This window comes from Clostridium sp. AM46-21 (assembly GCF_003480025.1).
Lineage (GTDB): Bacteria > Bacillota > Clostridia > Lachnospirales > Lachnospiraceae > Coprococcus > Coprococcus ammoniilyticus.
In genome coordinates this window covers 1-115,343 of record NZ_QUIB01000011.1, presented here as the reverse complement: position 1 = coordinate 115,343, position 115,343 = coordinate 1, and the positions used below count along the sequence as shown (strand labels likewise).

At 42.1% G+C, this 115,343-nt stretch carries 100 protein-coding genes, 1 tRNA gene, 5 pseudogenes and 1 other annotated feature (1 of these 107 running past the window's edge); of the genes and pseudogenes, 10 read left to right on the top strand and 96 right to left on the bottom strand.

The window, feature by feature from the left end; all coding sequences use genetic code 11:
- From DW959_RS09065 to DW959_RS09020, 10 genes are all read right to left on the bottom strand, one after another.
- A protein-coding gene (locus tag DW959_RS09065; protein ID WP_021943480.1) for a prepilin-type N-terminal cleavage/methylation domain-containing protein crosses the window boundary here: on the bottom strand, positions 1-801 show its 5' portion. 24 nt of this gene lie to the left of the window's left edge; the window shows 801 of its 825 coding nt (coding positions 1-801); it begins with the start codon at positions 799-801; the stop codon falls past the left edge of the window.
- Between the two features lie 13 nt (positions 802-814).
- Complete coding sequence (locus tag DW959_RS09060; protein ID WP_021943481.1) at positions 815-1,321, bottom strand: prepilin-type N-terminal cleavage/methylation domain-containing protein; 507 nt, start codon at positions 1,319-1,321, stop codon at positions 815-817.
- Positions 1,322-1,332: 11 nt separating this feature from the next.
- Complete coding sequence (locus DW959_RS09055) at positions 1,333-4,164, bottom strand: hypothetical protein (RefSeq protein ID WP_117807373.1); 2,832 nt, start codon at positions 4,162-4,164, stop codon at positions 1,333-1,335.
- Positions 4,165-4,167: 3 nt separating this feature from the next.
- Complete coding sequence (locus tag DW959_RS09050; RefSeq protein WP_118484349.1) at positions 4,168-5,511, bottom strand: prepilin-type N-terminal cleavage/methylation domain-containing protein; 1,344 nt, start codon at positions 5,509-5,511, stop codon at positions 4,168-4,170.
- A gap of 51 nt (positions 5,512-5,562) precedes the next feature.
- Positions 5,563-6,375 (bottom strand): hypothetical protein, encoded by an 813-nt coding sequence (locus DW959_RS09045; protein ID WP_117785446.1) that lies wholly within the window; start codon positions 6,373-6,375, stop codon positions 5,563-5,565.
- Positions 6,376-6,390: 15 nt separating this feature from the next.
- Positions 6,391-8,010, bottom strand: a complete 1,620-nt coding sequence (gene pilM / locus DW959_RS09040) for a type IV pilus assembly protein PilM (protein WP_117807371.1) — start codon at positions 8,008-8,010, stop codon at positions 6,391-6,393.
- A 584-nt stretch (positions 8,011-8,594) separates the two neighbouring features.
- Positions 8,595-8,999 (bottom strand): prepilin-type N-terminal cleavage/methylation domain-containing protein, encoded by a 405-nt coding sequence (locus DW959_RS09035; RefSeq protein ID WP_021943486.1) that lies wholly within the window; start codon positions 8,997-8,999, stop codon positions 8,595-8,597.
- Positions 9,000-9,125: 126 nt separating this feature from the next.
- Positions 9,126-10,334 carry a type II secretion system F family protein gene (locus DW959_RS09030; protein WP_117807370.1) on the bottom strand — a complete coding sequence of 403 codons (1,209 nt, stop codon included), beginning with the start codon at positions 10,332-10,334 and terminating at the stop codon, positions 9,126-9,128.
- Positions 10,335-10,528: 194 nt separating this feature from the next.
- Positions 10,529-11,590 (bottom strand): type IV pilus twitching motility protein PilT, encoded by a 1,062-nt coding sequence (locus tag DW959_RS09025; RefSeq protein ID WP_117785447.1) that lies wholly within the window; start codon positions 11,588-11,590, stop codon positions 10,529-10,531.
- Positions 11,591-11,714: 124 nt separating this feature from the next.
- Entirely contained in the window at positions 11,715-13,433 is a 1,719-nt protein-coding gene (locus DW959_RS09020) for an ATPase, T2SS/T4P/T4SS family (RefSeq protein ID WP_117785448.1), read from the bottom strand.
- A gap of 147 nt (positions 13,434-13,580) precedes the next feature.
- On the opposite strand from DW959_RS09020, the gene sigK reads away from it, so the two are divergent.
- Entirely contained in the window at positions 13,581-14,261 is a 681-nt protein-coding gene (sigK, locus tag DW959_RS09015; RefSeq protein WP_117807369.1) for an RNA polymerase sporulation sigma factor SigK, read from the top strand.
- A 1-nt stretch (position 14,262) separates the two neighbouring features.
- On the opposite strand, the gene DW959_RS09010 is transcribed toward sigK, so the two are convergent.
- The 9 genes and pseudogenes from DW959_RS09010 to mtaB form a co-directional block, all read right to left on the bottom strand.
- Entirely contained in the window at positions 14,263-15,501 is a 1,239-nt protein-coding gene (locus DW959_RS09010) for a U32 family peptidase (RefSeq protein WP_118615946.1), read from the bottom strand.
- A gap of 108 nt (positions 15,502-15,609) precedes the next feature.
- Positions 15,610-16,272: an O-methyltransferase gene (locus tag DW959_RS09005; RefSeq protein WP_118484347.1), complete on the bottom strand. Its 663-nt coding sequence runs from the start codon at positions 16,270-16,272 to the stop codon at positions 15,610-15,612.
- Positions 16,269-16,679: an endolytic transglycosylase MltG gene (locus DW959_RS09000; protein WP_118484345.1), complete on the bottom strand. Its 411-nt coding sequence runs from the start codon at positions 16,677-16,679 to the stop codon at positions 16,269-16,271. Before DW959_RS09000 ends, DW959_RS09005 begins: the two co-directional genes overlap by 4 nt.
- 61 nt (positions 16,680-16,740) lie before the next feature.
- Positions 16,741-17,076 (bottom strand): YlbF family regulator, encoded by a 336-nt coding sequence (locus DW959_RS08995; RefSeq protein WP_117785451.1) that lies wholly within the window; start codon positions 17,074-17,076, stop codon positions 16,741-16,743.
- A gap of 61 nt (positions 17,077-17,137) precedes the next feature.
- Entirely contained in the window at positions 17,138-18,802 is a 1,665-nt protein-coding gene (locus DW959_RS08990; RefSeq protein WP_021943458.1) for a ribonuclease J, read from the bottom strand.
- Between the two features lie 4 nt (positions 18,803-18,806).
- Positions 18,807-19,079, bottom strand: a complete 273-nt coding sequence (locus DW959_RS08985) for a DUF1292 domain-containing protein (protein WP_117807368.1) — start codon at positions 19,077-19,079, stop codon at positions 18,807-18,809.
- Positions 19,080-19,097: 18 nt separating this feature from the next.
- A pseudogene (gene ruvX / locus DW959_RS08980) lies at positions 19,098-19,534 on the bottom strand (Holliday junction resolvase RuvX).
- Positions 19,535-19,589: 55 nt separating this feature from the next.
- Complete coding sequence (locus tag DW959_RS08975; RefSeq protein ID WP_021943460.1) at positions 19,590-19,853, bottom strand: IreB family regulatory phosphoprotein; 264 nt, start codon at positions 19,851-19,853, stop codon at positions 19,590-19,592.
- Between the two features lie 152 nt (positions 19,854-20,005).
- Complete coding sequence (gene mtaB, locus DW959_RS08970) at positions 20,006-21,319, bottom strand: tRNA (N(6)-L-threonylcarbamoyladenosine(37)-C(2))-methylthiotransferase MtaB (RefSeq protein ID WP_117807367.1); 1,314 nt, start codon at positions 21,317-21,319, stop codon at positions 20,006-20,008.
- Positions 21,320-21,432: 113 nt separating this feature from the next.
- Here mtaB and DW959_RS08965 point away from each other — a divergent pair, with 113 nt between their 5' ends.
- Positions 21,433-21,669, top strand: coding sequence for an HPr family phosphocarrier protein (locus DW959_RS08965; protein WP_021943462.1), 237 nt, complete (start codon positions 21,433-21,435; stop codon positions 21,667-21,669).
- A gap of 96 nt (positions 21,670-21,765) precedes the next feature.
- On the opposite strand, the gene thiI is transcribed toward DW959_RS08965, so the two are convergent.
- The 15 genes from thiI to DW959_RS08890 all read right to left on the bottom strand — a co-directional run bounded on the left by thiI (position 21,766) and on the right by DW959_RS08890 (position 38,263).
- Entirely contained in the window at positions 21,766-22,953 is a 1,188-nt protein-coding gene (thiI, locus tag DW959_RS08960; protein WP_117807366.1) for a tRNA uracil 4-sulfurtransferase ThiI, read from the bottom strand.
- An 89-nt stretch (positions 22,954-23,042) separates the two neighbouring features.
- Entirely contained in the window at positions 23,043-24,188 is a 1,146-nt protein-coding gene (locus DW959_RS08955) for a cysteine desulfurase family protein (protein WP_117807365.1), read from the bottom strand.
- 2 nt (positions 24,189-24,190) lie between these two features.
- Entirely contained in the window at positions 24,191-24,937 is a 747-nt protein-coding gene (locus DW959_RS08950) for a 16S rRNA (uracil(1498)-N(3))-methyltransferase (RefSeq protein WP_117807364.1), read from the bottom strand.
- Between the two features lie 24 nt (positions 24,938-24,961).
- Complete coding sequence (gene prmA / locus DW959_RS08945) at positions 24,962-25,843, bottom strand: 50S ribosomal protein L11 methyltransferase (protein ID WP_243023370.1); 882 nt, start codon at positions 25,841-25,843, stop codon at positions 24,962-24,964.
- 91 nt (positions 25,844-25,934) lie between these two features.
- The gene (dnaJ, locus tag DW959_RS08940) at positions 25,935-27,101 is read right to left on the bottom strand and encodes a molecular chaperone DnaJ (protein WP_117821930.1); all 1,167 of its coding nucleotides are present in this window, start codon (positions 27,099-27,101) and stop codon (positions 25,935-25,937) included.
- Between the two features lie 115 nt (positions 27,102-27,216).
- Positions 27,217-29,064 carry a molecular chaperone DnaK gene (gene dnaK / locus DW959_RS08935; RefSeq protein ID WP_117807362.1) on the bottom strand — a complete coding sequence of 616 codons (1,848 nt, stop codon included), beginning with the start codon at positions 29,062-29,064 and terminating at the stop codon, positions 27,217-27,219.
- Between the two features lie 72 nt (positions 29,065-29,136).
- Complete coding sequence (gene grpE, locus DW959_RS08930; RefSeq protein WP_021943469.1) at positions 29,137-29,802, bottom strand: nucleotide exchange factor GrpE; 666 nt, start codon at positions 29,800-29,802, stop codon at positions 29,137-29,139.
- Between the two features lie 11 nt (positions 29,803-29,813).
- Complete coding sequence (hrcA, locus tag DW959_RS08925) at positions 29,814-30,845, bottom strand: heat-inducible transcriptional repressor HrcA (protein ID WP_021943470.1); 1,032 nt, start codon at positions 30,843-30,845, stop codon at positions 29,814-29,816.
- Positions 30,846-30,961: 116 nt separating this feature from the next.
- Positions 30,962-31,768, bottom strand: a complete 807-nt coding sequence (locus tag DW959_RS08920) for a hypothetical protein (RefSeq protein WP_117807361.1) — start codon at positions 31,766-31,768, stop codon at positions 30,962-30,964.
- 99 nt (positions 31,769-31,867) lie between these two features.
- A complete protein-coding gene (locus DW959_RS08915) occupies positions 31,868-32,500 on the bottom strand; it encodes an ABC transporter ATP-binding protein (RefSeq protein ID WP_173783366.1) in 633 nt (210 codons plus the stop codon).
- A 22-nt stretch (positions 32,501-32,522) separates the two neighbouring features.
- Positions 32,523-33,737: a radical SAM family heme chaperone HemW gene (gene hemW / locus DW959_RS08910; RefSeq protein WP_117821931.1), complete on the bottom strand. Its 1,215-nt coding sequence runs from the start codon at positions 33,735-33,737 to the stop codon at positions 32,523-32,525.
- 111 nt (positions 33,738-33,848) lie between these two features.
- Positions 33,849-35,663: a translation elongation factor 4 gene (gene lepA, locus DW959_RS08905; RefSeq protein WP_008403015.1), complete on the bottom strand. Its 1,815-nt coding sequence runs from the start codon at positions 35,661-35,663 to the stop codon at positions 33,849-33,851.
- Positions 35,664-35,761: 98 nt separating this feature from the next.
- Positions 35,762-36,916: a stage II sporulation protein P gene (gene spoIIP / locus DW959_RS08900; protein ID WP_117807358.1), complete on the bottom strand. Its 1,155-nt coding sequence runs from the start codon at positions 36,914-36,916 to the stop codon at positions 35,762-35,764.
- Positions 36,917-36,959: 43 nt separating this feature from the next.
- On the bottom strand, positions 36,960-37,877 hold the full coding sequence (gene gpr / locus DW959_RS08895) for a GPR endopeptidase (protein ID WP_117785464.1): 918 nt from the start codon (positions 37,875-37,877) through the stop codon (positions 36,960-36,962).
- A gap of 74 nt (positions 37,878-37,951) precedes the next feature.
- Positions 37,952-38,263 carry a hypothetical protein gene (locus tag DW959_RS08890; RefSeq protein WP_021943476.1) on the bottom strand — a complete coding sequence of 104 codons (312 nt, stop codon included), beginning with the start codon at positions 38,261-38,263 and terminating at the stop codon, positions 37,952-37,954.
- A 213-nt stretch (positions 38,264-38,476) separates the two neighbouring features.
- Between DW959_RS08890 and DW959_RS08885 the strand changes: the two genes are divergently transcribed.
- Positions 38,477-41,467 (top strand): PBP1A family penicillin-binding protein, encoded by a 2,991-nt coding sequence (locus DW959_RS08885; RefSeq protein WP_117807357.1) that lies wholly within the window; start codon positions 38,477-38,479, stop codon positions 41,465-41,467.
- A gap of 90 nt (positions 41,468-41,557) precedes the next feature.
- Here DW959_RS08885 and spoVAE read toward each other — a convergent pair whose 3' ends face one another.
- Positions 41,558-41,914, bottom strand: a complete 357-nt coding sequence (spoVAE, locus tag DW959_RS08880) for a stage V sporulation protein AE (RefSeq protein WP_117807356.1) — start codon at positions 41,912-41,914, stop codon at positions 41,558-41,560.
- 8 nt (positions 41,915-41,922) lie between these two features.
- Positions 41,923-42,942 (bottom strand): stage V sporulation protein AD, encoded by a 1,020-nt coding sequence (gene spoVAD, locus DW959_RS08875; protein WP_173783365.1) that lies wholly within the window; start codon positions 42,940-42,942, stop codon positions 41,923-41,925.
- A gap of 147 nt (positions 42,943-43,089) precedes the next feature.
- Here spoVAD and DW959_RS08870 point away from each other — a divergent pair.
- Positions 43,090-44,396 (top strand): annotated as a pseudogene (locus tag DW959_RS08870) (chloride channel protein).
- Between the two features lie 88 nt (positions 44,397-44,484).
- On the opposite strand, the gene DW959_RS08865 reads toward DW959_RS08870, so the two are convergent.
- The 33 genes from DW959_RS08865 to DW959_RS08715 all read right to left on the bottom strand — a co-directional run bounded on the left by DW959_RS08865 (position 44,485) and on the right by DW959_RS08715 (position 79,518).
- Positions 44,485-46,194: a VanW family protein gene (locus tag DW959_RS08865; RefSeq protein ID WP_173783364.1), complete on the bottom strand. Its 1,710-nt coding sequence runs from the start codon at positions 46,192-46,194 to the stop codon at positions 44,485-44,487.
- Between the two features lie 203 nt (positions 46,195-46,397).
- Entirely contained in the window at positions 46,398-46,856 is a 459-nt protein-coding gene (gene spoVAC, locus DW959_RS08860) for a stage V sporulation protein AC (protein ID WP_021944472.1), read from the bottom strand.
- A gap of 79 nt (positions 46,857-46,935) precedes the next feature.
- Positions 46,936-47,358, bottom strand: coding sequence for a stage V sporulation protein AB (locus DW959_RS08855; protein ID WP_117785469.1), 423 nt, complete (start codon positions 47,356-47,358; stop codon positions 46,936-46,938).
- Positions 47,348-47,977 (bottom strand): stage V sporulation protein AA, encoded by a 630-nt coding sequence (locus DW959_RS08850; RefSeq protein WP_021944474.1) that lies wholly within the window; start codon positions 47,975-47,977, stop codon positions 47,348-47,350. Before DW959_RS08850 ends, DW959_RS08855 begins: the two co-directional genes overlap by 11 nt.
- 58 nt (positions 47,978-48,035) lie before the next feature.
- Positions 48,036-48,713: a sigma-70 family RNA polymerase sigma factor gene (locus tag DW959_RS08845; RefSeq protein WP_021944475.1), complete on the bottom strand. Its 678-nt coding sequence runs from the start codon at positions 48,711-48,713 to the stop codon at positions 48,036-48,038.
- Positions 48,714-48,733: 20 nt separating this feature from the next.
- Positions 48,734-49,144: an anti-sigma F factor gene (spoIIAB, locus tag DW959_RS08840; protein WP_118615944.1), complete on the bottom strand. Its 411-nt coding sequence runs from the start codon at positions 49,142-49,144 to the stop codon at positions 48,734-48,736.
- Positions 49,145-49,165: 21 nt separating this feature from the next.
- Entirely contained in the window at positions 49,166-49,507 is a 342-nt protein-coding gene (locus tag DW959_RS08835; RefSeq protein WP_117821932.1) for an anti-sigma factor antagonist, read from the bottom strand.
- A gap of 76 nt (positions 49,508-49,583) precedes the next feature.
- The gene (locus DW959_RS08830; RefSeq protein WP_226800981.1) at positions 49,584-50,960 is read right to left on the bottom strand and encodes a tetratricopeptide repeat protein; all 1,377 of its coding nucleotides are present in this window, start codon (positions 50,958-50,960) and stop codon (positions 49,584-49,586) included.
- 1 nt (position 50,961) lies between these two features.
- On the bottom strand, positions 50,962-51,108 hold the full coding sequence (locus DW959_RS14205; protein ID WP_021944479.1) for a hypothetical protein: 147 nt from the start codon (positions 51,106-51,108) through the stop codon (positions 50,962-50,964).
- 1 nt (position 51,109) lies between these two features.
- Positions 51,110-52,444: a folylpolyglutamate synthase/dihydrofolate synthase family protein gene (locus DW959_RS08825; RefSeq protein ID WP_117807350.1), complete on the bottom strand. Its 1,335-nt coding sequence runs from the start codon at positions 52,442-52,444 to the stop codon at positions 51,110-51,112.
- 12 nt (positions 52,445-52,456) lie between these two features.
- Positions 52,457-52,951 carry a preQ(1) synthase gene (gene queF / locus DW959_RS08820; protein ID WP_008402990.1) on the bottom strand — a complete coding sequence of 165 codons (495 nt, stop codon included), beginning with the start codon at positions 52,949-52,951 and terminating at the stop codon, positions 52,457-52,459.
- 14 nt (positions 52,952-52,965) lie between these two features.
- On the bottom strand, positions 52,966-54,192 hold the full coding sequence (locus tag DW959_RS08815; RefSeq protein ID WP_008402988.1) for an acetylornithine/succinylornithine family transaminase: 1,227 nt from the start codon (positions 54,190-54,192) through the stop codon (positions 52,966-52,968).
- Positions 54,193-54,233: 41 nt separating this feature from the next.
- Positions 54,234-55,994 carry an ABC transporter ATP-binding protein gene (locus tag DW959_RS08810; RefSeq protein WP_117821936.1) on the bottom strand — a complete coding sequence of 587 codons (1,761 nt, stop codon included), beginning with the start codon at positions 55,992-55,994 and terminating at the stop codon, positions 54,234-54,236.
- A gap of 16 nt (positions 55,995-56,010) precedes the next feature.
- The gene (locus DW959_RS08805) at positions 56,011-57,792 is read right to left on the bottom strand and encodes an ABC transporter ATP-binding protein (protein WP_117821937.1); all 1,782 of its coding nucleotides are present in this window, start codon (positions 57,790-57,792) and stop codon (positions 56,011-56,013) included.
- Between the two features lie 210 nt (positions 57,793-58,002).
- Positions 58,003-58,743 carry a YebC/PmpR family DNA-binding transcriptional regulator gene (locus DW959_RS08800; protein ID WP_008402983.1) on the bottom strand — a complete coding sequence of 247 codons (741 nt, stop codon included), beginning with the start codon at positions 58,741-58,743 and terminating at the stop codon, positions 58,003-58,005.
- Between the two features lie 98 nt (positions 58,744-58,841).
- Positions 58,842-59,648 (bottom strand): hemolysin family protein, encoded by an 807-nt coding sequence (locus DW959_RS08795; RefSeq protein ID WP_021944484.1) that lies wholly within the window; start codon positions 59,646-59,648, stop codon positions 58,842-58,844.
- 213 nt (positions 59,649-59,861) lie between these two features.
- Positions 59,862-60,206 carry a type II toxin-antitoxin system PemK/MazF family toxin gene (locus DW959_RS08790; RefSeq protein ID WP_008402980.1) on the bottom strand — a complete coding sequence of 115 codons (345 nt, stop codon included), beginning with the start codon at positions 60,204-60,206 and terminating at the stop codon, positions 59,862-59,864.
- A gap of 70 nt (positions 60,207-60,276) precedes the next feature.
- On the bottom strand, positions 60,277-60,681 hold the full coding sequence (locus tag DW959_RS15100; RefSeq protein WP_347475346.1) for an alanine racemase C-terminal domain-containing protein: 405 nt from the start codon (positions 60,679-60,681) through the stop codon (positions 60,277-60,279).
- Positions 60,682-60,686: 5 nt separating this feature from the next.
- Positions 60,687-61,442 (bottom strand): alanine racemase, encoded by a 756-nt coding sequence (gene alr, locus DW959_RS15095; RefSeq protein WP_347475345.1) that lies wholly within the window; start codon positions 61,440-61,442, stop codon positions 60,687-60,689.
- Between the two features lie 26 nt (positions 61,443-61,468).
- Positions 61,469-63,019, bottom strand: a complete 1,551-nt coding sequence (locus tag DW959_RS08780) for an NAD(P)H-hydrate dehydratase (RefSeq protein WP_118615942.1) — start codon at positions 63,017-63,019, stop codon at positions 61,469-61,471.
- 141 nt (positions 63,020-63,160) lie between these two features.
- Entirely contained in the window at positions 63,161-64,429 is a 1,269-nt protein-coding gene (gene ftsZ, locus DW959_RS08775) for a cell division protein FtsZ (RefSeq protein ID WP_021944487.1), read from the bottom strand.
- 202 nt (positions 64,430-64,631) lie between these two features.
- Positions 64,632-65,396: a cell division protein FtsQ/DivIB gene (locus DW959_RS08770; RefSeq protein ID WP_117807344.1), complete on the bottom strand. Its 765-nt coding sequence runs from the start codon at positions 65,394-65,396 to the stop codon at positions 64,632-64,634.
- Between the two features lie 22 nt (positions 65,397-65,418).
- Positions 65,419-66,573, bottom strand: coding sequence for a putative lipid II flippase FtsW (gene ftsW, locus DW959_RS08765; protein ID WP_226800980.1), 1,155 nt, complete (start codon positions 66,571-66,573; stop codon positions 65,419-65,421).
- The gene (murD, locus tag DW959_RS08760) at positions 66,570-67,925 is read right to left on the bottom strand and encodes a UDP-N-acetylmuramoyl-L-alanine--D-glutamate ligase (protein WP_021944490.1); all 1,356 of its coding nucleotides are present in this window, start codon (positions 67,923-67,925) and stop codon (positions 66,570-66,572) included. Before murD ends, ftsW begins: the two co-directional genes overlap by 4 nt.
- 16 nt (positions 67,926-67,941) lie before the next feature.
- On the bottom strand, positions 67,942-68,901 hold the full coding sequence (gene mraY, locus DW959_RS08755) for a phospho-N-acetylmuramoyl-pentapeptide-transferase (RefSeq protein WP_021944491.1): 960 nt from the start codon (positions 68,899-68,901) through the stop codon (positions 67,942-67,944).
- 71 nt (positions 68,902-68,972) lie between these two features.
- Positions 68,973-70,703 carry a penicillin-binding transpeptidase domain-containing protein gene (locus DW959_RS08750; RefSeq protein ID WP_118615940.1) on the bottom strand — a complete coding sequence of 577 codons (1,731 nt, stop codon included), beginning with the start codon at positions 70,701-70,703 and terminating at the stop codon, positions 68,973-68,975.
- Positions 70,704-70,792: 89 nt separating this feature from the next.
- On the bottom strand, positions 70,793-72,934 hold the full coding sequence (locus DW959_RS08745; protein WP_243023369.1) for a penicillin-binding protein 2: 2,142 nt from the start codon (positions 72,932-72,934) through the stop codon (positions 70,793-70,795).
- 108 nt (positions 72,935-73,042) lie between these two features.
- Complete coding sequence (locus tag DW959_RS08740; RefSeq protein WP_021944494.1) at positions 73,043-73,609, bottom strand: cell division protein FtsL; 567 nt, start codon at positions 73,607-73,609, stop codon at positions 73,043-73,045.
- 15 nt (positions 73,610-73,624) lie between these two features.
- Positions 73,625-74,569 (bottom strand): 16S rRNA (cytosine(1402)-N(4))-methyltransferase RsmH, encoded by a 945-nt coding sequence (gene rsmH / locus DW959_RS08735; protein WP_118615936.1) that lies wholly within the window; start codon positions 74,567-74,569, stop codon positions 73,625-73,627.
- 17 nt (positions 74,570-74,586) lie between these two features.
- Entirely contained in the window at positions 74,587-75,033 is a 447-nt protein-coding gene (gene mraZ, locus DW959_RS08730; RefSeq protein ID WP_021944496.1) for a division/cell wall cluster transcriptional repressor MraZ, read from the bottom strand.
- A gap of 485 nt (positions 75,034-75,518) precedes the next feature.
- Positions 75,519-75,821 (bottom strand): transcriptional repressor, encoded by a 303-nt coding sequence (locus tag DW959_RS08725; protein ID WP_118615934.1) that lies wholly within the window; start codon positions 75,819-75,821, stop codon positions 75,519-75,521.
- A 251-nt stretch (positions 75,822-76,072) separates the two neighbouring features.
- A complete protein-coding gene (locus DW959_RS08720; RefSeq protein WP_118615932.1) occupies positions 76,073-78,790 on the bottom strand; it encodes a HAMP domain-containing sensor histidine kinase in 2,718 nt (905 codons plus the stop codon).
- Between the two features lie 38 nt (positions 78,791-78,828).
- Positions 78,829-79,518 (bottom strand): response regulator transcription factor, encoded by a 690-nt coding sequence (locus DW959_RS08715; protein WP_117785483.1) that lies wholly within the window; start codon positions 79,516-79,518, stop codon positions 78,829-78,831.
- Between the two features lie 744 nt (positions 79,519-80,262).
- Between DW959_RS08715 and DW959_RS08710 the strand changes: the two genes are divergently transcribed.
- Positions 80,263-81,447 (top strand): DUF4317 domain-containing protein, encoded by a 1,185-nt coding sequence (locus DW959_RS08710; protein ID WP_117807334.1) that lies wholly within the window; start codon positions 80,263-80,265, stop codon positions 81,445-81,447.
- A gap of 69 nt (positions 81,448-81,516) precedes the next feature.
- Here DW959_RS08710 and DW959_RS08705 read toward each other — a convergent pair whose 3' ends face one another.
- From DW959_RS08705 to DW959_RS08690, 4 genes are all read right to left on the bottom strand, one after another.
- Positions 81,517-84,525: an SMC family ATPase gene (locus tag DW959_RS08705; RefSeq protein ID WP_118615930.1), complete on the bottom strand. Its 3,009-nt coding sequence runs from the start codon at positions 84,523-84,525 to the stop codon at positions 81,517-81,519.
- 2 nt (positions 84,526-84,527) lie between these two features.
- Positions 84,528-85,349, bottom strand: coding sequence for an exonuclease SbcCD subunit D C-terminal domain-containing protein (locus DW959_RS08700; protein ID WP_118615928.1), 822 nt, complete (start codon positions 85,347-85,349; stop codon positions 84,528-84,530).
- Positions 85,346-85,705 (bottom strand): exonuclease subunit SbcD, encoded by a 360-nt coding sequence (sbcD, locus tag DW959_RS08695; protein ID WP_118615926.1) that lies wholly within the window; start codon positions 85,703-85,705, stop codon positions 85,346-85,348. The genes DW959_RS08700 and sbcD overlap by 4 nt, the downstream gene beginning before the upstream one ends.
- Before the next feature lie 481 nt (positions 85,706-86,186).
- Positions 86,187-87,134, bottom strand: a complete 948-nt coding sequence (locus DW959_RS08690) for a magnesium transporter CorA family protein (RefSeq protein WP_021943669.1) — start codon at positions 87,132-87,134, stop codon at positions 86,187-86,189.
- 200 nt (positions 87,135-87,334) lie between these two features.
- Between DW959_RS08690 and DW959_RS08685 the strand changes: the two genes are divergently transcribed.
- Positions 87,335-88,108, top strand: a complete 774-nt coding sequence (locus DW959_RS08685; RefSeq protein ID WP_118615924.1) for a class I SAM-dependent methyltransferase — start codon at positions 87,335-87,337, stop codon at positions 88,106-88,108.
- Between the two features lie 176 nt (positions 88,109-88,284).
- Positions 88,285-89,160, top strand: a complete 876-nt coding sequence (hslO, locus tag DW959_RS08680) for an Hsp33 family molecular chaperone HslO (protein WP_008401816.1) — start codon at positions 88,285-88,287, stop codon at positions 89,158-89,160.
- Between the two features lie 98 nt (positions 89,161-89,258).
- On the opposite strand, the gene DW959_RS08675 is transcribed toward hslO, so the two are convergent.
- Positions 89,259-90,566 carry a Na+/H+ antiporter NhaC family protein gene (locus tag DW959_RS08675; protein ID WP_118615922.1) on the bottom strand — a complete coding sequence of 436 codons (1,308 nt, stop codon included), beginning with the start codon at positions 90,564-90,566 and terminating at the stop codon, positions 89,259-89,261.
- Between the two features lie 215 nt (positions 90,567-90,781).
- Between DW959_RS08675 and typA the strand changes: the two genes are divergently transcribed.
- Positions 90,782-92,620 (top strand): translational GTPase TypA, encoded by a 1,839-nt coding sequence (gene typA / locus DW959_RS08670; RefSeq protein ID WP_117821949.1) that lies wholly within the window; start codon positions 90,782-90,784, stop codon positions 92,618-92,620.
- 129 nt (positions 92,621-92,749) lie between these two features.
- Here the strand turns inward: typA and DW959_RS08665 are convergent, their stop codons facing one another.
- The 3 genes from DW959_RS08665 to aspS form a co-directional block, all read right to left on the bottom strand.
- Entirely contained in the window at positions 92,750-93,352 is a 603-nt protein-coding gene (locus tag DW959_RS08665) for a TIGR04100 family radical SAM protein (RefSeq protein ID WP_117821950.1), read from the bottom strand.
- 15 nt (positions 93,353-93,367) lie between these two features.
- Positions 93,368-94,210 carry a pyridoxamine kinase gene (locus DW959_RS08660; protein WP_118484303.1) on the bottom strand — a complete coding sequence of 281 codons (843 nt, stop codon included), beginning with the start codon at positions 94,208-94,210 and terminating at the stop codon, positions 93,368-93,370.
- Positions 94,211-94,302: 92 nt separating this feature from the next.
- Positions 94,303-96,054: an aspartate--tRNA ligase gene (gene aspS, locus DW959_RS08655; protein ID WP_021943673.1), complete on the bottom strand. Its 1,752-nt coding sequence runs from the start codon at positions 96,052-96,054 to the stop codon at positions 94,303-94,305.
- A 73-nt stretch (positions 96,055-96,127) separates the two neighbouring features.
- Positions 96,128-96,416: a binding site (T-box leader), on the bottom strand.
- Between the two features lie 139 nt (positions 96,417-96,555).
- On the opposite strand from aspS, the gene DW959_RS14880 reads away from it, so the two are divergent.
- Both DW959_RS14880 and DW959_RS08650 read left to right on the top strand, forming a co-directional pair.
- Positions 96,556-96,681, top strand: a complete 126-nt coding sequence (locus tag DW959_RS14880) for a hypothetical protein (protein WP_274922261.1) — start codon at positions 96,556-96,558, stop codon at positions 96,679-96,681.
- A 334-nt stretch (positions 96,682-97,015) separates the two neighbouring features.
- On the top strand, positions 97,016-98,404 hold the full coding sequence (locus DW959_RS08650; protein WP_118484300.1) for a TrpB-like pyridoxal phosphate-dependent enzyme: 1,389 nt from the start codon (positions 97,016-97,018) through the stop codon (positions 98,402-98,404).
- Positions 98,405-98,526: 122 nt separating this feature from the next.
- Here DW959_RS08650 and DW959_RS08645 read toward each other — a convergent pair whose 3' ends face one another.
- The 19 genes and pseudogenes from DW959_RS08645 to DW959_RS08560 form a co-directional block, all read right to left on the bottom strand.
- On the bottom strand, positions 98,527-99,465 hold the full coding sequence (locus tag DW959_RS08645; RefSeq protein WP_243013750.1) for a tRNA-dihydrouridine synthase family protein: 939 nt from the start codon (positions 99,463-99,465) through the stop codon (positions 98,527-98,529).
- Positions 99,466-99,647: 182 nt separating this feature from the next.
- Positions 99,648-101,099: an IMP dehydrogenase gene (guaB, locus tag DW959_RS08640; protein WP_008401827.1), complete on the bottom strand. Its 1,452-nt coding sequence runs from the start codon at positions 101,097-101,099 to the stop codon at positions 99,648-99,650.
- A gap of 172 nt (positions 101,100-101,271) precedes the next feature.
- Positions 101,272-103,317: an LTA synthase family protein gene (locus tag DW959_RS08635; RefSeq protein WP_118615920.1), complete on the bottom strand. Its 2,046-nt coding sequence runs from the start codon at positions 103,315-103,317 to the stop codon at positions 101,272-101,274.
- A gap of 447 nt (positions 103,318-103,764) precedes the next feature.
- Positions 103,765-103,836: transfer RNA gene (locus tag DW959_RS08630), tRNA-Gly, on the bottom strand.
- A 127-nt stretch (positions 103,837-103,963) separates the two neighbouring features.
- The gene (lgt, locus tag DW959_RS08625; protein ID WP_118615918.1) at positions 103,964-104,944 is read right to left on the bottom strand and encodes a prolipoprotein diacylglyceryl transferase; all 981 of its coding nucleotides are present in this window, start codon (positions 104,942-104,944) and stop codon (positions 103,964-103,966) included.
- 29 nt (positions 104,945-104,973) lie between these two features.
- Positions 104,974-106,070 (bottom strand): annotated as a pseudogene (ychF, locus tag DW959_RS08620) (redox-regulated ATPase YchF).
- 233 nt (positions 106,071-106,303) lie between these two features.
- Positions 106,304-107,005: a TraX family protein gene (locus DW959_RS08615; RefSeq protein ID WP_118615916.1), complete on the bottom strand. Its 702-nt coding sequence runs from the start codon at positions 107,003-107,005 to the stop codon at positions 106,304-106,306.
- Positions 107,006-107,024: 19 nt separating this feature from the next.
- Positions 107,025-108,233, bottom strand: a complete 1,209-nt coding sequence (gene rlmD / locus DW959_RS08610) for a 23S rRNA (uracil(1939)-C(5))-methyltransferase RlmD (protein WP_117821957.1) — start codon at positions 108,231-108,233, stop codon at positions 107,025-107,027.
- 107 nt (positions 108,234-108,340) lie between these two features.
- Positions 108,341-108,931: a prolyl-tRNA synthetase associated domain-containing protein gene (locus DW959_RS08605; RefSeq protein ID WP_347465044.1), complete on the bottom strand. Its 591-nt coding sequence runs from the start codon at positions 108,929-108,931 to the stop codon at positions 108,341-108,343.
- Complete coding sequence (locus tag DW959_RS08600; RefSeq protein ID WP_147340230.1) at positions 108,915-110,582, bottom strand: GGDEF domain-containing phosphodiesterase; 1,668 nt, start codon at positions 110,580-110,582, stop codon at positions 108,915-108,917. Before DW959_RS08600 ends, DW959_RS08605 begins: the two co-directional genes overlap by 17 nt.
- Before the next feature lie 154 nt (positions 110,583-110,736).
- Positions 110,737-111,219 carry a low molecular weight protein-tyrosine-phosphatase gene (locus DW959_RS08595; RefSeq protein WP_117821959.1) on the bottom strand — a complete coding sequence of 161 codons (483 nt, stop codon included), beginning with the start codon at positions 111,217-111,219 and terminating at the stop codon, positions 110,737-110,739.
- Positions 111,220-111,470: 251 nt separating this feature from the next.
- Positions 111,471-111,629: a hypothetical protein gene (locus DW959_RS14200; RefSeq protein ID WP_181983864.1), complete on the bottom strand. Its 159-nt coding sequence runs from the start codon at positions 111,627-111,629 to the stop codon at positions 111,471-111,473.
- 334 nt (positions 111,630-111,963) lie between these two features.
- The gene (locus tag DW959_RS08590; protein ID WP_117821960.1) at positions 111,964-112,878 is read right to left on the bottom strand and encodes an IS3 family transposase; all 915 of its coding nucleotides are present in this window, start codon (positions 112,876-112,878) and stop codon (positions 111,964-111,966) included.
- Positions 112,879-112,937: 59 nt separating this feature from the next.
- Complete coding sequence (locus DW959_RS08585; protein ID WP_242997284.1) at positions 112,938-113,159, bottom strand: helix-turn-helix domain-containing protein; 222 nt, start codon at positions 113,157-113,159, stop codon at positions 112,938-112,940.
- A 77-nt stretch (positions 113,160-113,236) separates the two neighbouring features.
- Positions 113,237-113,763, bottom strand: a pseudogene (locus tag DW959_RS08580) (O-acetyl-ADP-ribose deacetylase).
- 3 nt (positions 113,764-113,766) lie between these two features.
- A complete protein-coding gene (locus DW959_RS08575) occupies positions 113,767-113,985 on the bottom strand; it encodes an aspartate dehydrogenase (RefSeq protein ID WP_117821961.1) in 219 nt (72 codons plus the stop codon).
- Entirely contained in the window at positions 113,972-114,445 is a 474-nt protein-coding gene (locus tag DW959_RS08570; protein ID WP_117821962.1) for a YaiI/YqxD family protein, read from the bottom strand. The genes DW959_RS08575 and DW959_RS08570 overlap by 14 nt, the downstream gene beginning before the upstream one ends.
- Positions 114,445-114,813 carry a DUF4186 domain-containing protein gene (locus DW959_RS08565; RefSeq protein ID WP_117821963.1) on the bottom strand — a complete coding sequence of 123 codons (369 nt, stop codon included), beginning with the start codon at positions 114,811-114,813 and terminating at the stop codon, positions 114,445-114,447. Before DW959_RS08565 ends, DW959_RS08570 begins: the two co-directional genes overlap by 1 nt.
- Positions 114,813-115,204, bottom strand: a pseudogene (locus tag DW959_RS08560) (pyridoxamine 5'-phosphate oxidase family protein). Before DW959_RS08560 ends, DW959_RS08565 begins: the two are co-directional and overlap by 1 nt.
- Positions 115,205-115,343 lie beyond the last annotated feature (139 nt).

Sequence of the window (115,343 nt, the reverse complement as noted above, 5' to 3'; positions counted from 1 at the left end):
CACATATGAATTTCGAATGCCAACAACACCATTTATCTTATAAGATGCCGCCGTTGTTGAATCTTCAAGTTCCAGTGTAATTGCAATACTGTCCTCGTCCGGATTGATCTGTAATTTGAAATCCTTTACATCCTTACAAAGAACAGTGCCATCTGCTTCACTTGCATCAGTGATTCTATCTGATTGCGGTGTTTTAAACACATAAAGCTTTTTTTCGGTCTTATCATATGTGATCGTACAGGTCGTGATAACACTGTCACCGTTACTCTGTAATGCAGATGCATAATCTACTTTCAGATATAACTTCCCGGAATCATCCGGAATAATATATGTCGTGTCATCTGTCGATGGTGATGTGACATCACCAAACGACTTCATATCTGCAATATCATAACATGGACCCTTTGGTGTAAGACCAGCTCCACCCGCTTTCTCGATATAAACAGTACGTCTTCCAATACCACCAGCAGACATTAATTCACCTCCGCTGCCCTTTGTATCTGTATCATCCGGAACAATAAATACTCCGGAAACCGGGCTGTAAGATGTGACGCCCGCTGATGTAGTAGCCACATATGCGCTTCCCAATATCTTCACATCAGTCGCACCCATGATCATATCTGATATGGTATCATATGTTTCACCGGCTTCGTTCTGTATTTTCTTTCTATTTGTCATCTTTCTATTGGAGGATACCACTGTACCAACAAGTGAGGTTACCGCAACCATGAACACACTTAAAATTCCAATGTACAGTACTAATTCAATGAAAGTGAAACCTTTATTATTATTTTTCTTCACGCTTCACCCCTCCTCATGATCCTGTGTAATGGCTGCCTGTTGCCTGATTCAGTGTTACCTTTCCAACGGCATCATTGGATCCGTCCTTATAAAAGGTATATACACCACTTCCGGTTTTTACAGAACCATCTGACTTATTAAACTTAATGATCATAGATGAAACTTCACTTCCTGCGGAAGAACCATTATTTGAATAGTAAATCGTTACACGATCCAGAATCTCACGATCCTTTGAAGTATCTTCTGTGAAATCCGATCCATTCTTGCTCTTACCATATACCAGGTTATATTTTCCATCTACTTTTTCCAGTTTCATTGCCCAATCGCTTTCCTGTGTTTTTGTCAGGGACTGCAGAGTTGACAATTCCTGATTGAACGACTCCTTTGATGAAGTCGCACGAGCTGTCCGTATCGAAGAAATCGACACTGCCGCAAGTCCTGACATAACTGCGATGATAGCAAGAACAATAATCAATTCAACAAGGGAATATCCGGAATCATTTTTTATTTTTCTTATCATATTCACCCCTCCTACTCTACATTCTTCTTCCAGTTCTGGAATGCAAGAATGTCGCTATAAGAGATGTCTGATAAGCTTGAACCAGAAACCTCTGAATTGTTTTTATCGTCTACTTTAACATAGTTCTTTAAGATCTCTCTTGTGATCAGACTCAGATCTTCTACATCACTCTTGGAACACTCTTCCAGTACAGTTGCTGTAAAGGATGCGTCTGCTGAGATATCTACGCTGCTGTTACAGATAATCTTTGCACCTGATATGATCATTCCTCGGAATGACTTTACACTCTTATCAAATGTTACATTACCACCACAGATAACGATACCCTGTAAAGCACCATCAGCGGCTGTGGATTTTAATGTTACATCATTTGCATTGATGATAACAACTGCATTTGTCTCTGGCTCTACCTTGTTGATACTAAGATTTTTGGAGAAGATCTTATCATAATCAACATATTTGGTAAGAGGTGTCAGACTGTAGTTGTAATCAAATGTATCAAGGTTCTTTCCGTCAGATCCTTTGATCGGAGCGTATGTGTATGTACTTCCGTTCTTTGTATATCCGGCCACTTCCCATGCAGAAACATCTGTATCTGTATCATCCTTTTTATCTACTACAGACAGATGATCTTTCATATTGATATACATATAATTGATCTGATTGCTGACCTTCTCCTCTTTGCTAAGAGTGGTCTGATCACCAAGTGCCTCTGAATTCTTTTTAATATCTGCAAATGTATTATTATTCTCTGTAATACCCTTATTACCAAGTAACACTGAGAATGTCTTTGATCCTGTTGCATTTTTTAATGCTGTATCAACCTGCAGAGATGTATCTGCAGATGCCTTAACAAATAATGAATTGTCACTGTTCTGAGCAGTTACAGCTCCACTTGTTTTGATCTTGCTTCCATCCACATCACCATCTTTGCTTGGCAGAAGTAATTTAACTTCAAAATTTTCATAGTTAGCAACATTGTACAATTTCTTTTTCGTTTCATCGATGCCTGTGTTTAAGAGATCATAATACTTCTCTACAAACTCCTCAGCATCGTTTACTCCATCCTTATCTTTATCGCCATCCTGAATGTACAGATAATAATAATCATGTCCGGAAACTGTCTCCTTGATTGCTTCTACAATATAATTATTAGATGTGAGCTGTTTTACGAAATCAGTATACAGCTTGTTAATTTGGACATCATTTGAAAATGTCTTAGGGAACTTTAATGTTACATGTGTATAACCGTTCTCATCCACAACCTCAGTATTATCATACAGATCCCACTGTGTCAGGAAGATCAACTGATTGGACTTAACATCAAGAGACTGACCGGTTGAATAATCGTTTAATGCTGTGAATGCATAATCAGAATCTTTCGTAAGACCAAAGTTTTTTCTTTCTTTCTCATCTGTGATCGTATTTGCTGCGATCTTGGAGAATTCGATATAGGACTTACCTGCAATATACAGAGATTCCAGACTTGAAAGATCCAGAGTTGAATTCTTTCCATTGACAATGATCGCACTGTCACTGAAGTGTGATTTTAATTTGAATCCTGTTGCAAGGTTACCGGATGTACGAAGAAGGTTAATGCTTCTTACGTCATCTGCTGTATAGCTGTATCCAAAATAAGTTCCTCTTGTAAATGTAAGCTCAGATTTCTCTGCATTCAGCTCTGTATCATCATATACATAAGCATTTGCTGCCGCTTTGATCTGTCCGCCCTCATCACCTCCGATGATGATGTTATCGGTCCAGAGTTCTGATAACAGGGATGTACGTCCTGAAAGATTAATCTTCGCACCATCAAAAGCTGCGAGAGATCCTGAGTTAACGATAATATCGGAGTTCAGTGTCAGATTCGCTCTGTCACCCTGTACAAAGATACCGGAATATGCACTCTCATCTGTTGATCCCCATTTGGTTTCGACTGTACGGCTGTATTCATTTGTTACCTTTGTATCTGTTTTTCCGTTATAATCTTTATTGTAATAGTCAGAAGCAGTATAAATATTACCCTTTATATTTACTTCTGTATCTGCTGCTGTTCCGGATACCTGAAGTCCCATATCAGCAAGCAATGCATAATTATATAAGCTGTCACTGTTTGCACCTGCCATATCAAAAGAAACATTATATTCCGGTTTCTTTAATACAAGATCGGTTGTGATCGTCTGTACATAGGTTCCAGGTGCCATTGCTCCGCTTGCGGAATCTGTGCTGCTTAATGTAATCGTACGCTTTACACCAATATTTCTGAATGTAATCTCTTCGATATTATTCTCATCGATCGTATTGGCGCTTGCTACACCTGTAACTTTTCCATTCTTTCCAGCTACATATTTGATGTACTTTTCACGACCTTCTTTATCCTTGAATACAATTCTCAGATTGTCACAGGCAAGTGATACATCCGGATCTGTAATATAGCCCTTTAAGGTTTCGATCAGAGTTGGCATATTGCTGAATGTCTTATCTGATTTGATACCCTGCATAAAGAACTGCTTAAACAGATCATTCGCTTCATCTTCTGTCAGATTGTTATACTGACCATCCTTGTAATACACAACAATCTCAGCCGTTGTCGTATACGCGGAATACAAATGCTCATTTGTCGCTGCACCAATTCCGGCATATATCTCATCCATGGCTTTTTCAACACTGTAAAAGTTATTCAGGGAATTCAGCTTATAAAAACGAAGTTTATATGCCAAAAGAGTTCCCATTAACAATGCTGACACCAGTATGCTTAAGAAAGTTGCTGATACAATAACAAGGACAAAACTCGAGCCGCGGTTATCCGCTAATTTAAGCTTGTTTTTTAACTTTTTCAGCATCTCTTATTTCCCCCTTGTTCCTGATATTTCTGTCTTATTGCCATTACTGTCTGTCAATGTAACATGAATATCATACAGGTATGTTTCATCACTTGTATCATCTGATGTGTTCTTAACTTTAATAGCAGTTGTATCTGTTTCATCATACTCAGTTCCGAAGTTTGAATATGCCTCAATCTTTCCCTTGGTATCATCACCAGTGCGGTTCACATATACCTTAACAGAAGAAGGCGAACTTGTATGACTGGTGCTCTGGTAAACCAGACTGTCAATACTGCTTACGCCAAGTGTATCGCAAATAATCTCCTCATATTTCGGATCAATTGAAGCAATTGTTTCAAATAAGTAGATCTTTGCTTTTTCATCATCATCAAGTCCTGATGTCTCAACTCTGATATAATCATTATTACAATATACACCATTACATACTGCAGGTGCATATAACAGATAGATTGGAGGAAGTATCTTGTATTCCTTCTGATATACAATTCCTTCTCCGTATTTTCCATCCGGTTTATAGGTATCGCTTGCAATTCCATTCGTGTATGCCTTAATGATAGGATTAAACGATGGTTTATCCTGATATTCTACAAAACACTGTACCATATAACCGGATAAAGTCTTTGAAACCTTAATCGTGGTTGTTTTCTGGAACGAATCATTATCCAGATAGGTAGCACCGGACAGATACTGATTATATAAAACGGAATTTCCCTTTAAGATATCCACTTTCACATCTTTAAAATATGCCGCTGCCTGATTATCCAGACTGTTTCCTTCTATACCACTGGTTGCTCCCATATAGGTTGCCCCAGCAATGATCGCTGACTGCTTGTTATCAAGATTACGTACTGTACCAACACCTGATGTAAGGCGAACATACTCAGAACCGTCTTTCTTCAGGTCATTTGTATTGGCATCCCATACATATCCCTTTGTTGCAACTGCATGCGCAATATCATTTACAGTTACTGTGCAATCATACTTCTCGTATTCTCCCCCGAGCGATATTCCACTGCATGAATATGTATTAATGTGATAATCTACAGTTCCCGCACTTTCCGGGAGGGTATAAGTCTGTGTCTGGGAATCATCCAGACCAAACTCATAATTACCTGTAGAATTGCCATCAGGGATACTGATGGCACTTCCTTTCATATTTGCAGTTTTAAAGCTTTCCATGATCTCTTCAGCTTTTTCAATCGCATATTGTTTCTTTGTTGACTTCGTATTGACATTGATCGCTGAAATCAACTGGGCGGTAAGGGGAGCAATTAATATAGCAAATACTGCTACAGCTATGATTACTTCAATCAAGCTAAAGCCTTTGTTATTATTCTTTGCCATTCTTACTTCTCACTCCGTTCAAATCGAATCTACGGGTTGCAAGTCTACATCCTACTGATTGCTATCTGTAGTTGTAGTTGTCGTACTACTCTTTACGGTTGGATTTCCGAAAATATTATCTTTACCGGTCTGAACATTTACGTTAACCTGATCTGTGGTTCTGTCTCCACCTGTAACAGCATATTCAGAGAATGACATATCTCCTGTGTAATCACCAGTCTCCTCATCAAATGCGATTGAGATAGAGTCAACTGTCATACGGAAATCGCTCTTCTCGATGTAATCAACAACATCTTTAACAGACTGATAAGAACCTGAATATGTAACCGGGAAGCTTGCTGAATAGCAGTTGAAATTATTTTCTCCTGCTACTGCTGCAGTAGCATCTGTGCCAGCGGCTGCAGTCTCTGTTGTAGCTGCTGTTGTAGCTGCTGTAGTATTTGCATCTGTAGAAGCTGTTCCTGTTGCTGCACCATCTAATGTAGCATCACCAACAGCACCGGTTCCAAGTGTATAGAAGAGCTGTTCCTCTCCCATTGATACATCTGTGAAACGGAACTTATATTCGTCCTTGATCCCCTGTAAATACATGATTGTATTTTCCTGATAGATCTCTGATGGGAATTCTGCAAGGATTGCTTCATATTCTTTCTTATAGTTCTCTGTATCCTTGATGTACTGATCTCTGTTTACATCTTTTGCTTTCAGGCTGTTATAATAAACCTGCTGTTCATCCTTCTTTGAAACAAGCTCTTTACGGTCATCAAAATTGCTTAATGCCACAAATCTGATCGGCACAAATAAAATAACAACACCGAGTAAAAATAATAATAAATTTCTTTGTCCTTTTGTCATTGCATCCATGTTCTATGCCCTCCCTTACTCAGCTAATGTAGCATCTGTTTCAGTTGTATCAGCATCTGCCGCTGATGCGTCAACATAGATACACGTTACTGTGAAATCATATGTTATTTTACCTGTGTCTTCATCTACATTTTCTGTGATACTTCCAATGAATGAGTTATCAATACAGTCAATTTCTTTTAAGCTGATCGCAAGTCCTGCAATATCATCATATTCTGTTGCTGTTCCTGAAATTGAAACACCTGTTGAATCGGATTCAAATGCTGTGATATCAGTTCCCTTTGGCATCTTCTCTTCCAAAGCCGTGATAAATGTTACAACATTCTCATTCAAGTTCTTTGTGTAGCTGTACATGCTCATGGCATCAACATAAACGCTTTCTGCATTTTCATAATCCTTTACGATCGTCTCAATATCCTGAATAGAAGCGATCTTCTTATTTACATCATCCAGCTCTGTCTGTGCCTGATTCTTTAATACAAATGACACAGCCGTTAATCCGCCTGCCACTAACACAGCCAGGATCAGGAATGCAACTACCAGTGGAGTTGTATCCATCTGACCTTCCTTCTTGCCGGAAGCTCCGCCTTCTGAAATTGTGAATCCCATAGGTGCAAAAGCAGCACCGATTGGAACCATAAGGTATACAGGATTATATATCTTCAAATCAATCTTTGGGTCAAATTTGATATTGAATAAACTGTCCATAACTCTTGTTGAAACATTGAGCTGTACCTTGAAAAGACCATCAATTCCCTTGATCAGGGCGCCATCGCCTGTCAGGAATACATCATCGATCGGCTTATCAGGATTCTTTGATGCAAAGAAATCCATTACACGGCCAATGTTGTTGATCAGGTAACGGAAAGATCCTGTGATCGCATTATCATCAAAATCAACCGTGATCAGTCTTTCATTCTGGAGTAATGTCATTGCTGTTGTAGCATCAACGCCCTTTGCATCCATTACTTCATTTACAACAACATTGGTACCATATGGTACAGTTCTCTGTAACAGAAGGATATCTCCTTTTACGATATTAAGTACAGTAGATTCGCTACCTAACTGGATTACCATAGTCGTCATGTTCTCGCTGGTCTGTGTTTTGATCAACTGCAACATGGCATTTCCAATGTAATCAAGAGCAACTACCTTCAGTCCTGCAAGTGCTGCAACTTCATAATATGAACGAACCATACTGGTTGGTGCTGCAACTGCAAGAACTCTTAACTGTTTGTTATTTTCTTCATCAGTAACTGTCTCTAATACAGAATGGGATACTGTGTAATCCTCTATATTAACAGGGAAATACTCTGATGAGTTCGCATTAATAATTCCTTTAATTTTGTTTTCCTTAACGAAAGGTACAAGAACCTCTCTGTTAACGATCTTTGTAGAGGTAAGAACGAATATTGCGTTCTTGTTAGTGATTCCGTTTGCAGCAAGCTGTGATTTGATCGCCTCTGCAATTCTTTCCTTGTCTCTAATGAAACCATCTTCATAAGCATCTTCCGGTGTCTCGAAGATGATGGCATTATGAACTGTGGAAGTCTTTTTTTCAGAAGCTGTTACTTCTGTAATAGTAATACTTTCATTTGTGATGTCGATTGTTAAGACTTTGTTATTACTCGCCATTTTAAATAGCCTCCCTCGCTAATCAGTAGTTTTTTGTGGAATATGTATATTCCAATTGCCTGAGTACCAGCCTACAAGCTGTTCACCCCACTTAAAATAAAATACAATATGCCTGTATGTACAGGCTGAAAGGTAAACAATCTGTCACCTTTAATCATAAGCACACGGATGATTGACCCGTTCATCTTTCATGCCTATTTTTCAGTTTCCAGCTTTTTTGTAAGCCGGCTGCCGCCATTAGTTCAATGCCGTTGTCATTCGCGTTTCTTCTTTCTACATTTATTCGTTTCAGACACAAACAATATAAAACCGCTGACTGCAAAATAGTCACTCGTATGTTATATAAATCTCTTCTTATTATATAAAGCTTATATAAAACGTGTGACCATGAAAGAGATGCCAACATGCATATTTTTCATACATGTTGACGTTCCATGTTGTTAGACAATTTTGAAGGGCGACAAACAAGATCGAAAAACGAGGATTCTTACCAACTTATTCATCACCCTTCTGATGTCTGACTGATGTAATGATTATCTGTTTAACATCAGATCCTTACATCTGTTCACTATGCCCGCCTTTTATTATGGCTGAGGTGAAACCTGCTGAGAACCAGCTTTAACGATAACTGTGTTACCAGCTACATTGATATCAACTGTGAATTCATTTCCTTTGTCGAAGTACTTTGAAGTAATTGTGCTGTTACCAAGAATGCTGCTGATCTCTGTGCTGAATGCACCGTAGCTTGACTTCAGGTCTGAAACGCTTGCGCCTGTAACGCCTGTTCCGATTGCAACCATTGCATCTTCATCTGACATAGCTGTCTGACATGCTGTACGGATTGTATCAGCATTTGAAATATCAGCACTTCTTCTTGACTTGTTGATGTACTTGATAAGGGCTGGTGCAAGAGCACCTGCAAGAATTGCCATAATAGCGATTACGATAATTAACTCTACTAATGAGAAACCTTTGTTGTTCTTCTTCATAATTGTTCTCTCCTTTTAAATTGATATTCTTTGTTGTTTGTTGATGCATCTTTCGATGCTATATTAAAACCAGCATCCTCGTACTGCCGGATCTAATCAATACTATAATATGTAATAGGACTTGTATTAGTACTGGTCAAGTGCACTGTACATACTCATGATAGGACCGTATACAGCCGCAACGATCATTCCTACGATACATGCAAGGACTACCATAATCAATGGTTCCATCGCTGCTGTCAGCTTGTTTGTTGCCTCTTCTACTTCTTCATCGTAGTAGTCAGCAACCTTACTGAGCATCTCCTCAATATCACCGGTTTCTTCACCGATCTTTGTCATGGCAGAAAGCATTGGGGGAAGCATTTCCATATCCTTTAATGGCTTGGAAAGTGGAATACCTTTTGCTACCTGCGTCTTGGCATCTAACAGACCATCGCGGATGATCTTGTTATCCATCATCTTTGCCACCTGTTCAACAGCATCGATCATGGAAATACCGGATGCCATCAGTGTACTCATTGTTCTTGCAAATCTGGAACATGCTGACTTGATCGTCAGGTTACCAAAAATCGGCATCTTGATCGCCATATTCGCGAAAAGCTGTTCGCCAACAGAACTTCTCTTGAATGCCTTGCAGCCAACAACGATAGCTGCAACGATGATGATCAGCAGCCACCACTTATGTATAATGAAATTACTTGCCGCTACCATAATTCGTGTTGCCAGCGGAAGCTGTGTTCCCATCTCCGCAAACATACTTGAGAAGTTAGGGATAACCATTACCATTACCACGATTACTACGATGATCATAACGATGAACACTACGATAGGATATGTCATCGCACCCTTGATCTTCGCCGATAACGCATTATCTTTTTCAAAGTGCTCTGTCAGTCTGTCGAGGCAGACCTCCAAGTTACCGGATAACTCTCCGGCTGCGACCATGTTGATCATGATCGGTGGAAATACCTCTGAGTTTACACGAAGTGCATCTGCAAGCGTTCCACCCTTTTCAACATATGTCTTTGCATCCATAACTGCTCTCTGCAGTGTTTTGTTTTCTATCTGGTCTCCCATCAGTTCCAGTGCTGATATAATCGTAACACCAGCTCTTATAACTGCTGAAAACTGTTTACAGAAGACTGCCAAATCTTTTGATTTTACCTTCTTCTTAATCAAACCCCCTGAAAATGGACTGTTCTGCTCTGTCAGGCTCATGATCGCATAACCATCTGCCTTCAGCTTCTTCTCCGCTCCATCTCTGTTCGGGGCCTCAATGGTACCTTTTTTATTCTTACCATTTTTGTCAACAACCTTGTAGTTAAATACTGCCATTGTTTCTCCTCCGACCCTGTCATATTTCTTCTTTTTTGTAATAGTTTTCTACTATTACCAGCTAAAAGTGCACGTAAATTCACGGACTTTTACATATACTATACTTGTTATATTACTATATTTCTCAACCACATTCAATAATTTCTTATGATTGCAGTTTTTTTTGTAAGAATTGCACAAAAGGATTGTACATCTTATTGTCCGTTGATCTTCTTTCTGAGATACTGCTGATCCTGTGCATATGTCATAGCCATCTCTCTGGTGATCGTGCCGGACGAGAACAGATCATACAATGCATCATCCATTGTGATCATTCCGAGCTGTCTGCTGGTCTGGATCGTCGACTGGATCTGATGTGTCTTCGCTTCTCGTATCAGGCTCCGAATCGCCGGTGATGCAAGCATTACTTCAAATGCTGCAACTCGTCCCTGTCCGTTCGCTGTCGGAAGCAGTGACTGGGAAATAACACCTTCCAGTACCATTGCAAGCTGTACTCGTACCTGTTGCTGCTGGTTTGTCGGGAAGATATCGATAATACGATCGATCGTACTTGCCGCACCGATCGTATGCAGAGTCGAGAATACCAGGTGTCCGGTCTCGGCTGCAGTGATCGCTGTTGAAATCGTTTCAAGATCTCGCATCTCTCCTACAAGAATAATATCAGGATCTTCACGGAGCGCTGCACGAAGAGCATTCGCATAACTGAGTGTATCCATACCAACTTCTCGTTGATTAACGATTGCCTTGTTGTGATGGTGAATATACTCGATAGGATCCTCCAGTGTAATGATATGATCGGTCAGGTTTTCATTTGCCTTATTAATAATAGAAGCAAGTGTTGTTGATTTACCGGAACCGGTAGGTCCTGTTACAAGTACCAGACCCCTTTTTCTCTTGTATAATTCAACAACCTCTCTCGGAATACCGAGCTGATCCGGTCTTGGGATCTGTGTTTCTACTCGTCTGTATGCCGCAGCCATATTACCACGATCCATATATACGTTTACACGGAAACGACCGGTTTCTGGTGAATCGAATGAGAAATCGACTTCACCTCTATCTTTTAAAATTGCTACATGTCTCTCTTTCATCGTTGCTCCGATTGCTTCAGCCGCATCAGCCGGTGTAAGCGGAGGAACTTCAACTTCTGTCAGTCGTCCATTGATTCTGAGTTTCGGTGGTATGCCTACGGCAATATGTACATCCGACGCTTTTGCCTCAACCGAGAATGCCAGGAGCTCTTTCATATCCAGCATACTGTTTCCTTCCTTTCTTTGTTGCATTCATAATTTCAATTTTATTTTTACAGAGCCTGATCACATATTCTTCTCTGCTAAAAATCTTTTTCATCCATGCCGGTTTATCACCGGACCGGATCTTTTAATATTCATCACCTGTTGTATATACGATCTTCTTCATCTCTGACATGGAGGTGATTCCATTCAGCACATGTTTGGCAGCACCCATCTTCAGAGTAAGCATACCTTCTGCAAGTGCCTGTTTTTCAATCTTATCCGCTGTCGCTCCGGTCGAGATAACCGCCTGCAGTGCTTTGGATACCGGCATCATCTCATATACACCGATTCGTCCTGAATATCCTGTATCATTACACAACGGACAGCCAGACGGCTCATAGATGATAACATCTTCTTCATCCTCCGGCACACCGAGTACTATTCTCTCTTCATCTTCTACGAGACGAGGCTGTTTGCAGGTTGGGCACAGTCTTCTTACAAGTCGCTGGGCAATAACACCTACAACCGCATCACCTACAACATAAGGTTCGATTCCCATATCTTCCAGACGGGTGATCGTACTTGCTGCTGAGTTTGTATGGAGTGTTGATACAACCAAGTGTCCTGTGATAGCGGCCTGAACCGCGATCTGAGCAGTCTCACCATCTCGAATTTCTCCGATCATTATGATATCCGGATCCTGACGAAGAATGGATCTTAAGGCTGCTGCGAATGTCATATCTGCTTTATTATTTACCTGTACCTGGTTAATACCATTGATATTCGCCTCGACAGGGTCTTCTACTGTGATAATGTTTACATCCTCTTTGTTCAGCTCACTTAAGGATGTGTACAGTGTCGTTGATTTACCGGAACCGGTAGGTCCTGTTACAAGGATGATTCCGTGTGGATTACTCAGGATTCCATCAAATACCTTGATCTCATCCTCATCCAGGCCAAGTCCGCTCTTCGGTTTTGTAAGTCCGTCCTTGGAGGTAAGTCGCATAACCGTCTTCTCTCCATATACAGTCGGAAGGATAGATACACGGACATCAAACTCTCTACGATCTACAAAGATCGTGATACGACCATCCTGTGGTTTTCTCTTTTCTGCAATATCCATACCACCGATGATCTTGATTCGGGCTGTGATACCCGCAAGAATACTTAAGTCGTAGGACATAACCTGTTTTAATGCACCATCGATCCTGTAACGGACACGAACACTGCTTTCCAATGCCTCAATATGAATATCGGACGCCCTCTGTCGAACTCCGCCTTCTATGATCTGTTTTACAAGCAGAACGATAGGAGAATTATCTATATCTTCATTTACTTCATCTTCATCTCCGCCGCCAAGTGCATCCGCCTGTTCCTGACGATACATCTCAGCCGCTTCCATTGCTTTGGAGCTTCCGTAGTACTTGCCGATGGCATCATTGATCTGATCCTCTGTTGCAAGCATAGGCTCCACCTGCATATTGGTTACAAGCCCAATATCATCGATCGCATTGATATCCATCGGATCTGACATGGCAAGTTTTAAAATATTCGGGTTATCCGGATCGATCTCGATAGGAATAACTTTATATTTTGCTACCATATTCTCCGGAACCAGATGAAGCACCTTTTCTTCTATCTTTGCTCCCTTTAATTCTATGTAATCAATGCCAAGCTGCTGTGTCAGAAGCGTTATCAGAATCTCATTACTGATCATACCAAGATCAACAAGAACATTTCCGAGTTTTCCGCCATTCTCTTTCTGATATGCCAGAGCCTCCTGTAACTGTTCTTCTGTAATAGCTCCTGCCGCTACGAGAATATCACCTATTCTAATCTTTTTACGACCCATTCCTAATCGCATACCGGTCTGTCCCTCCTACATTTCTGAAATATACAAGCATCACTTACAGAGTATAGCACAATCTAATAAAAAATTAAACATTTTGAACAGAATTTAGTCAATTTTTTTTAATTTTTTTCACATTTTACCAATTTTATTTTTTGGGATATGCACTTTTTCCACATTTTAATCATAAAATATATACAAATCGCTAGGGGTCTATTTTCTATGCAGGCATTTAAAAAACCCCTTTTACCGGATCAGGAAGAATATTATCTGAAATTATGCAGGGCAGGGGATGCCGATGCACGCCGGATTCTGATTGAATCCAATATGCGTCTGGTCGCCCATATTGCAAAAAAATACATTGGAACCGCCGACAATGATGATCTGCTCTCTGTCGGAACCATCGGTCTTATCAAGGCGATCGATTCCTACGACCATGCCAAAGGCAACCGTCTGGTCACATACGCTTCCAGGTGTATCGACAACGAGCTGCTCATGATGCTCCGTCACTCCAGAAAATACGCCCGCGAAGTCTCCCTGTTTGAACCGATCGGTACCGACAAAGAAGGAAATGAGATCAATCTGATCGACATCATCAGTCAGGATGAAGCAACCATTCTGGATTCTATGGTGCATACTTACCACATAAACCGTCTTCCATACTGTCTGAAGCACTGTCTGTCCGAGCAGGAAGCCAGCCTTATCATCCGTCGTTATGGTCTATACGGTCACCCTCCACGCACACAGAAAGAGATTGCCAGCCAGATGGGGATTTCCCGTTCCTATGTCTCTAGGATCGAAAAACGGGCATTACAGAAGATCCGCAGGCAGCTTGAAGCCTGACCTATTCCGAAAGCTCCTGCCGTCTGAGTATCATTCCCGCTGATACCGGGCGGTCCAGCTTTACATACAACTGCATCTTGGGATGCGGTGCTGATTCCATCGGTTCCATCCGGTCATTGTAGATCTCCTCAACCCGGCAGACCGTATTGGTTCCATCAAAGTTCATACATTCTATCTCTTCTCCGACCGAGAATTTGTTTTTCTGTTCAAATGCAACCAGTCCGTCCTCTGTAACCTCCTGTACATTGCCTATATAAGTACAGTTTTTAATATATGTGTTATTATCATAGATCTGAGAATCCTGATCTGTTTTTCCAAAATAAAATCCAGTTGTAAACTGACGGTATGTGCATTTTGCAATTTCTGATTTATAATATTCCATATTTGACCGGTACAGCTCCGGAGATTCCATATAGTCATCAATTGCTTTACGATAGGTTCTTGCTACCGTTGCAACATATAGTGCCGTTTTCATTCTTCCCTCAATCTTAAAGCTGTCAATTCCGGCATCGATCATTTCCGGAATATGCTCAATCATACAAAGATCTTTGGAATTAAAAATATAAGTACCCCTGTCATCTTCATTGACCGGCATGTACTCGCCCGGTCTTGTTTCTTCTACAATGTGATACTTCCATCTACATGGATGTGTACATGCTCCACGATTTGCATCTCTTCCTGTAAAATAACTGCTGAGCAGGCAGCGTCCAGAATAGGAAATGCACATTGCTCCATGCATAAAGGACTCAATCTCCATATCCTCCGGAATATGTTCTCTGATCTGTTTAATCTCCACAAGTGACAGCTCTCTGGCTGTGACCACTCGTTTTGCCCCCATATTATACCAGAAGTTATACGTCAGGTAATTCGTGTTATTTGCCTGGGTGCTGATATGAAGTTCCATATCAGGCATAGTTTCCTTTGCCAGCAAAAAAATACCCGGATCTGATACCAGAACCGCATCGACACCGGTATCCTTCAACTGCTCAAAATATGCCTTCATTCCTTCAATATCATAATTATGTGCAAATATATTTGCTGTCACATATACCTTTGCATTCTTTGCATGCGCATATTTCACAGCCTTTTTCATTTCTTCAATCGAAAAATTATCTGCTTTTGCACGAAGTCCATATGCCTGTCCGCCAATATAGACCGCATCCGCACCATAATCTACTGCAACCTTTAATACCTCAAGACTACCTGCCGGAACAAGCAGTTCCACTTTACGTTCTGCCATATCTTTCAAAACCCTCTTCTTTTCTTTCCGTACAGATGGCATCACCTTTTAGTCTGTTGCCATCCGCCTGTTAATATCTTCTTGTTTTTTCATTGATCCACTACTTTTTCAATGATCCTTTTTATCAGCCGTTTTTTTCACCGATAGGCTCATTCCATCTCCTATATTCAGGATGGCTGTATCCAGCCGTTCATCATGCTTTAATTCATACAGATATTCCCGCATTCTGGCATGAATTGTCCGGTTTCTTCTGGTTACTGCAAACCGCGATTCCAGTACATCTCCATCCTGCAGCACATTATCACATAGCAGGACTCCTTCCGGCGCAAGCAAAGGAACCACCTTCTGGAAAAAGCTTCCATACTGACCTTTTGCAGCATCCATAAAGACCAGATCATATTGATCCGACAATGTCGGCAGGATCTCATTTGCATCTCCCTCTAACAGAGTGATCTTCTTTTCTGCACCTGCCAGCTTTATATTCTCTTTTGCCTGATCAATTCTCGGCTGATAGTTTTCAATTGTTGTGATATGTCCACCCTCTGCAATAAACCTGCTCATAAAAATAGCAGAAAAGCCTACCGCAGTTCCTATCTCCAGTATATTTACCGGTTTCTTCATTCTCAGAAGAAGCCTGATAAATTCTCCGGCCTCTCTTCGTATGATAGGAACCCCCTGCTCTTCTGCTTCTTTTCTGATAGCAGTTATTGCATCATCATAGTCATTGTTGAATGAATTTATGAAGGATGCAATTCTCTCATCTGTTATCATTTATTATCTCCACTTTTCTTACTGTCACTATCCAGAGTTCCACCTGTTATGATCGTTATGATCTCATCATTTGTATAACTTGGTGCGATCTCATATGTTCCAGGTTTTATCTTTGCTGCATAAGATCCGATTCGGATACGTACCATCAGTGCGTATGCATTTTTTACAACTCCGGCATCATCCAGAGTCTCGCATACATCCTTGATCGAAGAATCCGGCAGAACTGTGACTGTGACTACCTTTGTATCAGATTTATCCTTACAGTTATTGCTGGCAAATACATCATAGGCAAAGCTAAAGCCAAACGCAAACACTTTCACAAGTATAAACAGGATAAATACATTTACCAGTAAGCCTATCGCAAACCGCAATATCCGTTTCATTGTTACAGCACTATCTATAGCCATATCTGTTCTCCTTATCTTACGGTGTCCATCCAGACACTTCTCGTAACTGTTTTATCATATCCTACTGCTTTATGTCAACATCCAGACCATCTGCAATCTCATCATACATCGTTTTCAACATCCTGCACAGCTTTCGTTCTGCCCGAAGGAAATCATTCACGATCGTGTCGTGAACGATTGCGTCATACTCCTCAAACAGTGCAACCACCTCATCGTATGGATTATCCACAGAGCCACGGTTCTGGATCTCTGAATTTCTTTTCTTGAATTCATTCAGTCCCCGGAGAAGATCCGGATGTTCATACAGCCGTTCACGGCAGGTCAGATAATTTCTGTAGAATTCTGACTCCTTTATCGTTTCATTCAGTTTTTTGCTGAGTTCAACAACATCACTCATGTCTGTTTCCTCTTTTCTTCTTAACCTGCATCTGTGCATGGACACTATTTTTCAGGACAATTTATACTTCGGTAATGATCGGAAGGATCATCGGGCTTCTCTTCGTCCGCTTCCAAAGGAATTCACTTAAGGAATCCTTGATGGTTGTCTTGATCTTGCCCCAGTCGGTAATATTCTTCCGCAGGCATTTCTCCAGTGCTTCTTCTACTACGGCACGGCAGTCTTCCATCAATGTTTCCGATTCTCTGACATATACAAATCCACGGGAAACGATATCCGGTCCTGCAATCAGGTTATTGCTGTATTTATCGAGTGTCACTACGATGATCAGAAGACCATTCTGCGACAGAAGCTGTCTGTCTCTTAAAACGATATTTCCAACATCTCCAACTCCAAGTCCGTCAACAAAGACTCCCTGTGCAGGAACTTTTCCGGTTACTTCCAGTTTATCCTCACTGACTTCCAGAACATCTCCTGTTGTCAGGATCTTGATATTCTCTTTTGGAATACCCATCTCCTGTGCCAGCTCTGCATGGCGCTTCAGATGTCTGTACTCACCATGTACTGGTATCGCATATTTTGGTTTTGTGAGTGCATAGATCAGCTTCAATTCCTCTCTGCATGCATGTCCGGATACATGTGTATCTTCAAAAATTACATGAGCACCTTTCATTTCCAGCTCATTGATCACCTTGAATACCGCTTTTTCATTACCAGGGATCGGGTGCGAACTGAATATGACCACATCTCCCGGCATGATAGAGATCTTATTATGGATCGATGCTGCGATCCTTGATAAGGCAGCCATGTTTTCACCTTGGCTTCCTGTCGTGATCAGAACCAGCTTCTCATCCGGATAATTCTTGATCTGGCTGATATCGATCAGCGTGTTGTCCGGTATATCAATATATCCGAGTTCAGAAGCTGTACTGATGATATTCACCATACTTCTTCCTTCGATGATTACTTTTCTGCCATATTTATATGCCGAATTGATAATCTGCTGCACACGATCTACATTCGATGCAAATGTAGCAATAATAATACGATGATTCTGATTATCATTGAACAGATTATCAAAGGTTCTTCCTACTGTCTTTTCTGACTTTGTAAAGCCCTCACGTTCTGCATTTGTGGAATCTGCCATCAGTGCCAGAACGCCTTTTTTTCCAAGTTCCGCAAAACGTTGGAGATCGATCATGTCTCCAAATACCGGTGTATAATCAATTTTGAAATCTCCGGTATGGACAAGCAGTCCTGCCGGCGTATAGATCGCCAATGCTGCGGAATCAGCAATCGAATGGTTCGTCTTAATAAATTCTATCCGGAATTTTCCAAGAATGATATTCTGTCCATATTTTACAACCTTACGTCTGGTGTTGTTCATCAGATTATGTTCTTTCAGTTTATTCTCGATCAGTCCCATCGTAAGCTTTGTTGCGTAAATCGGCATATTGAGTTCTTTCTCAATGTAAGGAATGGCTCCGATATGATCCTCATGACCATGGGTAACCACAAGTCCTTTGACTTTGTCCGCGTTTTCCTTAAGGTAAGTGACATCCGGTATTACAAGATCGATTCCTAACATATCGTCCTCAGGGAATGCCAGACCGCAGTCAATGACTATAATAGAGTCCTCATACTCTATTGCAGTAATGTTCATTCCAATCTGTTCCAATCCGCCCAATGGAATGATCTTTACTGCATCACTATTCAATTTTTTCAATGTTCTATACCTCCAAATCTACGTCCTCTAGCAGTTCTTCAAATATCTTCATAACTGCTTCTAATTCTTTGTCATCTTCAACGATATCAAACGCTGCCATCTCACCTTCACTGTCTGAAGCATTCTCCTTCAGGATCAGGAAAGAACCATCATCCTCATCGTCTCCATCTTCTGTAACAAGCAGGTAATTCACTCCGCCAAGAGTTGTCTGCTCCATAACAGAAAAAACAACCTCATTGCCATCTTCATCTGTAAATACTATGCTGTCGTTTTCCATTCTGTTTAATCCTTTCGACTATTCTGTCTGCCCTTCATGAGCCTGACTATCAAGATAATTCTGCAAAATAACCGCAGCAGCCATCTTGTCCACATACTGCTTCCGGTTTTCTCTTCTGACTCCGGTATCCATTAAAATCCGTTCTGCTTCTACCGTAGAGAGTCTTTCATCCCACAGGATCACTTCCAGGCCTGTCCTGCGTTCCAGATCTTCTTTAAACTGTTCGGTCGCTTCTGCCCGTTCTCCAATCGTATTATTCATATTCTTCGGATATCCGAGAACGATCCGTTCCGCCTGATATTCTTCAATGATACTCTCTATTCTCGCAAGTGTCTGTCGAGCTTGTTTGCTGATTTTCTTTCTATTGTTTCAAGTGGCTGTGCCGTGATCATCAGCGCATCACTGACCGCAACTCCTACTGTCTTTGTTCCGTAGTCCAATCCAATTATCCGCATACTCTTATCCTGTTCTTCTCTCTACCTGATTCGATTATTCTGATGCACTCTTCATCTACTTGATCAGATTATTCTTGATGTAATCTTCAAACAGAACTTCAATGATCTCATCCCGTTCTGCCTTCATGATCAGACTTCTTGCATTCTTATAGCTGGTGATATATGTAGGATCTCCACTCATAATATAACCAACAAGCTGGCTGACCGGATTATATCCTTTTTCTGTCAAAGCCTCATAAACCTGTCCAATGATCTGTGTTACATCTATTGTATTATCTTTCAGTTGTGCAATATGTTGTGTATTTTCTCTATTATTCATATACTCACATCCTTACTTTTATCAAGTGCCATCGGCATCTTTGCAAAAAAATCTTACCCTATAATAATATAAAATCACGCAAAATTCAACCTAAAGCCGCATATTTGTATATGTTCCACGCAATTCATGCATAATTTTCCCCCACCGGCTGTCTATTCCATGCCATATGGAATCTGCACTATATGATTGATGATATCCACTTCTCGTCCACAAATCCTATGCATACATTCTTTCTCTACAAAAATATCTATATAGCGTTCTGTATGTCCACGGTATCCGTCTTTTCCATTTCTCCGGACTTTTTCTTCAATCAGAACCTCCAGAGTTTCTCCCCGAAAAGAAGCTTCATATGCATGTTTGTTCTTTTCAGATAATGCCAGCAGCACATCGCTCCTCTGATTCTTGATCTCCGGTCCGATCTGATCCCTCATACCGGCCGCAACCGTTCCCTGTCTCGGTGAAAATTTAAATATATGCATTTCATACAGATTAAGTTTCGTCAGGTAGTCAACCGTTTCCTGAAATTCTTCATCCGTTTCTCCCGGAAAGCCTACGATCACATCTGTTGTCAAAGCCGGGCGGTCAAATGCCTTACGAAGCATCTCACATTTTTCAAAGTATTCTTCACAAGTATATTTCCGGTTCATCCGTTTCAATACTGTATTGCAGCCACTTTGCAGGCTTAAATGGAAATGCGGACATACCTTTTTATTATCCACAATACGATCTATAAATGTATCTGTAATGATACCCGGTTCCAGAGAACCAAGACGGATCCGTTCAATTGATTCAATTTTTGAGATTGCGTCAATTACATCTGCGAGTCCTACCTCATTTTCCTTATCATTGCCATAAGATGAGATATGGATACCTGTCAGAACAATCTCTTTTACTCCGGTCTGTGCCAGACGTTCTACTTCTTCTGTAATCGATGCAAGCTCCCGGCTCCGGATTCTTCCTCTAACGTACGGAATAATACAATAAGAGCAGAACTGGTTACATCCATCCTGAATCTTCACATATGCCCGTGTATGTTCTAAGGTACTGTTGATCGTAAGCGGTTCATATTCCTTTTCTGCCGCAATATCGAGCATGCCTTCGTCCGTCACTCCGATCTCCAGATAGTCTTCAAGGATCTGCACAATGTCCTTCTTTTTATTATTTCCGATGATAATAGATATCCTGTCATCTTCCATCAGCTTATCTTTTGCCGCCTGCACATAACAGCCCGCTGCTATTACAACCGCATCCGGATTCAGCTTCTTGGCTCTGTGTATCATCTGTCTGGACTTTTTATCTGCCATATTGGTAACAGAGCATGTATTTATCAGATACACATCTGCTTTTTCTTCGAAGGAAACAGCCGTCATACCAGCCTCTTTTAAGAGTTCGATCATACCATCTGTCTCGTATTGATTTACCTTGCAGCCCAGTGTCAGAGGGGCTACTGTTTTTCCCTTCAACATTCCTTATTTTTCCTTTCTTATTATTGACTTTTCCCTCTCCAAAAGATATTATAAATATATAAACATCCGCGGTCATTATGACTCCGGATAATCTAACTTTTAGGAGGGCAATCATGAAAGCATTAATGGTTTCTTTAAATTCAATCGATAAGGTAAAAGCATTCTGCAATGAAATTGCAAAATTCGACGCAGAATTCGACCTCATCTCAGGACGTTATGTTATTGATGCAAAATCAATTATGGGTATATTCAGCCTTGATATTTCAAAGCCAATTGAATTAAACATTCACGCTGATGACAAGGATCTTGCTGATATTCTTGCAGCAATCAAGCCTTACGTTGTTGAATAATCATAACCGCCTATTTGCATACATACAGAATGCCCGTTCCGACAGTCATTCTGCATAAAAAAGCTTGCCGCCTTTGTAGTGGCAAGCTTTTTCATCTTATCTCTGTGATCTGCACATTACAGTTTCTACAGACTCTAACGCTTTTTCATATAACGGTTCGATAATACCGGCAAGCTTTGCTTCCGATTTCTCGATCGCAGATAATATCGGTTTTGTTACCGGGTGCTTTGCTACAAATGTTGTACAGCAGTCCTCATAAGGAAGGATCGAAGTCTCATAGGTTCCGATTTTCTCTGATATGTCAACGATCTCCTGCTTATCCAGTCCGATACATGGACGGAATACCGGCAAAGTACTGACATCATTGATAACAGCAAGACTGAATACCGTCTGGCTGGATACCTGCCCGATACTTTCTCCCGTCACCGTACACTGACAGTCATTTCTCTTTGCCAGCTCTTCTGCTATCTTGATCATATAACGCTTCATAATGATCGTAAGTTCCTCGTGCGGACAGTTATCATAGATTGCCATCTGAACATCTGCAAAGTTTACAACATGTAACTTGATCGCACCTGCATAATCCGCAACCAGACACGCCAGATCAATTACCTTTTCTTTGGCACGTTCACTGGTAAATGGCGGTGCATGAAAATATACCGCTTCCATCTGAACTCCACGTTTTGCAATCATATAAGTTGCAACCGGGCTGTCAATTCCACCGGATAATAATGCCATTCCCTTGCCATTTGTACCAACCGGAAGTCCTCCCGGGCCTGGAATCGTGATCGAATAAATATATACCGTCTTCCGGATCTCTACATTTATGATCTCATCCGGTTCATGAACATCAACGGAAGTATCCGGAAATGCCTCTAACAGATAATGACCAAGCTCCGCATTTACCTCCATTGAGGTCATAGGATAGCTTTTATCATTTCTTCTTGTATTTACTTTAAAGGTAAAGTTCTTCTTACGATATGCCTGATCCACATATGCGATCACCTTTCCTTTGATCGCTTCAAACGATGTATCCTCCTCTACCACGATCGGGCAGATTCCAACGATACCGAATACCTTGGTCAGTGCATTCACTACATCTTCATAATCATAGTCTGATTTTGCTTCAATAAAGATCCTTCCCTGTTCCTTGCGGATATAAAAATCACCATAATTTTTGATCTTACGATTAATGTTTTTTACAAGGATATCTTCAAATATATACCGGTTTTTTCCTTTTGTACCGATCTCAGCATATTTGATCATAAATGCCTTATACTGCATATACTTCTCTCAACCTCCAATTTTCATCCTGTTTATTTATTCTTCACCTGTTTTTTACTATTATAAACAAACTTTCCATTCGTTTGATACTACTTTTTTCTGACATATTTTCTATAAACCGGCAGGATCTCCTCTATCACATCTGCTGCATAGTCTGCCTGTTCCACTGTGTTCTCTGCCGAAAAACTGAAACGGATCGTGGATTCCAACCGATTCTTCTGCAAACCGATCGAAGACAATACATGGCTGACTGCCGGTTTATTCGACGAACATGCCGATCCGGAAGAAACATAGATTTCCCGTTCTTCTAATGCATGCAGCATCACTTCGCTTCGAACACCAACAAATGATACACTTAGGATATGTGGTGCTTCCCCTTCATTGATATATACATCCGGAAGTGTCTTTAGTCGTTCGGTCAAACGGTCTTTTACCGCCCGCATACGAACAATTCTGGCTTCCAGATCTTCATAAACTATCTTTGTTGCCAGTCCAAATCCTGCAAATCCCGGAACATTTTCTGTACCTGACCGCATTCCATCCTGCTGTCCGCCGCCGTATATGATTGGCTTCACCTTCGTACGGTTCTTGATAAACAACGCTCCCGTTCCTTTTGGTCCATGTATCTTATGACCACTTACAGACATCAGATCGATACCCATCCGTTTCGGGTAAATGTGATATTTGCCAAATGCCTGAATCGCATCCACATGAAAGAGCGTCTTCGGATTCTTTTCTTTGATAATCTCTGCAATCTCCTGAATCGGCTCTACTGCACCAATCTCATTATTTACATACATAACAGATACAAGGATCGTATCCTCATTCACTTCCTGTTCTAATTGTTCCAGATCCACGATTCCCTGGTGATCTACATTCAGATATACAACTTCAAATCCAAGACTCTCCAAAAATGCCATCGTACTTGATACGGATGCATGTTCCACCTTAGAAGTTATAATCCGGTTACCACTTCTTTTATTCGCAAGTGCCGCTCCGATCAACGCAAGATTATTAGATTCCGTTCCACCGGAAGTCAGCACGATCTCTTTGCTGTCTACCTTCCATTCTTTTGCAAGAATCTCTTTTGTCTCCTTGATATAGTGTCCTGCATCCAGACCTTTCTGATGCAAGGAAGAAGGATTTCCATAATCTTCTTCCATTAATTTTACTACCAGATCTTTCACTTCCGGAAATACCTTTGTTGTTGCTGCATTATCAAAATATGCTTCCATCTCTATCTATCCTCTTCCAGTTCAAACATTATGATCGACATAACCGCCATTCCTGCCGTCTCTGTACGCAAAATTCTGTGTCCAAGTGTGACCATCTTCGCGCCCATAGCTACCGCTGTCTTGACTTCTTCTCTGGCAAATCCACCTTCCGGACCTATAAATATACCAAGACTTTTCTTTCCTTTGATCGATGCAAAGACCTCTTTCGAATATGCGACTCCTTCTGCTTCCTCATATGGGATCATATTCATATCAAGCTCCTTTGCCATAGCAAGAGCCTCTTTCCATGTTACGGGAGCCGTCACCTCCGGGATTATGCCTCTGCCCGACTGCTTCGCCGCCGCAAGTGCGATTGCCTGATAACGTTCCGTCTTCTTTCCTGCTTTCTTCGCATCCAGCTTGACAACCGTCCGTTTCGTCATAACCGGTACGATCCTGATCACACCAAGTTCTACCGTCTTCTGGATGATCCATTCCATTTTATCTGCCTTTGGAAATCCCTGAAACAACGTAATCCCTGTTTCAAGTTCTGCAAAATTATCACATACATCCAGAATATCTGCAACCACTTTTTCATGATCCATAACTGAAATCTGGCAGCGGTAATCTCTACCCCTGCCATCACTTATTATGATCTCATCATTTACTTTTAAACGAAGAACATTCTTAATATGATTGACATCCTCACCGGTAATATCAATGCTCTTATCAAATTCCCGTCCATCAAAATCTACAAAAAAACGATTCATCTTCCCAATCCTGTCTCTTTATGACTAATTATCCTTCTCAGCTACAAAACTGATCCAGTCTTTCATAGAGACAGTATCCACTATTCTGAAGTGATTGTCAAGAAGTGCCTGTCTGACCTCATCTTCTTTTGTATTGATAATTCCGGAACAGATAAACTTCGCATCATCCTTCATAAACTGCTGTACAACACCGGAAAGTGGGATGATTACATCTGCAAGAATATTCGCAACTACGATATCATATTTCGGCTCAATCGACTGGACAAGCTCTTTATCTGCAAGCACATTGCCACAGAGGAACTGAACCTGATCTTCAGTAATATGGTTGATCTCCCTGTTCTCGATGCTGACATGAACCGCAGTTTCATCTATATCAATTCCAAGAACCTCTTTTGCGCCAAGATTACTGCATACAAAGGAAAGAATCCCGCTTCCGCTTCCACAGTCAAGAACCAGATCTCCTTCTTTCATATATTTCTTCAACTGTCCGATACATAATCTGGTTGTCTCATGGGAACCGGTTCCAAATGCTGCACCCGGATCAATATCGATCACAATATCATCATCTGTTACGTCAGAAGGTGCATCCTCCCAGGTTGGTTTGATAACGATATTATCATACAGACGAAACGGTTTAAAATATGCTTTCCAGTTATTCATCCAGTCCACATCTTCCGTCTCGGATTCTATGATATTACAGGCTCCAACCGGAATAAATTCTGACAACCGTTCCAGTTCGTTTTTGATCTTTGTTTTTATCTCTTCCTTGTCAAAGGAATCATTCAGATAGCAGGAAACCTTTGCTGTTCCGTCATCCGTCGGCATCTCATCCGGCAGAAGATCTACAAACATCGCTGCCATTTCTTCATCTGTCAGAGGCACATTGTCATCGACTTCTATACCCAAAACGCTTCCTCATCGAGGAAGGCGCTGAGTAAATCGACAGCCTCACACGTTGTTTCAATCGTGATTTGTGTCCATTTCATAATCTATTTACCTATTTCTTCTTTCTTTTTTTGTGATCTCCAAACGAGAATGATGTTCCTACCGAATCTGTTACAGGTCTGGTCTCAACCAATGTTGCCTGCTCGTATTCATTCAAAATACGCTTCTGTTCTGCAGTCAGCTTCTCAGGAACCTGTACAACCAGTGTTACATAATGATCACCACGCTGAGTAGGATTCTTCAGGTTTGGCACACCTTTTCCCTTCAGCTTAACCTTGGTATCGGTCTGTGTTCCTGGTGGGATCGTGTAATCAATCTCTCCCTCGATCGTATGGATCTTAATATTTCCACCCAGTGCTGCCTGTGTGAATGAGATCGGTTCGGAGGAGTAAAGATTGTATTCCTGTCTCTGGAACTTCGGATGACGATCAACAAGGATCGTAACATGAAGATCTCCTCTTTCACCACCATTAAATCCAGGTTCACCTTTTCCTTTGATACGGATATTGGTTCCGTTATCTACTCCAGGCGGAACAGCGATCTGAATCTTCTTTCTGCTCTTTACATAACCGGTTCCCGCACAGTTGCTACATTTATATCTAATGATCTTACCGGATCCGCCACAGTCCGGACAAGTCGATACATTTCTTACTACGCCAAACAAGGACTGCTGTGTTGTAACGATCTGACCTTTTCCGCCGCATTTGCCACAAACCTCCGGCTGATGTCCCGGCTGTGAACCGGTTCCCTTACATACTTCACATTCATCCTTTAATGGAAGATCCAGTTCTTTCTGTGTACCAAATATTGCTTCCTCAAAAGCAACTCTGATCGTTGTCTTGATGTTAGCACCCTTTACAGGTCCGTTTGAATTTCTCTGTCTGCTTCCACCACCGAACATATCTCCGAAAATATCTCCGAAAATATCTCCCATATCAGCAAAATCAAAGCCGCCGAAGCCACCAAAGCCACTGCCGCCGGCATTTGGATCAAATGCCGCATGACCATACTGATCATATTTTGCTCGCTTCTCCGGGTCACTAAGTACTGCATAAGCTTCCGCTGCTTCTTTAAATTTTCTTTCAGCTTCCGCATCGCCCGGGTTCATATCAGGATGATATTTCTTGGCTACGACACGATATGCTTTTTTTATCTCTGCCTCTGAGGCATTCTTGGTTACACCAAGGACCTCATAGTAATCAGTTTTTGTTTCTGCCATAACTTTTAACCTTTCATCTGCGATATACTTTCATATCCACAGTAAAACAGGAAACAATTTTCCTGTTTTACTGTCAGATATTTACTATAGACTACATTTCATATTATTTCAAGGCTTAAACCTCTGTGAAATCTCCATCTACTACATCACCCTCTGAAAAGTCCGGTGTACCTGTACCTGTTCCTGCATTTGCTCCGGGACCATTCTGCTCATAAAGCTTAGCGAACAGATTCTGAGCACTTTCCATAAGCTTATCCTTAGCCGCCTTGATCTTATCCACATCAAGATCTGTCATATTCTCTGCATCCGTGCTTTCAATTGTTGACTTTAATGAGTCTAAGTCAGCCTGTACGGCAGACTTATCTGCATCTGAAAGCTTATCTCCGACTTCATTCAGTGCTTTTTCTGTCTGGAATGCAAGTGCATCTGCTTCATTTCTTGCTTCAATGCCTTCCTTACGTTTCTTATCCTGTGCTTCGTATTCTGCAGCTTCTTTTACTGCTCTCTCGATATCATCATCTGAAAGTGATGTACCGGAAGTAATTGTAATGTGCTGTTCTCTTCCTGTTCCGAGATCCTTAGCAGATACATTTACGATACCATTCGCATCGATATCGAATGATACTTCGATCTGAGGAACGCCTCTTCTTGCAGGAGCGATACCATCCAGTCTGAAACGTCCAAGACTCTTATTATCTTTTGCAAACTGTCTTTCACCCTGTACTACGTTGATATCAACGGCATCCTGATTATCCTGTGCTGTTGAGAAAATCTGGCTCTTCTTTGTAGGAATTGTAGTGTTTCTCTCGATCAGATGTGTTGCGATACCACCCATTGTTTCGATAGAAAGTGTAAGTGGTGTAACATCAAGAAGAAGAATCTCACCGGCACCGGCATCACCTGCAAGCTTACCGCCCTGGATAGATGCACCGATTGCAACACACTCATCAGGGTTGATACCCTTGAACGGCTCTTTACCTGTTAATCTCTTAACTTCTTCCTGTACGGCGATGATACGTGTAGAACCACCAACTAATAATACCTTATCAAGATCTGCTGCAGTAAGTCCTGCATCTTCCAGTGCTGTCTGAACAGGTACCTTTGTTCTGTCAACCAGATCTGCTGTTAACTCATCAAATTTTGCTCTTGTCAGGTTCATATCAAAATGCTTTGGTCCATCCTGATTTGCTGTAATGAAAGGAAGGTTGATGTTTGTTGTCATAGCGGATGAAAGCTCTTTCTTTGCCTTCTCTGCTGCTTCCTTTAATCTCTGCATAGCCATCTTATCGCTTGAAAGATCAATACCTTCTGCCTTCTTGAACTCATCTAACATATACTGTGTAACAGCATTATCAAAGTCATCACCACCAAGCTTATTATCACCGGCTGTTGCTAATACTTCAATGACACCTTCACCAATCTCTATGATAGATACATCAAATGTACCACCACCTAAGTCATATACCATGATCTTCTGCTCCTGCTCATTATCAAGACCATAAGAAAGAGCTGCTGCTGTAGGCTCGTTGATGATACGCTTTACATCAAGTCCTGCAATCTTACCGGCATCCTTTGTTGCCTGTCTCTGTGCATCTGAGAAGTAAGCAGGTACTGTGATAACGGCCTCTGTAACCTTCTCACCGAGATATCCTTCTGCATCGGATTTCAGTTTCTGAAGAATCATAGCTGAAATCTCTTCCGGTGAATACTTCTTACCATCGATCTCTACTCTGTAATCTGTACCCATATGACGCTTGATGGATGAAATTGTCTTATCTGCATTTGTAACTGCCTGACGTTTTGCAGGCTCACCTACTACTCTCTCTCCTGTCTTTAAGAAACCTACTACAGATGGTGTAGTTCTCATACCTTCTGTATTCGCAATAACAACAGGCTTACCACCTTCCATTACTGCTACACATGAATTTGTTGTACCTAAGTCAATACCAATTATCTTACCCATGATTATATTCCTCCTAAATAAAATTCTGTTTTCTTAATTTAATAAAATTTATATGCTATAGTCATTTGACTATTAGTTTGCAACCTTTACCATGCTGAATCGTAATACCTGATCCTTATACATGTAACCACGCTGCATCTCTTCGACGATCACGTTCTCTCCGTAATTCTCATCCTCTACATGCATTACTGCATTGTGGAACGCCGGATCAAACTGTTCACCCTCGCAGTTCATCGGGGTAACACCGATGGATTCCAGTGAAGTCATGAGTGATTTGTAGATTTTATCAACTCCTGCTTCAAACGGTCTGTCTTTATCCTCTTCCGGAATTGCTGCAATCGCTCTTTCAAAGTTGTCAACTACCGGAAGTAATTTTCCAAGAACATCCTTCGCTCCGAAATCATACATTTTGGATGACTCCTTTTCATTTCTCTGGCGGATATTCTCGCACTCTGCAAGAAGACGTTTATATTTGTCTTCTGCATCCTGACAGCGTTCTTTCAATTTATCATTTTCTTCTCTTAAAGCCTTACTGCCACGTCTGTTCTCTTTTGCAACCGGCTTCGGTTTTGCTGCTTCCGCCTGCTCTTCAGGGACATCCACGGTTTCTGTAACATTCACATCTGTAGTTGTTGTTTCTGCAGTATCTGCTGACTCTGCTGTAACTTCATCTACAATTGTTTCTGCTGCCTTTTCATCTGTCTTTACTTTCTTAGTATCTTTCTTGGTGTCTGCCATTATCGGACCCCCTATTCGTTATTATTAAATATATCATCCAATTCATCGGTCAGATTTTTTAACATCGTAACGACTTTCTTATAGTCCATACGTTTCGGACCGATGATACCTATAGTTCCTTTTGCGCCTTCCGGCATCTTATAAGTTGCCGTTACAAGGGAGCAATCTTTCAGATCCTCACTGGAATTTTCATCACCGATTCGGATCTCTATATCAGAGTTATCTTTATTGATAACTTCTTCTACATATTTTACAAAGTCTTCTTTGTCTTCTATGTCTTCAAAAGTTCCAAGCAGCTTCTCTGCTGTCGCAGAATCCATTAATTCCGGATACTTTAACATGTTGGTCATTCCGCTTGTGTAAACCTTCAGATCATCTGCTTCATGAATGGCTTCCATAATCCCCTGGAATATGGTTTCTAAAATATCTGCATACTCACCTGCCTGTGTCTTCATCGTCTGTATCAGTTCCAGATTAATATCTTCTAATGCAGCTCCCTGAAGGAATGTGTTTAATAAAATATTGAATTTTAAAATCTCGTCATTCTTCAGATCGTACGTGGTATCGATCAGCTTATTCTTTACGATATTTCCATCCACCATGATCACCGCAAGAAGCTTTGACTCAGCAACCTTGGAAAGCTGTATAAACTTCACGGTATTATTATACTGAGGTGTGGTAACCAGTGTGGCATAATTCGTATTTGCCGCTAATACCCGGGCAACCTGCTTCAGCATCTTCTCCATCTTATCAACTCGTTCAAGAAGATTTCCCTTCTCTGTCTCAGCCTCTATCTTCTCATTCATAAGGCTGTCAACGTAGAACCGATATCCTTTGTCCGTTGGAATTCTTCCTGCAGATGTATGTGGCTGACATATATAACCCATGTCCTCCAGATCAGACATCTCATTCCTGATCGTCGCTGAACTCAGATTCAAATCTGTATACTTTGAAATCGTCCGCGATCCTACAGGTTCTCCGGTCTCTAAATAATTGGAAACGATAGCTTTCAGAATTTTGACTTTTCTCTCGTCAAGTTCCATCTGCTCATCCCTTTCGTTTTGTTAGCACTCAAATACTCCGAGTGCTAACCACTAAAATTAATCTAACACCCACTCCCTTGTTTGTCAACATTTATTTTGAAAAAAATCAAGAAAATTTATAACTTTTGAACTTTGAAAAAATGAACGCCGAGACTTGTAGAAATCACAGCATATAAAAGACCGACCACCAGCATGATCAATACATCTGTTCTGTTAAATGCAAGATCACTTGTGGTACTCAAAAGTTCTATGATCCAAATCTGTTTTACTCCGGACGGAAGCTCAAACAGATCCACAAGAACACGATATCCCGGTGTAAATAAGAATACCAGCAGGACTATCGTTGTCATAGACAAGACGGAATGACGGATCAGGGATGTCAGCATAAATACAAACATCACACACGCTCCGGTCACTATAAACTGCAGCACGATCGCAAGCACTGTTTTTCCAGTCCGGGAAGCTACTGACATTTCATGGGAGCTTCTGAAAAATAAAGCAGCTATCACCCCGGAAATCAAAATATATTCCAATAAAATGCCCCAGGCATAAGTAACTGCTGCCAGCATTCTTGCAATATAACAGGCTGTTCTGCTCTTGCTTCTCTGTAATTCACAGCGCAATGTATTCTGTTCATAATCTTCAGATATATGAAGGATAACCGGAAGCATCATAAGAAGGATCAGAAGTTCGGATGCAGAAAAGGAAGAGGCAATATAAGCAATTCCGCTCATCTGGCCTTTGATCGCTGCGACCGTCTGTTCTGAGAAGCCTGCCGCCGCCAGAAAGTCACTGCTTATCCCATTACTTATATAATAAAGAAATGCTGCTGTAAGGCATGCAAATGGCACTACCAGGATCATGATCATCCTGCCATAAAAGCTTTTGCTATACCGAAATACTTCTGCTCCGTAAATATTCATACTGTTGCCTGCTCCTGTTAATTAAGAAATAACCAAAGTTGCCTTCTGTTTCTCTGATGGTTTCTTCTGTATTGATATCCGAATCGAATTTCTTTTGTTTTAAAGATACAATATCCGGTCACAGATCTGTTCCAGATCCCCTGGTATATGGCTGGTAAGGATAACAGCCATCCCCTGCTTTCTCCATTTTCTCAGACAGGAAAGAACGGAAGCTTTGGTAAATGGATCCAATCCGTTTAAAGGTTCATCCAGTAGTGCCAGCTTTGTTTCCCTATGAATTGCAAGACACAGCGCCAGCTTCTGTTTATTACCTAGTGACAGCTTAGATGCTTTGATCCGATCAAATTCATGGATTCCCAGAAGTTCTGCCAGCTTCTCATCCATAAGCCCTTTTTCTCCATTCATACGATCCATCAGTCTCAGATTATCCCGCACAGAAAGATCGGAAAAGAAAGAAGGTCTGTCGATCACACATGCCATATCCCGTTCTGATATTCCGGTAATCATCTGCCCCGAACACCTGTTGATTTCCCATGGAATAAATCCTGCCAGTAGCCGGAGCAACGTGCTTTTCCCGCTTCCATTTTGCCCTGCCAACCCGACGATTTCTCCTTTATCGATCGTAAATGTCAGATTCTTCTCCCATACCGGAGTTTTCGTTCCAGGATAGGTATAATTCAGTTCCTTCCCTTCTATGACAGTCTCTCTCTGCCCATCTGTCTCTTTTTTCATATCCGAACCTGTCCTTCGTCTCTCATTTGTTTTCATCATGCAGAAAATCTACAAGGATCCTGTTGCTTACATCGATTCCCTTTCTCGTTAGAAAGACCATTCCTTTCTCATCCTTCATATGTCCGCTCGCCACATAACTTCTTATAACATCCCCATAGACATCATATAAGGAATGTCCAAACCGGTCATAGAAATCTGCCGCACTGATCCCTCTTGTCATCCGCAGTCCAAAGATCACATATTCCTCCATCAGGGTATCAACATCAACCGTTTCATCAATATGACGGATCGTATCCAGTGCCTGACTCTGATAAATCTCATCGGCCGACCGTTTATCAAATACATCCTCCATCGTCCGGATATACTGCTTCATATCCAATGTATTTGAGTATCTTCTTCCATTAAAAAAAGAAGCCGCACCGATACCAAGTCCGATGTATTCATCCATCGTCCAGTATACAATATTATGCCGGCATTCATATCCGGGCTTTGCATAATTGGAAATCTCATACCGCTTATACCCTGACATCTCAAGCACCTTTCTGGTTGCCTCATACATTTCGCGGTCAGCCTCCTCATCCGGGAGCTTTGCAAGAAGCTCCGTATCCTCTGCGAGCGGCGTACCATCTTCCACGATCAGACTGTAGGAGGAGATATGCTCTGGTCTGCACTTCAATACCCGTTCCAGTGTATCCAGATAGGAATGAAGTGTCTGTCCAGGAATGGCAGAGATCAGATCAATGTTGATATTCCGAAAGCCCGCCTCCCGTGCCATCTGATAGGAAGCCAGGAACTGCTCATATGTATGGATCCTGCCAAGCATGGCAAGCTCATCATTGTGTGCAGACTGCAGTCCGATACTCATACGGTTGATCCCTGCATCCAGATATTCTGCCGCCTTGATCGCGGTCAGGGTTCCCGGATTCACCTCTATCGTGATCTCTGCTGCTTCATCTACCTTAAAGATGCTTCGAAGCGTTGCCAGAATATTCATGATCTCGCCCGGCAAAAGTATAGACGGAGTGCCTCCGCCTATAAATATCGTTCTTACAATATAGTCCTTTGATATACTTTTATAGCTCAATAATTCTCTGCAAATACTCTGGACATATGCTTTTCTGACTGCCCCACTCCGGTTGATCTGCGGATCATCCGCACCAAAAGACAGGAAATCACAATATACACACTTCTTAACGCAAAACGGAATATGTATATAAATACTCAGATTTTTTCTCATGTGTTTTTCCTGCCTTCTCATTTTTCTGTAATTTGCTTTCTTCTTATATCAAAATCACATTTGATTTATTTCATTCTAAGTGTCCCGATATAACCTGCAATTATTTTATATTTATTCCTCATCAAGTTTTAATACGCTCATAAACGCCTGCTGCGGGATCTCTACATTTCCGATCTGACGCATACGTTTCTTTCCTTCCTTCTGTTTCTCCAGAAGCTTCTTCTTACGGGAGATATCTCCACCGTAACATTTTGCAAGGACATCCTTTCTGACTGCTCTTACTGTCTCTCTGGCAATGACCTTATTGCCGATTGCAGCCTGGATCGGAATCTCAAATAAATGTCTTGGAATCTCCTGCTTTAATTTCTCACACATCTTTCTTCCGCGTTCATAAGCAGTGTCCTGATGAAGAATGAAAGATAACGCATCGACCTCTTCTTTATTGATCAGAATATCCAGCTTCACCAGCTCACTTCGTACATAGCCCTTCATCTCATAATCAAAGGATGCATATCCTCTGGATCTTGATTTTAAAGCATCAAAGAAATCATAAATGATCTCATTTAACGGAAGGTCATATCGAAGCAGTGCTCTGGTTTCTTCCATATATTCCATTCCCTGATATACGCCACGTCGTTCCTGACAAAGCTGCATGATCGCACCCACATATTCTGTAGTGACCATGATCTCTGCGGATACAAATGGTTCTTCCATATATTCGATATTCGATGGATCCGGCAGATTGGACGGATTCGTCAGTTCGATCATCTTGCCATCCGTTGTATGCACACGGTAAACAACGCCCGGTGCAGTCGTAACCAGATCCAGATTAAACTCTCGCTCCAACCGCTCCTGTATGATCTCCAAATGGAGAAGTCCAAGGAAACCGCAACGGAAACCGAAACCAAGTGCGATCGATGTCTCCGGCTCAAAGCTTAAGGACGCATCATTTAACTGCAGCTTCTCTAATGCATCACGAAGATCCGGATATTTGGCTCCATCTGCCGGATAAAGTCCGCAATAGACCATAGGCTGTGCCTTCTTATATCCCGGAAGAGCCTCTGCACACGGATTGTCGTTATCTGTAACGGTATCACCGACCGTGGTATCTCTGACATTCTTTAAGCTGGCAGTAATATAACCTACCATTCCTGCGGATAACTCATCACATGGAACGAATCTGCCAGCCCCGAAGATTCCTACTTCCACTACCTCTGCAACTGCTCCGGTTGCCATCATCCGAATGGATGTTCCACGTTTTACCACACCGTCGAATAAACGGCAGAATATGATAACACCTTTATAAGAATCATAAATACTATCAAATATAAGCGCCTGAAGCGGCTTTTCCGGATCTCCTGCTGGTGCCGGTATCTTCGTAACGATCTGCTCTAAGACCTGATCGATATTGATTCCGTTCTTTGCCGATATCCTTGGAGCATCCTGTGCTTCAATTCCGATCACATCTTCAATTTCATTTACCACACGCTCCGGTTCTGCCGAAGGAAGATCGATCTTATTGATAACCGGCATAACATCCAGATCGTGATCGATTGCAAGATATACATTTGCAAGTGTCTGTGCCTCGATTCCCTGTGCAGCATCCACAACCAGGATCGCGCCCTCACAGGCAGCCAGACTTCTTGATACTTCATAATTAAAATCCACATGTCCCGGAGTATCGATCAGATTGAAGATATATTCCTCTCCATCCTGTGCTTTATAGATCGTACGGACGCACTGTGCCTTGATCGTGATTCCACGCTCCCGCTCCAGATCCATATTATCAAGCACCTGATTCTGCATCTCACGTTCAGTCAATAATCCTGTCTTTTCTATAATTCTGTCCGCAAGTGTCGATTTACCATGATCGATATGCGCTATAATGCAAAAATTTCGTATCTTTGACTGATCTATATGAGCCATCCTGTTTTCCTCCGGTATCTGAATTTCTTTTCTCTTTTTTATTTTAAGCATGCATTCCTGCAGGCAAATAATTTCGTGTTCATTATCATAACACAATCTCACTTTCCGCTCAATACTTTGTAGAGAATTGCAGCCAGCGGCTCCATGGCATTTTTTGCTTCTTCTACTGTGTTCGTCTGACTTCCGACTTCTACTAACAACGACCGTGGTTTCAGATCCAGATTATACCGGTAACCCTTAACAAATATCTTTCTTACAAAGGAATCATAATTGGCCTGCGCTGTCAGATACATCTGCAGACTGAATGCAAGATTCTCTGTTTTGTACGGATTGGCAAGATATGCGATATCACCATTCTTATTAAGACGGCTCACTCCGTTTAAGAACATGACCTGTGCTGTTTTTTTGCCATCTATTTCCGTGATCAGATATGTATCTTCGGATACCCCATCCCTGTGAAGATCGATCACGACCTCAATGGACGGATACTCCGCAAGGATCTTCTGGACCCCTTCTCTTGCATAATCATAAGCAGCACTTCGATCTAACTCTCCACCTGTCATATCATAGGCCGTTGTATCATGATAGACTGCTACCCCGTAATTTTCTTCAAGAAGCTCAGTCAGATAGTCTCCAAGTCCGATTACGGTATCCTCAACCCTTCCCGGCTCGGAATCTTTAAAGCTCTCCGTTCCGTGTGTATGGTAGATCAGTACCTTATAATTCTTTTCTTCTGTATCGATCGTCAGATCCATGGAAGCAAGATCCTGTCCATTTAATTCTTCTCTGGATACACTTGTTGTACTGTCTATAACATAAAAATTTGATCTCATATAATCATAATCCGTCAGTTTCTCCCGCATATATCCATATTTGTCTGACATGGCGGCAACTATGGCTTTCGCCCGGTGATCCAGTGCGATCACAGTCTGCGCCGGCAGATTGTCCGTTCCTTTTTCATCCGTCATCTGTCCCGCCGACACAGTCTGATCCTTCTGTCCGCTTCCCTGTACCAGTTCTCCTGCCAGACAATATTCCTGCAGCATATCCTCCAGATATTTCCCGGATGCCGACACGGTTTCCATATTTTCGGTCTGTGTTTCGTATCCATTTCCAAAAAACAGCCAGTTCACCATCCGGTTTACCAATTCCATCCGATATGTTGCGTCACAATTTGCGAACCAGATCAGTATCGACAATCCGGCCCATAAAAGGCAGTATTTTGTTTTTCTTATGATCCGTCTGTTCTTCATCCAGTAAATACTCTTATTTTAGTTATTTACCAGTATATGTTGGTTATGTGAAAATCATGCTGTTTATTGCTTCGGATATTGTGAAGCTTATTCGTTTTACCAGTTCATCGATATTTTTTGGTGTTACAAACATATCCGCAAGCTCCGGTTCAGCCAGATGATATGCCAGCTCATATCGCTGCTGTTCGGAAAAAGATTCCATCAGCTTTTTTCCATAAGACTGGTTAAATGTATCTGCAATAACATCCAGAGAACCATCTATAATGGACGGAACTGAAATAACGGTTGGAACACCAAGAGCGATCACCTTTGCTCCGATCGTCTGTGAATTGATCTCCGTACGATGATTCCCAACACCGGATCCCGGACTGATACCGGTATCCGCAAGCTGTATCGTTTTATTTAAACGTCTGCTGCTCCGGGCGGCAAGTGCATCGACTACAACGACTGCATCGACATCAATATTGTCACAGATTCCACGGATGATCTCCACCGTCTCGATCCCCGTCTGGGCCATGACACCCGGACAGATCGCAGAGATTTCATATTCCGGCTCTTCCTGCAGGTGTATATGCTCCATCTGCAAATGTCTGGTTATAAATAAATGATCGGTCACCAGTGGTCCCAGCGAATCCGGTGTTACCTCCCGGTTTCCCAGTCCCACAACCAGGATGGAACGGGCTTCTCCCAGCATTTTTTTCAGATCATGTGCCAGCTCTTTACAGAGCGGCTTATGGATATCCTCATCAAATTCCCGGATTTCCGGACATTCAATGGTGATATAAGTGCCAACCGGTTTTCCCAACGTATCGGCTCCTGTCTGGTCATTTACATGTATAATAGTCGTCTTTATTTTTTCCTGGCTGATCCTTGTTTCAATTTCGATCCCGTCTATCTTCCCGCGGTCCTTGATATCCTCCCGCAGCTCAATGGCAAGATCGGTTCGTATTGCCCGGTTCATGTATACGCCTCCTATCTGTTATCCCAATACATATAAAATACCCGGGTGAATTTCTTTTTATTCACCCGGGCAGTTTACATGATCTTTTTTAATATACGGCTGATCACCTCAGGATAACCACAGATCGTCATGACCGGCGGATTCCATCTGACATATGCTGTATTATAAAAACAGGTCGATACTCCTACTTCTATACCGCCTTCCATCTCGGCAGATCGTATGATACGCTTGAATTTACTCTCACTCTTTACCAGACTGAAGGCAGCTTCATGGATCGTAAAATCAACAACCGGATACCCTCCGTCATATCCTGTGACCTTCGCATCCTCAATAAAGGAAAACTCCTCTTTCCATACGGAAATTGCTTCTTCAATTGACTCAAACATCGCTGTTCTGTTTCCTCTCTGTTTATTTCTGTAACCATCATACTACAAAATCCACCTATAGTGTAACAAAAAAACTATAAAATATTTGGGATTTATCCGCATTTTTATATGTCTTAATTTTATTTCACATCAGAAGTTTTACTTTATTATTATGTAAATCTCTGCTATAATGAGTTGTATTTATGATTGAACTTAATTTAAGGAGGATTTTCCATGGATTTTAGCAAAAAGGGCGTGGAAAAGAAACAAAAAGCACTTGTTTCCAAACTACCCCGAAATAAACGAAAACTATCGGTTTCGCTGTTCAAAACACTACTGGTCATATTCCTTGCGATCATCGTACTTGGAATCGGTTCCGGTTTTGGTATGTTAAAAGGCATATTGGACGACACACCAGAGGTGAATGCCAAGGATCTGATCCCGAAAGGATATCAGACAACCCTGTATGATCAGGACGGCAAAGAGCTTATGGTTCTTGCGAGCTTTGATGCCAACCGTGAGTATGTTTACTACGATGATATACCGGAAACACTTGTAAATTCCTTCATTGCTATTGAAGATAAACGTTTCTGGGAGCATAACGGTATCGATGTCCAGGGTATCATGCGTGCCTTCGCCCACGGTCTCCAGTCCGGTGACTTTGATCAGGGTGCCAGTACACTGACCCAGCAGCTGATCAAAAACCAGATCTTCAATGTCGGCCTGGATGAAAAAACCATGTTTGACAAGATCGAACGTAAGGTGCAGGAGCAGTATCTGGCAGTTGAGATCGAAAAGGTGCTTCCGAAAAAGAGCATTGCCGAGTATTACCTAAATACAATCTATCTCGGTCAGGGACGTTACGGCGTAGAAACCGCTGCAAAATACTATTTCAATAAAGAACTGAAGGATCTGTCCATATCCGAATGTGCGGTACTGGCAGCCATCCCTCAGAACCCAAGTAAATTTGACCCTATCGTTTTCCCGGAGGAAAATGCCAAAAGACGACTGATGGTTCTTGAAAATATGCTGGATCAGAACATGATCTCCCAGTCCGATTACGATACTGCACTCGCTGATGATGTATATAGCGAGATTGAAAAGGTATCATCGATCAAGAAATCATCCCCTACCAAGGTCAACTCTTATTACATTGATGAGGTCATCAGCCAGCTTGAAGATGATTTCATGGCTATGGGCTATTCCAAGTCAGAGGCAGACAGCCTGATCTACTCCGGTGGTCTGGATGTCCGTACCTGTCAGGATACACAGATCCAGAATATCTGTGATGATGTTTTAAATGATGAAGATAACTATCCGGCTGACAGCTATCAGTTATCCTATGCACTGACACTGGTAGATGACAACGGTGAACAGTACAACTACAGTCAGAATATGATGGTAACCTGGTTCCAGGAAGAAATGGGGCAATCCTCTTTCGACCTAATCTTCTCCAGTGAAGAAGATGCCCGTGCTGCTGCTGACGAATACAAAGCGCACCTGATTGAGACAACCGGTTACAAGGAACAGCTTGAAAGCTATAAGGTCACAGTGGAACCACAGATTTCCTTCACCCTGATGGATCAGGAGACCGGTCAGGTAAAAGCCATCGTCGGCGGTCGTGGTGAAAAGACAGAGGATCGTTCCTTTAACCGTGCTACGGAAGCAACCAGACAACCCGGATCAACCTTTAAGGTTGTTGCCTCTTTTCTTCCTGCACTGGACGGCTGCGGCATGAGCCTTGCAACCGTATACAAAGATGAACCATACACCTATACAAATGGCGGCGAAGTCAGGAACTGGTACAGTGGCTACCGTGGTCCAAGCACGATCCGACAGGCTATTCAGAATTCCATGAATATTCTTGCTGTTAAGACGATCACAGATGTTACTCCGGAGCTTGCTTACGAATATCTGTTAAAGCTTGGATTCACAACCCTAGTAAAAGAACGTACAAATTCAAGCGGAGGGATTGAATCGGATATCAACCAGTCCCTTGCCCTTGGTGGTCTGACAGATGGTATCACAAACCTTGAGATCACCGCTGCTTATGCAACAATTGCAAATGAAGGCAATTATATCAAACCTATCTTCTACACCGAGGTATATGATCATGACGGCAAGCTTCTGATCGATAACAGAACACCGGAAGAATCCCCGGTCATCTCTCCTCAGAATGCATGGTTATTAACAAGTGCCATGCATGATGTAGTTACGATCGGTACCGGTACTGCTGCAAATCTTTCATGTGGTCTTTATACAGCAGGTAAAACAGGTACAACCTCCAGCAACTACGATGCATGGTTCTGTGGATATACTCCATATTACACCGCTTCGATCTGGATCGGTTTTGATGTAAATACTAATTTTGCTGCTGGAAGCTATCATAAGAACATGTGGCGTAAGATTATGGATGCAATCGTGGAAGCAAAGGGTCTGGATACCTCCAAGACCTTTGAAATGCCAAGCGGAATCATACGGGCAACCGTATGTAAGGATACCGGACTTCTTCCTGTTGAAGGCTGTTCAACAATAACAGACTATTTTGCAGAAGGAACCGTTCCTACCAAACGATGTGGTGGAAACAAGAAGGTTGTGATCTGTAATGATTCCCATAAGGTAGCAACCAATACCTGTAAGGAAACAACAACCTATTATTATACAGAAGATGATGACGGCAAGATTGAAATCATTGATGCAGACTTTGAATACGATCAGAACATCCTGAAAGAGAAATGTCCGCTTCATCCGGAGGAAGAAGAAACCGAAGACTCTTCTGATTCTGAAGATCCAAATAAGACTACAGAGGACAACAAGAAGGACAGCTTCAAGATTACTTCCGGTGTAGATGGATCCGGTGGTTCTATCTCCCCAAGTACAACCGTAAAATCCGGCAAGAACACAACCTTCTATATCACACCGGATAAGGGTTATGTGATCTCGGATGTATATGTAGACGGAAGCTCCGTCGGACCGGTTTCACAGTATAAGTTCTCAAAGGTAAAAGGCAATCATACGATCACTGTTAAGTTCAAAAAGGACAAGACAGAAGAACCGCCAACAGAGAAGCCTACAACAGAGGAACCAACAACGGAAACTCCTACAACAGAAGAACCGCCAACAGAGGAACCTACCGATGAACCGCCAACAGAGGAACCTACCGATGAACCATCTTCTGATGAACCTTCCTCAAAAGAGAACAAACATAAAAATACAGAAGAATAAAAACGATATATGTAAAAGGGAGCCATGAGAGATCATTCTCATGGCTCCTTTCCTATTCCCTGGGATCTATATAAAAAAATATACTTTATACTATTTTACCATCTTTGGCTTAAAGATCAGGGATGCCAGATAAGAAAAGATCAATGCTGCCGATGTTCCTACTGCCGCCATCTTGAAGCCTCCCCGGAACAGCCCGATAAATCCATCTTGATCAACTGCCTCTTTTATTCCCTTCCAGAGATTATAACCAAATCCGGAAAGAGGAACCGAGGCTCCGCAGCCGGCAAATTCAAGAAATGGTTCATATATCCCGATTGCTCCAAGAACAGCACCGGAACATACCAGGATCACCATGATCCGTCCCGGAAGCAGCTTCGTCTTATCCATCAGTATCTGAATAAGCACACAGACAGCACCTCCGATCACAAATGCCTTTATATAATCCATAAATAACTTTACCTCCGTTCTATTATAACTGCATGTGCCACGCCCGGTATATTCTGTCCTTCATTATAGCTTACTGTGGAAAGAAGTGCTCCGGTCGGTACAAACAATACCCTCTTCCAGGTTCCGTCCCGTAACTGCTTTAATACATAGCCAGCCAGCGTAATAGCCGAGCATCCGCAACCGGAGCCACCGGAATGTGTATCCTGTTCTTCATTATCAAAGATCTCGATACCACAATCCATATGCTGGTTGCTGATATCTATTCCATTGTCCTTTAAAAGATCAAACAGTATCTTCTGCCCGATCTTCCCCAGATCCCCGGTAATGATACGGTCATAATACGTTGGCTTCCGATCAAAGTCCTTCAGGTTCTGATAGATCACATCTGCCGCTGCCGGTGCCATACAGGCTCCCATATTAAAGGAGTCCTTTACCCCATAATCCACGATCCGTCCCGTTGTAATCCCGGTAATCTGAATTGCTCCTTCTTCCGGCTCTGCCTTACCAACAACAAACGCTCCACTTCCGGTTACCGTCCAGGTCGCAGATAACGGTCTCTGATTTCCATATTCCAGTGGAAACCGGAACTGCTTCTCTGCACTTCCAAAATGACTGGACGTTGCTGCCACTACACAGTCCGCATAACCGGCAGCAACTGTCATGGATGCCAACGACAATCCCTCTCCACAGGTGGAACAGGCTCCATACAACCCAAATACCGGTATATCAAGATCCTTAATACCAAATGTGGTTGCGATCAACTGTCCCAGCAGATCCCCCGCAAATATATACCGGATCTCCTCTTTCTTTTTATCCGCCTTTTTGATTGCAAGCTCGACCGCCTGCCGGATCATCTCACTTTCGCCCTCTTCCCAGGAATCCTTTCCAAATGTAGGATCCTCGGAACGGATATCAAAGTAATCCGCCAGAGGTCCTTCAGCTTCCTTTGGTCCACAGATAGAAGCCGCTCCCAGAATACATGGAGGATCTGAAAAACTGACACTTTGTTTTCCAACCATTTTATTCATTTTTTGCCTCCTTATTTCCATATGTTCTTCTGTTGATAGTCATTTGCTTCTTTTCTTTATTTTATTCATATTTAATATGTTCTGGACAAATCCGCTGATTCGGGGTAATCTATGAAAGAATAAAAACAATCTGGATAGGTATGAATTATGATATTTACAAAAGAATACTGGTTAAATTGTATCGATCGAACAAAACGATACGCAAAAACATTTATTAAATGGCTGATCTGTTCTGCCATTATCGGAATCTCCTGCGGGGCTGTCGGAACAGCCTTTCATTACAGCGTTGAATATGTCACACAGTTCCGTTCCGGGCACAGATGGATCATCTTCCTGCTCCCGGCAGCCGGTCTGTTGATCGTATTTCTGTACCGTGCAGGCGGCATCAAGCATGACAAGGGAACCAACCTTGTTATCGGATCGATTCGGAATCCGGAATACAATGTGCCTTTCCGTATGGCACCTCTGATCTTTATAACAACCGTTATCACGCATTTATTTGGCGGATCTGCGGCCGGGAAGGTGCTGCCCTGCAGATTGGCGGAAGTCTGGGTGCATCGATTGGCAAATTGATCAAAATGGATGACAGCGATAAACATATTATGACCTTGTGTGGTATGAGTGCCGTATTCGCTGCCCTGTTTGGAACTCCTGTTACGGCCGCACTTTTCAGTGTAGAGGTTATCAGCATCGGAATTCTGTATTATAGTGCACTGGTACCATGTATCCTGTCAGCAACCATTTCCTATGCGATCACAGAAAAATTTCACATCACCCCTACCTATTTCATTCTGAATCAGGTTCCTGAAATGTCACTGGCAACCGGGATCCGGGTGATCATTCTCTCGGTCGCTGCTGCCGTACTCAGCATCCTTTTCTGTATGTCCATGCAGGTCATCGGAAAAACATTTAAGAAATATCTGAAAAACCAGTATCTTCGTATATTGGTTGGCGGTGTGCTACTGGTTCTCCTGACGCTTGCCGTCCGCTGCAATGATTACAATGGTGCCGGTATGAACATTATTGAACAGGCGATCCATGGAACAGCAAAACCGGAAGCCTTCATTCTGAAGCTCCTGTTTACCTGCATCACGATCGGCTGCGGATTCCGTGGCGGAGAGATCGTTCCATCGTTCTTCATCGGTGCAACCTTCGGATGTACCCTTGGAGGCTGGATTGGACTGGATCCAGGATTCGGAGCTGCTATGGGGCTTGTATGTCTCTTCTGCGGCGTTGTAAACTGTCCACTGGCATCTCTGGTCTTAAGCATCGAATTATTCGGTGCAAGCGGTATCCTGCTGTTCGCGATCGGTTGCAGTGTCAGCTATATGTTATCCGGTTATTACAGCTTATACAGTGAACAGAAAATCATATATTCCAAGCTTCGTCCTCACTATGTAAACCTGTATACCAATCAGGAGGTCAAAACAAACGAACACAGTGAAGCGGAATAATATACTATCAATAACACAAAAGAAAGCTCATATGGCTGCCTGATCCTTACGAACCGGCTTCCATATGAGCTTTTCTTTGTTTCTTTATTTAATCATCTGTCTTTGTATCATTCTTTTTCTTATTGTCTGACTTTTTATCCGATTTCTTATCATCCTTCTTGGAATCGTCTTTCTTGTCGTCCTTCTTTTCTGTCGTATCCTCAGTTGTCTTTTCCTCGGTTGTTTTTTCCTCCGTCTTCTTCTCCTCAGTCGAATTCTCCTCTGAGGTATCTTCCTTCTCTTTGGTTCCACGAAGAACTACTTTATCCCGTTTATCATACACACTGACAGATTCCGGTTCAGATGAGATTACCTCTCCATTTCCGTCATATACCGTCCGGTAGGTCTGATATTTAGTTCCTGTGATACCTGTAACGGAAACTTCCTCTTCACCTTTCTCCAGTGTATCGTCGTCCTCATATTCCGTATCATAATCATAAGTTGCTACCAGTTCACTGGACAGTGACACTCTGAAGTCCTTTAGCTTCGTTCCATAAATCGCACATGACACAACACCACCACTATAGGAGGCGGTCACCTTGAGCGGATAATCCGTATTATTTATAAAACGGTAATCCGGTCCGCCCCAGGATACTGTTGCATCAAAGCCTGCATCTACATAAGTGGATGGATGCGGATGGCAATGACGTTCTGCAATTTCCAGATTCGCATACAGACAGGCATCATAAAGAGTGGATGATACCTGACAGATACCTCCGCCGACTTCATCTACTGATTCCCCATTGACATAAGATGGAGCTGCCTGAAACCCATTCTCAATGGTTCTCTGTCCTACCACATTATTGAATGAAAACTCTTCACCCGGCATCAGTATCGTGCCGTTACAATTCTCTGCCGCCTTTGCAACATTTCCTTTTCTTGCATCCGTTCCACCTACATTGGTACTGAAGGATCCCAGCGTATCACGGAAGAGATAGGCCTGTAATGTCTCCTTCGACAGCTCCGGTTCTGTATAAACCAGATCAAAGCTGACTTCTTCTCCATCGGCTGCCGCATCCAGCTTCTTCCTGGCAGCATCTTTATCAAAGCTGATTCCTACCACAGAATCTGTTACGCTGTAATCATTTTCCGGATCCAGTGTTGCATCCGCCGGTGCTACATAAATCTGATCATATACCAGATCCAGATCGACATCACTGTATGTAAGTGGACATTCAAGCTGCGCATCATATTCTCCCTTGCTGATGCAGGAAGCAATCTCATCTGCCAGCTTATCCGAATCTACCGTATAACCTCCGCGGCCCTTTGTAACAATAACCTTGTCATCCTTCACGGTGTAAGAGGAATCTTCTACCCCTTCCAGCTTCGTCAGCCCGGACTGTTCGATCGCAGTATACAACGGCTTCTTATCCTTCAGCGATGGTCGTGCAGTATATTCTGCCTCACCAAATAATGCCTTAATAAAATTAAAACCTCTTGTTAAAAATCCATGGCTTTCATCGTTTGCCTGTTGTACCGCATCGATCACATCCAGATCCAGAGCTTCTTCGATCGCAATGCAATATGTTTTACCTTCCAACGTTACATCAATCCCGGCGTTATTGTACTCCGTTGCAAACTGATCTTCTACAGCCGCTGCAGCTTCCTTCACCGTCATGTTACTGACATCAATTCCATTTATACTGGTATTTGGAAAAAACTTTTTCTTACCAATAATTCCGCAAAATATCAGATAACACACACACAATGCAACAATAACACATACTGTTGTAGTAACACTTCTTTTTGCTTTTTTCATGATGTATCTCCATTTACTACACATGCGAGTATACGCATCCTGCTAAAGGATACAGATACCTACTATTATTAACTTAACCATTTGTTAAAGTTATCATAGGTATTTTTATCTGTCAATACAGATTCCCCTTAAATCTAATATTTCACAAAACCATCATTTTACCTTAAAACATATGTAACATTTTTGAAAAAACAGGCCGGGAATCATACCCAGCCTGCCAGCTTACAGATCCAGTATATCAGTCCCAGCACCCATGATGTAAAGATACCGTACATGATGACCGGGCCTGCAATCGTAAAACATTTTACACCTTTACCGAAGACCTCACCTTCGGTCTGAAACTCTATGATCGGAGCACAGACACCATTAGCAAAGCCCGTGATCGGTACCAGAGTTCCGGCTCCACCATATTTTGCGATCTTCTTATAGACATTCAGACCTGTGAGTACCACACTGATGAGTACAAGAACGATCGATACATAAGACGAACTGTCATCCTTATCCAGTCCCGCATATTCAAACAAATTAAATAACACCTGTCCGATCGTGCAGATCAGTCCTCCGATGAGAAACGCCCACAGGCAGTTTCTTGCCGAATTGGATACCGGAGTAATCGTTTCAACATACTGATTGTATTCCTTTTCTTTTGGTTCAAACTGCATATACTTTCCTCCTGTCTTACCGGGTTCTATTCTTCAGTATTTTCCATTTGCATGAAAACTATGCATATAAATCGCATTCCTAGACCAGTCCGGTTGATATCAGACCAAGAACAGAACCCACGAGTTTCCCTGCTGCAACCATGTATATGATGTAAGGAATATAACGCCGGATTGAAAACCGTCTGGATATGATCGGAAATACATTCAGCACCTCTGCGAGCGCACCAACCAGACAGCCTGTAAAGATACCGCCAAGCAGGGTTACAAAAGCCAGCCCAGGAATTGCAAGCGGGATCCGGATATTAAATATATATACGATATTTCCTGCCACAGCACCATATGCCAGCAGACATTCCACCAGCATATAGTGCCGGTTGCCTTTCACCTTTTCCGCCAGCTTGGGGAATACTCCGATCAGGGATATAAATGCAAAATAACCACTGGATATAGCTGCCCCTCCGATAAATGCAACCAGTGCATAACAGATATGTCTAATCAGCATCCCGCACATCCTTCTTTCTTACAGAATCCGTGATCACTGTCTGATTGATCTCCTGTTCATACTGCCGCATCTGCACCTGAAGCGGGGTCGGATCATCGGTAAATTTCTTATTGGCTCCATGATTAAAGAATACAATGATTCCAATGAACAAGCCCAGTGAATAGGCAACACCGCCAATCATGGCTCCTGATTCACTGCCTCCGGTAAATACATTCTGAAGCAGATCAAGCTGTCCTACCAGATTCACATCCGAGTTATAGGATATAATTGAAAATCCAGCACCAAAGAATGCGATCAGGCATAGAAATATAAATTTGAACTTCTGCTTTATCCGGTCCGACGGATCGAATGCCTTATAATATACAACGACATCAGGCTGTCCAAGATTCTGGATACACAGCTCCCCATCGCAGTTTTTTCTGATCTCCTCTATGATATCCAATATGGATATGACCTGCTGTTCCTTTGAACTGGTAGAAAAATTCATCAGTTCAATTTTTTCGATTTTATTTTTCAGATCCAGATTGTCGGATACGACCTTCGATACATCCCGGATCAATACCTTTCGTTTTTCCGCCAGAACACTTTCTGCCAACTGCAAATATACCATTTCTGCCATATTACGAAACCTGCTTTCCCATATTCTTACAGGATTAGGGTATCCGCATCTGTTCTTTTTATACACTTTCTTTTAATTTCTCAAGGATCCGTTTTTCCTGCCGGCTCACCTGAACCTGGCTGATACCAAGCAGTTTTCCGGTCTCCGACTGCGTTTTGTCTTCAAAATACCGAAGCTGGATCAAACGCTGTTCCTCCGGCTCCAACCGTTCCAACATCTGCATCAACGACAAATGATCAACAATCTCCTGGCTATATTCCTCCGTTTTTGAATATACACCCGGAGCATCCAGAGACTCCGGCTCCAACGAAGCCTCCATTGCCATTACGATCTCCCCTGCATCATAAGAAAGGGCAGCAGCGATCTCTTCAATCTCAGGCTCATAGCCCTTTTCCTTGATCACCCGCTGCCGGTATTGCTCTACCTTACTATTCATCTCCTTCAGACTACGGCTGACCTTGATTGCGCCGTAATCCCGCAAAAAGCGGCGGATTTCCCCCTGGATCAGCGGAACTGCATAGGTCGAAAACTTCACATCATAGTCAAAATCAAATTTATCAATACTTTTGATCAATCCGATGCAGCCGATCTGAAACAGATCCTCGATATCATATCCACGTCCTGTAAATCTTCTGGCTACGCTCCATACAAGTCCAAGGTTCTGTTCTACCAGTTTTTCTTTTGCACTGTCATCACCCTTCTTCGCCTGTAAAAGAAGATCCAGATTATTTTCCATTTATACTGCACACCCAGCCCCTATTTTTTTGCCATCTTTACTGTCGTTCCTTTTCCCGGCTCCGACTCTACCGTAAGCTCATCCATAAAGGCTTCCATAAAGGAAAATCCCATTCCCGACCGTCCATCCTTTCCGGTTGTAAACATTGGCTCCATTGCCTTTTCCACATCCTCGATACCACAGCCATAATCGGTGATCTCTATGTACAGCTTCCGCTCTTCTATGTATGCCCGTATCTCGATTGTTCCCTCTTTTTGCCCATAACCATGAATGATCGAATTCGTAACTGCTTCCGACACGGCTGTCTTAACATCAGCGACCTCCTCCAGCGTCGGATTCGTACGGGTCATAAAGGATGCTACGACAACCCTTGCAAAGCTCTCATTTCTTGGATCACTTCCAAACTCTATTTTCATTTCATTTCTGTTCATTCTTTTCTTCTCCTTTTCATTTTATGACATATGTACTTGCTTGTACGCAGTCTCAAAATCCTCTGTCTGCTCTGCGATCTTAAATATTCCCGACATTTTAAGAATACGCTGCATTCTGTCATTTGCATGGATCACAAACACCTTTCCGCCTCTGTCATATACATTCCGGAATCTTCTCGTGATCAGACCGATCCCGGAGCTGTCCATCACGCTTGTATGCCGGAAATCGAATATCACGTACCGGATCCTGCCATCCTGAAATACCTCTTCCGTTTCGTTCACCAGTATCGATGCCCGGTAATCATCAACTTCTTCCGGAAGCTCTATTAACACAGTATCCCCTATTTTCTCATAATTATTCATACGCCACCTCTTTTTTACAAAAAAAGACAAATAAGCAATATTGCTTATTTGTCTTTTGTATGATCCTGATTTCTTTTTATTCATTTGTCGGATCCATACCGGATTCCGTTGTTCCTTCCGAACTGCCTTCTGTCGTGTCATCTCCGCCATCCGGTGTTCCACTCGTTGTGTCTGTACCAGACAATGCTACTGCAACTGTATAATAAATGGAATTCGGACATTTCTGGATAAATGTATCAAAGGCTTCTTTGGCCTTATCCTCATCCTCCGTACCCAGATAGCATAGAGCTTTATAATACAGAGCAACATCATAATCCGGGCTGGTCTCCAGCACCTTGTCGATCTCTGTCATTGCCTTATCATATTGGGTATCATTATAATACTTCATGGCAAGCTGCATCGTAACCTTATCCGTATCTGATATATCTGCCTTGCTTTTTTCCTCATAATCTGCGACCTGCTTCGTAAGATCTTTATTCTTTGTTGTCAGGGAATCAACCTCATCCTGCAGAGAGGAAAGCTTGGTATTCTTATTGGCAATCTCTTCGCTGTAGGCAATCTTAACATTTCTGCTCTCATCATCTGCATTCTTATTATGCTGTGGCATAACAAGGAACCACATGACAGCCAGTCCCAATACAAGTCCTGCCAGAACATAGGCAAGTGAATATTTGTAGAAATTAATATCCTTATATCTGCCAACCGGAGTCGGTCTTCCATTCCGGTCAACATTATCGGATTCCACATATGCCCGTGGCTGGTCTTCCACAAACAGCAGATCCGCATCATAATCATCATCCGGATAATCACGAAAGCTCATGATCTCCTCATCCGTATGCCCCATCTCATTGAAATAGCGGACAGCCAGGGGATTGGTTCTGTCGATCTTGATGACACGTTTTAATGCTTTTCTTGCCTTATCATATTTGTTATCATCGATCAGTAGAAGTGCCATCAGCAGATAACCATTTACAAACTTCGGATTATCCGATAAGACTTTTCGAAGCTGGATAAATGCAAGATCCTTACTGCCCTGTCTGGCATAGTTTACTGCCTGATTGTATTTTCTTGCTGCATTGTTCGTTGTTTCAAGCTTGTGTGGATTGCCCTTCACCTCTTTGATATAACGTTTTGCAACATTTCGTCCGCTGAAATAATTCACACTGATGACCCAGTGGCTTAATGCCAGAACAACTTCACCGGTTTCATAATATACAAGCCCCAGCAGATTTCTGGCATCAATATTCAACTTGTCATATTTAAGGGCTGTCTTTAATGCATCTTCTGCACCACTCATATCACGGACTCTGGCTTTATCCAGACCAATATTATAATAATATTTGGATGTGTTCAGTGCCTTATTTACAAATTCACTCTTTAACCCACATTGGCTGCAATATCCGGTAACAAGGATCTTACCGCCACAATGCTTACAATTCAGTACGTCTGCCATATTATTTCTCCGTTTCCTTTGCTACACGAAGCATCTCCTGCATAATATCTGAGATATCCTTCAGATCATTATGATAAATGGCATCTTCTGCCTGGTCTACTTCCAGAGTCGGTCTGAATTTTTTTACTTCTTCATCAAAGTTTATCATACTATTCCTCCATATTCGCAGATTTCTCTTTTATCTTCTGAAGCCAGCGTTTGACTTCTCCCACCAGATAAAGAGAACCCACACAATAGACTGCTGAATCTGTGATCTGTTCTTTATAGCGGATGGCGGCATCCATTGCTTCTGCAATATCCTCATATGCCTCCACCGTATGTCCTGTGTAATTCCGGAACCTGTCTGCGATCAGAGAGACCGGCGCCTTCCGTTTATTATCTACACTTGTAACTATGATCTTCTCAAACGAAAGTGCTTCTGTCAAATCCCGTATCATCGTATCATAGTCCTTGTCCTTTACTGCTGCAAAGACCAGGATCTTCTTTTTCTTCGTATAAAGCGTCCGAAGTGTTCTGCAATAACATTCGACTGCTTCCGGATTATGTGCACCATCTACAAACAGATCCGGTGCGATCTCCTCCATCCTGCCTTCCCATGAAAAATCAAGTAATCCGCTTCTGACTGCCTGCTCTATCCTGACATCAGCACCTGCATTTTTCCCATATTCTATATCCCTGGTCTGCATCAGGATATCAAAAGAAGCAACTGCAAGGCAGGTATTTTCGACCTGATAAAGAGACGTTTTCGGTATCCTCAAATGGTCATAATTATAATACCGATTATGAAATGAAAAATCAATGGTTTTATCATCTATTTCATTTATTATATAGTTTGATTTTTCGACCGCTGTTACGGCAGAATCCAATTCTTTTGCATGAGTCTCTATGATTCCAGACGAAACCGCATCCCGCTTGAAATATACGACCGGAACTGACGGTTTGATGATCCCTGCTTTCTCTCCTGCGATCTTAGCGATCGTATCTCCAAGATATTCCATATGATCAAGTCCTACCGATGTGATGATGCAAAGCTCCGGTCTTACGACATTAGTTGCATCCAGCCTGCCACCCATTCCGGTCTCATAAATCACATAATCCGGCTGCTTCTTCTCATAATAAACAGCCGCCATCGCAAACATCACTTCAAAAAAAGACGGATGAACGGTGAACTTCTTCCGCACCTGTTCAAATGCCCATGTAAAATCTTCGTCTGAGATCATTTCATCATCGTACCGTATGCGCTCATTGATCGAGACAAGATGCGGTGATGTAAACAATCCTACATGAAAGCCTGCATGCATCAGTATCGTAGCAAGCGCCTTTGCCGTCGATCCCTTACCGTTTGTTCCTGCTATATGGATCACTCTGCTCTTATCCTGCGGATTCCCTAAACGTTCAAGAAGACTGGCAAGATTCTCTGTGCCAATCTTCTGTGCGAACAGTGGAATGCTTAGGATATAATCAACTGTTTCCCTGTAATTCATCTGACATTCCGCCTATCTGTTATCTATCTTTTCCGGATACAGGTCATGATTTGACATTCTGTTCCATGCAACTTCTTCCCATTTTGTTCCCGGTCTTCCGTAATTACAATATGGATCGATCGAGATACCGCCTCTCGGAGTGAATTTGCCCCAGACCTCAATATATTTCGGATCCATCAATTTGATCAGATCCTTCATGATAATGTTCATGCAGTCCTCATGGAAATCTCCGTGATTCCGGAAACTGAACAGATATAATTTCAAAGACTTGCTCTCTACCATCTTCACATCCGGAACATAGGATATATATACGGTTGCAAAATCCGGCTGTCCCGTGATCGGACATAAGCTGGTAAATTCCGGACAATTGAACTTGACAAAATAATCATTGTCCTGATGTTTATTGATAAAGGTCTGTAACATCTCCGGTGCATAGTCCATGCTGTATTTTACATTCTTATTGCCGAGAAGTGTTACATCTTCCATTTCTTCTGCGGTTCTTCCCATCTTCTGTTACCTCCTTATGCATCTGCTTCTTCTGCTGCCTTTGACACACATTTGATCAGGATCTGAACAGCCTTATCGCACTGTTCCTTTGTTACGATCAGTGGCGGTGCCATACGGATCACATTTGGTCTTACCGCTGTGATCAACAGTCTGTTCTCAACAGCCAGATGCTTTACTTCGTTTGCGATTGGTTTGGTGAATTCAACGCCAACCAGAAGTCCGCGTCCGCGTACTTCCTTCACATACGGAAGAGAATAAAGCTGTTCTGCAAAATAAGCTCCTGTCTCTTTTGCATTCTCTGCAAGATGATTGTCTAAGATCTCATCGATCTCTGCAAGTGCGGCTGCACAGCATACAGGATTGGCTGCATAAGTAGAACCGTGTGCCCCCGGTGTAAATGCACTTGCAAGCTCTGCTGATGTACAAAGTGCGCCGATCGGCATACCGCCGCCGATCGCTTTTGCCATAGATACCATATCAGGCTTCACTCCATAGGTCATAAATGCCATCGTATCTCCGCATCTGCCCCATCCGGTCTGTACCTCATCGAATAACAACAGGATGCCGGTCTCGTCACAGTAAGCACGAAGTCCTTTTAAGAATTCCTCCGTTGCCGGATATACACCACCCTCGCCCTGAACAGGCTCTACCATGATTGCAACTGTGTCTTTGGTACATTTGCTCTTGAAATCCTCAAGGTTATTGAACTCTGCATATGTGAAGCCCGGAAGCATCGGCTTGAAACCGATCTGACATGCATTATCCGGCTGTCCGGTTGCTGATAACGCTCCATAGGTTCTGCCATGGAAGCTGTTAATGGCTGTAACGATATGATAATGCTCCGGTCCGTAATGATCGGTTCCGTATTTTCTTGCCATCTTGATCATTGCTTCATTTGTCTCTGTTCCTGAATTCTGGAACAGAACCTTCTCCATACCGATCGTCTCACAAATCTTCTTTGCAAGCAGGATCATAGGAAGTGTATATGCGTAATTGGATGCATGGATCACATTCTGGCACTGGTCTGCGATCGCTGCCGCAACCTTCTTATTACAGTTACCGGTACTGTTTACTGCGATGCCGCCGAAGAAGTCAAGATATTCATTTCCTTCCTCATCGTACACATACATGCCGTCTCCCTTTTCCTCGATAAAATTCCATCTTCTGGACTGCTCGGCTAGGTATTTGTCTACTATGTCAAGTAATTCGTCTTTTGTATATCCGCTTTCACTAACTTTCATCTTCCTGTCTCCTTTATATAAATACAAATTTTTAGTTCCTACTAATGTGCAAACTGTGAATTGTAAAGGGTGTAATAGAATCCTTTCTGTGCTAAAAGTGATTCATGATTACCCTGCTCTATGATATGTCCATCCTTCATAACCAGTATAATATCAGATTCTTTGATCGTTGACAAACGATGCGCTACGACAAAGCTCGTTCTTCCCTTCATCATCTTCGCAAATGCACGCTGGATCCGGATCTCGGTTCTTGTATCGATCGATGATGTTGCTTCATCAAGGATCAGCATCGGTGGCAGATCAAGCATAACTCTGGTAATACATAAGAGCTGTTTCTGTCCCTGTGACAGTCCGCCGCCATCCTCTGATATCATGGTATCATACCCCTCCGGCAAACGCTTGATAAAGCTGTGTGCGTGGGACTGTTTTGCTGCTTCTATAATCTCCTCATCCGTCGCATCCGGTCTTCCGTATGCGATATTCTCCTTGATCGTTCCGGTCTTTAACCAGGTCTCCTGAAGAACCATACCATAGTTATCACGAAGGCTCTCTCTCGTTACCTGACGGATATCATGGTCATCTACAGAAATGGCTCCGGCATCTACATCATAGAACCGCATTAAAAGATTGATAACGGTACTCTTACCACATCCGGTCGGTCCGACGATCGCTACCCGCTTACCCGGTTCAACCTTCAGATTCAGATTCTTGATCAGTTCTACATCTTTATTATAAGAGAAATCCACATGAGACAGATCCACCTGTCCATCTGCTTTCTCGATCACATAGGCATCCGCAGGCTCCGCGATCTCCGGTTCTTCATCGATCAGCTCAAATACTCTGGCTGCGGATGCAAGTGCATTCTGAAGCTCCGTTACAACGCCTGAGATCTCATTAAATGGCTTTGTATACTGGTTTGCATAGCTTAAAAAGCTGGTAAGCTGACCAACGGATATTCTTCCCTTGATCGCCATGACCGCACCGATGATGCCAACGCCGGTATATACTAAGCTGTTTACAAAACGGGTACACGGATTGGTAATGGATGAGAAGAAGGTCGCATCCAGTCCTGCCTTATTCAATCTCTTATTTACTTCGTTAAAACTGCCATTTACATTTTCTTCCATGGAAAAGGCTGTTACAACCTTCTGGTTTTCTACCATCTCATTAACAAGTGATGTCATCTCACCCTTGATCTCTGCCTGCTTTCTGAACATATGGTAGGTTTTCTTTGCGATAAATGCCGCAACAAACAGAGAAACCGGAGTGATCACAACAACCGCAACCGTGATCACAGCGTTAATCGATAACATGAAACAAAGCGTTCCAACGATAGTCATAACCCCGGTAAATAACTGTGTAAAGCCCATCAACAGACCATCTGAAAACTGGTCTACATCTGCGATCACACGGCTTACGATATCACCATGGGTGTGAGAATCCACATAAGATAACGGAAGCTGTTCTAACTTCTTATATGCAGATGTACGGACATCATTTACAACATGATAAGTAACTTTATTATTCAATATATTCATGATCCACTGGCAGACTGCCGTAACCGCAACTACAATCACAAAACGGATTGCCAGTGTCTTTAATGCTCCGAAATCAACGGCTCCTTTTCCGACGATCTTATCTACCATATGTCCGGTAATGATCGGTGCATATAAGGTCAGAACAACGGATATCGCTGCACAGGTCAGGGAAAGGACAACTAAGAAACTGTATCGTTTGATATACTTTAATATTCTGCCAAGTGTTTTCTTATTGACAGACGTACTTTTTTCTTTTTTACTCATCGTCGTTTCCTCCTTCCTATGCCATTGCATTTCCGGCAGAAGTCTTTTTACCGGATACTTCATTTGCCGATAACTGTGACTGACATATCTCCTGATATACCTCACAGGACTGTAACAGTTCTTCGTGGGTTCCGATACCTGCAACCTGTCCATCATCTAATACAATGATCTGATCGGCTCCCATGATCGTCGATGCTCGTTGGGAAACGATAAATACGGTCATACCCTTTGTCTGCTCTTTGATCGCACGCCGAAGAGCTGCGTCTGTTGCAAAGTCAAGTGCCGATGCACTGTCATCCATGATCAGGATCTCAGGCTTTCTTACAACTGCTCTTGCGATCGTAAGACGCTGCTTCTGCCCACCGGATAAGTTCTTGCCACCCTGTGTAATCTTAAAGTTCATGCCATCTGTTTTCTGATCAACGAATTCTTTTGCCTGTGCGATCGTAAGTGCCTCATTGATCTCTTCTTCCGTTGCGTCATTTTTACCCCAGCGGATATTCTCGGCGATCGTGCCCTGGAACAGAACTGCCTTCTGCGGAACTACACCTACCTTCATTCGAAGGGAACGGAGATCATAGTCCTTTACATCCACACCATCGATCTTAACCGCACCACCGGTGGCATCATAGAATCTCGGGATCAGGTTGACCAGAGAACTCTTACCGGAACCCGTACCACCGATAATACCGATCGTTTCTCCCGCTTTTACCGTAAAGGATATACCGGTCAGTGAATCTTCCGATGCTTTACCATACCGTAAGGCTACGTTGTCAAATACCACCTTAGGAACATCCTGGCCGGCTGCCTTCTGTGCTTCTGATAAAGCAGAATCTTCTTCAACCTCTGTGATCGATGGCTTCGTATCAAACACAACATTGATTCTCTTTGCACATGCGATCGACTTTGTGATGTTAATGATCAGATTGGCAAGCTTTACAAGCTCAACTAAGATCTGTGACATATAGTTGATCAGTGCAACAACCTTACCCTGTGACAGGATACCGATATCGGTCTGTCCGGCTGCGATCCAGATGATCGCAACAGTTGCAAGATTGATGATCACATATGTGACAGGATTTAAGAATGCCGAGATTCTTCCGACATACAACTGAATATCCATCAGATCATCGGTTGACTTATCGAATTCATCAACCTCTTTCTGCTGTCTGTTAAATGCCCGGATCACACGGGCACCTTCCAGATTCTCTCGGGTCAGAAGCATGACCTTATCCAGTCTTGCCTGTACCTTCTTAAACAATGGAATGCTGACAAGCATAATTCCGAATACAACGATCGACAATGCCGGTATTGTAACCACAAAGGTCATGGCTGATTTGACATCGATCGTAAATGACATGATCATCGCACCGAATACGATAAACGGAGAACGTAAGAACAAACGGAGCACCAGATTGACACCTGTCTGGATCTGGTTGATATCACTGGTCATTCGAGTAAGCAGTGTCGATGTTCCGATCGTATCAATCTCATTATAAGAAAGACTTGTGATATGACGGAACAGATCACTTCGAAGTGCCGTTCCGAATCCGGTTGCTGCTTTTGCGGAAAAATACTGTGCTGTCAGAGAACAGCTCAGGCCGATGATACCAAGTGCGATCATAACGAGACACATCCGAAGAACATATCCCATGTCCTGATTTTTAATACCGGTATCAATAATATGTGCCATTACGATCGGGATCAGCAGTTCGAAACAGGCTTCCAGCATTTTAAATAATGGTGCCAGAACCGATTCTTTTTTATAGTCCCGTAAATATCTTAATATTCCCTTCATTCTACTCTCCTACTCTTGTTGTAAAATGTATATATGCTCTCTGCATTTGTTTTTAACATACCATATGCCAGGCGTGCTGCCAAACGGCTTTCTGCCGTCCTGCTGCCTGCCTGGCATACATATATGGTAGAATCTCCACACCCCCTTACATAAAATTGCATGTGGATTCTGTGGAAATTCTTTCATGCACAAATGGCATGAACGATATAATTATTCCTCATCCGGAAGATTTGCATTGTGATATACAGCCTGTACATCATCATCTTCATCTAAGAGATCCAGAATTCTTGTAAACTTCTTTACAACCTCAGGATCTGTCAGATCTACATAGTTCTGTGGGATCATGGTAAGCTCTGCTTCTGCCATCTTGATTCCCTCTTTTTCAAGAGCCTCTCTGACTGCTGAGAAATCATCCGGTGTTGTGATGATCTCAAAACTGTCTTCCTCTTCACTGAAATCCTCAGCTCCGGCATCCAGTGCCATCATCATAAGATCATCTGCATCCATATCACATTCTTCTTTATCGATAATGATCTGTCCTTTATTATCAAACATATAAGATACACAACCGGTCGTTCCTACGTTTCCGCCGCCCTTTGTAAATGCGTTTCTTACATTTGCAGCCGTTCTGTTCTTATTATCTGTAAGCGTATCAACGATGATCGCTGTACCGTTCGGACCATATCCTTCGTATGTATTAGCAACATAATTTACTGAGTTTGCATCACCTGCTGCTCTGTCGATACCACGCTTGATCGTATCGTTTGGCATATTGTTTGCCTTTGCCTTTGCGATTACATCACGAAGCTTACTGTTGTTATCAGGGTTTGCACCACCTTCTTTTACAGCGATCGCAATTTCCTTACCGATAATGGTAAAGATCTTACCCTTTGCAGCATCGTTCTTTTCTTTCTTATGTTTAATATTTGCAAATTTTGAATGTCCTGACATTTTTTTACTCCTTAACTCTGTAATTCTATCTTTTGAATATCCATTTTCGGATATCGGTTTCTTTTTTGAAGCTTTATAAGCCCAACTGGTTCATAATATCATACCTGATTTTCATTTTCAACCTTGGTTATCCGCACCTTATCGATCATCTTATCCTTGATCCCAATGGTCTCAAAATTATATCCCTTATATGTAATATCTATTTTTTCGTTCTCATAAGGGAGCCTTCCCAGTTCATACAGCATAAACCCGTTCAGTGTCTGAAAATCCTCATCCGGAAACTCAATTCCCAGATGTTCCGACAATTCATCCAGTTCTGCTCTGCCGCCCACGATATATCCATGACCCGCAAGTGCAATATCATCGTCATCATCGTCGTATTCATCAAAAATATTGCCGACAATTTCTTCCAGAATATCTTCCATCGCTATGATGCCTTCTGTCTGACCATACTCATCCACCACAATAACCATATGAATTTTCTCTTTCTGCATCCGTTTGAATAATTCCGATATATTCTTTGTCGGATGCACAAATAGCGGCTCAACCATGATCTGTTCGATCGTCTGATTCTTATCCTTTAAATACGCTTTTACGAAATCCTTAAAATAAAGGATTCCGACTATATTGTCCAGATCATCATCAAACACCGGATATCTGGAATAATTATTCTCCAGCATGATCTTGATCGTTTCATCCATTGTAGTATGTTTGTCGATTCCAACTACATCGGAACGCGGCGTCATAACATCCCGGACTTCTTTCTCACTGAATTCAAAAATATTTGTGATCATCTCTACTTCGTCATCATGAATGAGCCCCTGTTCATTACCCTCATTGACCATGGAAATAATCTCTTCCTCAACTTTTTCTTCATCAGCTTTTCTGTTATTAAATAATTTCATATACCAGACAGTCTCTGTCTACAAATCACCTCTCCTGTTCGTTTCATTCTGCATTCACTCTTAATTCCACACGAATGCAAATATAATGGAAATATATCATTAATTCCAACATTCGTCAATTTTTTCATATGAGAATCTGTATAATCCGTATTCATATGGGAATCTGTATAACTGTATGATTATACAATGTCTATAATTACCATGCCACAAAGATCAATACAGATCCAGACTGATCTTTAATGCAATATCTACCTTTTTCAGAATGTCATCTCCCATATGGCATACTTTTTCTTTTAATCTCTGTTTATCGATCGTACGCACCTGTTCCAATAGAACAACCGAATCCTTTGCCAGATCATACCGGCTGGAATCAATCTCAACATGTGTAGGCAACTTTGCCTTGTTCATCTTGCTGGTGATCGCTGCACAGATCACAGTAGAACTGTGTTTATTTCCCGCTTCATTTTGTATGATAAGTACCGGTCTGACTCCTCCCTGTTCCGAACCAACGACAGGCCGTAAATCAGCATAAAATATATCGCCTCTTCTGATTACCAATTCTTTTCACTCCATTTATTTATTAATATCTTCTGTTGTGAAAAGTATTTCCAATTCTATTCTATGATATTCAGTTTCGACGTAGATAATTCACTTCCCCGACTTCTTTTCCATCCCTAATATAGACTCTTGGTACACGTCTTCCGATATTACAGATCAGTTCATAGTTGAAGCTGTTTGCCGGTTCCGCAACTTCTTCCACCGTGATCTCTTTATCTCCACATTTTCCGATCAGAACAACTGTATCACCGACTGACGTCTCCGGTATATCACTTACATCGATCATAAACTGATCCATACAGACACGTCCGGTGATCGGTGCATACTTACCATGAATGATCACACGCCCGATATTGGACTGTGCTCTTGGATATCCGTCAGCATAACCGGCAGACACGGTTGCTATTCTCATATCATGCGGTGCGACAAATGTCCATCCATAGCCGATACCTGTTCCTGCTTTCACATTCTTCACATGAACTACCTTGCAAGTAGTTCCATTGCCGGCTTAAGTGCCGCGATCGAATGATCGACTTCATCCGATGGATATAGTCCGTATGTTACGATACCGGATCTTACCATATCAAAGCCTTCATTATCCATCTCCATGATTCCTGCGCTGTTCGATATATGCTTTACAGGAATCGATATACCCCGTTCTTCTAATCTGCCGATCACAGACCGGAATAACGCAAGCTGTCCATTTGCAGCTGTTTTATCGTATTCGTCCGCCTTTGAATAATGTGTAAATATTCCCTCGATCTCAATTCCCGGCATATGCGCGATCTCCACGATATCATTGATACCTGCATCATCACACTGAAAGCCGATCCGGCTCATACCGGTATCCATCTTGATATGGATCTTTGCTTTTGATCCTTTCTTTACCGCATCATCTGAGAGAATGGCACATTCAGCCTTATCATACATCGCAGGTCTTACATCGTATGTGATCAATTCATCATACTCTGATGGGTCTGTATATCCAAGTATCAACAACGGCTTCTCACATCCTGCATGACGAAGCTCTACCGCCTCATCAATACAGGCAACCGCATAAAAGTCTGCCAGATCAGAAAGGGCTCTTGAAACCTCTACTGCTCCGTGGCCATAGGCATCTGCCTTGATCACAGCAAGCATCTTCATACTCTCCGGCACACATGCCTTCATCATTTTTATATTTTCTCTGATATTATCCAGATTGATATCTGCTTCTATTCTTCTATATTTATTCATTTGTCTGCGCCTCTGCCTATTATATTTTATACATAAGAACTCATGATCGGACCGATCTCATCGATCAGACTGCCGGCGGTTATAGCCGCCTTTCCATACCGTTTCTTTGCACGATCCCCTGCAAGCCCATGTATATACACCCCAAGTCTTGCTGCCTCTGTCGGAGATATTCCACCGGCAGATAGCCCTGCAATCATTCCGGCAAGAACATCCCCTGAACCTGCTGTTGCCATACCATCATTTCCCGAAGTGTTCATGTAAGTATGCACGCCTCCGTCACTGACACAGGTTCTTGCATCTTTTAATACACACACAAGTGTTTCTACTTCCGCAAATGCCCTGCACTCACGAACCGGTGCTTCTTTTAATTCAGCCACTGTCTTTCCTGTCAGTCTGGACATTTCTTTTACATGAGGGGTGATAACAAGTGCTATATTCCCTGTCTGTCTGCTGATTCCCCCTGCTGCAAGCAGCTCCTTATGTGCTGACAAAAGATTAAGTCCATCTGCATCAACAACGATCGTTCCTTTGAAATTCTCCAGCACTGTCTTAAGCATACATTCCGCTTCTTTTCCGGTTCCGATACCCGGTCCGATCAGAATGACATCTGCCCATGCACATGCATTCTCCGCACAGATAACTGCTGTTTTCTCATCCTGATATGTCATCATCAATGCTTCCGGCAGATATCCCCCGACAATCACTCTGTTATCCTTATGGGTATATACCTTTACCATACCACTTCCAACCCGGTAGGCTGCTGATGCCGCAAGACAGGCTGCTCCCGATATCTCCTGACTGCCAGCTATGACTGCAACTTTTCCAAAGGTTCCTTTATTTCCATCCGGTCTTCGTTTATTCAGCCGGTTCAGATCCCCTTCATCATATGTAAATATCTCCGGCATCACCATATCAACTGCCTTATCCGGAAATCCGATATCTTTTACAAGGATCTCTCCACAATATCCATGTCCCGGATAAACGGTCATACCGACCTTCATTAACCCCATTGTTACTGTAAGATCCGCCTTTACTGCAACATTCATTACCCGTCCGGTCGTAGCCGATATACCGGATGGGATATCTACTGCTACCACATATGCCGGCATATCATTGATATGATCAATGACCTCTTTATGGATTCCTTCTATGTCACGCTTTAATCCAACTCCAAAGATTGCATCTACGATTACATCATATTCTCCATTCGGAAAATCCTCTGTAATCTTGATCCCAAGCTGTCCAAGTATACTCTCCTGAACCTTATAACTCTCTGTTGCTCTGCTAACCTGTCCGATACAGTACACATCTACCAGATATCCTTTTTCTGCCAGCATCCTTGCTACAGCCAGACCGTCCCCTCCATTATTGCCGCGTTCTGTTACAACAAGGATCCTGGTATATGCTGTCCGTCCGGTATCATGTTCTCCTGTTTTTATCCGTGAAAATCTTTTTTCTATTTCTTCTGTTACAGCAAGTGCTGCACGTTCCATCAACACCAGACCGGGAATTCCAATCTGTTCAATGGAGATCTGATCGATCTTCTGCATTTCCTCTCCGGTTGCCAGGAATCTCATATCTGTCTCCTTCCATGTTATGATTTTTATATCCATTAACTGATGCAGATATTATTTCTACATAACAGCTTATTGCACAAATGCCATGGCAATATCGCCATGGCATCCGTACATATACATATCTGTCCGCATCTCTGCTATTTATCTTTTCTTTAAAAATTCCGGTATTCTGATACTGTCATTTGACTGTACAGTTGGTCTTGCCGGTTTTGGAGACGGAGCTACATGCGGCTCAACCGGAGCAGCTGTTCTTGTTGTATTTGGAACTACCGGCTTTGCTGTCTGTGATGCTGCTCCTGCATCTGACAGGAAAGTAGGACGGATGGAAGATGATCCACCAAGTGCCTGTCCACCATAAGTAGGTGTTGTCTTTCTTGCTTCTCCAAATGATGTTGTATTAACTGTATCAAGCTTTGGAGCTGCAGTTCCTGCGAATCTGCTGACAGGTGTAGTTGTCTCTGCTTTCTCAAGTCCTGTAGCAATGATCGTAATGCTGATCTCCTCACCCATGTTATCATTATCAACTGTACCGAAGATGATATTTACACCATCACCGGCCTGTTCAGTCAGGTAAGTAACTGCATCGTATGCTTCCACGATACCAATATTTCCTGAGAAGTTTACAATAATATCGGTTGCACCGGATACTGTTGTCTCCAGTAATGGTGAATCCATAGCTTCCTTGATCGCATCAACAGCCTTGTTCTCACCGCTTGCAGAACCGATACCGATATGTGCAATACCCTTGTCTCTCATAACAGTCTGGATGTCTGCAAAGTCGAGGTTGATAAGACCCGGTTTATTGATCAGGTCTGTTACACCCTGAACACCCTGCTGAAGAACCTGGTCTGCTTTCTTTAAAGCATCCGGAATACTGGTTCTCTTATCACAGATCTGTAATAACTTATCATTTGGAATAACGATCAGTGTATCAACATTCTCTTTTAATCTTGCAATTCCTTCCATCGCATTCTTCATACGAGGCTTTCCTTCAAAACCAAATGGCTTTGTTACAACACCAACTGTCAGGATACCAAGATTTCTTGCCATCTCCGCAACAACAGGTGCTGCACCGGTTCCGGTACCACCACCCATACCACATGTTACGAATACCATGTTGGCATCTTTGATAATATCTGCTATCTCTTCTCTATTCTCTTCAACTGCACTGGCACCGATCTCAGGCTTTGCACCTGCACCAAGTCCCTTTGTCAGCTTCTCACCAATCTGAATCTTTGTTGTAGCTCTGCTTAATGAAAGTGCCTGTTTATCCGTGTTGATCGCTATCAGCTCCACACCTTCTACATTTTCATCAATCATTCTGTTTACTGCATTGTTACCAGCGCCACCTACTCCTATTACCAGTATTCTAGCTGGTGTTCTCTCATCGTTAGACTTTATTTCGAGCAAGGTTGTTTCCTCCTTCTATATATTTCTTTATAATTCCTGTACAGCTCCCTCCCCCGGTTGTCTTCATTCTGTAAGCAAGTCACAGGCTGCAGATCTGGCACCCGCAACCCAAAGTACAGGGAGTGTACATCTATATAATCGCATTAATATCTTAATAATACGATTTTTTCATAAATAACGCAACAACTTTTTGTTTTAAATTTTACTTATTTTCCTTAAATATTGCGTTTCCACTGCTTGCCGAATAATCCGACAGATCCAGGGTTCCACTTTTCCCTTCCAGTTTGGAAAGAATGCTTTCCAGATTCATAAGCTTGTCCTCCAGCCCGGATCCGCTTCCAAGCTCTATTTTGATCTTGTCCTTATACAAGATGATCTCATTGTCATTATTAAACCGGATCTCATCGATCAACAGCTTGTTCTTATCGATCAACTGTGTCATCGTCAAGATCTCCTGAAACATATCCTCGTTCGTTACAGGGAGCTTTTCACCCACAACGATACGGTCAAATTTCAATCCCTGAATACACGGAACATCCTCCAGCTTTTCGGAAGACGTTTCAAGCACGCGGCCATCATTATCAAAATAAATATACTGATCCATATAGCTCACACAACCAGCCATGGACTTCTCATATACTGTGATCGTTATGGTATGTCTTCCAATCACTTCGATCTGAAATTTATCAATAAAGGTTACATCCTCTACCGGATGCATTCTGTTGTCCAGATAGAAAAACAGGGTATTATCCGCTTTTTTCCCTTTTGTTACAATATCTATGATCTCATCCTCTGTATAATGCACATTGCCGGACACCTGTATCTTGGTCAGACTGTAGCATTTCAGGATATAGACATAGGCACTAAGGCATATAAGCAGCAGCGCACCAAGAATGATCAACAGAATCTTACCTGCCTTTCTTCCCTTTTTCTTTTCAGTTTCGCTCTCTGTTCTCCTGTTCTGCATCTTTTATATCTTCCTATCCATTTTATCTTCCCGGCTTCATCTGTCTGGCAACAGCAAGCACCAGTCCCATCTCAAGAAGCATGAAACATATCGAGCTTCCACCATAACTGATAAATGGAAGCGGTACACCGGTCGGTGGTATCGTATTTGTTACAACACTGATATTGATCAATACCTGAACAGCAACATGTGCCATAACACCGGTTGCGATCAGACCTCCAAACCGTTCACCGGAATTGATTGCGATCAGTGCGCATCTGTATATCAGGACCACAAACATTGCGATTACAAGTGCCGCACCAAATAAACCAAGCTCTTCACAGATAACGGAAAAAATCATGTCATTATGGGACTCTGGTATAAATCCCATCTTCTGGATACTGTTCCCAATGCCTCTTCCAAAAAAGCCTCCGGATCCGATCGCATAAAGGGACTGCATCGTCTGGTATCCATCATCGTATTTTTCCGGTGCAAGCCAGATACGGATACGATCTGCACGATAGCCTGCTGTTGCAATAAATATCACGCACATCAGGATTCCGATCAGCCCCATCAGCACAAACGGCCATTTTTTCGGACTGGCGACAAATACAATGATCACCACAATGCCAAAGCATATGATCGCGGTACTTAAGTTCTCGATTGCGATCAGTATGATCGTTACAAACGGAAGCAGAAGCATCTTCGCCAGACCCTTCAGTGTATTCAGGCTTCTAGGTTTTCTGGTACAGATATCTGCGGTATATACGATCAGCGCAAGCTTTGCAAATTCCGACGGCTGGAATCCAAATGCACCAATATAGATCCATCTGGTCGATCCATGGCTCGCACTTCCTATAATGTAGACCAGCACTAAAAGTGCCATTGCCACATACAGAAAATATTTGGAATATCTTGCATATCTGCGATAATCGATCTTCGATACCAGAAACATTCCGAACAGTGCAACAAGTTCAAAAACAAGCTGTCGTTTTGCAAAATATGTACTGTCACCATACAGTTCATCTGCCCGATAGGAGCTGGTGCTGTAAACCATGACCAGTCCAAACAGAACAAGCCCCAGTACAATGCCAAGCAGCGGATAGTCAAAGTAACGTCCGCTGTACCATAACGGCTTTCTTCTGCTATCTATCTCATTTGTATCTGTGTTCCTGTTTCTGTCATTCAAATATTTCACTCCTTAAAATCGCGGACATATTCTTTGAACATTCTTCCTCTTTGCTCGTAATTATCAAACATTCCCCAGCTTGCACATGCTGGAGAAAGAAGAACTGCTTCTCCATCCTTTGCATTCTCATGACAATATTTTACCGCTCCTAACAGATCGTCTTCAAATACAATATTATGGAATCCGTGTTTCTTGGCAGTCTCTGCGATTTTCTTCGCCGTCTGACCGATCAGAACCAAACATCTGACTTTTCCGTCAAATGCATCGATCCATTCATCATAGGTAGAGCCTTTATCATAGCCTCCACCGATCAGATAAGTCGGTTTTACCATTGCCTGAATTCCCTTGATGGCTGCATCCGGATTGGTTCCCTTGGAATCATTGTAATAATCCACACCAGCCACTGTCTTTACATACTCTATTCTATGCTCTACGGCTTTAAAACTGACTGCAACATCACGAATGACATTGACAGGCACTCCCATATAATAAGAGATACCAACTGCAGCGAGCACATTTTCAACATTGTGGGAACCGAGCAGGATCAGATCCTTTAATGCAAGGACATCGATCTTTTCTCCATTTGCCTCGATCACAATGTGCCCATCCTCTACATATACACCGCCTGCAGGCTTCTCCAGTCTGCTGAAATATACAACTCTTGGACGGATTCCCTCTGCCATTGCTCTTGTATGATCATCATCATAGTTTAATACAACCACATCATCTTCTGTCTGATTCTTTGTGATCGACTTCTTGACATTTCCGTAATTTTCAAATGTATAATGACGGTTCAGATGATCCGGTGTCAGATTTAAGATTGCACTGACATTCGGATGAAAATCCACGATTGTCTCTAACTGGAAGCTGCTGATCTCTGCCACTGTTGCACTGTCATCATCGGTTGTATCACAAAGCTCGGTATATGGAATACCGATATTTCCAACTACGATCGTCTTCGGATTCCACGCCTTTACGATCTCGCCAACAAGTGCCGTCGTCGTTGTCTTGCCATTTGTTCCTGTGATCGCAGCGATCTTTCCTTTACCAAAATAATATGCAAGCTCAATCTCACTCCATACCGGAATGCCTGCTTTCTTTATATCCTCTACAAATGCAGAATCAACCGGAATACCCGGGCTTATAACCATAATATCTGTCTGCTTTAATACTTCATCCGTTAATTTTCCAAGCAGGATCGTAACAAGTTCTGACTGGGAGAGTTTCTCCATCAGATCATTTTTATCTCTTTTTTCATTTTCATCAAACAGCGTAACCTTTACGCCATGAGCGATCAGCAGCTTTGCTGCACTGATGCCGCTCTTACCTGTACCAGCCACTAAAGCATTTTTAAAATTCATCTTCATATCCTCCGTATTAAACAGCCAGTAAACCTACAACACAAAGTACGGCTGTTACTATCGCAAATATTGATACAACCTTTGTCTCAGGCCATCCGGAAAGCTCAAAATGATGATGGATCGGTGCCATTTTGAACACTCGTTTTCCAGTCAGTTTGAATGAAACTACCTGGATGATAACCGATAATACTTCTATAAAATAAATGAATGCCACGATCAGAATAAATAATGGCATCTTCAGCATGTATGCGATCGATGCTACAAATCCGCCAAGTGCAAGAGAACCGGTGTCACCCATAAACACTCTTGCAGGGTATACATTATATACAAGGAATCCTAACAAGCTTCCCATTGCTGCACAGGAGATAGGTGCAAGACCGGATCCGGTTCCGATCGCAACAACTGTAAAGAATGTAGCGATCAATGCTGTTACGGAAGAAGCAAGACCATCCAGACCATCTGTGAAGTTTGCACCATTTACTGTTCCAAGTACAACAAAGAATAACAAAACGATATAAACCCATTTATCAAGAACAACTGTCTTACCGACAAATGGAATAATGATCTCGTTGTTGATCTCGGTATATTTCTCAATATAATATGCAAAAACTGCTGTTACAACGAACTGTCCGAGCATCTTCTGCCATGCACGAAGTCCCAGGGAACGCTTCATAACGACTTTGATATAATCATCCAGAAATCCGATCAGCCCAAAACCAAGTGTTACAAACAATACCGGAAGGATATCCGGATAATCCTTCATATAAAATAACGAGGTAATCACCAGACTCAACAGAATGATCAGTCCGCCCATTGTCGGTGTTCCTGATTTCTTCAGATGTGTTTCCGGTCCATCATCTCGTACAAACTGTCCAAATTTCAGTTTCTTTAAAAATGGGATCACGATCGGGCTTAACACCACGCTGATTCCAAACGCTATAAGTATCGGTAAAATAATTGAAAAATCCAAGTTCATTTCTTTGTACTCCTTACCCGTCATTTCATTTTGAAATGGCTATATTTTTCCTCACGTATGAGGTAATTTTCTTATTCCTCTTTTGGTATTCCCAGATATGGAAGGATATTGGAAAATACCTCCTGTATGACAGGGGCTGCTATCGTTCCTCCATAATATACTCCTGTCGGTTCATCGATCATAACAAATGCCATGACCTGCGGATCATTTGCCGGTGCAAATCCTAGGAAAGATGATATGTATTTTCCGGTTCCTCTCGGATACTTCTCACTGGTTGCTGTCTTGCCGCCAATCCGGTATCCCTCGATCTGCGCCTTGCTGCCTCCGCCTTCTGCCACAACAGACTCCAACAGATCACGCATTGTCGCCGATGTTTCACTACCGACCGCCCCTTGGGTGACCGGATATTGAAGCTCCGTCATAACCTGACTCTCCGCATCCACCACCTTCATACCGATATGTGGTGTGATCTTATTCCCACCATTTATAACGGTTGCTGCAGCAGTCACAAACTGGATCGGTGATATCTGAAAGGACTGTCCAAATGACATCGTTGCCAGTTCTACCGGTCCGATATCGGAAAGCTTATGCATAATGGAATTTGCCTCACCCGGAAGATCGATCCCGGTTTTCTGAAACAATCCAAGCTTCTGATAGGTCTGATACAGATTCGTGGCTCCTGTCCGTTCTCCGATCGTCATAAATGCCGGATTGCAGGAATTCATCAGTGCATGCCGGAAGTCCTCCGAACCATGTCCTGTCGTCTTATGGCACCGGATCCTGCGATCCTCCACGATCTTATATCCCGGACAGTAAAAGGTATCCGATAAGGATACGGTTCCAGCCTCAAGGGCTGCTGTCGCTGTCACGATCTTAAAGGTCGATCCCGGTTCGTACGTATCACTGACTGTAAAATTACGCCACATATTGTTTAACGCATCCATCTTCTCACCGTCAGTCATACTCCCGTATCCAGCCAGATCCGTGTTCAACTGAAATGGCTGGTTCAGATCATATTCCGGCACATCAACCATGGCATAGATCTCTCCATTCTGCGGATTCATAATGATCATTGCCACACGTTTTGCCTGCTTCTCTTCCATAACGGAAAGAGCCGCCTGTGTTGCATATTTTTGTATTGTCAAGTCCAGTGAAAGTACCAGGTCATCTCCCGGTACAGGACTTACTCTCGTTTCTTTTACATTCGGCAGTTCGATTCCCTTTGCATCCGTTACTGTATGAATGCTTCCGTCCTCTCCTGCCAGAATTTCATTATACCAGACCTCAAGGCCAACGATTCCCTGATTGTCTGCTCCTGTAAAGCCAAGAACCTTGGATGCAAGGCTTCCATAAGGATAATACCTTTTATAGTCCTCGTCAACCTTAATTCCGGCAACATTTAATTCCCGGATCTGATCTCCGGTTTCCTTCGCAACGTTTGTTGCGATCAATTCACGGGAGGATACCTTGATTACTTTTTTGCGTATCTCCGCTTCTTCCTTATCCAGATATTCATTCAGAACCTGTATGACTGCTTCTTCATCCTCAATCTGGCTGTGGATGACCGATACGGAACAGACTGCTTTATTATCAGCCAGGATATTTCCATTTCTGTCGTATATCCTTCCTCTTGGTGCTTTGATGCTTCGTTCTCTTTCATGAAGCCCGGTTGCTGCACGATTATAATAATCCGCTTTTGCAACCATCAGATAAGCAAGTCTTCCCATCAGAAAAACCGCAGTCATTACGATCGCTATACATGTAAAATATATCTTTCTCCGATTATAACTATAAAGCTTCATTCTGCCCGCCGGATTTATTTATCCTTATATCTTATTACTTTTTCCGGACAAATATGCCTTTTCTGTCAGTCTGCCAGATATTCCCTTGTTTATTCATCCTGAACTTTGGCTTCTGTTGTTTCTTCTGAAGTGCCATTTTCAGATACTGCTTCTGTTGTTCCCTCAGAGGTTACATTCTCTGAACCGGTATCTTCCGCTGTTGTATCTCCCTCTGCAGTGCTTCCTTCTTCTGTTGTTCCCTCGCCTGTTGAATCTTCTACATTGCCTTCAAATGGAGAGCTGATCGGCTCATCTTTTCCATTATACGTTACATCTTCATCACTGCTCTGATATACATTCATATATGGGAGCAGATCTTCCATGATCGCATGGAATAACAGTGCTCCGGCACCGGATGTAGACTGACTTTCTACATTTGGTTCGTCAACTGCAACATACAGCATGATCTGTGGATTCTCTACCGGTGAGAAACCGATAAAGGATAATACATAATTGCCCTGATTTCTAGGAATCTTTTCTGCTGTACCTGTCTTACCGCCGATCGTATATCCATCAACGGCTGCTCTGGAACCGGTACCTTCTGTAACAACACCTGCCATATACTGCTTCATCAGATCTGAAGTTGTCTTTGAAATCGTCTTGCGGACAAGTTCCGGTTCATTATTCTCTATAATACTTCCATTTTCATCTAAAATCTGTCTGACGGTGTGAGGCGTATAATAATTTCCTCCATTGATCAGTGAACAGAACGCTGCTGCCATCTGGATCATTGTTACATTAATACCCTGCCCAAAGGATGAAGTCGCAAGCTCGACCGGATTCAGTCCTTCTTCATCATACACCAGACCGCTTCCCTCCCCGGAAAGATCAATTCCGGTCTGATTACCAAAATTAAATATATCCTGATATTTGGAAAATGTTTCTCTTCCTTCTGATTTTGCGATCTGCATCAAAGCGACATTACAGGACTGCTCTAGTGCCTGCTTTAATGTAATCGTGCCATCACCACTTCGGTTATGACAATAGATCGGAGATGTTCCCTCTGCAACGATCTCATAGCCTTTACAGAAGAATGTATCGCCGTCTTTCACAATTCCGTCCTCAAGGGCACCTGCAATCGTAAAAGGCTTAAATGTAGAACCCGGCTCCAAGATATCACTGATGCAATAATTTCTCCATACAGCATCTAATGCTTCATACGTCTGATCACTTGTCAGGTCATCAATTGCTTTCTGGAATTCATCATCTGTCATAGATGAAAAATCATATGTGATCTTTTCCGGGTCTTTCTGTTCCTCGGTTGTTGCTTCTGTCGTATCTTCAGAAGAACCTTCCTCGCTGCTGTCTTCTTCTGTTGATGGTTCTTCCGTACTTTCTGTAACGGTAACCTCCATATTACGAAGTGCATCCGTATTCATCGGTTCGTTCGGATCATATCCATAAGAGGTACTCATGCCAAGGACCTCTGCCGTATCCGGATCCATTGCGATAACACCGATCTTCTTTGCACCAGTCGTCTGCATATATTCTTTTATATTATCTTCAATGATCTTCTGGATATTCAGATCGATCGTAGACACTACAGTATAACCATTCTGTGCAGGTACTGTAACGGATTCTACGGTATTATCATTTGTCAGATATCCATATGTCTTTCCATTTACACCATTCAGGTAACTGTTATAATAACCTTCGATTCCACCCTGTCCGACATTTCCGCTTACGGTATATCCAAGCAGGTGACAGGCAAGACTGCCATTTGGATATTTTCTTTTGTATTCCTCCTCAAACCGCACACCAACGACATCTGCACCATCTCTTGTATTGCAATATTCCTGAAATGCTTTTACATCTGCATATTCAAGCCCTTTCATGGCTACCTTATAAAAGGAATCTGTGTTCTGCATACATTCATCGAACTTTGCATCTTCCATTCCAAAATATTTGATCAGCGCTGCCTTTGTTGCCTCTTTTCCCTTATCCGTACGCAGGATATTTTTGGGCTCCAAAATCAGATTGTACACTTTCTCACTGGTGGCAAGAATATTTCCATTTCGATCCACAATGTCTCCCCGTTCAAACGGAATATCCAGACTGTCGTAGGTCTTCTGATCCAGTACCTCTTCCTGATACTCCTGTCCTTTTGCAAGGCTGATATAGATCACACGTCCGATAAGCACAACAAAAAAGAGTAATGCGATACCAAATATTATAACCAGTCTCTGTTTCATTCTCCTAAGAAAATTCTTTGCTTTTGTCGACATATTTTTCCACCTTTGATTTTATTTTTATATTCTGTATCTTAACAGGTTCGGGTATAACGCAAAATTTCCTGAGACTTATTTGGTCTCAGGAACATTTTTGTACTGTATAACATAATCGTCACTGTTCTGTGGATAGTACACAGTCTGTCCCGGCTTCGAATATACCATACCAAGCTCAGTTGTTGCAATCTTATATATTTCATCCAGATCTGTCATGCTGTCAAGTCCTGAACTGTATTCTGCATTTACATTTAACTGTTCATTCAACTGGCTCTGCAGTGTACTAACTTCATTTTTTCCTTCTTTTACATCTGCCATTAATTTCAGCATTACAAAGCACAAGCCTACTGCACATATTACAGCAAATGATAAGAATAATCCATGTCTTAATTCATCGACCCATCTTCTGTCTCTCTGTCTGACAGCCGGCGCCTGTTTGGTTCTTACCTGTTTCTTTCTCTGTGGCATCTGCTTTCTTGCAGGTGTTGCTGTCTGTTTCTCCTGTCTTCTTCTGGCAGGGCGTTCTGCCGGCATCTCTGTTCTTCTTGCCGGTTCATATTCTCTTCTGACCGGTTCTGCTGAATAATCCAGCTTCCGGACTGTACTTCCATCTATGTAGTAGTGATTCCGTCTTTCTGACATTTTAAAACACCCCTTTTATATATTCATACCTTTTTCAAATACCCGGAGTTTTGCGCTCTTGGATCTTGAATTTGCTTCCATTTCTTCTTCTGTTGGAAGAATTGGTTTCCTTGTTATCACTTTTCCTTTTGATTTTCTTCCGCATGTGCACACCGGAAAATTCGGTGGGCAGATACACGGATTTTCATTTTTACGAAATGCATTTTTTACGATTCTGTCTTCTAACGAATGGAATGTGATGATACATAATCTTCCGCCTGGTTTCAAACAATCAATCATTCCATCAATGGAATTCGTTAGTACTTCAAGCTCATGATTTAATTCAATACGAATTGCCTGAAATGTCTGCTTGGATGGATGTCCCTGTGCATTTCGTACTTTTGCAGGAATTGATCCACGGATGATATCGTTTAATTCTTCTGTTGTTTCAATCTCTTTTTTCTCACGATACTTCACAATATGGTATGCAATACTTTTTGCAAATCGTTCTTCGCCATATTCTTTGAGTATATGAAAGAGTTCCTGCTCGGTATATCCATTTACGATATCCTTTGCAGTCTTTGTCTGGCGGTCGTCCATCCGCATATCAAGGGGCGCATCAACCCGATATGTGAATCCTCTATCCGCATTGTCGAGTTGATATGAAGATACGCCAAGATCCAGCAATATCCCGTCCACTTGAAGTATATTTAGCTCGTCTAGTATGCTTTTAAAATTCTGATAGTTATCTCTTACGACTGTAATGCGGTCACCGTAATCCGCCAGTCGTTCTTTTGCTGTTATGATCGCCTCACCATCCTGATCGATACCGATCAGATGTCCATCCGGCCCAAGTCTTTTGGCTATCTCTTTCGAATGTCCGGCTCCTCCAAGAGTTCCATCCATATAAACACCATCCGGTCTGATATTCAGATTTTCAATGGTTTCATCCAGTAAAACCGATGTATGTTTAAATTCCATAACTACCACTTCTGTCCTTATATTCTGAAATCCAATTCATCCAGCTTGTCTGCAATCTCATCCATATTCAGGGATTCTTCATTGTTGATCTCGTCCCATGCTTCCTTATTCCAGATTTCTGCTTTCTCTCCATTACCTATGATGACAACATCTTTTTCAATGTTGGCAAATGTACGAAGTGTCTGTGGAATGATCACTCGTCCTTGTGCATCTGTTTCGCACTTTACAGCTCCTGAGTTGAAGAAACGCTTGAACTGTCTTGCACTCTTATTCGTCATCGGGAGCTGATTCAACTTGTCCGCAAACTGCTGCCATTCATCATTTGGATAAACGTACAGACAATTGTCCAGACCTTTTGTGATCATGAAGGTGCAGCCGAGTTCCTCTCTAAGCTTGGATGGCATGATAAGTCGCCCTTTGGTATCTAATCTGTGTTCATATTCACCTGTTAAACACTTGGACACTTATTCCACCTTCTTTCGACTCATTTCCTCCACTTTGTGGCACTAATCCACCACTTCACTCCACTTATAGGGTAATTCTATACTACTTAACTAAAAAAAGCAACCACAAATATGAAAATTTCACATTTGCAATTGCCTTAATTTTTATATCGCTGTGTCTGTCCTGGTTTGCCTCTGCTCAGTCTGATACCACTGCTATATGCACGACTTGCTTCGTTTCTGTTCGACTCGCACGCTTATTTGTCAGCAGTCGCCCTAACTCGCCCTATCGGGCTCAGACATGGGCTTTATGCTGACAGCTAGTGCAAGTCTCACTACGAAACTATGCAAATGTCGATGCATATAGCAGTGGTATCAGACTGAGCAGAGACAAAACGGAATACAATACAGAAAAAGGACATCCACGCCATTGTGGATGTCCCATTTGTATGTTTGTATGTGTTTTTACACCTGAGTGTACGTTCCGGTGGGGGATGATCCCATTTTTAGAAACACGCAACCTTGTACATATTCTTTCTGCTGATCACACCGATGTCTTCCAGAGTGTTCACCATGCGGTAAACGGTCGCGATGCCGATGCTGTCATCCCGTTTTACTGCTTTGTAGTAAATCTCTTTGCAGGAGGAGCAGTCTTCGTCCAGAATGATGTCTAAGAGAATGCATCTCTGTTTTGTGATACGGAAGCCCTGTCTTCTGAGCTTTTCGATCACAGCATCCTTCCGGGTGGCTTCTCCCTGATATCCTACATAACCAATGATGTTATCTGTATGGTTTTCCTGAACTGTCATTTCTATGCCTCCATCTTTATATCAAACCATATAATTACTGTGTTCTTACATTGGTTAGTATAAACTAACTTGTTGTTAGCTGTCAATAAGTTTTTTAATATATTTACATTATATTTAAATCCTGTTTATACATATCTATACAAAAACTCCCCCGATTTTATTCGGGGGAAAGAATTTCGTATCAACGTCATTGTCCATGAGTCAGAACTTTGTCATTCAAGGTGGAGCTATCCGACCGTTGTCCGGATCTTTTATTCATTTTCTATATCAGCTTCCGGATTCATTGTCTGTTCTTCTTCCGTCGTCTGCTCTTCTTCCGGTTCTCTGCAATATGCAAATGTAATGACTGCCTTAAACAGATCTCCATCGATCACGATGTTAAAATCCGCATGTTGAAGCTGACACAGGCTTCTTGTAATGGATAAGCCAAGTCCGCTTCCCTCTGTATTTCTGGAACTGTCACCTCTTACAAAGCGTTCCATCAGTTCATCACTTGAAATATTCAGTGGTGCTTCTGATATGTTCTTGAACTCTATACATACCTTCGCAGGTTCTTTGATGCTCTTTGTAAGATCACGGATCACATTTCCATCTTCATCGGTTATATAAGTATTTACATATAACCGAGTCCCCGGCATCGTATATTTGAATGCATTATTTAATAGATTATCAAATACTCTCCAGAGGTGTCTGCCATCTGCTTCGATCCCTGCGCGATCCTTTGCGAGATTCGTTACTAGCGTGATGTTCTTCTGCATCAATTTGTCAATATATTCACCGGATGCCTGTTCTGCGATCATATTTGCATCCATATTTACAAGTTCTACCTTTACATTTCCGGTCGATGCCTTAGAAGCATCCACCAGATCCACGATCAGCTTCTTTAATCTTGCCGACTGCCTTGCTATTACTTCTATATAAGAAGCCTCAGGTTCTTTTTCGATATTTTCCTTCTGAAGCAGATCGACATAGTTAATAATAGAAGTAAGCGGTGTCTTGATATCATGCGATACATTCGTGATAAGCTCCGTCTTCATCCGTTCACTTTTCATCCGGTCATCTACCGCAAGCTGGACACCTTCATTGATATGATTCAGATTCTCGCCATGTTCTTTGAACTTTCCAAACATGAATCTTGTATTTACCTTGTGACCGTACTCGCCCTTTGCAAGCTGGTCTCCACCCATGAAAAGCTCCTGCATCATACAGACAAATCCCATATAGGCAATTGCACAGATGATCTTCAGCAGCATTAATACAATAAATCCTGCTTCATCTATATATACAGCATTAGTAACAAGCAATGCCACTATAATTTCAACGATCGTAATTACGATATACAACAGGATCGCTTTTATTATAAATGGAACCCTGCTGAATACATACCGGAAAAATGCGGTTATCTTTCCCGATTTTCCAAATAGTTTGCGACCCAGTCTGACAATCCATGATGTATTAAGCAGATTCGACTGTTTGACTCTTGCGATCAGATTATTGATCAGTAAAAGTCCGACCGTACAGATACAACCCAAACCGATCAGACATACAATAGTCTCAATATCATGTCCTGTAATACTGCTATCAATAAAATAATGAAGCCGGTCTGTATCGCTGTAACTATAATAAGCATATGATAAGGAATAACATATATTCTGTGCAAAAGCAATCAACAGACTTATCAAAACGACTATTCCAGCCAATATAATTTCAACCGGAACCTTTTCTACTTTTCTTACAACACCGTCTTTACCGGATAATACCATACTTGTGATCATGAATATGATACACAAAACAAAATCAAGTCCAAAGAAGAGCAGGATTCTGTTCTTTCCCGAAGCAGCCTTGCTGATCGCCTGTAGGCTCTTATTCATACGTGAAGAAACGTCAGATGTGCCGTCGATATATAAATTACCGGAAGCATATATCGTAATATCGTCTCCTGCATAATTGCCAACGATTACGGTATATCCATCTTTTATGATCGGATAATACATATCATTCTCCGCATCATACTCGTACTGCTTTGTCGTTCCGTTTGCTGTGATCGTTATCTGATTTCCATTATAAGAAATCGTTACTCCCTCCGGCGTGCTGTATGAACCGGAACTCTCTATTTCCTCTTCCATTGTTGTAGAATCTTCTGATGTTGCAGACTCTTCCAATATTCCTGAATTCTTGGTTTCGGCTTCCGTCTCTGCTTCCGCATCTGTGGTATATTCCTCCAGATCACTCAGATCAATTCCATAATCATCAGACACCTCTGACCTGGAAAGAGCTGCTTCATCCGGCATACGCATGTTAACATAATCATAATTGTTTCCTTCTTTTTCCACACCGATACTCTGTGCTTCCTTATAGGTATCATAGCTCAGGATCTTTCCGGTAGGAATACCGATCGTTGTACTGACAACTGCTTTCTCTCCTAAAACTCCATATACTAATGCTTTTTCCGGCAAATTATCTGTCTGTGCCAACATAACGGAATTAGATTCACCCGTTTTTGAAGAATCCCAATCATCACCAACACCCACATACAGATCTGTTTTCGCATATCCATATGTTTTCTCCAAATCCTCTTCATAGGTACGATCATATTTATCAAATGCATTTTCCTTTTCCGATAACAGCATCAGAAAATCACTTGCATCGACAACATTATCATGATTCATATCCTTTTTCTGCAAAGCATCGGGATCGTATTCATAGTCTCCCCATTCATCATCACTGTAACTGATATCCAGAGTATTTCTAACATACTCGGCACCACGATTCATACAGTTAGTCAACATCTCGCTCTGATAATCCGCTTCCAGCTCTGCCCGCAGCTCCGATTCCGATCTGCCCTGAAAGATTCCGGCTTCATACATATCAAGCAGTACATAACCCAATATAAATCCAACGCTGCAGGTGATAAAAAATAACGTATAGATCAGTAATTTAAAGGGATTGTTATTTTTTAACTTATTCATGTTTCACATTCTCCATTCCTGTCAGACTGTATAGAGGTTTACTGATATTCCATCTTATAACCTCTGCCCCAGATCACCTTGATATATCTTGGTTCTCCGGGATTAATCTCTATCTTTTCACGCAAATGACGGATATGGACAGCTACCGAACCTTCGGCTCCGAGCGGTGTTTCTTTCCAGACTTCCTTGTAAATATCTCTCGGTGAAAATACCTGTCCCGGATGTTCCATCAGAAGTCTTAAAATATCATATTCTGTCGGTGTCAGACTGACCAGTTCGCCATCGACCGTAACCTGTTTGGAATTATCATTCAACTCAATTCCCCCGATCACGATCGCATCTTTCTTGATCTGTCCGCTTCCAAGCTGCATATATCTTCGAAGCTGCGATTTCACTCTGGCGATCACCTCTACCGGATTAAACGGCTTGGTAATGTAATCATCTGCTCCAACCTCCAGTCCAAGGATCTTATCTGTATCTTCACTCTTTGCGGTCAGAAGGATAACCGGCAGATTCGTCTCCTCGCGGATCTTTAACATCGCTGTGATCCCATCCATCTCCGGCATCATGATATCCATTAACACCAAATGGATGTCATGCTCTTTGATCTGCTCTAACGCTTCTTTTCCGTTGTAAGCTTCATAAATATTGTAGCCGGATGTTTTCAGGTAAATCTTTAAAGCTGATACGATATCTTTCTCATCATCGCAAATTAATATATTATACATTTTTCTCTCCTCGTCTGAAAATATGATCGTTGTCTGTATCTTATGGGGTACGTGTGCGCACCACGCATTCCTTTTTAGGATACAGCAAACCGCTGATATTTTCCATATCTTTCTTTGACGGTATCATTGTAAGGCTTTCTACCATTAAGATACAATTTGGGATATTCTTAAGATTTATTAAGATGTGTCTATAAATAACCGAACGATAGAAGTATGGAATGATATATCTTCATTTTGAAAATCTATCAAGCAAATTTTTGAATCAAAATGAAAGATACATTACATATTATTCCGTAAGACGCTTCCGCTCGTATCTTCGTGCAGCGGTACATAAAGTTGCAAAAGACGCAACTTAAGTACCGAGGCGAGTAACTGAGACCTTAGCGAGGCTTGCCGAGGTTAGTTCGAAGTTACACAGAGTGGATAATGCTTACTACATAATAGTAATGATATCTTTCATTTTTTCTTAAAGCATTAACACACAGATAGATTTTCCGCATGAAATATATCATTTCAGACTTCTATCTGTATATTGGTATGGCAATATAATTATTACACATTTGTTTTTACAAATCTAAATATCATTGTTAACCATGTAAAATATTAAAAGTTATAGATGTCAATTCTTGTCTTTGTTTTTTTAGGTGATACACTTATTAGGCTTATTTAAGATTTTTCAAATGCATAGAATGCATGAAACACATAATGCACTATTAAAGTTTTTTATAAAGGAGTTTGATACATATGACAAAGAAAGAGGTTCTGGAAATCCGGCATCAGTTTGCGCAGGCTACCTGTTCGATCGATAAGATCTGTGGCTGCTATGTGGATGGTGACAGACGTAAAATTGCGACAATGAAGGAAGCGTTTCTCTCTCTGCCGGAGGAGGAAGCTTTTAAATATTTTGAGATTTTTAAGAAGAACTTGTCCGGCTCGATCGGAAAGAATCTGATCACGATGCCGTTTCCCACAGATTCGGAATTTGACGGCGGTACGCAGGAATTTCTGTTAAAGCTGCGTAACAGCAAATTAGAAGATGATGAACTGATCGACCAGTTCTATGATAAGGTAATCGAGAATTATGATTATACCGGAAACTATCTAATCCTGCTGATCCATGATACATATGACGTACCCGGAAAGACAACAGACGGACTGACAATGGATGATGCCTCGGATGAGATCTACGAATACATCATGTGCTGTATCTGCCATGTAAATCTGTCAAAGGCAGGACTTAGTTATTTTGATTCGGAGAACACCTTCCACAACCGTATCCGTGACTGGATCGTGGATGTTCCTGATATCGGTTTCCTGTTCCCTGCATTTATCGACCGGACAGCCGATATCCATAATGTCCTCTACTATACGAAGAAGCCGGAGGAAATCCATGAAGAATTTATCCGCTATATTCTCGGAACGGGAATGCCTGTAACTGCCGGTAATCAGAAAGAGGCGTTCCAGACGATCATCACCGATACACTCGGAATGGACTGTGATTATGAAGTGATCCGGAATATCCATGAGAATCTGAATGAAATGATCGAGGAACAAAAAGATAGTCCGGAGCCACTGACCTTATCCAGAAATTCATTAAAGAATCTTCTGGAAACCTCGGGAGTATCCGAAGAAAAACTGCAGACCTTTGATGCAAACTTTGATCGCGCCGCTGCTGCTTCCGTGAACCAGCGTCCGGTTGCCGAAGGTTCCGAAGAGACTCTGCCTGCACCGGCTCCGGGAAAAGTACAGCTCTATGCAAATAATATCGCCAGTACAAAATCATTTGAGGTAAAGACTCCGGAGGTTGTGATCAAGGTCAATCCTGACCGTGCCGATCTCGTAGAGACCCGTGAGATCGATGGACGAAAATGTATCGTAATCGAGATCACAGATGAAGTATCCGTAAACGGAATTCCTGTAAAATATTAAAAAATGCCCCACTGATCATACAAATACCTGTAAGCAGATATCTTCCTATGATCAGTGGGGTATATTTTTTTACACCTGTATCTCCACATGACTGCCGCCCTGATGATCCTTAGTAACCAGGATCTGGCGGTCGATACGATGCTTCAGCTCTTCCACATGAGATATGATACCAACCAGATGATCGGACTCGGACAACTCAGCCAGTACATTTAATGCCTGCTCCAGAATATCAGAATCCAAAGAGCCAAAGCCTTCATCGATAAATAATGTATCAATTCTTACACCTGCCGCATTTGCAGATACAATATCGGCAAGTCCAAGTGCCATAGACAAAGATGCTACAAATGCTTCCCCGCCGGACAGTGTTTTGACATCTCTTTCTTTTCCTGTCCGATGATCCAGCACGAACAGATCAAGCCCTCTGTTTCCTGCAGTCTTCTGTCCGCGTTTCAGCTCAAACTGGTTGCATACGATCTGGCGCAGTCTGTGATTCGCACTGTCTATAATGCGGTCAAAATAGACCTCCTGTATATAGGTTTCCAGCTTATAATTACCAAGTGCAGCCTGTGAAAGATCCTGAAGCTTACTGTATCTCTTATAGATATTCAGATATGCTCCATAATCCTTCTTTAATTTGCTGTATGCTGCCTTATTCTTAACTAATCGTTCCGCGATCGCATCATGCCTGATGGCAACACTGTTTTTCTTCCGGATCGTGCGTTCTATCTGCCCGGATATCTGTTCAAGCAGAACCGTTGATGCCGTACAGAAATGTGTATACCATTCTCCGTAGCCGCTTGCCTGCTTTTCCAGTTCCTGTTCATCTGCAAAATCATTTTCTTGATTGCTGTCAGGAAGCTTCTGTATCACACTTTCGTCATTTACAGATGTGTTCATTTCTCCGCTGTCCGTTTCAAGTGCAGAAAGAACATCTTTCTCCAACTGCCATTCCTGTCTGTATTGCATATTCTGATCTTCTGCATCACGTTTCAGATTTGTTTCCAGTGCAGAGAGTTCCTTTGCAAGTTTATTATAAGTATCTCTTGCCTCTGTCTTCTTCCGGTTCACCTCGGCAATCTCATTTCTCACCTGTTGCAGTTGCTTCAGGATATCCGACTCATCCCCCCGGATCTCCTGTCGCATCTGTGCCGCGGCTGCCTGCTTTGCCGTGTAACTCCGGTCTGCCTCCTGATATTCCTCTGTTACCCGCACTTCCGTTTCTTCCAGTTCTTTTATCTGCAAACGAAGCTCGCCAAGCTGCCTTTTATGTTCTTGATAACTTCTGTGCTCTTTCTCAAGTGCCCGCAGTCTGGCTTCTGTTTCCTCTGTCCTTTTCTCCCAGATCACATGCAGTTTTCTGACCTCATCTATCAGAACATCAGCCTGTACTGTCTGATCCGGTATGGTAAAGGCTGCCATCTCCATAACCGCTGCTGTTGTCTGATTCCGTTTTTCTTCCAGACGACCATTCAGGCTTCCAAGCTCATTTTCTTTTCGTCTGAATGAAGCATCCGCCTGATCAAATGCAGCCCGGAGCTTCTTTACCATTTCTTCTGTTACAACAGCTCCGTCACAATGTGCCTTTTCCGGATGTGTCTTACTTCCACAGACCGGACACGGTGTTCCCTCCTGTAGGTTCGCTGCCAGTTCTCCACAGATCTGATCATTCCGATTTCTGATAGCTTCCTCGTAATTCGCATTTGCCTGATTCCGCTTCTCAAATGCACTCCGATTATCAACCACCATCTGCTGTTTCTTAATTTCCAGATGATCAATCTCCAGACATTCTTTTTCAAGCTCCTGTAACCGCTGCATACGTTCTGCAATCTGCTTCTTTTCTGTCTGAACCTTCTCAAGCTTCACCTGTGAAGTGTCACCCGGATTCACGATCTGTTCCAGCTCCTCGGTCTGCTTCTGAAGTTTCTTCTTTGTTTCAAGAATATCCTGTCTTTTCTTTCCTGCCTGATGGCATACCTGCTCCACAAGCAGCAGTTCTTTCTCCATCTCATTTAACCGCACAAAAGAATCTGCCTGTTTCTGGAACTCCGCCTGTCTCAGCATAAGCGGTTCTGTAGACTGTGCTTCCATACTATGATTCTGTACTTCTGCACTGACAAATTCCTGCTTCACTTGTCTGTATGCATCGAGATGTGCCACATAGCCATCATAGGTCTGACCGATGATTCTCTTATTTTTCTCGATTGCTATATACCAGTTGTCATATTGGTTATTGGTCTGTGTATAACTCTCAATCTGATGATGCAGATCTTCCGCCTGCTTTTCTTCGATCTGATTCAGACTGTGCAGCTCTTCCAGAATATCATCAAATGCCAGATGACGGTTTTCCAGATGCTCCGGCAGATCCTGAAGTCCTGTTTTATAAAGCTCCGTTTCATCCGGCAGCTCTACTCCCTCTATCGTACGATCTACCTTTGCAACAAGCTCTGTATAGACCCCCTCTGCCTCTTTACAGTCCTGTGCGATCCTGTTCTGGATATATTCATAAATCTTCGTATCAAATATCGTCTTAAAGATATCGCTTCGGGTCTTCGTATCCGCAACTAACAGCTTCTTAAAATCTCCCTGTGCGATCATCGCAACCTGTCGGAACTGATCGGCCGTAAGTCCCAGCACCTCTCTTACCCTGCCGATCACCCCTGCTGTCCGCTTACCATCAATATCTGCCGCTTTCAGCTCTGTCTCCTGTCCATCCTCCATCCAGCGCACTTCTGCCTGCTTCATGGATTTGTATCCCGATCTCTCATACGCCGGACTTCGCCAGATCTTATATTCATGACCACCGCTTTCAAATAACAGCTCTACATAAGTAAGCTGCTTTGGCTCTGCAAAATCACTTCGGAGCATTTCACCATTTCGTCCGGTGTTATTCTTCCCGCTTCCTGCGCTGGTCTCTCCGTAAAGGGCATACATGATTCCGTCAAATATCGTTGTCTTTCCCGATCCGGTATCTCCCGATATCAGAAAAAGTCCCTGTTTCCCAAATTTTCGAAAGTCAATCTCCGTTTTTTCTATATACGTTCCAAACGCTTCCATTGTAAGTACCAGTGGCCGCATCATCTTCACCCCTGTCTCTGTTCATAATAATCCCGGATCAACTGTCTGATATAAACTGCATTTTCATCGGACAGCTCCCGTTTCATCTTTCTGTTATAGAAATCCGCAAATGCCTCATCAGGTGCAAGATTCTTCACGTCCTCAAGTGTCCGTTCCTGTTCCGGGCTGCTGCCATCTGCCATCTGGAATTCTACTGACATCAGGTTCTCATACACAGTCCGAAGTCTCGCTTGAACATCAATGATCGTTTCCTTATCCGTTAGCACAATTCTCGCATAATCTTCATTTGCTTCCCGGCTCATGGCTTCATCAAGTGTACCCGTAAAATTATACCACGCATGAAGCTGGTGCAGGGGCAGTTCACGGATTGAAAGCCTTCCTTTTTCTCCAAGCTCTACCACTGTGACAGATTTCTGATCGTCAGCTTCCGACATAGAATAGATAACCGGCGTGCCACAGTACCGGATCTCCGGCTTTCCGATCTGCTGTGGAGAATGGAGATGTCCAAGTGCCACATAGTCAAATACATCAAATACCGTACGGTCAATATTATCCAGTCCACCGATCGATATCGTCTCCGAATCCGACCGCCGGTTCACTCCACTATTTGTTACGTTCTGATGGGCGATCAGTACATTTCTTTTCCCCAGATCAACCTGCATGGCTGCAACTGCCTGCTGCATGGCTTCTGTATATGTTAAGGCTGCTGACTCTTTCTCCGGTTCTTCTGTTAAATCCGATAATGTATTTTTTACATTTGCCGGCTTTACAAACGGCATCAGATAAAAATTCACATCTCCCCATTTATCCTGCATCGTCACCTTCATGCTTCTCCGCCATAGGTTCCTTTCATATATATATTCTGCTTTTTCATGATACTGCTGGCAAAATCCAGGCGTTCCGCCGAATCGTGGTTTCCACTGATAATGAGGATGGTCGTTCCACTGTCTGCAAGCGCAGTCAGAAATTCATCAAATTCTGTTACTGCTTTTGCGGATGGAACTGCTTTGTCATAGATATCTCCTGCAATCATCACAGCATCCGGCTGTTCTTCTCTTACATATGCAAGGATCTGGTCAAACACATAACGCTGATCTTCCCACATCTCATATCCATTTACAATCTTGCCAATATGCAGATCCGACAAATGAAACAGCTTCATCGTTGTTATCTCCTTTCCCATACATGTTTTCCATGTTCCCCGGACGAAAGTTTCTATCCTTAGTAACTTATTACGCAAATCGCTCTCGCTCTGTTTTCATGCAGCGGTTCTAAGCTCCCACTTCGTGGATCGCTAAGTACCGGCATTCAAACAGGTTTGTTCCATAAGTTCAAAGGATAGAAACTTTCTGTCTCTGAAATGAATACCTGTTTTTCAAGTATATTCAGTTTATCATTATGAATTAACGAGGTCAACTTTCTTCGAACTTTCGAAATCGCTTCACACATGCGCATTCCGGACTATCGTCCTTCATGCTTATGTGTCACCCTCCCTCTACCTGTAAAAATAATACGATTTCTCCGTTCTTCGAACTTTCGAAATCGCTTCACACATGCGCATTCCGGACTATCGTCCTTCATGCTTATGTGTGTTTATCCGTCAAATAAATAAGCAGCGTTGTCTGTACACAGACACGCTGCTTATTTGCTTGACGGATTTATTTTTACATCTTGAACATTTTCTTTTTCTTGAGGATTAGCGCTATGATAATACAGATCAGAACGATGATGCCACATACAATGTAGAAGCCGTATGGGGTTCCTGCGAGAGGCATCCACTTACCTGATACGTTCATTCCATAGATACCGGATATGATCGTCGGGATCGCCATTACGATGGTGATAGCCGCTAAGAACTTCATGATATTGTTCAGGCGGTTATTGATAATCGTCGTCATCAGTTCTCTTGTACCGCTTATGATATCTCGATAGATTCCGGTCATCTCGATAGCCTGTTTGTTCTCGACCATAACATCATCCAGAAGCTCCTGATCCTCCGGGTACTGCTTGATGCTGCTGTATCTTGCAAGCTTATCTAACACAACTCCGTTTGCACGAAGTGAAGTTGCAAAGTATACAAGGTTGGATTCCAGTTCGTGAAGATCAATCAGATCCGCATCCTCTGTCTCATCCTGGATTCGCTGTTCGATCAGGTTTCTTCTACGATCCATAACTCGCAGATAATACTGATAAGTCATGCAGTTTCTATATAAGATCTGGTACATGAAACGCATCCGTTTCTTTGTACTGAATTCCTTTACCTTTGACTCAATAAATGCATCCAGAACAGGTGTATCCTCCGCGCATACCGTGATCAGAATGTCCTTTACGAGGATAATACCCAGAGGAATAGTTGTATATGCTTCGCGTTCATTTCTCATCTCAATCGACGGAATATCGACAAGGATCAGTGTATAACCATCTTCGACCTCCACACGGGAGCTCTCCTCATCATCCAATGCGGCTCTGACATCTGCCAGATCAATCTCGAAATCTTCTGCAATCAGTTTGGTCTCATCTACTGTAGGCTTCGTCATACAAACCCACATATTGTCTTCATATTCTGTTATCTCTGACAAAACCTTATGATCTGTTCTATAGAACTTTATCATGCCAAACTACCCACTTCCATATAAGGATTTCTAACCGAATTTATATTAGCACAAAAGGCCGCCATGTTCAATCTCAAACCTTATTTTTTATATTCTGTCTGCTGCAACAAATAGAAAGCTGCTTCAAAAGAAACGGTTGTTTTTCCTTTCGGAGATGTTTATAATGATGGCATTGAGATTTTATGAAATGAGGTTTTTCTATGGATGCCTATACGAGCTTTGCACAGGTATACGACGAACTGATGGACAACATTCCTTACGATGAATGGATATCTTATATCACCAGTCTGCTTCATGAATATAATATCACTGATGGGCTGGTTGCCGAGCTTGGTTGCGGAACGGGAACAATCACGGAAGGGCTTGCCGCCGCTGGCTATGATATGATCGGAATTGATGTATCTCCTGATATGTTGGAGATTGCGAACGAGAAAAAGAATGCGAATGGTTTCTCATCCATTATGTATCTCCAGCAGGATATGTGTTCCTTTGAATTATATGGAACAGTAAATGCCATTGTCTGTGTCTGTGACAGTATCAACTATCTGTCAAATACAGACCAGATCACTACCGTTTTTTCTCTTGCAAATAATTATCTGGAAGCAGATGGCATCTTTATCTGTGACTTTAAAACCAAACACTATTTCCGGGATGTCGTTGCAGATTCAGTGATTGCTGAGGACCGGGATGATGTCAGCTTCATCTGGGATAATTATTACGATGAGGAACAGAATGTCAACGAGCTTGCACTCAGCCTGTTTCTGAAAGAGGAGGACGACCTGTACCGAAAAACGCAGGAATTCCATTACCAGATCGGGCTGACCTGTGAGGACATGATTCGTTGTGTAGAACAGGCAGGTATGGAGCTTCTTGCCATGTATGATGCATTTACGCACACGCCAGCAACCGATGACAGTGAACGTGTCTATGTGATAGCCAGAGAAAAACATCACGAAGGCAAATTATATATCTGATCTCCTGCCGTAGTGATTTTAGTCATCAATTTATTATTAAGCACTACTTTTATAGATACAAGTATTATTTTGTTATTAATCAGCACTTTATAAATGCAGGTATTATTTTTAAAAAGACACCTTAAAAGTGCAATATTTTACATTATATTATATATAGAAAGAACGAGGAATAACATATGAGTGATTATATTATCAGAGGTATGGCGGCAGATGGACAGGTTCGTTTCTTTGCCGGCACCACAAAGGAAATTGTTGAAACAGCAAGAAGTATTCACAATACCAGTCCGGTTGCCACTGCCGCCCTCGGTCGTCTGCTGACTGCAGGTGCATTGATGGGGGCTGCATGTAAGAATGACTCCGATCTGCTGACGCTCCAGATCCAGTGCAGCGGTCCGATCGGCGGACTGACAGTGACTGCTGATGCGCACTGCAATGTCAAAGGCTATGTCAACAATCCGGAAGTTATCCTGCATGCAAATGATAAGGGAAAACTGGATGTCGCTAAAGCTCTTGATATGGGCGTGCTCTCCGTGATCAAGGATATCGGCTTAAAAGAGCCTTATATCGGTCAGACCCAGCTTGTTTCAGGTGAGATTGCAGAAGACCTGACATATTATTTTGCAACCTCAGAACAGATTCCAACTTCTGTAGCTTTAGGGGTTTTGATGGAGAAGAACAACACAGTAAAACAAGCCGGTGGCTTTATCATTCAGCTTATGCCATTTGCATCCGAGGAACTGATCTCTGATCTGGAAAAACGTCTGGGTGAATTCACATCCATTACCGCTCTCCTCGACCAGGGTATGGAACCGCTTGATATCGTGAAGCAGATCTTTGAAGGCTATAATGTAGAAGTTACCGATACCATTCCTACGAAGTGGCACTGCAACTGCAGCAAGGAACGTTTCTCGCAGGCTGTTATCAGTCTCGGTAAAAAGGAGATTGCAAATCTGCTCGCAGACAATAAGCCGATCGAGGTAAACTGCCAGTTCTGCAACTCGTCTTACACCTTCTCACCGGAAGAACTGGAAAATATGTTACTTGGCAAATAAAACAGAAAACGCTGATCTGTTCCTATGTGAATACTACCAAAAAGTTTATTGGCAATGTGAACAGATCAGCGTTTTCTATATTCTTTGAATTGTCTCTATTATTTATCACTTCTTATTATGGTAACGAGTGATGTCAGCAGCAAAAACATCGGATAAAAAAGCTTCGGCATGATCTGAAAAGCAGAAATGGAATCACCCAGTTCTCCTACCGCGGCAATTGCAACTAACATCTGCGCACCATATGGGATTATTCCTTGAAAGATACAGGAAAAGGTATCAAGCAAAGAGGCAGTCTTCTTCGGAGAGATTCCATATTCCTGTGCCATTTCTCCAGCAATCGGATTTGCCATAACAATCGCTACCGTATTGTTTGCAGTTGCAATATCCATTGTTCCGACTAACAACCCCATTCCGAGCTGTCCGCCTTTCTTTCCGCGAAAGATCCTGTGTATCCAACTGAGAAGTGCATCGAAACCGCCATATTCCCGGATCAGTGCACATAACGCCGCTACTAATATTGCTACCATACAGGTTTCAAACATTCCGGAAACACCGGAGCCCATATTTGTCAGAAGATCAACAGGTGCAGTATGTCCCCATATCAGCATAATAAATGCTCCGGATACAATTCCCGTAAGTAATACGATAAATACATTCAGCTCTATAATTCCACCGATCAACACCAGAACATACGGTATGATCTGCACCAGATTATAAGTCTGGCTGACCTGACCCTGTATGTCGGTCTGAAATGAAAGTACAAGAATTAATATCAGCGTTATAACCGCTGCCGGAAACGCGATCCAGAAATTCTCCCGAAATTTGTCTTTCATCTCACATCCCTGTCCATTACATGCCGCAATCGTCGTATCTGAGATAAAAGAAAGATTATCCCCAAACATTGCTCCACCCATAACCGATGCAACACAAAATGCCATATCAAAGCCAGACGCTCTCGACACTGCTACAGCAATCGGTGTTAACAATGTGATCGTTCCAACCGAAGTGCCCATAGCAACTGATACAAAGCAGGCAACAACAAACAAAACCGCTACTGAAAATCTTGCCGGGATCAGTGTCAGCATAAAATATGCTACGCTCTCTGCGCTGCTTCTTCCGACTACCCCGACAAATGAACCCGCTTCCAGGAAGATCAACAGCATCGTTATAATATTCTTATCCCCAACTCCCTGTGCCATAATCTCAAGCTTCTTATCAAATACCAATTCCCGGTTCTGGATACATGCGACCAGAATAGCTGCAAGAAATGCCACGATGATAGGCACATTATAAAAGCCCATCGGAATTTTCATCACATATTCAAATATAATCCCAAGTCCCAGATACAATAACAGAAATACACCGATCGGCAACAGTGCGATCGCTCTGCCCTTTTTCTCATTCATTTTAATACCTCTCCAAATCACTTATTTAGCAGGAACCGTCCCCGCCTGTCATACTTTCTAATAATAACATATTTTTGTACAGTTCGGCGCATTTTACCGAATATTTTGGTGTAATTTTCGGCTATCATTTCCATTGAAATGCTTTTTTTCGTATGCTAGAATGGTAAACGTTGTATTGTAAGTAATTTTAATATCATAAAGAAAGAGTGAAAAAAATGAAGATTACCAGAGATGATATCAGAAATGTTGCGATTATTGCCCATGTTGACCATGGCAAAACAACATTAGTGGATGAACTTTTGAAACAGAGTGGTGTATTCCGTGATAATCAGGAAGTTACCGAACGTGTCATGGACTCAAATGATATTGAACGTGAACGTGGTATCACGATTCTTTCCAAGAACACTGCCGTCCGTTATGGTAAGACAAAGATCAACATTATCGACACTCCGGGGCATGCTGATTTCGGCGGTGAAGTAGAACGTGTCCTGAAGATGGTAAATGGTGTTATTCTTGTTGTTGATGCTTTCGAAGGTGCCATGCCACAGACCAAATTCGTTCTGAAGAAAGCGCTGGAGCTGAACCTCAGTGTTATTGTATGTGTAAATAAATGTGACCGTCCTGAAGCTCGTCCTAAAGAGGTTGTAGATGAAGTTCTTGAGCTTCTGATCGAATTGGATGCAAATGACGATCAGCTTGACTGCCCATTTGTATTTGCATCAGCAAAGACAGGTGTTGCTTCTCTTGATCCAGATGAACCGGGTACAGATATGAAGCCACTGTTTGATACCATCGTTGATTATATTCCTGCTCCTACCGGTGATCCGGATGCAGGTACACAGGTTCTGATCAGCACGATCGACTACAATGAATATGTAGGCCGTATCGGTGTTGGCAAGGTTGACAACGGTAAGGTCGTTGTAAATGAGCCTGTTGTTATTGTAAATGAACATGACCCTGACAGAATGTTAAAGGTTAAGATCGGTAAGCTCTATGTTTACGAGGGTCTGAATAAAGTAGAAGTAAATGAAGCAGACATCGGATCGATCGTAGCCATCTCCGGTATTGCAGATGTTAATATCGGTGATACGATCTGTTCTCCTGAAAATCCGGAACCAATCCCATTCCAGAAAATTTCAGAGCCAACTATTTCCATGACATTCATGGTAAATGATTCTCCTTTCGCCGGTAAGGAAGGAAAGTTTGTAACCTCCAGACATTTACGTGACAGATTGTTCCGTGAATTAAATACAGATGTCAGTCTCCGTGTAGAAGAAACAGAGACAACAGAAGCTTTCAAGGTATCCGGTCGTGGCGAACTTCACTTATCCGTCCTGATCGAGAACATGAGACGTGAAGGATATGAATTTGCAGTCAGTAAAGCCGAAGTTATCTATAAGACAGACGAACGCGGTAAGAAGCTTGAACCATTTGAGATTGCATATATCGATGTTCCGGATGAATTTACCGGAACAGTTATTAATATGTTAAATTCCAGAAAGGGTGAGCTTCAGGGTATGGCTCCTACCGGAAACGGTACAACCAGACTGGAGTTCCTTGTACCTTCCCGTGGACTGATCGGTTTCCGTGGTGACTTCATGACCGCTACAAAGGGAAATGGTGTTATCAATACGATCTTTGATGAATATCTCCCATATAAGGGTGATATGAACTATCGTTCACAGGGTTCTCTGATTGCATACGAGACCGGTACTTCTATCACTTATGGTCTGTTCAATGCACAGGAAAGAGGTACACTGTTCATCGGACCAGGTGAACCTGTATATGCCGGAATGGTTATCGGTGAAAATGGACGTACCGATGATATCGAAGTAAATGTCTGCAAGAAGAAACAGTTGACCAACACCCGTTCTTCCGGTGCTGATGATGCATTAAAGCTGACACCTCCTAAGGTACTCAGTCTGGAGCAGGCACTTGACTTCATCGATACAGATGAGCTTCTTGAGATCACGCCTAAGAGCTTCCGTATCCGTAAGAAGATCCTTGATCCTACACTTCGTTTCCGTGCTAAGAGAGATGCCGGAAATAAATAAGCATTTATGTTATAATAATAAATATTACAGTAAGACCGCAGGCAGCCTGATCGCTACCTGCGGTCTTTTATTTGTAGGATAACAAGAAAAGCCCTGTATTTTCATACAGAGCTTTTCTTATCAGATTTATTAATCCTCCCATGGGCGGATTCTGTATTTTGCACCGATCGAATCACAGATTCTCCGGCATTCTTCCTCTTCCTCTTTTGTAATCGTGGTATCTACAGTCGTCATAACTACATTTGGTACATACTTTGTAGAACTTCTTGCAAAGTCAAGCATCGCATCAAAGGATTTATCTCCAAACTTACTTCTGACCAGTTCATGATACCGATCTGCATTCGGCGTATTCAAGCTGATCGATACCGTATCGATCAGGCCTTCCATCTCCGGTGTGATATCTCTGCCATTCACAAGATTTCCCAACCCATTCGTATTCAAACGCATCGGCATATGATAAGTCTCCTTTACAAATGCCGCAACCTTCTTCAACACCTCAAAGGCTTCCGTCGGTTCTCCGAATCCACAGAACACAACCTCATTAAACCGGCTCATATCGAATTTTGCAAATTCAGCAATCACTTCTTCTGCTGATGGTTCCCTCTCTAACCACAGACTCTTTGATTCACCAACATGATCCATGTTCTGTCTGAGACAGAATGTACATGCACATGGGCATTTATTTGTCAGATTTACATACAGATTATTATGAACTTTATATAATATCTCCATACTATTCGCCTCCTGTTATCTGGCAAGCTTGTACAGACATTCCTCAAAACACACTCCATCGGTCAATGGAAGCTCCATCTCAACGGAACGTTTGATACATTCTTTAATAAATACACTTGCCTTCTTAACTGATTCTGTAAAATCTACATTATTTACGGCATCCGCCGCAAGAATCGCCGAAAAGACATCTCCGGTACCGGAGCGCGACTCTCCGATCTTCTTTGTCTTCACAACGGTTACTTTTTCATTTTCATAGCAGAAGTTAGCAAGGAAGCTTCCCCGCCTGATTCCTGTTATCACAACTTTTGCCTGTCTGCTCTCTGACTGTGCTACCAGCTTCTCCGCCATAACTTTCAATTCATCCATATGCCAGTCATCCTTATATGGTGTATCCGTCAGAACACATGCCTCTGTGGTATTTGGAGTAAGGATATCAGCAAACCGCACCAGCTTTTTCATCTGCTGGCACAGTTCGTCTGTATAGGTCGGATATGGTTTGCCATAGTCGCCCATTACCGGATCCACGATCACCTTTGTCTCCGGTCTTTTAAAATCCGTAAGAAACCGTTCCACTATACTGATCTGCTCACTGGAACCCAGAAATCCGGTACAGACACCGGAAAACTGCAGATCCAGCTTCTTCCATTCATCGATATACCTCTGCATATGATCTGTAAAATCTTCATAATAGAAGCTTTCAAACCCCGTATGATTGGAAAATATCGATGTCGGAACCGGACAGCACTGAACCTTCATTACAGAAATGATCGGCATTGCTACTGCTATGGAGCAGCGTCCAAATCCTGAGTAATCATTTATAACTGCTATCTTTTTCTGGTTATTATGCGAGCCCTGCATATCTTATGCACCTTTCTAACATAAAATCTTGGGTGTATATCAAAATAATCTTCTATCCGGTCATCTTATACATAAATACCTGATTTCCTCTGTTACTGTCTTACCTTGATATGAACCTCACGGAGCTGCTGCTCTGTAACCTCACCAGGAGCGCCACACATCAGATCCTGTGCATTTCCGTTCATAGGGAACGGAATGATCTCACGAATATTTTCTTCATTACGAAGGAGCATGATCATACGATCAACACCAGGAGCCATACCTGCATGTGGTGGTGCGCCAAACTGGAATGCATTGTAAAGTGCTCCAAACTTTGTCTTCAGATCTTCTTCTGTGTATCCTGCGATTTCAAATGCTTTTACCATAATCTGCATGTCGTGATTTCTGACAGCACCGGATGAAAGCTCGATACCATTGCATACGATATCATACTGGTATGCGAGAACATCTAACGGATTCTTCTCATTTAGAGCTTCCAGACCACCCTGTGGCATGGAGAACGGATTATGTGTAAAGATGATCTTCTTTGTTTCCTTATCGTACTCGTACATAGGGAAATCGTTAATATAGCAGAATCTGTATGCATTCTTCTCGATCATATCAAGTCTTGCACCGATCTCATTACGAAGCTGTCCAGCAAAGGAAGCTGCCAGTTCTTCTACATCGGCAATGAAGAAGATAGTATCTCCTGCTTTCAGATTTGCAAGCTCTGCGATCTCGCTCTTCATATCATCCGGAATGAACTTATCGATTGGTCCCTTGTATGTCATATCGTCCAGAACTTCCAGATATCCAAGACCACCCATACCGATAGACTGAGCATACTTTAAGAGCTTCTCATGCTGTCCCTTTGACAGTTTCTTCGGTACATTGATCGCACGTACAGTCTTGCCGTGGAATGGCTTAAATGTACATCTCTGGAAGAAATCTGTCAGATCGATGATACGAAGCGGGTTACGAAGATCCGGCTTATCCGTACCGAATTCTAACATTGCCTGCTTATAGCTGATGATCGGATAAGGAGCCTGTGTTACAACAGAGCCTTCCGGTGCAAATTTCTCAAATGTTGCTGAGAGGACTTCCTCTCCTACTTTAAATACATCTTCTTGTGTTGCAAAGCTCATCTCAAAATCGAGCTGATAGAACTCACCCGGTGAACGGTCTGCTCTTGCATCCTCGTCACGGAAGCATGGTGCGATCTGGAAGTATTTGTCAAATCCTGCAACCATCAGAAGCTGCTTGTACTGCTGTGGAGCCTGTGGCAGAGCATAGAACTTGCCTTTAAATTTTCTGGATGGAACAATATAGTCTCTTGCACCTTCCGGTGATGAAGCACACAGAATCGGTGTCTGGATCTCTAAGAATCCCATCTCTGTCATCTTCTGACGAAGGAAGCTGATCACCTGTGAACGGAAGATCATATTATCCTTTACTTTTTTATTTCTAAGATCCAGATATCTGTATTTGAGTCGGACATCTTCTCTTGTCTCCTTGGATGTCATGATCTCAAACGGAACCTGCTTGTATACTCTTCCAAGCACTTCTACGGAATGTGCCTCCAGTTCGATCGTTCCTGTCGGGATCTTTGGATTGTATGTCTCCTCATCTCTGTGCTCGATCACACCTGAGATGGATACACAATCCTCTTTTGTAAGTCCATCTAATAATGAAGTGTCTCTCATAACTACCTGAAGAACACCATACATATCTCTCAGGTCGATGAAGGATACACCACCATGGTCACGGATGTTCTCGATCCATCCTGCCACCTTCAGCTCTGCGCCAACGTCGCCTTCGCTGATCTCATTTAAGGTTCTGTTACGATAAATGTTTGAAATGGTCATTGTCTGCATTATCTCCTTTGACTGATTTTTATATTTCACAGGTTGCATAAAAAAAGAACTATGCCTGCCCTGCATCCAGGACGAACATAATTCATATCCGCGGTACCACCTGATTTACTGTCTCTTATCTGACAGTCCCTTTCCTTGTTTCACGCACAATTGCGGCGCACCTACTACTGTGAGATCCATTTCGCAGAACAACCATCTCGCATTTTCCGGTCATCTCTGCAAATGTCTTCTTCACGGGTTCAGTTTGCAGCTGTTAGAGTGTTATTCACGCTTATTCATTCTGCCGGATTCTCACCACCGCCGGCTCTCTGGGAGCGATAAAAAGCGCTACTTCTCTCCGTCTTCGCCTTTTCAATGTGTCAATTATATAGCAGGGAAAATGGCTTGTCAACGGACTTTTCTTAAAAATACAACCCCATTCATAAAAAAATACTTGCCACATAAAAACAATTATGCTAGTATTGCTTTAAACCGTTGAAGGAGAGTAAGTACATGATGCGACAAACATCCCAGAGAGCTGCCGCCGGTGGAAGGCAGTATGTTTTCCATGATGGAATGGACTCCCGAGGGCAAGCTGAACGATGTGGTACGATTCCTGTATATGCATTCTGTATGTAAGCCGGAGATGATACTCCGTTAAGAACGAGATATCTGTAATGTATGTATTTGCAGACAATGAGCGGGCGTATCTGATACGTCAAGCCGGGTGGCACCGCAGGAAACAGTTTCTAATGAACAATCTCCTGTCCCAGCATTTTTATACTGGGGCAGTTTTTTATGTCTTAACATCTATCACAAATCCATGCAAAATTCTTTGCCCACAAGGATGATGATTTTGCAAAATGCATGACATTATAAAATTCCCCGGAACATATTTATATATCCCATCAAAGATAACCGGGATAACTTAAACTATTTATACAAATGAATCAAGCATTGGAGGGTTATGATTATGAAAAAAGATGCAAACATTCCTTACAAAATCTATTTAAGTGAAAACGAGATCCCAAAAGAGTGGTATAACGTACGTGCCGATATGAAGAACAAGCCGGCACCTCTGTTAAATCCGGGAACACTTCAGCCAATGACAGCCGATGATCTTCGTCCTGTATTCTGTGACGAACTGATCGCGCAGGAGCTGGATGACACCACTCCATACATCCCGATTCCACAGGAAATTCAGGACTTCTATAAAATGTACCGTCCTGCTCCACTGGTTCGTGCATACTGTCTGGAAGAAAAGCTGCAGACACCAGCTAAGATCTACTACAAATTTGAAGGAAACAACACAAGCGGCAGCCACAAATTAAACTCCGCTATCGCTCAGGCTTATTATGCTAAGCAGCAGGGTTTAAAGGGTGTTACAACCGAGACCGGTGCCGGTCAGTGGGGAACCGCCCTCTCTATGGCATGCTCCTACTTTGGTCTGGACTGTCAGGTATATATGGTTAAGGTTTCCTATGAACAGAAGCCATTCCGTCGTGAAGTTATGCGTACCTACGGTGCAACCGTAACTCCATCTCCTAGTACCACAACAGAGGTTGGCCGTAAGATCCTTGCTGAGCATCCTGGAACAACCGGAAGCCTTGGCTGTGCCATCTCAGAAGCTGTTGAAGCAGAGTCCAAGCAGGAAGGCTATCGTTATGTACTCGGAAGTGTACTGAATCAGGTATTACTTCACCAGACTGTCATCGGTCTTGAAACAAAAGCAGCACTTGACAAATATAACATCACACCGGATATCATCATCGGATGTGCCGGCGGCGGTTCAAACCTCGGTGGTCTGATCTCCCCATTTGCAGGCGAGGTTCTCCGTGGCGAGAAGGACTACCAGATCATCGCTGTAGAACCGGCATCCTGCCCAAGTCTGACAAGGGGTGTCTATGCCTATGATTTCTGTGATACCGGCAAGGTATGTCCACTGGCAAAGATGTACACCCTCGGAAGCGGATTCATTCCTTCACCAAACCATGCAGGCGGACTTCGTTATCACGGTATGAGCCCTGTTGTATCCCAGCTCTATCATGATGGCATCATCGAAGCCAGAAGTGCTGAACAGACAGCAGTATTTGAAGCAGCAACCCAATTTGCAAGAGTGGAAGGTATTCTTCCTGCTCCTGAAAGCAGCCACGCGATCCGTGTTGCTATCGACGAGGCACTGAAATGTAAAGAAACCGGGGAAGAAAAGACGATCGTCTTTGGTCTGACCGGAACCGGATATTTCGATATGGTTGCTTATGGCAAATATAACGATGGTGAGATGAGCGATTATATTCCTACCGACGACGATCTGAAGGCAGGTTTTGACGGAATCCCTCATTTTCCCGGAAATGAGTTCTAAACTTCCCCTATAAAAAAGGAAGCTGGCAATACATATTATTGTCAGCTTCCTTTTTCTAGTATCAACTTATAGGATATACTTCATGCTAATATCTTTTTCTCATTTTTATTCTGTTTTCTTCATTACCGCAACAGCTTCCGGACTTCGGTGTTGTAGGTATCCGGATCGTTGGCTTTGCGGATCTTTTTTAATATCTTCTGCTGGTCGGGAGCTTCAAAAAGACATTCCATAAACGACCACAACTCTTTCATCTTAAACATGACATTTCTCGCCCCAAGCCCTGCTTCCATATAACCGGCAAACAGTTCATCGTGGAATGCCAGAAGGATTCCTGCGTTATAGCAGCACCTCTGTTCTGCAATCTCCTGTGGAAGAAACGGATTTCCTATGATTCCACGTCCGATCATGATCTTATCAACCTGTGGATATCGTTTCTGAATATTTTTATAGCCGGCAACATCGGTAATATCACCATTATAGCAAAGGACACTTTCTGTCTGCTCTCCGTATCGTTCTACTGCCAGATCGAACATAGCAAGATCTACGCTGCCACCATAATAATCTTCTCTGGTTCTTGGATGAATGATCACTTCGGTAAATGGATATTTCATTAATACATCCAGTATATCCGGGAATTCATCTGCAAATTCCATTCCCAGTCTGGTCTTTACCGATATTTTGCAGATACCGGCTGCAAATATCTCCTCAAGGAAATGATCCAGCTTTGTGGAATCTGCCAGCATTCCTGAACCTTTTCCTTTTGAAACAACCGTACCGGAAGGACAACCCATGTTTATATTGATCTCATCATATCCCATATCAGCTAAAGCTTTTGCCGCTTTTATAAAGCCTTCTGAATGATTCGTCAGAATCTGCGGGATCACTGTTATTCCGGTATTATGTTCAGGGAGAACATCAGTCAGTTCGCGATGTCTGAATGGTTTCCCCTTTGCCGGAGCAATAAAAGGCGTAAAATACCGGTCGATTCCTCCAAAGTATTTCTGATATGCATTTCTGTATATATATCCGGTTATCCCCTCTAAAGGTGCCAGATAAAGCATCTTAATTCTCCTTCCAATTATTAAAACATATGTCATCATGATAATCGCAGATACAGACGTCTTATACTTTTATGTCATCACAGCTGTCGCCAGGCTCAGTACTCAAATATAGCCAGTGATATATGTTATCTGCATATTCTCACCGGCTATATTCTGACTTATATTTCTATTATATACTTTTATTACTCTACACTGTAGTTTGGAGCTTCCTTTGTGATATGGATATCATGTGGATGACTCTCTTTTAATGACGCTGCTGAGATCTTAACAAACTCTGCTTTCTCATGTAATTCAGGAATGTTATGAGCACCACAGTATCCCATACCGGAACGAAGTCCGCCAATCAACTGGAATACAGTATCTTCTACAGAACCCTTGTATGCAACACGTCCTTCTACACCTTCCGGAACAAGCTTCTTTGCATTCTCCTGGAAGTATCTATCCTTGCTGCCGTTCTCCATAGCTGCGATAGAACCCATACCTCTGTATACCTTGTACTTACGTCCCTGATATAATTCGAAGTCACCAGGAGCTTCATCTGTACCTGCAAATAAGCTACCCATCATACATACATTTGCACCTGCTGCAATTGCCTTTGTGATATCTCCTGAGTACTTGATACCACCATCAGCGATAACAGGAATACCTGCATTCATAGCTGCATCATATGCTTCCATAATAGCTGTGATCTGTGGTACACCGATACCTGCAACAACACGGGTTGTACAGATAGAACCAGGTCCGATACCGATCTTAACTGCATCTACGCCCATATCGATCATTGCCTGTGTACCGGCCTTAGTCGCTACATTACCGGCGATAACCTGAAGATCCGGATACTTCTCCTTTACCATCTTGAAAGTACGAAGTACATTTGCTGAATGTCCATGTGCTGTATCAATAACAATAGCATCAACCTTTGCTGATACAAGTTCAGCGACACGATCCAGAATATTTGCTGTACATCCAACGGCTGCTGCACAGAGAAGTCTTCCCTGTGGATCCTTAGCAGAATGTGGATATTTGATCGTCTTTTCAATATCCTTAATTGTGATAAGTCCTTTTAATCTGAAATCATCGTCAACGATCGGAAGCTTTTCTTTGCGAGCCTTTGCAAGAATCTTCTTTGCTTCCGGTAATGTAATGCCTTCCTTTGCTGTGATCAGACCTTCTGAAGTCATTGACTCGCTGATCTTCTTGGAATAATCTTCTTCAAACATCAGGTCACGGTTTGTAATGATACCGACTAATTTGCCATCCTCTGTGATAGGCACACCTGAAATTCTGAACTTTGCCATAAGTGCATTTGCATCGGCAAGTGTATGCTCAGGAGATAAATAAAATGGGTCAGAAATTACACCATTCTCAGAACGCTTAACCTTATCTACTTCCTCTGCCTGCTCCTCGATTGACATATTTTTGTGAATAACACCGATACCACCCTGACGAGCCATAGCGATAGCCATTCTGTGCTCTGTTACGGTATCCATACCGGCACTCATAAGAGGAATCTGAAGCTGTATTTTCTTTGTTAAGTTAGTTGTTAAATCCACGTCATTTGGAAGCACCTCAGAATATGCAGGTACTAATAATACGTCATCAAATGTAATTCCTTCGCCTATGATCTTACCCATTTTTTTCTCTCACTTTCTTTTTTTTATTTGTAAGTTGATATAACAGGAGCATTCAAACGAACGCTCCTGTTATATCCAAAATATATGATGCTATGCTATCAAATAACCTATTTAATGTCAAGATTATTTATTACCAAAAAATTTCTTTTTTATGAGGAATTATCAGTTATCTTTAATTTTCTGCTACCGGAGCCTGATAAATAAACGCTTCCGACTTTCCGATATCAATGCTGTCATCACCAACCTGAGCAACATAGACTTCCTCACCATCGTCAAACGTGATATCAGGAATAAACAGAGTATTCCGGTCTATATAGATTGTTTCCTTCTTGAATCCGTTGTTGATCCAAACAAAACTGCATTCATTGAAATTCTCACCCTTGATATAATATCCATGGAGCTGCTCCGGTGCTTTCTCCGGGTCATCGGACACTTTCTGATAATCGCCTTCTTTTATATCCGTAATATAGATCGGTTCTACACCATACTGCATATCGGTAGGCTCATATGGCCAGCCATCCGGATACATATATCGCTTACCGTATAACATATCATATTCTACATTCCACATTACATCGCTGTATTCAGGATCATCTTCGCTGTAAAGTGTATGCACCTTCTGCATGGCACTCTTTTCAAGTCCGATCACATCAAACAGCTTCGTACTCAGATCATAAGCCGGAATGTCTTCATCTTTATCAATGAAATGCTTCATATTGCTCCATATGAAATATTCCGTCTGGTACAGATTTCCATTCTCTACATCATCATTTGTCAGTTCAAATCCCGGTAAATGATCACCATACATTACCAGTACTACATCTTCATCATAATTCTTCAGTTCTTCAATTAAATCCTTGATAAATTCATCCATCTCATGAAGCTGATTGCAATAATATGTCCATTCATTGTCCAGTTCTTCACTTCCCGTACCTGTTACTTTTACCGGATAGGAATAATTCTCATAATCTAATTCACTCGGATATCTTCCATGTCCCTGAACGCTGACCGTGAAGATAAAATCCTTGTCCTCTGTAGATTTCAGGGTCTTCATGATCTCTCCGGTCAGTACATTATCCTTTTCCCAGTTTTTCTGGGTATGCTCTACGTCATACATGTATTCCATAGGGGTAAATGTATCAAAGCCAAGATTCTTGTATACGATATAACGGTCATAGAATGTACCGTCATGGTTATGCATCGCATGAGTAGAATAACCAAGCTTTTTAAACTGTGTCGCCATCGTCTCACAGGTTGTACTTCCAAGTACCGTCTTATATGGATATTCACCGGCACCGAAGTATGCCACATCAAATCCGGAAAGCACCTCAAATTCCGAATTTGCCGTTCCCGCTCCGATTGCAGGCATCGTAAGGAAACCTGACGAACATTCTTCTTTTAATTTTGTGAAATTCGGAATCGGATTCATATTAAAAGATAATTCTTTTACATATGATGGATCCATGAAGGATTCCAACTGAACTACAATTACGTTTGGCTTTCTCTTTGCAAATTTTGCTCCCGAAGCTTTCACCGTATCCAGTTCATCCTTGATCTCAAGCATCTTTTCTTCACTGTAATCTGACGGCTCACTGATTCCGACATCCACTACACTGTTTGAAAAGCAATATACAAAACCATATTTATCGTATGCTGTTGCCAGATTTGCAAAGTTATCCGAGATTGCCTGTGCATTTAATGCAATCTTTGTAAATAGCATAACCATACAGAAAGATGCAACGATCAGAACCGTTGTACGGATCCTGTAAATATTTCCCTGGATTGTCGGGGACTTTAAGAACAATATGATAACCGCTGCCAGTGCAATAAATAACGCTACACCGATGAATACAACCTGCCATACTGAGAAATACTTATCAATGATGGTGATCGTATTTCTCGCCATCAGCATATCGATCGCTGAAAACGGAGTGATACGAAAACCTAAAACAATACAGTTCGTTACACCACAAAGCAGCCATGCAAATGAAATAATACCATAACCAAACACTCTCTTACGCATCAGCAGTGCCAATGTCAAAGTAAAAAAGATAATGGAACAGTTATACAGGAACACCAATGGTTCATTCACAATATATTTCATCGTATTGATAAATGAGTGTCTTCCCAATATCTCCAAAATAATATCCAGCACAATTGCAATCGCAACACACTGGAATATAGCTGTACTACACAATTTCTTCAATTTGTCTTTCATCTAAAACTCCATTCTGCCGTGATTCGGCAACCACTAACCAAATACTTAATGCAATCCTGTTATCTTATTCATAAACCGGTAATTTCAGAATAAGATTAAATCGGTTTCATTATAGCATCCCTTTCTTTTTATTCAATCCGCAAATTTTACAAATAATTACCTCATTTTTTCATTTTTTGCGTAATTTTTACTTACTTTTCTTCTATCTATATCTTTGGGAATGCTTTATATGATGGGAAAATATCATATTTCGGAGAAAACTACAATAAAACAATTATTAAATCTTCTTTAGGATTATTAAGAAGAAGCCCTTTGTTCCAGCATCGGATCATCGAAAGTCAATCGTCTATGTTACTGTTTTTCTGATAAATGGCAGTGGCTCATTGAGGTTCAAAGTATCAACCATAAAAAAAGAAGTCTTAAATCTTAAGACTTCTAAAAAATAAGAGCGCGAGACGGGGATCGAACCCGCGACCCCCTCCTTGGCAAGGAGGTGCTCCACCGCTGAGCCACTCGCGCATTTTCCATTGTTGTGATTTATTTGCCTCACAACAATGGATATGTTATCATAAGACGTTGTTTCTGTCAACAACTTTTTTCAACTTTTTTAAATATTTTTTTCACGCAATGAATTACCGCATTGAGCCTAGTTGTTTTCATCCTCTGAAGGCGCTTGAACAGACTCATTTTCAATGGTCTGCAACTGCCCTTTTGCTCTGCGAACATAGCCAACGATGAGCACAACTGCACCAACTAAAAAGCATGCAAATCCAAGAAGCTGTGATACACGGATACCGGAATTGCCAATCATTAAGGAATCTGTACGAAGTCCTTCAATGATACATCTTCCAAGGCCATAGCCTGCTACATAGATAAATGCGAATTCACCTGTAAACTTCTGATGCTTTCTATATATAAGAAGAAAGATCAGCAACATCAGATTCCAGAGTGACTCATACAGGAACGTAGGATGTACTGTTATACATTCCATACCATGAAGTGTCTGTGTATTTGCAAGCATAGTATCTGAGATCACTCCACTGTTGATCAGACTGTTTAGTGTTCCTTCATGTCTGTAATAATCAAGAGGGATTCCCATCGCAAATACAGAATCTGTATACGCACCAAACGCCTCCCTGTTGAAGAAATTGCCCCAGCGTCCAAGGATCTGTCCGATCAGCAGACCAAACGCTGCTGTATCGGCAAGCCGAAGCACATTTACCTTCCGCTTCTTCGCAAAGATACATCCGGTAATAATACCCGCAATTACACCACCATAGATTGCAAGTCCACCGCCTCTGATATTTAACATACCAAGGATGGTTTCTTTTACATTTCCCGCCACTATATACTGATCCAGTCGGAACAATATATAATAAATTCTTGCGCCTAAGATTACCGGAATGATCAGGATCAGGATAAAGTCCAGATACATTTCCGGATCCTGTCCTGTTCGTTTCGCTTCATTTGTCACAAGGAAGTAGGCAAGGATAAATCCACACATAATGATGATACCATAAAACCGGATCTCAAAGCTGCCAATGGATATATGATCACCTACATGCTTCAGGAAGATTCCCAAATGCGGAAAGATAATACTGTTAAAATATTCTGAAATTGTTTCCATTTTCTTGTTATCTCCTAAAGGAAGCTGTTTTATACATTGAACTTAAAGAGGATGACATCTCCGTCCTCTACCACATATTCTTTACCTTCCTGTCTTACCAGACCTTTTTCTTTGGCAGCTACCATATTGCCACATTCCATAAGATCTTTATAGCTTACAACCTCTGCCTTGATGAATCCACGCTCAAAATCAGAATGGATCTTGCCGGCTGCTCCCGGCGCTTTTGTTCCCTTCTTGATCGTCCATGCTCTGGATTCTGTCTCACCGGCTGTCAGATAACTGATCAGTCCAAGCAGTGAATAGCTTGCCTTTATCAGTTTATCAAGACCGGATTCTTTTACTCCAAGATCTTCCAAAAACATTTTCTTTTCTTCGTCATCCAGTTCTGCCAGCTCCTGCTCGATCTGTGCACAGACAACAAACACTTCTGAATCAAATTCTTTTGCGTATTCTTTTACTTTCTGAACATGCTCATTTGATGCTCCATCATCTGCTACATCGTCTTCGCTTACATTTGCTGCGAAAATAACCGGTTTCCATGTAAGAAGGTTGTATTCCTCGATCCAACCCTGTTCGTCCTCATCTGTTACTTCAAGAGTCTTTGCAAGCTTGCCTTCCTCCAAATGCGCTTTGATACGCTGCTGGAAATCCAGCTCCTTTGCAAGCATCTTATCATTTCTTGCACCTCGTATCGTCTTTGCTATTCTACGATCCAGAACTTCGATATCGGAAAAATCAGCTCCAGATTAATCGTTTCAATATCACGGATCGGATCAACCGAACCATCTACATGAATAACATTTGTATCTTCAAAGCATCTGACAACATGAACGATCGCATCTACCTCTCTGATATTTGCAAGGAACTGGTTTCCCAGACCTTCGCCTTTGGATGCGCCCTTTACGAGTCCTGCGATATCTACGAATTCAATAACTGCAGGAGTGGTCTTTGCTGAGTGATACATCTCTGTCAGCTTGTCTAACCTCTCATCCGGTACTGCAACAACACCTACATTTGGGTCGATGGTACAGAATGGATAGTTTGCTGATTCTGCACCTGCTTTTGTCAGAGAGTTAAATAATGTACTTTTTCCAACATTGGGAAGTCCAACTATGCCGAGCTTCATGGTTATAATTCCTCCTTAAAACCTTGATTTATAAGGTCATACAACTCATACCATTCAGCCATATTACGTTATGTCAGATGGCCGTTCAAAGTTGATGCCACAAGGTAATTTTTCTCTGTATTCTTGTTCTTTACCTGTATAATGGCGCAAAAAAGCCCCAAAATAGCACGATGATTATACTACATTGGGGCATAAAATTCAATGATTATCAGCCGGTTGCCGTCAAATTACTGTCAAATTCCAAGACGCATTCTCAGAATTCCCAATATCAGAAGATGCACCGGATAAAACAAATAGTTCACAAGCTTATTCTGCTTTCCACGCTTTCCATTATAAGTAAGCATCAGGCCAAAACCCAGAAGTGCCCATGGTTCCTTATACATCGATGCAAAATTAAACGGAATAGCAATAATCGGTCTGTCATGAAAAAGATACAGAAAATAACCGATCAACACCGCATGGGAATCATAATCCAGACTCAGATTCATGGCTATCAGACAAGTTACTGCTACAATTATAAAAGATACAAGATACCACAAGAACTTGGGCAGCGTCTGCATCTTCTTTTTCAGGGCATCAATAATCCAGATCATCGCCAACACCAGCGCAAGCGTAAACATGATATTATTCCAGTTTGGTTCAAAAAATACATTAGATGTACACATATCAAACGGAACCTCTGATATAATTCCAAATACCAGGAGTGTTCCCAAATATCTCCATCGATTTCTCGTTTTAAAATATCCCTCCACCAACAGGGAAATAAAGATAGGAAATGCGATCCTGCCTAATATATCAAACAGTTCACTCATAACTATTAAAGCCTTACTGTTAAAATATATGAAAAATGTTTTATTAACATGATCGATCAACATTGAAGCAAATGCTATATATTTCAGTTGTGCACCGGATAATAATTTTATCTTTTCTTTCATCTTTAATAACGTTCCTCTCCTACTTAAAAATAACTCTGTCTCTCGTCAATAGCGTAACAACCTCTGTATGCTCAGTAAATGGGAAGAGATCAAATGGTGTGATCTTTAACACCTGATAGCCATGTGTGGTCAGATACTTCAGATCCCTCGCAAGGGTATCCGGTCCACAGGAAATATAAACTACCTTACGCGGAGACAACGTTACAACGGAAGAAAGAAATTCTTCCGTGCTTCCTGAACGAGGCGGATCCATAAACACAACATCAATATGCTCATCTGCGTCTGCCAGTTCTACCATAAACCTGCCTGCATCATTTGCATAGAACTCGATATTTTCTATCTTGTTCATCCGGCTGTTAATCTTCGCATCACGGATTGCTTCTGCATTCAGTTCCACACCAATCACTCGTTTTGCCCGGTCGCTTGCAACGATACCAATCGTTCCGATTCCGCAGTATGCATCTATCACCGTCTCTTTCTTTTTCAGATCCGCATATTTGATCGCCTTGTTATATAATTTCTCCGTCTGAACAGAATTGATCTGGTAAAAGCTTCCCGGCGACAGACGAAACCGTTTGCCACAGAGAACATCTTCTATATAGCCTTTGCCATAGATGACCTGATTTCGGTCACCTAACACCATATTCGTATCCTTTGTATTTATATTCTGAACGATCGTTGTGATCTCCGGATGAAGCTTCAAAAGTGCATTTGCAAAATTCTTCTTCGACGGAAATACCGGAGATGCCGTCACAATGATCACCATGATCTGTCCGGTCTGATGTGCTGTCCGGATCAGTACATGACGGATCAGTCCATATCCGCTGTCTTCATTATAGATCATCATTTTAAATGACCGGAACAGCTCTGTGATATCCTGAATGATCGCATCCGCCCGCTGATCTTCGATCTTGCAGCCTTTTGTCTCTATGACATTATGAGTACCCTCCTGATATCGGCCGGAGATGATCGTACCATTCTTCAGTTTTCTGAATTCCGCACATACTTTGTTCCTGTAATAATACGGATTTTCCATTCCCACGATTGGATCGACCGGTGCAAATCCTGAAAGCAGCTTTTCCATCTCTGTCTGCTTCTTTACAAGTAATCTCCGGTATTCTTCGTCTGTATATTCGTATGCCACGGGGTTAGGTTTCTTATTTGGGGACTGGACTTTTCTGCCATCCGGTTTTCTATTTCCCGGCTGTCCCTTTATATTTTCTTTCATATTTTATTTCCTTTCAAATCTCTCGTCTAAACATAGCAAAAACCAAACACATGGTCAACAACATTTCCTTGAATGTATATGACTTATGGCCTGGTTTTTTCTTTGCTCTATGCTTTACCTGTCAGGACGACTTTTGTCATATCGTGTCCGACCGCATCCAGATACAATCCGAATACATCTGTCGTGCGCATCCGCAGACTGGATGTATTCACACATGGGTGGCAGCCAAGATACTCGCCTTTTAATATGTCTTCATCCACCAGCAGCCGTACATGATGCTCCGTATCATTCATCAGTCCCATGACACTGACAGCCCCCGGTTCGATATCCAGATATTTCTCCATGTCCTCAGCCGATGCAAATGACAGTCTTGCGCTCCCGATCTGTGAAGTGATCTCCTTCGTTTTAAACGGCTTGTCTCCCGGTATCATCAACAGATAAAACTGTGTCTTCTGACGATTGCACAGGAAAAGATTCTTACAGATTGTCGCCTGCAACATCTTATCAATCTCCTCACATACTTCCATCGTAAATGCCGGTTCATGGTCGACTCTCTTATATTCTATTCCAAGATGGTCAAGAAAATCATATACCCGAATCTCCTTCTCCAGTCTTCCTTCCGTATTCTCCGGTCTTCCATTCAAAAGTTCCAACAGTACTTTGCCCTCCCGTTCCTTATATCTACCTCTGCTGTTCATCCAGCATATGCTCAAACTCCGGAATCGGAACAGGCTTGGAAAAATAAAATCCCTGAGATACACTACATCCATTATCATAAAGGAAATCTGCCGTTCCTCGATTCTCTACGCCTTCTGCTATAATACTTAAGCCCAAATCATTTGACATGGATATCACATGAGAAATGATCGTCTTACCCTGTTTACTGTCCAAACATTCATCCAAAAACTGCCGATCCATCTTCAATACGTCAAATGGTGTATTCTTCAACATACAAAGGGAAGAATAACCTGATCCGAAATCATCCATTAACAATGTAAATCCCGCCTGTTTCAAACTATTGATATAAGACAATGATTCTGCATTCTCCGTTGTCTCCGTGATCTCTAACTGGAACAGCTCCATCGGAATCTGATATTTGTCGATCAGATTCCTGATATATCCTGCAACATCTTCTTTCTGAAGATAGGTTCTCGACACATTCACCGAGATTGGAAGTGGTTGCCTTCCGGTATCCAGCCATCTTCTGATAACTTTACATACCATCTCCCACATGAAACAGTCTAATTTGTATATAAATCCATTTGCCTCAAATACCGGAATAAATTCCATCGGCGACTTGCATTTTCCATTTGCATCAATCCAGCGCACAAGTGCCTCTGCTCCGACGATCTTCGCATGGCTTCTGTCATACTGGTACTTCGGCTGAAGATAAACCTGAAATTCTTCCCGTCTCAGAGCCTCCTCCTCAACTTCCTCGATCGCTCCCGTCTGTTTCACATGATTCATCAGCGTATCCTCATAGAATACAACCTTATTCAAAATCGTCCGCTTACCCTCTGCACGGGCAAGTCCTGCTTCATCTCCATGCTTGCGATATGCCGTTGAGCTGCCCGGTACGATATTCACTCCATATGTAATGCTTAACTTGATATCACCATATCTCCGAATCTTTTCATCAAGTTTATCAATAAATTCCATGATTTCTTCTCTGGAATTATAATAGGTCACGATCTGGAATACATCCGCTGACAATCTACAATGCAGATGTTCCTTATCACACATCACATCCAGCGTGTCATATATATACCGAAGAATATTATCTCCTGTATCACTGCCATACTTCTCATTGATATACTTAAATCTACGGACATCAAACTGAATATATGCATACTCCCGCTCCGGATGCTCTGCCTGAAAACGTGCAATCTTCTTGAGAAAGAATGCCGGATTCTTATCATTGCTAAACGATGTCACAATCTCCCGATTCTCTAATTCCTGTTTGCGCATGATCCGTATCATGCCCACATACTCCCGAATCAATCCTTTTTCATCTTTCTCAAGGTAACAAAGGACTGCCATCAGAGCTTTCTTCCCTGATCTGGTCTCAAGATGCACCCATGTCTCCAAGTCATCCATCTTGATCGGCTCTTTTGTTCCCTGCTCAATCTGTCTATACAAATTGCACATTTTATTCTTCTCTGTTTCTTCTATACATGTGCAGTTGCAAAATGCTTTTAGTAAATTTTTATCATCCGGATTCAACTCATCAGGCAGAATATCATTTTCCTCAATCGTGTAAAACCGATCTTGCAGATTCGCGTAAAAATATATGGCGTCGCGGTGATTTTTCCTTATTCTGTTAATCTCTCTCCATGATTCAAATGCCATAATAATATCTTCTCCCAACAATGAATACTTACCTAATTTTACATGTTCTGTTCCCACAGGAACTTGCTATTATATATATATTAACATGTTCTTTAGCAAAAAGAAAGTTTGCATCCGACTTAATTATTCGGAAATTAAGTGAAATTTGGGTTAATCAATTACTTAATTTCTTGTTAATTGTCAACCAGTCAAGAAACGCCTGACAGCCTTCTACAACATCTTCATAAGTCTCCCGAAAATTTCCACTGTACCACGGATCTCTGACATCTGCATCTCGTCCGGCAAACTCCAGCATCTTATAGATCTTATCCCCACGTCTGTGTCCGGTCATTCGTTCAATATTCCTCATATTCATAGAATCCATACCGATCAGATAATCGTAATGATCATAATCTGAGGCTGTAAGCTGCACGGCCCGTTTGCCTTTGCAGCTTATCCCATGTCTGGCAAGTTCTTCTCTTGCCGGCGGATACACCGGATTCCCTACACCATTCCAAATCTCTTCTGTGCTGGTGGCTGCCGATGCGATCTCAAACTGATCGGCAATGCCACGTTTTGTTACTATATCTTTTAATATGAATTCTGCCATGGGGGAACGGCAGATGTTGCCGTGGCAGATGAAAAGTACTTTTATCATAGTTTTGTTTCTCCTTGTTTTGCCCGGAAATGCCCTACCTCGACTATCGTCTCGGTCGCGGCAGTCGCAAAATGCCCGATTATGCAAGCATATCGGGACACTTCGCTCGTTGCTTCGCGTATTTTGCAAAGGTTTTCGGGGTTATTGTGATATGCTCTAAAATTACAAATTGTGGCAGATTGGAGCAGAACCCTGCAAGTTGTTACTACCTGTTAGTAGCAAAATTGGTAGTAAAAGGGAAATGGTTACTACTAAAGGTTTTGCCGTTCCTTCTGCATCTGCTCAAATACTTCATCCCATTCTTTCTCGTCACGCCACGCATCATTTTCTGATATTACTGCTTTTCCGTCATCATTATACTTGGTGTTATCTGACGCCATTTTATAAGATTTTTCACTGTATTGAGTCATTATCTGTTTCTCCTTTTTGTCCTAGTATATCTTAGTTCCTAATATTTCGTGGTAATCTTGGTTTTGCTCTAAAGTTACAAATTGCGGCAAATCAGAGCAGAATTGAGCAAATTTTTACTACTTGTTAGTGTTAGTTGTAAAGTTGGTAGTAAAAAAAGAGGGGGGCTACTAACACAGTTAGAAAATGAAATCGCTTATGTAATTTCCTACAATACCTAAAACTGTTCCAATAACAACTGTTCCCACTATAAAATTTCTTTTAGAAGCATTTTTCTCCTCAATATGGTCCTATGTCAAGATTTAGTACAAGTTAAAATGAGAAACTTTTCCCATTTTAATCCGCCAGAAGCTCAGCCTCAGTGTGCGTTCTTTCATACAATCGTTCAAATTCATTTGGTGACATATAGTTACAATGGCTATGAATTCGTTTCGTATTGTAGAAAGCTTCCAGATATTCAAAAATCAACTGGTATGCCTGCTTATAATCGCGAATTTTAAAGCGATTGAGCCATTCACGTTTGATAATAGAATGAAAGGATTCAATGCATGCATTATCCCACGGAAAAGCCTTCTTCGAGTAGCTACGCTGCATATTTTCGGTCGCTTTTATATATTCCTTTGCAACATATTGGCTGCCACGATCCGAATGGATAATTAATGGTTGATCGATATTTCGGCGAGCTTTGGCTTTGTTTATCGTATCAATCACGCAGGATACTTCCAGTGTTTTTGAAAGTGTCCATGCTATGATTTTTCTGGAAAATAAATCCATAATACTGGTCAGATAGACAAATCCGTCTATTGTCCAGATGTAGGTGATATCCGAACACAAGACGGCATTCGGGCGGTCAGGATTAAACTGCTCATCGAGGATATTTTGTAATTCAGTGCTGAAATCAGAATCTTTTGTGGTAATTGTCCATGGCTTGCTCCACTGGGCACGGATTCCCATTTGACACATGTATGTACCAACAGTTCTTTCCGAAATGACTTCACCGGTTTTCCGCAATTCTACAGTGATTTTCGGAGCACCGTAGTTCTGCTTGGAATCATCATATATATCCTGTATTTTTGCTTTTACAGATTCACGGCGTTTTTCTGTATCAGAAGGCACGCGGTGGAGCCATGCACGATATCCTGAACGTGAGGCACCTAAAAATTTCAACATTCCGGAGACGGAACCCCGGCGTCCAGCCTTTTGGGCAGCTTCCGTCTTCTCAGACACTTCGAGATAAATGGCTTCCGTCATTTTCCCAGAATGTTGATTGCTTTTTTTAATACATCAAGTGCATCTTGGGCATCACGTAATTAACGTCTGAGACGGGCGATTTCCTTCTGTTCATCGGATGCGTAATTACCAGAACCACGAACAGGAATATCACCAGATTCCCGGAAGTCTTTCAGCCACTTTGTTAATGTGCTGTATCCGATGCCAAGATTTTCTACACATCCACGTACACCAAGATCTTTATGATCCTCGTAGTACTGGATTGCATCAAGGTTAAATTGTTTGTCATGTTGCTTTGCCATATGAGATCCTCCTTCAGCATGCTTCTATTGTATCATGCTTATGTGTACTTGGAATTTCTCATTTTGGCTTGTACTATTTATATTCTAGCATCAAGTTGATCAACTTCTGCTTCGTATACTGATTCAGTGTGAGTATCAAACAGCACCCATTCCACTAATCAAAACTGTCCGGATTATCCTGTAAGAATCTGTTTACTGTATGTACTGCAATCTTTGCTGCCAACTCAACCGGAAAACTATATACTCCAGTTGATATGGAAGGAAATGCAATAGACCTGATTCCATTATCCATTGCCAGCTTCATAGAATTAAAATAACAGTTAGCAAGAAGTTCCTCTTCTCTATTTCTTCCACCATTCCATATTGGTCCTACAGTATGTATCACATAATCACATGGCAGATTATAGGCTTTTGTTATCTTTGCTTCTCCAGTCTCACATCCTTGAAGTGTCCTGCACTCTACCAAAAGCTCCGGTCCTGCCGCTCTATGAATCGCTCCATCTACACCACCTCCGCCAAGCAGAGAATTATTTGCAGCATTAACGATTGCCTGCACATCTGTTACTTTTGTTATGTCACCTTTTATCGTTTTAATCAAATACATTGTTTAATATTCCTTCTCTATTTCGCCATCTATTCCATACATTTTCTTGAATGCATCAAGGTCTGCCTGATTCTTAATCAGCATAACCTCGTCTATCTTACCTGTATGAATATTCTTAAATCCGGCAACCTGCTCGCCATTACATATGCTCGCCTTGATTACTGGTTTCTTATTTCCTTTATCATATGTCTTTGTAACTATATTTTTCTTAAATAGTCCCACTCTGAGCACCTTCTTTTGATTTTGCCATCAGTATAAGTTTTTCAAAGGGCTGTGCAAAGCGTACGCCATCTTCTTCTGTACGCTTTCTCGGTCCTTTCATATGATTCTTATGAGAGCTGCGCCTTACCTTCTTATTAAGATGTCGCTCCATAAGCATCTGATCTATGTTCTCATTCGTGTACCACTTACCGGATTGGTGAATAGCATATGCACCTTTCCCAAGTGCCATAGCAGCGACACCATAATCCTGCGATACTACTACATCCCCTTTATGACAAATGCTGATCAGTTTATAATCCACTGCATCTGCTCCTGCACTTACCACAATCACCTTGCTGCAATCAGAATACAAAATATGATTCGTATCACACAGCAATGTGGTGGAAATATTGTATTTCTCTGCTATTGTCTCGACAATGTCCACTACCGGACACGCATCTGCATCTACAAATATCTGCACTAACCTCTCTCCATTTCTCGTTGAATCCATGTCATAATTACATCTACAAGGTAATCCTGCTGCACCTGACTCAATTCCTTGCCTGGCTGCATTTTATGCCACTTTCGGATGCACTCCCTACAACATGTTGCCGTTGCATGCTGAGCAATAAATACTGGGTGACCTTTCATCGGTGTTTGTTTACCATCATTCGCTATATATGCAGGAGCTTCTCTCTTTGCAATAAAATCCTTTGCATGTTGTCTGATTGTGTCCAACCCTTTTTCATTTATGTAATCAATATCTTTCTGCTTCAGATGGAAACTGCTTCGGAACTTGGAATTATCCAGCCGCTCAAATAACTGCCTGTACCATTCATCCTTCGTCATTAAAACTTCACTACTTCCGGCTCATGTGTAAATGATGAAAATGTAGCTGTCGCATTTTTAAAATAGAACACCTCTGTATTTCCATCATCTGCTGAGTACATATTCTGTAAAGATGGATAAGCATCGAGCATAGACTGTCTTGCTTCTCTTCTGTCATCTTCTACAAGTTCTCCGGCTACACGAAGCCACTCGCCATTTTTAAATGCACAGATTTCCACCTCGGGTTTGCGTGAATCTGCTTTGAAACATCCTTTACCTTGCCAGTCTGAATATACAGTTTTCCTTCAAAAATGTGTGCTGTACCAAAAGGTCTTACCCTTGGCTGGTCTCCTTCTACTGTCGCCAAATAATATGTCTCTGCTTCTTTTAAAAATTTTACTACTCGTTCCATGATGTAATCCTCCTGTCGTCTTTTATAATTATTTATTTCGAAAAGCATTCATCTATTTCCTTTAAAGATTCTTTCTTTACATCCATAACGTTTGTTAAAAAAATCTTGTAACTTTCAATGTTTCATCAATAATTTTTTC

Excerpts from the sequence above, each read along its gene's own strand:
- DW959_RS09060 (WP_021943481.1), bottom strand. The coding sequence starts at position 1,321 with ATGATAAGAAAAATAAAAAATGATTCCGGATATTCCCTTGTTGAATTG.
- DW959_RS09055 (WP_117807373.1), bottom strand. The coding sequence starts at position 4,164 with ATGCTGAAAAAGTTAAAAAACAAGCTTAAATTAGCGGATAACCGCGGC.
- DW959_RS09050 (WP_118484349.1), bottom strand. The coding sequence starts at position 5,511 with ATGGCAAAGAATAATAACAAAGGCTTTAGCTTGATTGAAGTAATCATA.
- DW959_RS09045 (WP_117785446.1), bottom strand. The coding sequence starts at position 6,375 with ATGGATGCAATGACAAAAGGACAAAGAAATTTATTATTATTTTTACTC.
- pilM (WP_117807371.1), bottom strand. The coding sequence starts at position 8,010 with ATGGCGAGTAATAACAAAGTCTTAACAATCGACATCACAAATGAAAGT.
- DW959_RS09035 (WP_021943486.1), bottom strand. The coding sequence starts at position 8,999 with ATGAAGAAGAACAACAAAGGTTTCTCATTAGTAGAGTTAATTATCGTA.
- DW959_RS09030 (WP_117807370.1), bottom strand. The coding sequence starts at position 10,334 with ATGGCAGTATTTAACTACAAGGTTGTTGACAAAAATGGTAAGAATAAA.
- DW959_RS09025 (WP_117785447.1), bottom strand. The coding sequence starts at position 11,590 with ATGCTGGATATGAAAGAGCTCCTGGCATTCTCGGTTGAGGCAAAAGCG.
- DW959_RS09020 (WP_117785448.1), bottom strand. The coding sequence starts at position 13,433 with ATGCGATTAGGAATGGGTCGTAAAAAGATTAGAATAGGTGATATTCTC.
- sigK (WP_117807369.1), top strand. The coding sequence starts at position 13,581 with ATGCACTTTTTCCACATTTTAATCATAAAATATATACAAATCGCTAGG.
- DW959_RS09010 (WP_118615946.1), bottom strand. The coding sequence starts at position 15,501 with ATGGCAGAACGTAAAGTGGAACTGCTTGTTCCGGCAGGTAGTCTTGAG.
- DW959_RS09005 (WP_118484347.1), bottom strand. The coding sequence starts at position 16,272 with ATGATAACAGATGAGAGAATTGCATCCTTCATAAATTCATTCAACAAT.
- DW959_RS09000 (WP_118484345.1), bottom strand. The coding sequence starts at position 16,679 with ATGGCTATAGATAGTGCTGTAACAATGAAACGGATATTGCGGTTTGCG.
- DW959_RS08995 (WP_117785451.1), bottom strand. The coding sequence starts at position 17,076 with ATGAGTGATGTTGTTGAACTCAGCAAAAAACTGAATGAAACGATAAAG.
- DW959_RS08985 (WP_117807368.1), bottom strand. The coding sequence starts at position 19,079 with ATGGAAAACGACAGCATAGTATTTACAGATGAAGATGGCAATGAGGTT.
- DW959_RS08975 (WP_021943460.1), bottom strand. The coding sequence starts at position 19,853 with ATGAATAATAGAGAAAATACACAACATATTGCACAACTGAAAGATAAT.
- mtaB (WP_117807367.1), bottom strand. The coding sequence starts at position 21,319 with ATGTTGAAGGGAAAAACAGTAGCCCCTCTGACACTGGGCTGCAAGGTA.
- DW959_RS08965 (WP_021943462.1), top strand. The coding sequence starts at position 21,433 with ATGAAAGCATTAATGGTTTCTTTAAATTCAATCGATAAGGTAAAAGCA.
- thiI (WP_117807366.1), bottom strand. The coding sequence starts at position 22,953 with ATGCAGTATAAGGCATTTATGATCAAATATGCTGAGATCGGTACAAAA.
- DW959_RS08955 (WP_117807365.1), bottom strand. The coding sequence starts at position 24,188 with ATGGAAGCATATTTTGATAATGCAGCAACAACAAAGGTATTTCCGGAA.
- DW959_RS08950 (WP_117807364.1), bottom strand. The coding sequence starts at position 24,937 with ATGAATCGTTTTTTTGTAGATTTTGATGGACGGGAATTTGATAAGAGC.
- dnaJ (WP_117821930.1), bottom strand. The coding sequence starts at position 27,101 with ATGGCAGAAACAAAAACTGATTACTATGAGGTCCTTGGTGTAACCAAG.
- dnaK (WP_117807362.1), bottom strand. The coding sequence starts at position 29,064 with ATGGGTAAGATAATTGGTATTGACTTAGGTACAACAAATTCATGTGTA.
- grpE (WP_021943469.1), bottom strand. The coding sequence starts at position 29,802 with ATGGCAGACACCAAGAAAGATACTAAGAAAGTAAAGACAGATGAAAAG.
- hrcA (WP_021943470.1), bottom strand. The coding sequence starts at position 30,845 with ATGGAACTTGACGAGAGAAAAGTCAAAATTCTGAAAGCTATCGTTTCC.
- DW959_RS08920 (WP_117807361.1), bottom strand. The coding sequence starts at position 31,768 with ATGAATATTTACGGAGCAGAAGTATTTCGGTATAGCAAAAGCTTTTAT.
- DW959_RS08915 (WP_173783366.1), bottom strand. The coding sequence starts at position 32,500 with ATGAAAAAAGAGACAGATGGGCAGAGAGAGACTGTCATAGAAGGGAAG.
- hemW (WP_117821931.1), bottom strand. The coding sequence starts at position 33,737 with ATGAGAAAAAATCTGAGTATTTATATACATATTCCGTTTTGCGTTAAG.
- lepA (WP_008403015.1), bottom strand. The coding sequence starts at position 35,663 with ATGGCTCATATAGATCAGTCAAAGATACGAAATTTTTGCATTATAGCG.
- spoIIP (WP_117807358.1), bottom strand. The coding sequence starts at position 36,916 with ATGAAGAACAGACGGATCATAAGAAAAACAAAATACTGCCTTTTATGG.
- gpr (WP_117785464.1), bottom strand. The coding sequence starts at position 37,877 with ATGAACCGGGCAATACGAACCGATCTTGCCATTGAGCTGCGGGAGGAT.
- DW959_RS08890 (WP_021943476.1), bottom strand. The coding sequence starts at position 38,263 with ATGTTTGAGTCAATTGAAGAAGCAATTTCCGTATGGAAAGAGGAGTTT.
- DW959_RS08885 (WP_117807357.1), top strand. The coding sequence starts at position 38,477 with ATGGATTTTAGCAAAAAGGGCGTGGAAAAGAAACAAAAAGCACTTGTT.
- spoVAE (WP_117807356.1), bottom strand. The coding sequence starts at position 41,914 with ATGGATTATATAAAGGCATTTGTGATCGGAGGTGCTGTCTGTGTGCTT.
- spoVAD (WP_173783365.1), bottom strand. The coding sequence starts at position 42,942 with ATGAATAAAATGGTTGGAAAACAAAGTGTCAGTTTTTCAGATCCTCCA.
- DW959_RS08865 (WP_173783364.1), bottom strand. The coding sequence starts at position 46,194 with ATGAAAAAAGCAAAAAGAAGTGTTACTACAACAGTATGTGTTATTGTT.
- spoVAC (WP_021944472.1), bottom strand. The coding sequence starts at position 46,856 with ATGCAGTTTGAACCAAAAGAAAAGGAATACAATCAGTATGTTGAAACG.
- DW959_RS08855 (WP_117785469.1), bottom strand. The coding sequence starts at position 47,358 with ATGCTGATTAGACATATCTGTTATGCACTGGTTGCATTTATCGGAGGG.
- DW959_RS08850 (WP_021944474.1), bottom strand. The coding sequence starts at position 47,977 with ATGGCAGAAATGGTATATTTGCAGTTGGCAGAAAGTGTTCTGGCGGAA.
- DW959_RS08845 (WP_021944475.1), bottom strand. The coding sequence starts at position 48,713 with ATGGAAAATAATCTGGATCTTCTTTTACAGGCGAAGAAGGGTGATGAC.
- spoIIAB (WP_118615944.1), bottom strand. The coding sequence starts at position 49,144 with ATGAACAGAAATGAAATGAAAATAGAGTTTGGAAGTGATCCAAGAAAT.
- DW959_RS08835 (WP_117821932.1), bottom strand. The coding sequence starts at position 49,507 with ATGAATAATTATGAGAAAATAGGGGATACTGTGTTAATAGAGCTTCCG.
- DW959_RS08830 (WP_226800981.1), bottom strand. The coding sequence starts at position 50,960 with ATGGCAGACGTACTGAATTGTAAGCATTGTGGCGGTAAGATCCTTGTT.
- DW959_RS14205 (WP_021944479.1), bottom strand. The coding sequence starts at position 51,108 with ATGATAAACTTTGATGAAGAAGTAAAAAAATTCAGACCGACTCTGGAA.
- DW959_RS08825 (WP_117807350.1), bottom strand. The coding sequence starts at position 52,444 with ATGAATTACAGGGAAACAGTTGATTATATCCTAAGCATTCCACTGTTC.
- queF (WP_008402990.1), bottom strand. The coding sequence starts at position 52,951 with ATGGGAAGAACCGCAGAAGAAATGGAAGATGTAACACTTCTCGGCAAT.
- DW959_RS08815 (WP_008402988.1), bottom strand. The coding sequence starts at position 54,192 with ATGAAAGTTAGTGAAAGCGGATATACAAAAGACGAATTACTTGACATA.
- DW959_RS08810 (WP_117821936.1), bottom strand. The coding sequence starts at position 55,994 with ATGAGTAAAAAAGAAAAAAGTACGTCTGTCAATAAGAAAACACTTGGC.
- DW959_RS08805 (WP_117821937.1), bottom strand. The coding sequence starts at position 57,792 with ATGAAGGGAATATTAAGATATTTACGGGACTATAAAAAAGAATCGGTT.
- DW959_RS08800 (WP_008402983.1), bottom strand. The coding sequence starts at position 58,743 with ATGTCAGGACATTCAAAATTTGCAAATATTAAACATAAGAAAGAAAAG.
- DW959_RS08795 (WP_021944484.1), bottom strand. The coding sequence starts at position 59,648 with ATGAAATTATTTAATAACAGAAAAGCTGATGAAGAAAAAGTTGAGGAA.
- alr (WP_347475345.1), bottom strand. The coding sequence starts at position 61,442 with ATGAATAAATATAGAAGAATAGAAGCAGATATCAATCTGGATAATATC.
- DW959_RS08780 (WP_118615942.1), bottom strand. The coding sequence starts at position 63,019 with ATGAGATTCCTGGCAACCGGAGAGGAAATGCAGAAGATCGATCAGATC.
- DW959_RS08770 (WP_117807344.1), bottom strand. The coding sequence starts at position 65,396 with ATGCAGAACAGGAGAACAGAGAGCGAAACTGAAAAGAAAAAGGGAAGA.
- murD (WP_021944490.1), bottom strand. The coding sequence starts at position 67,925 with ATGAATTTTAAAAATGCTTTAGTGGCTGGTACAGGTAAGAGCGGCATC.
- mraY (WP_021944491.1), bottom strand. The coding sequence starts at position 68,901 with ATGAACTTGGATTTTTCAATTATTTTACCGATACTTATAGCGTTTGGA.
- DW959_RS08750 (WP_118615940.1), bottom strand. The coding sequence starts at position 70,703 with ATGAAGCTTTATAGTTATAATCGGAGAAAGATATATTTTACATGTATA.
- DW959_RS08745 (WP_243023369.1), bottom strand. The coding sequence starts at position 72,934 with ATGAAACAGAGACTGGTTATAATATTTGGTATCGCATTACTCTTTTTT.
- DW959_RS08740 (WP_021944494.1), bottom strand. The coding sequence starts at position 73,609 with ATGTCAGAAAGACGGAATCACTACTACATAGATGGAAGTACAGTCCGG.
- rsmH (WP_118615936.1), bottom strand. The coding sequence starts at position 74,569 with ATGGAATTTAAACATACATCGGTTTTACTGGATGAAACCATTGAAAAT.
- DW959_RS08725 (WP_118615934.1), bottom strand. The coding sequence starts at position 75,821 with ATGACAGTTCAGGAAAACCATACAGATAACATCATTGGTTATGTAGGA.
- DW959_RS08720 (WP_118615932.1), bottom strand. The coding sequence starts at position 78,790 with ATGAATAAGTTAAAAAATAACAATCCCTTTAAATTACTGATCTATACG.
- DW959_RS08715 (WP_117785483.1), bottom strand. The coding sequence starts at position 79,518 with ATGTATAATATATTAATTTGCGATGATGAGAAAGATATCGTATCAGCT.
- DW959_RS08710 (WP_117807334.1), top strand. The coding sequence starts at position 80,263 with ATGACAAAGAAAGAGGTTCTGGAAATCCGGCATCAGTTTGCGCAGGCT.
- DW959_RS08705 (WP_118615930.1), bottom strand. The coding sequence starts at position 84,525 with ATGATGCGGCCACTGGTACTTACAATGGAAGCGTTTGGAACGTATATA.
- DW959_RS08700 (WP_118615928.1), bottom strand. The coding sequence starts at position 85,349 with ATGAAGGTGACGATGCAGGATAAATGGGGAGATGTGAATTTTTATCTG.
- sbcD (WP_118615926.1), bottom strand. The coding sequence starts at position 85,705 with ATGGGAAAGGAGATAACAACGATGAAGCTGTTTCATTTGTCGGATCTG.
- DW959_RS08690 (WP_021943669.1), bottom strand. The coding sequence starts at position 87,134 with ATGATAAAGTTCTATAGAACAGATCATAAGGTTTTGTCAGAGATAACA.
- DW959_RS08685 (WP_118615924.1), top strand. The coding sequence starts at position 87,335 with ATGGATGCCTATACGAGCTTTGCACAGGTATACGACGAACTGATGGAC.
- hslO (WP_008401816.1), top strand. The coding sequence starts at position 88,285 with ATGAGTGATTATATTATCAGAGGTATGGCGGCAGATGGACAGGTTCGT.
- DW959_RS08675 (WP_118615922.1), bottom strand. The coding sequence starts at position 90,566 with ATGAATGAGAAAAAGGGCAGAGCGATCGCACTGTTGCCGATCGGTGTA.
- typA (WP_117821949.1), top strand. The coding sequence starts at position 90,782 with ATGAAGATTACCAGAGATGATATCAGAAATGTTGCGATTATTGCCCAT.
- DW959_RS08665 (WP_117821950.1), bottom strand. The coding sequence starts at position 93,352 with ATGGAGATATTATATAAAGTTCATAATAATCTGTATGTAAATCTGACA.
- DW959_RS08660 (WP_118484303.1), bottom strand. The coding sequence starts at position 94,210 with ATGCAGGGCTCGCATAATAACCAGAAAAAGATAGCAGTTATAAATGAT.
- aspS (WP_021943673.1), bottom strand. The coding sequence starts at position 96,054 with ATGACCATTTCAAACATTTATCGTAACAGAACCTTAAATGAGATCAGC.
- DW959_RS14880 (WP_274922261.1), top strand. The coding sequence starts at position 96,556 with ATGATGCGACAAACATCCCAGAGAGCTGCCGCCGGTGGAAGGCAGTAT.
- DW959_RS08650 (WP_118484300.1), top strand. The coding sequence starts at position 97,016 with ATGAAAAAAGATGCAAACATTCCTTACAAAATCTATTTAAGTGAAAAC.
- DW959_RS08645 (WP_243013750.1), bottom strand. The coding sequence starts at position 99,465 with ATGCTTTATCTGGCACCTTTAGAGGGGATAACCGGATATATATACAGA.
- guaB (WP_008401827.1), bottom strand. The coding sequence starts at position 101,099 with ATGGGTAAGATCATAGGCGAAGGAATTACATTTGATGACGTATTATTA.
- DW959_RS08635 (WP_118615920.1), bottom strand. The coding sequence starts at position 103,317 with ATGAAAGACAAATTGAAGAAATTGTGTAGTACAGCTATATTCCAGTGT.
- lgt (WP_118615918.1), bottom strand. The coding sequence starts at position 104,944 with ATGGAAACAATTTCAGAATATTTTAACAGTATTATCTTTCCGCATTTG.
- DW959_RS08615 (WP_118615916.1), bottom strand. The coding sequence starts at position 107,005 with ATGAAAGAAAAGATAAAATTATTATCCGGTGCACAACTGAAATATATA.
- rlmD (WP_117821957.1), bottom strand. The coding sequence starts at position 108,233 with ATGAAAGAAAATATAAAGGGACAGCCGGGAAATAGAAAACCGGATGGC.
- DW959_RS08605 (WP_347465044.1), bottom strand. The coding sequence starts at position 108,931 with ATGAACAGCAGAGGTAGATATAAGGAACGGGAGGGCAAAGTACTGTTG.
- DW959_RS08600 (WP_147340230.1), bottom strand. The coding sequence starts at position 110,582 with ATGGCATTTGAATCATGGAGAGAGATTAACAGAATAAGGAAAAATCAC.
- DW959_RS08595 (WP_117821959.1), bottom strand. The coding sequence starts at position 111,219 with ATGATAAAAGTACTTTTCATCTGCCACGGCAACATCTGCCGTTCCCCC.
- DW959_RS14200 (WP_181983864.1), bottom strand. The coding sequence starts at position 111,629 with ATGACTCAATACAGTGAAAAATCTTATAAAATGGCGTCAGATAACACC.
- DW959_RS08590 (WP_117821960.1), bottom strand. The coding sequence starts at position 112,878 with ATGACGGAAGCCATTTATCTCGAAGTGTCTGAGAAGACGGAAGCTGCC.
- DW959_RS08585 (WP_242997284.1), bottom strand. The coding sequence starts at position 113,159 with ATGGCAAAGCAACATGACAAACAATTTAACCTTGATGCAATCCAGTAC.
- DW959_RS08565 (WP_117821963.1), bottom strand. The coding sequence starts at position 114,813 with ATGACGAAGGATGAATGGTACAGGCAGTTATTTGAGCGGCTGGATAAT.